The sequence below is a fragment of the Rhizobium sp. CFBP 13644 genome, assembly GCF_014842165.1.
Lineage (GTDB): Bacteria > Pseudomonadota > Alphaproteobacteria > Rhizobiales > Rhizobiaceae > Agrobacterium > Agrobacterium tumefaciens_C.
On sequence record NZ_JACYVF010000001.1, the window covers coordinates 57672 to 171101 of the forward strand.

Consider the following 113430-nt stretch of genomic DNA (forward strand, 5'->3'; position numbering starts at 1 on the left):
ACGCAGCCTGAAACTGTTGCTTTTTTTGATCTTTCTCACAAAATCGAGGTAGCGCAGTCTTTCGGGATTTCTTCGAAGGCGCTGGAGACACAGTACCACTTCCTGTTGTCCATGCCTTTTCTTCTCGTGGCGATGACGTTCATTGCCGCGACTGTTTCATTAAAGTTCAGCCGTTTTGCACAGTCTCGCTCAGTGATTCTGGGTGGAATCGTTTCCGGCTTCGTGCTTTATGTAGTAACCGTGCTCGTAAGGGCATTCGGGAGTAGCGGTGTCGTTCCTCCCTTCGTTGCGGTCTGGGTTCCAGTCGTCGTAGCGTTGGCATTGGGGGCGACAATTCTGCTTCATCAGGAGGACGGCTAGTGGCGGCATTTGACCGCGGGAATATCAGACGGCTTACAACAGCCCTTCTGACTGGTGCTGCTGTGTGCGCATACGTGGCGACTGCCTCAAGCTCATTTGCTGAGGACGGCGTCATTGTTGGCGATCCACAAGACCAATCAAAACTCCTGCTAACAGCAAACGAACTGACCTATAATAAAGATGCAGAACGCGTCATCGCGACCGGTGGCGTGCGCCTGCATTACACCGGCTACCGCATGGTGGCCCAGCGCGTCGAATACGATCAGGGAACTGGTCGCGTGCTGGCACGTGGCAATATCGAATTGATCGAGCCGGGCGGCAACCGCATCTATGCGGATGAGCTGGATGTGACCGACGATTTCGGTCAAGGCTTTGTCAACGCGCTGCGTGTGGAAACGACTGACAATACCCGCATCGCCGGTGAAAGCGCTGAGCGTCTTTCGCAAGACGTCATGGTCCTGAACAACGGCGTTTACACCGCATGCCTTCCCTGCTCTGAGCGGCCTGACAAGGCGCCTTTGTGGCAGGTCAAGGCTGAACGCGTCATTCAGGACGGCAAGACGCACACTGTGCGGCTGGAAAAAGCTCGTTTTGAGCTCTTCGGCAAATCCATTGCCTATCTTCCGTTCATCACGGTCCCGGACAACACCGTCAAGCGTAAGTCGGGCTTCCTGTTCCCGCGCATGAGCGTGACGGATAATCTCGGCTTCGGCATCGGCGTTCCCTATTATCAGGTCCTGTCCGATTCAGCTGACGTCACCGTCACCCCGACCTATTACACCTCGCAAGGTTTGTTGCTGGAAGGTGAATTGCGTCAGCGGTTCGAGATGGGAACGCACACGGTGCGTGCCGCTGGTATCAACCAGATGAATCCTCAGGATTTTGACGTCAACACCAGCGACTCGTTGAACGATACGCGTGCGATGATTGCGTCCAAGGGTGAGTTCACGATCAATCCTCGCTGGACTTTCGGTTGGGATGCCATGGTGCAGACCGACAACAACTTCTCGCGAACCTACGGTTTGAAGGATTACAAGAACTCCGTTCAGACCAACAAGATCTATCTCTCCGGTCTTGGGGAGCGTAACAGCTTTGACGTGAACGCCTATTATTTCAACGTTCAGGACACCGATGATTCGGAGGCCAAGGAACGCAAGCAGGCAATCGTTCACCCGGCTCTCGACTACCGGTACTTCTTCCCGGATCCGGTCTATGGCGGCGAACTTTCGTTGACGACGAACTTCACCAGCATAACCCGGCAAAGCCAGGACGCGTATAATCTCGGGTCATCATCCCGCTTCAACGGTCTGGAAGGGTCTTACACCCGCTTCACCACCGAAGCCGAATGGAAGCGCACCTATACGTTTGATAGCGGTCTGCTGCTGACGCCTCTCGTCGCAGCCCGTGGCGATGCGTTGTGGACCGATATGGCGACGAACAGCTTCGGCGTGGGCGTGCCATCCTATGATGGCACAATCAATGATGACGCATCGTTGCGCGGTATGGCGACATTCGGCCTCGAAGCCCGCTATCCCGTTCTCTTCACTGCGCTGCACAGCAACCACGTGATTGAGCCAATTGCGCAGATTTTTGTGCGGCCCAATGAATCCTACGCCGGTGAACTTCCAAACGAAGACAGCCAGGCCTTTGTATTCGATGCGACCAATCTTTTCGAGCGTGACAAGTTCTCGGGTTTTGACCGTATCGAGGGTGGCACACGCGCCAATCTCGGTGTCCGCTACAACGGCACCTTTGACAATGGCTATGGCATTCGCGGAATTGCCGGTCAGTCGTTCCATCTCGGCGGCACCAACTCGTTCGCGTCCAATGACCTCGTGAATGCCGGCGCGGACTCCGGTCTTGAAACGGATCGTTCCGACTACGTCGCCATGGCCGCGATTGACGCTCCCATTGGCCTCTCGCTCTCCTCCAGCTTCCGCTTCGACAAGGACAGTTTCGAGGTCAATCGCTCCGAGACAGCTGTCGCCTATACGGATAATCGTATTTCGGGCAAAGTCAGTTACACGCAGGTCAAGGCACAGCCTGAATATGGTTATGATCGCAAGCGCGACATCATCCAGACATCTGGCAAGCTGCGTCTTGACGATAACTGGGCCTTGTTCGGAGCTATCAATTACGATCTGAACAACAAATTCTCCAGCGAACGACGCATCGGTATTCTCTATCAGGATGAATGCACGATCTTCACCGTCAGCTATTCGGACGAAGGCAGTATCAATTCGGTTCGAGAATCCGCCAATGACTGGTCCGTCAATGCGCGTCTGGCCTTCAGAACGCTGGGTGATATCAGTGTCGGCTCTGCAAGCACGGATTGGGATGACGCCGATATCGGCTGGAAGCCAAACAATTTCTGATAACTGTTGCGGCGGAGTGAAAGCTCCGCCGTTGCTTATTTGGCAGATGTGATTGACGACCGGGTCTCGCGCCACCGTTTTGCCGCAAGATAACTGCAGTGGTGACAGGTCTGCGCGATTGCTGTTCGGCCCGCTACGGTGATATAGACAGTCGCGTTCACTGTTAAACTTAACAGCCGCCCAAGATATTGGTTGACGAACGGATGTATCCGTTTCATCCGATAAGCAGGATACTTGAAAAAGCCGTGACGCTGTTCAGTGGCTTATCGACAGGGAGAGAACAGGATGAAACTCGGAAAGACGGCGTTGCGCAGTGTAGCATTCGCCTTCGCGATTTTCGCAGTTCCCATGATCGTTACCTTGCCCGCTCAGGATGCTTTCGCAGCCAATACGGTCAAGGTCGTTGTCAACAAGACACCGATCACCAGTGATGACATTGCCAGACGCGTTGCCTTTCTCAAATTGCAGCGCCAGTCTGGAAATCTCGCTGAAAAAGCGCGTGAGCAGCTGATCGATGAAGCGCTGAAGCGTGAAGAAATTGGACGCGTCAAAATGTCTGTCAGCACGGCTGATGTTGACGCGTCATTTGCCCGCTTCGCCTCCACCAACAAGATGACGACGGATCAGTTGACCAAGGTTCTTGCGCAGGCTGGCGTTGGCGCTGAACACTTCAAATCGTTCATCGCAGTTCAGATGAGCTGGCCTCGTCTGGTCAACGCGCGCTATGGCGGCAGAAACAAGATGTCGACGCAGGATTTCGTCACGCGCCTGAAAGAGCGTGGCGACAAGCCTGTGACCAACGAGTATTTTCTGCAGCAGATCATTTTTGTGATTCCAGAAGCGAAGCGCAGTGCCATCACAGGCAAGCGTAAGTCCGAAGCTGAAGCCTCTCGCAAACGGTATCCCGGCTGCGAACAGGGCAAGACATTTGCGGCAACGATGCTTGATGTCTCCATCAAGGATCTTGGTCGGATGCTCGAGCCCGAATTGCCGCCGGATTGGAAGCCACTGGTGGAAAAGACACCGGAAGGTGGCACCACCGGAACCCGCGTTACCGAAAAGGGTGTCGAATATCTGGCGATCTGCAAGAAGCAGCAGGTATCTGACGACTACGCAGCCGAGGTCGTTTTCCGTGCGGAAGACCTGACAAAGGCTGAAAAAGGCGAAAACCCGAACGAGAAGAAATATCTCGACGAGCTCCGCAAGAAAGCCCAGATTACCAGCACCTGACGAGAAAGTGTCTTTCTTGACCCTGCAAAACATCACCCTTGCTGTTACCCAAGGCGACCCGGCCGGGATCGGTCCCGATATCACGATTGTGGCTTGGTCAAAGCGCAAAGAGCTTGGGCTGCCGCCATTCATATTGGTTGGCGATCCTGACGTCATCAGCAGCCGCGCCCATCTTCTTGGCATCGATTGCCCTGTCAAAATATGCGAGCCCGAGCAGGCGGCGGCGATTTTCCCCAATGCCTTGCCGGTGTTTGCAATTCCAGTCGGATTTGATGTTCTTGCCGGTCAACCGCATGTTGGTGCGGCACTTGCCACCATCAAGGCGATTGAGACTGCAGTGCAGTTTACCGTCGACAAGCGCGTCTCGGCTGTTGTCACCAATCCCATTGCGAAGTCTGTGCTTTACGAAGCTGGCTTTGGCTATCCCGGCCATACCGAGTTTCTGGCAGAGCTTGCCAAAAAACTGACAGGACAGGCCACCACGCCGGTTATGATGATTGCCGGACCGAAACTGCGTGTTGTCCCTGTGACGATCCACATCCCGATTGCCGAAGTTCCAGGCGCACTCACAGAAGAGTTGATCGTCAAGACCTGCCGCATCATTGCTGCTGATCTGAAGGAAAAGTTTGGCATCCAAACCCCTCGCCTTGCCGTTGCTGGATTAAACCCACATGCGGGCGAAGATGGCGCGATTGGCACTGAGGATGGTGACATCATCCACCCCGCGACAGTGCAGCTGCGCAAGGATGGTATCGACGCCTTTGGTCCTTTACCAGCCGATACCATGTTCCATGATGCCGCACGAAGACGTTATGATGTTGCCGTGTGCATGTATCACGATCAGGCGCTCATCCCGGCGAAGGCGCTCGGCTTCGATGATTCTGTCAATGTCACGCTTGGCCTGCCCTTCATCCGCACATCGCCCGATCACGGCACAGCCTTTGGCATTGCCGGACAAGGCATCGCCAACGAATCGAGCCTCGTTGCCGCTTTGAAAATGGCATCCGAAATCGCGACGCGGCGGGCGAACGCATAATGGCAGGCATTGATGGTCTGCCTCCACTTCGCGACGTCATCGAGCGGCACGGACTGGATGCGAAAAAATCGCTTGGGCAAAACTTCCTGCTCGATTTGAACCTGACGCAGAAGATCGCCCGGACGGCGGGGCCGCTTGAGGGCGTAACCGTCTTCGAGGTTGGTCCTGGGCCAGGTGGCCTCACGCGTGCGATCCTTTCACTGGGCGCGAAGAAAGTCATCGCGGTCGAGCGCGACAGTCGCTGCATTCCTGCACTTGCAGAAATCGCCGATCATTATCCCGGGCGTCTGGAGGTCATTGAGGGCGATGCGCTGAAGACGGATTTCGAGACCATGGTCGCCCATGGCGAACCGGTGCGCATCATCGCGAACCTCCCCTATAATGTTGGTACGCAGTTGCTCATCAACTGGCTTACGCCGCGGCAGTGGCCACCTTTCTGGCTGTCACTCACGCTGATGTTCCAGAAAGAGGTTGGGCAGCGGATCGTGGCGGAAGAAGGTGACAACCATTATGGACGTCTTGGCGTTCTCACCGGTTGGCGCACGGTTCCAGAAATGGCATTCGACGTGCCGCCGCAGGCCTTCAGCCCGCCGCCTAAAGTAACGTCGACGGTGGTGCATCTTCTGCCCAGAGAAAAGCCTCTGCCCTGCGAAGTGACCAATCTGGAAAAGGTGACAGAAGCTGCCTTCGGCCAGCGCCGCAAGATGCTGCGCCAGAGCGTCAAATCCATCGGTGGTGAAGCTTTGCTGGAAAAGGCCGGTATCGACCCAACGCGCCGCGCTGAGACGCTGTCTGTGGAAGAATTCGTGCGACTGGCGAATATGATGGGCGACGCACGCTAAAAAAAATCTCGCGGCTTGTAGACCGCGAGATGTATCAATCTGACCGGAACCTTTGTCAGCCTTAGCGGCTCGGCAGCGCCGGCACTTCTTCCAGCAATTCGCGCACGAAATCGAACATGCCATGGCGCCTGTCGCGGCGAACGCGCTCTGCTTTTACGATGGCTTCAATGGCTTCGAAAGCCGCCTGCAGGTCATCGTTGAGGATGACATAATCGTAGTCGCGCCAGTGCTCGATCTCGGAGCGAGAATTGGCCAGACGCGTCTGTATGACCTCTTCCGTATCCTCTGCCCGGCGATGCAGGCGAGATTGTAGCTCGGTCATGGTGGGGGGCAGAATGAAGATGGAAACGACATCCGCTTTCATCTTGTCCTGCAGCTGCTCAGCGCCCTGCCAATCGATATCGAACAGCATGTCCTTGCCTTCGGCCATGGCTGTTTCAACAGGCTCACGCGGTGTGCCGTAGAAATTGCCGTGCACTTCGGCCCATTCCAGCAGTTCTTCCCCATCCCGCATGCGCTCGAAATCACGCTTGGAAATGAACTGGTAGTGAATTCCGTCGATTTCACTCTGGCGGCGCGGTCTCGTCGTTACACTGACGGACAGGCTGATATTCTTGTCTTTTTCCAGCAGATTGCGGGCGATGGTGGATTTGCCTGCGCCCGATGGCGAGGAGATGACCAGCATCAAGCCCCTGCGGGCGATATGGACGGGAGGATTGCTGGCGGACGCCATGGGGTCTACTCCAGATTTTGGACCTGTTCGCGGAATTGATCGATCACGACTTTCAATTCTATACCAGCAGCGGTTACAGCACTGGCATTGGATTTGGAACAGATAGTATTGGACTCGCGGTTAAATTCCTGTGCAAGAAAATCGAGCTTGCGTCCAACTGGCACACCGCCGTTCAAAAGGTCTCTCGCTGCCGCAACATGGCCGTTCAAACGGTCAATTTCTTCCCGCAAATCCGCCTTGGTGGCAAGCAGAACTGCCTCGGCGTGCAGACGGTCGCTGTCCAGCCCACTGGTGCCACCGGCAATCAACGCAATCTGCGCCGAAAGGCGCGCGCGGATCTGCTCTGGCTGACGCGAGGGATCGGCTTCGATGGTTGCTGTGAGCTGCTCTATGCGGTCGATATGGCCGGACAGGATCGTATGAAGGGTTGCCCCTTCCCGCTCGCGCATGGTGGTCAAAGCCGATATTGCGGCCACGAAACCTTCGATGATGTCGCGGTTGCGTGTCTCTTGCGCGTCGGCGCTTTCCTCCGGCTCCTTGAACTCCACAAGACCACGAATGGACAGCAAGGTGTCCAGGCTGAGCGGCGCATCACTGACGACGGTCCCGAGATCCCGTTTCAGTGCGAGAACGGCATCCAGAGCATCACGGTTGATGACAGCCTCCTGCCTTGCCTCTGCCGTGGCAACGCTAAGGCCCGCCTGGATATTCCCTCGCGAAAGGCTTTTCGAAGCAATGTCCCGCAAATCGGCTTCGAGCGCTTCCATGCCGGTTGGCAGCCTTAGACGAAGATCAAGGCCCTTGCCGTTGACGGAGCGGAGTTCCCATGTCCATCGGAACCGCCCGCACGAGCCTTCGCTCCGCGCAAAGCCAGTCATGGATTGCAATGCCATCAAATATACCCCTCGAAAAACCGCCGCAGCCATGGGGCTGCAGCGGTGTATCATATCAATTGTTTGTCGCGGGACGCTCGGCTTGTGATCCGGCTGGTTGACCGTCCACCACGCCTTCGGGCGTTCCACCAGCCGCAGCCTTCTCGGCCTCGATCTTGCGCCAGCGGCGAACATTGGCGTTGTGCTCGTCCAATGTCTTGGCAAAGGCGTGGCCACCCGAGCCATCCGCCACGAAATAGAGATCGTCGGTGCGCCACGGATTGGCAGTCGCCTCCAGCGCAGCACGACCCGGATTGGCAATCGGGTGCGGTGGCAGACCGCGGATAATGTAGGTGTTGAACGGCGTCTCTTTCTGGAGGTCCGACTGATAGATCGGGCGGTCAGAAGGCTTTCCTTCGCCACCGAACAATCCGTAGATAATCGTCGGGTCAGATTGCAGGCGCATGTTCTTTTTCATGCGGTTGTAGAACACCGATGCGACATGGCCGCGCTCATCGTCCTTGCCGGTTTCCTTCTCCACGATTGATGCGAGTGTGACGAATTCCTCGATCGTCTTGAGCGGAAGATCAGGGTCGCGACGTTCCCATATGGCCTGCACCAGACGCGATTGGGCAACGCGCATCTGATCAACCACTTCTTCGCGCCTTGTGCCGCGGGTGAAGGGGTATGTATCGGGGCGCAAGGAACCTTCCGCTGGCAATTCGGCGGGCAGATTGCCCTCCAGCACCGGTTCAGCCGCGAGACGTGCAAACATCTGCTTGACCGTCAGCCCTTCCGGCATTGCCACGGAATAAAGAATGGATTTGCCCGATTCGAGCAAAGCCAGAATATCTTTCATCGAGGTACGGGCTTTGATTTCGTATTCACCAGGCTTCGGCGTCTGACCGCCCGCGAGATACTTGTCAGCCATCAGGCGAAAAATGCGGGCGTTGGAAATCGCGCCGCTTCGCTCCAGATTGCTGGCAATTTCCGCAAGCCCGGCACCGTTGCGCACCGTAATCGTCGTATTCGTCTCCAGAGGACCTGCCTCGTGAAACGAATTCAGCATGTAATAAAAGCCAGCGATGGCAATGATGCAGACAGCCACAACCAGCGTCATAAGGAAATTGAGGAAGATAACCAGCTGGCTGTGAGCCTTGCGGGAACGCTTTGGCGGAGACGGAACCTTCTCCGGTCTTAGAGCTTCAGTCGGTGATTTCGGAATGATCGGGCCACCCTTGCTCTCAGTGAAGCCTTCGCGTCCTTGAGGGGCCTGATTGTTCTCTCTCGTATCGCTCACCGGCGGTCCTTTTCAGTTCAGCATTACAGCGGCTTAATGAGCAGTCAATGCGGCAAAAACAGGTTCGGCAGGCCATTCTGCACAGTTAGATCAACATCCGGAACATATACGAAGCAGCGAAAAATCAAGCCCTCGACCAATCAGGCGAGATCGCTTGTAACAGCGCAAGCTTGATCGATACTGACCTGCACGATCGACTGGACGTGAGACGAAGGTCGCATTCAAGATGCGACCCTCAGAAAGCCTTGTCAGCCTTCGTAACGACGCAACACCAGCGAGGCGTTGGTGCCGCCGAAACCGAAGGAGTTTGACAAGGCGACATCGACCTTACGCTTGCGCGCTGTGTGGGGCACGAGATCGATGGCAGTCTCGACATCGGGATTATCGAGATTGAGCGTTGGCGGCACGATGTTATCGCGGATGGCCAGCACGGCGAAGATCGCCTCGATTGCACCAGCAGCACCCAACAGGTGGCCCGTTGCCGACTTGGTGGACGACATCGAAATCTTCGATGCGGCATCACCCACGAGACGCTCGACAGCGCCAAGCTCAATCGTGTCGGCCATGGTCGATGTACCATGGGCGTTGATATAGTCGATATCGGAAGGCGCGAGACCCGCACGCTTCAGCGCCATGGCCATGCAGCGATAAGCGCCCTCACCGTCTTCGGATGGTGCCGTGATATGGAACGCATCGCCGGACAGGCCGTAGCCTACGACTTCCGCGTAGATCTTTGCGCCACGCGCCTTGGCGTGTTCCAGCTCTTCCAGAACCACAATTCCGGAACCCTCACCCATGACGAAACCATCGCGGTCCCGGTCATAGGGGCGCGAAGCCTTCTGCGGATCGTCATTGTGCTGGGTGGAAAGCGCCTTGCAGGCAGCAAAACCGGCAAGCGAGATGCGGCAAACAGGCGATTCGGCGCCTCCGGCGACCATCACGTCGGCATCCCCCAACATGATCAGCCGCGCAGCATCACCAATGGCGTGCGCGCCGGTTGAGCAGGCGGTTACAACGGAGTGGTTGGGGCCACGCAACTTGTGGCGAATGGAAACCTGGCCGGAAATGAGATTGATCAGACGGCCGGGAATGAAAAATGGAGAGATACGGCGTGGGCCCTTGTCGCGCAGCGTATAGCCAGCCTCGACAATACCTTCCAGACCACCGATGCCGGAGCCAATCAGAACGCCCGTCATAATCTGGTCTTCGTCTGTGCCGGTGGATGGGTGCCAGTTGGCGTCTTTCAACGCCATTTCAGCGGCAGCCATGCCGTAAACGATGAAGGGATCGACCTTGCGCTGCTCTTTAGGCTCCATCCAGTCGTCAGCGTTGAAGGTGCCTTCGGTGCCGTCACCAACAGGGATACGGCAAGCGATTTTTGCAGGAAGATCCTCGACTTCGAACTCTGTGACGAGACGAGCACCATTATGGCCCGCGAGAAGGCGCTGCCAGCTGATTTCTGTTCCACAGCCAAGAGGAGATACCATGCCGGTACCGGTGATAACGACACGTCTCATCGTCAATGCTCCGCCCCTAACCCTATCATCGCTAGCGCATCGGCCCGAAAACCGGAAGCGATTTTCGCGAGGGCAATGCGTATATTTCAAGTCTATAACACGCTGTAGACCCGACGGTTACGCGCGCGTAAGGCATTTAGGATGCCATTCTGATGACGCAAGTCATCAGAGAATAAAATATTGGCCCGGACTGGCCGGGCCATATCGGGAAGGCGCAGGCCTCCCCTAAGCATTTCAAACGATCAGGCCTGAGCCTTTTCGATGAACTTTACAGCGTCGCCGACTGTAAGGATCGAGTCCGCTGCGTCGTCTGGAATTTCAACGCCGAATTCTTCTTCGAAAGCCATGACCAGTTCAACGGTGTCGAGCGAGTCAGCGCCCAGATCGTCGATAAAGCTTGCGCCTTCGACGACTTTTTCGGCGTCAACGCCAAGATGATCAACTACAATTTTCTTTACGCGTTCTGCGATATCGCTCATGTCGGTTTCCTCGACCTTTACTTTGAAAGGAATGCCCTCTTTAGGCATCCTGCCCTGTTAAAACCCCCAGGCGCCTTTTCAGCAGACGCCTTGGGCAAACCCGTTCAACCCGTCTCAAGCTAAACATCGCGCTAAGAAATCGCAACGGTCGCTTTTGTTTCCGGGACGACTGTTCACAGTCTTCGCCCGCTTAACACGGTTTCCAGCGGGAAAAAAGCCTTAAAATAATGCTAAGCATCTTGCTCTACAGGCATTTTTCCCTCTGCGCCCCGTTTGGGGCAGATATTAAATCATCGCCATGCCGCCATTCACATGCAGGGTCTGACCCGTCATGTAGCTGGCTTCGTTGGATGCGAGATAGAGAACGGCAGATGCGATTTCCGTCGCCGTGCCCATCCGCCTCATGGGAATAGCACCCATGATAGCATCTTTCTGCTTGTCATTGAGCTTTCCTGTCATGGCGCTTTCAATGAAGCCGGGAGCCACGCAGTTGACGGTAACGTTGCGCGTGGCAATTTCCTGCGCCAGCGACTTGGAAAAGCCGATCATACCGGCCTTGGAGGCGCAGTAGTTGGCCTGACCGGGATTGCCCGTCACGCCGACGATGGACGTGATGTTGATGATGCGACCAAAGCGGCGGCGCATCATGGGATGCGTCAGCTCACGCGTCAGGCGGAATGTGGAGGTCAGGTTGACCTCGATGACATTGTCCCAGTCTTCATCGCTCATGCGAACGAACAGGCCGTCCTTGGTGATACCGGCATTGTTGACGAGAATATCGACGCCGCCAAGCTCAGCCTCAGCCTTTTCGCCCAGCGCTTTCACTTCGGCGCGGTCGGAAAGATTTGCCGGGAAGACCATGACGCGATCGCCAAGTTCCGTCGCCAGCGCTTCCAGCTTTTCAACGCGGGTGCCGTGAAGACCCACAATCGCGCCCTGGGCGTGGAGCGTGCGGGCAATCTCTTCGCCGATGCCGCCGGTAGCGCCTGTGATAAGAGCCTTGCGGCCCGTCAGATCAAACATCGTGTTCGTCCTTTCTGTGTCTCTTGGATCAGCCGATAAGGGTCTGAAGTGCAGCGTCGATATCAGCTGGCGTGTTGAGCGAAATGCCGGTCACGGACTTGTCTATACGGCGGGCAAGCCCGGTCAGCACCTTGCCTGATCCGATTTCGTAAAGTGTGGTTACATCATTGGCAGCAAACCATTCCACTGTCTCGCGCCAACGCACCTGGCCGGTGACCTGCTCCACCAGAAGATCTGCGATCTCATTGGCGTCAGAAACTGGAGCAGCGCGAACATTGGCAACGACAGGCACGACTGGGTTATGCTTGCCGACGCTTGCAAGCGCCTCGCGCATGGCCTGCGCCGCAGGTGCCATCAATGCGGAATGGAAAGGCGCAGAAACAGGCAGCATGATGGCGCGCTTGGCACCTTTTTCCGTCGCAAGCGCTGCGGCTTTCTCAACGGGTGCCTTGGCACCGGAAATGACGAGCTGACCGCCGCCATTATCATTGGCGATCTGGCAGACGCCATCGGCAGCAGCCTGCGCGCAGATTGCCTCGACATCGCTGTGCTCGAGACCAATTATGGCAGCCATGGCGCCCTCACCGGCTGGAACAGCGGCCTGCATGGCATTGCCGCGAATGCGCAGCAAGCGAGCAGTATCGGAAAGCGAGAATGTTCCAGCAGCGCACAAGGCGGAATATTCGCCAAGTGAATGACCAGCAACGTAGGAAACCTTATTGGCCAACGAAAGGCCCTTGGCTTCCAGCACGCGCATGACGGCGACCGAAACGGCCATGAGCGCAGGCTGGGCATTGGCGGTCAGCGTCAGCGTTTCCTCTGGGCCGTTCCAGATAATGTCTGAAAGCTTCTGTCCGAGGGCCTCATCGACCTCTTCGAAAACCGCACGCGCCTCTGCAAAGTTGTCGGCGAGCTCTTTGCCCATACCAACAGCCTGACTGCCCTGCCCTGGAAATGTGAATGCAATAGCCATGGGATATTGTCCTTCTTATCTGGCCAAAAGTCCGGCCTTGCCTGCAAATCGTGAATTTCCATTCACATTCCAGCTTCGGAAGTCAAGGCTTTCAACTTTTTAAGGGCATTTTGAGCGGATTTCCGCGATCTCATCCACAGGCACAGATCGGAATACTTTTTTCTTGCGCCGCCGCATTTCGATACTACGTTCTAGCCACCTTCCAAGTGAGTGAGATGTTTCATGAAACAAAATATGTTGGGTCGCACGGGCATTTCCGTGTCTGAGATTTGCCTGGGCACAATGACCTGGGGTACTCAGAACACAGAAGCGGAAGCGCACGAGCAAATGGATTATGCTCTTGAGCAGGGCGTGAATTTCTTCGACACCGCAGAGCTTTATCCCACAACACCGGTTTCGGCTGAGACGCAGGGTCGCACAGAAGACTATATCGGAACGTGGTTTGAAAAGACCGGCAGGCGCAAGGACGTTGTTCTGGCCACCAAGGTTGCAGGCTCCGGGCGCGATTATATCAGAGGCGGTCGCGAGATTGATGCGGCGTCTATCCGCGAGGCCGTCGAAACTAGCCTCAAACGCCTCAAGACCGATTACATCGACCTCTACCAGATCCATTGGCCAAACCGCGGCACCTACCATTTCCGTGGCGTCTGGAGCTTTGACGCCTCCACCCAGAACACCGAGAAGACCCTCGCTGAAATCACCGAGAAGCTGGAAACCTTGGATGAACTGGTCAAGGCTGGAAAAATCCGGGCCATCGGCCTTTCCAATGAGAGCGCCTGGGGCACGCAGAAATATATCGACATTGCAAAGGCCCATGGCCTGCCACGCATTGCCTCCATCCAGAATGAGTATAATCTGCTCTATCGCCCCTTCGATCTGGATCTGGCCGAAGTCGCGCATCATGAGAATGTCGGCCTTCTGGCCTACTCGCCGCTGGCTGGTGGCATTCTGACCGGCAAATACCAGAGCGGTGCACGCCCGGAAGGCTCTCGCGCTTCTATCAATCAGGATATTGGTGGCCGCTTGCAGCCTTTGCAGGAAGCGCCTGTGAAAGCCTATCTTGAGCTTGCATACGCACACGACCTCGATCCTGCACAGCTTGCCATCGCCTTCACGCTATCGCGTCCCTTCATGGCGTCATCCATCATTGGCGCGACCACGATGGAGCAATTGAAGACTAATATAGCAGCAGCCGACATCAAGCTGTCGGAAGAGGTATTGAAGGGCATCGCCGAGATTCATCGCCAATATCCAATGCCGATCTGATTCTCTGGCCGTCTACAATTGACACCCCTACCCGCCATACCGCCTTTCGGGGCCTCATGGCGGCCCCTATTTGTGAATAGCCTTGCATTCCGGTCAAAAATCCGTATAAGCGCGCTGTTCACAACACCCGGTCATATGGCTGGTGGCTGAACGGAGGGCTGGTTTCGAATTTCGAAACAGCAGGAACCATAAGGTTTTTCCGGCCTCCCGTGTCTCCGCTCTCGACCGTCTCGAACAACGCTTTTCTTGCCCTTGGCTTTTGCCAATCAGGAGCAGTCGTTGAGGCTTAGCGCCGTTGCCGGGTGATGAATGAAACGCAAGAAAGGCAAAGCTTAAATGGCTCTTTACGAACACATCTTCCTTGCCCGGCAGGATATCACTGCCCAGCAGGTTGACGCACTTGTCGAGCAGTACAAGGGCGTTATCGAATCGTACGGCGGTAAGGTCGGACGCGTCGAAAACTGGGGCCTGAAGTCCCTGACATACCGCATCAAGAAGAACCGCAAGGCTCACTACGCTCTGATGGACATCGATGCTCCTGCACCGGCGATCCACGAAATCGAGCGTCAGATGCGCATCAACGAAGACGTTCTTCGTTACATGACCATCGCTGTTGAAGCGCACGAAGAAGGCCCATCTGCAATGATGCAGAAGCGCGATCGTGACGACCGTCCTCGCCGCGATGGCGACCGTCCAGACCGTGGCCCGCGTGAAGGCGGCTTCGATCGTGGTCCTCGTCCGCCTCGCGAAGGTGGCTTCGGTGACCGTGAAGACCGTCCGCGCCGTCCGCGCGAAGACCGTGCATAAGGAGAATTGACTATGGCTGACGCATCCTCTTCCCAGGCACGCCGTCCTTTCCACCGCCGTCGCAAGACGTGCCCGTTCTCCGGCGCAAACGCTCCGAAGATCGACTACAAGGACGTACGTCTTCTGCAGCGCTACATTTCTGAGCGTGGCAAGATCGTTCCTTCCCGTATCACAGCTGTTTCGCAGAAGAAGCAGCGCGAACTCGCTCAGGCGATCAAGCGCGCTCGTTTCCTCGGCCTGCTGCCTTACGTTCTGTCTTAATAATCTATCCGAGGCTGCGCTCCGGCGCGGCCTCGTTCCTTGAACGACATCCTTCCACGTTGGGCGTGGATCGACCTTGAAATGAAATCCCATGTTGGGGATCGGGTTCATCTGAACCATCCTCTAACTGCTACGGAATTCCAGCAGGACAGCGAAGTGCCAAAACTGAACCAGACAGTGCTGATTCCCGGCATCCTAGCCGGCATATGCGCAGCGTTTCTCACGCTCGGCGCAACCGCACAGTCGTCCATGTCTTTCCTGCTCTACGCTGCATCCGCCATGCCCGTGCTTGTCGCCGGTTTCGGCTGGGGCAATGCTTCGGCCATCGTTGCCGTGCTGACAGCCGCAGCCCTTGGCGCGCTTGCCGTTTCTCCCATTTTTGCTGTTACGATTTCGATTTTCACGCTCGTTCCAGCCGCGTGGCTTTCCCACCTGGCCAATCTGGCGCGTCCCGCGTCGGAACTTGGTGGTCCTGAAGACCTGCTGGCATGGTATCCGCTTTCTGGCATCATTCTGCATCTGTGCGGCCTCATCACGCTTTCCGTCATCATTCTCGGCACGATGATCGGCTACGGCCCTGAACTCGTTTCGCAACTGGTAGACGTGATGATGAGCTCGGTGCAGGCGCGTGAATCCGGTTTCACGCCTGACGCGACAGCCCTTGGGCAAACCAAGACACTGCTGGTTCTCATGCTGCCCATGATTCAGGGCGGCCTCTGGGTCATCATGCTGTTTGCCGCTTATTATTTCGCAAGCCGCATGGTGCGCTCCTTCGGCAAGGGACTTCGCCCACGCGAAGACATCTCAGCCGCGTTGCGCATGCATCGCAATGCGATCTTCATCTTCCTCGGCGGCATCGTCATGACCTTTGTCGGCGGCACTGTTGCCATGCTTGGCGCCGTTGTTTGCGGCACCTTCGGCGCGGGCTTCCTGATGGCGGGCTATGCTTCGCTGCATCACAGATCAAAGGGCAAGGACTGGCGCTGGCCGGTTCTGGTTCTCAGCTATATCTCAGCGGTTTTTGTCTTTCCGCTGCTCATCATTCTCGTCTTGGGTCTGAGCGACGTGCGCAGCACGATCTCTCTCACTCCACCACGGAAAACCGACAACAACAACGAAACCAAAAACTAGAAAGGATCAAGAAGATGGAAGTCATTCTTCTCGAACGTATCGCCAAGCTTGGCCAGATGGGCGAAACCGTAAAGGTTCGCGATGGCTATGCACGTAACTTCCTGCTGCCACAGGGCAAGGCACTTCGCGCCAACGCCAACAACAAGACCCGTTTCGAGTCTGAGCGCGCTACGCTTGAAGCCCGCAACCTCGAGCGCAAGACTGAAGCACAGACAGTTGCAGACGCGCTGGCTGGCAAGAGCTTCATCGTTGTTCGTTCCGCTGGCGAAACCGGCCAGCTGTACGGCTCTGTTGCTGCCCGTGACGTTGTCGAAATCCTCGGCGCAGAAGGCTTCAACATCGGTCGCAACCAGGTCGAGCTGAACACACCGATCAAGACCATTGGTCTGCACAATGTTACACTTCACCTGCATGCCGAAGTCGAGCTTCAGGTTGAACTGAACGTTGCCCGTTCTGCTGAAGAAGCCGAGCGCCAGTCCAAGGGCGAAAGCCTGACATCTGCTGACGCCATCTATGGCGTTGACGAAGATGCTCTTCGTCCAGAAGACTTCTTTGATCCAGACGCAGACCGCGACGGCGACGACGAGTAATCGTTCTTAGCTCTCGGGCTAAAGCAAAACCCCGGATGGCAACATCCGGGGTTTTTGCTTGTACGGCTCCTTGCTCCCGCCCGTGGTGTGCATGTGTTCAGACAATGGATACGCGGCGCGCTGGAAGCGTCATGCCTATAACACCTGTCAGAATGCAAACGAGACCGATCAACGTAGTAACGTGAAGTTGCTCTCCCAGGAACACAACGCCGATGGCGACGCCGATTGGCACGCGCAGATAGGCCTGCGCCGTTGCTCCCAAGGAGCCCAACGTTCGCATCAGCCTGAAGTAGATCGTGAAGGCTGCTGCGGTCGAAAAGACGGACAGGCCGACCAAGGCAAGCAATGAGGCCATGGATGGTTCCAGCTCCCACGGGCGATCTACCATAATGCTGACCGGAACGAGCATGACAGCGCCGCAGATCAGCGATCCAGCTGCCGGGATCATCGGATCGATATCCTTGAAGCTTTTCCCGAAGATGGCTGCACCCGCATAGAAGACGGTCGCGACGACAACGGCAAACTGCGCCAGCACCACACTTCCCAATCCGTTGAGCGCCTCCATGCCAATCATGGCGACAGTCCCCGCCAACCCGAGCACAACGCCGAACAATTTCCTCGTGCTTGTCGATTCGTGGCGCGTGATCAGGATAGTCAGAAGGAATGTAAAAACCGGCGTCAACGAATTGAGGACAACGGCCAAGCCTGCGTCGATGTGATGCTCCGCCCATGCAATGAGGGTGAACGGCACGACACTGTTAAGGACGGCCTGGATCGCAAATCCCCTCCACGATCGATAATCCTTCGGCAGCCGTAGCCCGCGCATGTAGAGTATCGCAACCAAAACAGCGCCTGCAATCGCGGTGCGCGCAGCGATCAGGGTGATGGGTGGAATGGACTCTATGCCGATCTTGATCAGCGTATAGGAACTGCCCCAAAGACAACTCAAAAGCAGAAGCAGCCCAAGTTCTCGTAACAACGCAATTTTACCAGTCATTTCATGATCCTTCAGGGAGATATCCCCGTCCCTATAGGAGCATATGGAGGCCGAATGCATCGGCCACGACCGAACCATCGCAGGCTGACGTTCCAGAGTGTTGGTGATACGGTTTGACCATGACAAACATCGCTTCACCTAACACCATTGCCGCCATTGCCAGCCTTATCGGCGATACGACCCGCGCCAATATGCTGTGCGCGCTCATGGGCGGTCAGGCGCTGACGGCGGGAGAGCTTTCGCGGCAGGCGGGCGTCACCCAGCAAACCGGCAGCGGCCATCTTGCAAAGATGGTGGACGCGAAATTGCTCGCTGCCGTCAAGCAGGGACGGCACCGTTATTACCGGCTCGCCTCGCCGCAGGTAGCACACGGCATTGATGCGCTGATGACGATTGCCGCAGATGGCCCGCCTCGGCACCATCCGACAGGCCCGAAGGAACGGGACATGCGTATCGCCCGCAGCTGTTACGATCATATTGCGGGTAAGCTCGGCGTCGCCATGGCCGACAGTTTGGCTGCAAGCGGCAGGATCATCATGTCAGACGAAGGTGCGGTCGTGACCAGCGATGGCGAGGATTTCCTCAGCAGCTTCGGGATTGAACTCCAGAATGACAGCCGCTCGAAACGCCCCCTCTGCCGCACCTGCCTGGACTGGAGCGAGCGGCGTTATCACATTGGCGGGCGTGTGGGACAGGCGCTCATGCAACGGACGCTCGAACTTGGTTGGTTGGCGCGCAAGAATGAAAGCCGCGCCCTTCGAGTGACACCCGCCGGTGAGCAAGGCTTCCGTGAAATCTTCTGCCTACCCACCGGCTGGGACGACGTACGCTAGGAGCTGACAACCTCAGTTGCCAGCTTTCGCCACTCCCGTCGGCGCGCTGCTCTTATCCACACGCACCACAACAGACATGCCCGGCGAAAGCTCTGAGGCCAGCGGCTGATCAGGATCAATGGAGATCCGCACGCCCATGCGCTGAGCGATCTTCACGAAATTGCCCGTGGCATTGTCCGGCTTGATAACGGCAAATTCCGAACCGGCGGCGGGCGCGAAGCGTTCGACCTTTCCGGTCAGCTTTCTGCGATGCAACGCATCCACAGAAATAGAAACTGCCTGCCCCACTTCCATTCCGGCAAGCTGGGTTTCCTTGTAATTGGCGACCACCCATATGTCGTTCGGCACCACCGCCATCAGTTGCGTACCTGCCGCCACATATTGACCAACGCGAACACCGACCTCGCCCAGCTTGCCATCTCTTGGCGCATGGATTTCGGTATTTTGCAGATCGATCTTCGCAAGTTCGACGGCTGCTTCCGCATTTGCGACTGCTGCCTGCAGCGAGCCCCTGTTGATGATGATGGTCTGGAGATCCTGCCGGGTTACCTCAAGCGCCGCCTTGGACTGGGAGAGACCAGCCCGCGCCTTTTCGAGGCTGGCTTGCGCTTCTTCCTGCACGCTGGATGTGCCCACACCGCTGCGAACGAGATTATCCTGACGGTCAGAGGCAAGCTGGGCCTGCTTCAGGGATGCTTCGGCGCTATCGACGGCAGCCTCGCCAGAGGCAATATTGGCCTTGGCCGCGATTTCCAGCTGGCGGGAATTATCAAACGCCGCCTTCTGGCTGTCCAGAGACGCTTCGGCTTGTGCAAGCTTCTGGCGGAAAATGCGGTCATCCACCTTGGCCAAGAGGTCTCCCTGCTTGACCTGCTGGTAATCCTTGACCGGCACATCGACAATGTATCCGCTGACCTGCGGGCTCATGGTCGTCACATAGCCGCGCACATAGGCATTATCAGTCATTTCGACCGAGGTGGAAAATGGTGGCAAGCGCCATGCGTAAAGCACAAGCGCCACACCGGCCACGCCGCCCAGGAGAACAATGAGAGTAAGAGGAGTCAGTATTTTCTTCAGCATTTTATTTTCCCGGACAATCAGGATTGAGACGTGGCAACAGTGACTTGCCCGCTTTTCAGCAAAGGCTTGATCCGTAACCAGGCAAGGTGCAGCAGAAGCATCACAAGAGCAGCAGCAGCACACACGGAAATCAACAGAAACGTGTCGTTATAGGCCAGAATATAAGCCTCGCGTGTGACCTGCTGCCCAAGCAGCGATAGGCCTTCCGCTTTGAGAAGTGCAGGGTCGGTGATGACATGGGCATAGGCGCCGGACAGTTGAGTGATGCGTTGCACCACCTGCGGGTTCTGCAAGAGAATGCTTTCCACCAGAATATTAGAGTGGAATTTTTCCCGCAGCGTGACGAAAGACCCCAATATCCCTGTCGTCAGCATCGATCCGGTAATCTGCGTGAACAGAAAAATGGTGATGAAGTTGACGAGGTAAGGCGGGCCTTTCGCCAATGCAGCGCCAAACCCCTTGGCCATGACGGGCGGCAGGAACATGGCAGCGCCGAACGCAATCATGGCCTGGCTGAGATACATCTGTTCCGGCCGCACCACATTGGTAAGCCCACTGTCCATAAATGCCCCCGCAGCAATCAGCGCCAGCGCGATGACGTGGGCGGTATCGACATATTTCGTCAACATCAGCAACGCACAGAAGGCTCCACCCAGCACCGTGGCAAGGATAATCAAGGCATAGAGTTCGGTCGTCTGCTCGTTCAACAGGCCCAGTTGCTGGTAAAGGCTGACCGCTGTTGACGATTGCTCTGAAGACACGGCGCGATAGATCAGCAGAACTGCAATCAGATGCAGATTGGTGCGTGAGAATATCCATCGCAAATCCAGCATCGGATTTTTGCGCGGCAGCTCGATCATCACCATCAGCGCCAGCAGGCCGATGGAGGTTGCCAGCAACACGCCCAGCCACCACGTCTCGAACCACCAATAGAAACGGCCAAGCGTGAGAAACACGGCGAGACAGCCAAGCCCACCGGCAAAGAGCAGATAGCTCAATATATCGACACGCTCGATGACCTTCACGCGCGGCGGCGCTGTAAGCGGCAGCAGGTAGATGATGGGCAGAACGGCAAGAGCAAGCCCCACTTCCATGGTGTAAAGCGCCTGCCAGCCACCAATATCCAGCAGATCTGGCGAAACGATGCGGGCAAGCGGTGAAGACAGAAGCGTGCCGGTCAGCGCAATACTCAGGCCCAGCGTCAGCTTACGTTGCGCGGGGAAGGCTTCGAGAATGTAGAGAAAGCCGAGCGAAGATAGCGGAGCAGCCGCCATGCCGCTGACGAAGCGCACGACAATTGCCGAGTGGATATCCGTTACGAAGAGGTTGAGCAAGGATGCCAGCACAAAACAGATGATGCTGATCTCGGCGAAGGGCCGCAATCCGTATTGCTGGCGGACCTTGAAAAGCGCAATCGAGAAGGTGGCGTAAGGCGCCATGTAGGCCGCCGAAAGCCAGGCGACCTCAGCCACTGTCGCTGAAAACTCACCCTGCAACTGATAAATATTGGCCATGACAATGTTCATGCCCATGCCCTGAGTCACGAAGAAGGACAGGCCAGCGGCCACATAGAGCAGTTTCTGGAAGAAGGATTTTTCCGGCGGTTGAGCGGGCGCGGCAGGCGCTTCTGGTGACTGCTTTGCAGCCTCATCGTTCACGTCAGGGATGTTTGAAACCGCGTTGCTCACGACTGCCCCTTTTCACCGGAAAGGTTGTGCAGATTGGCAGACAGACGGCGAACGACATGCAAAGCAGCGCTTATATCATCCGTCGAGATATCGGCTGCGATGTCAGCCCGCATGGATTTCGCCTGCATATGCACATCCTCAAATGTCGTGATACCCTCGGGCGTCATATGTATGCGCTTTGCCCGGCGGTCGTTTTCATCAGAACGCCGCTCTATGAGGTTTTGTTTCTCCATGGCATCCAGCACGCGCACAAGCGTCGGCGTTTCGATCTCCAACTCCTCGGCAAGCTCTTTTTGCGTCAGCGGACCACGGCGAGACAGCGCGAAAAGCGCACGCGCTCGAGCAAGCGTCAGCCCCTGCTCTGCCACCCTTGCATCGAAGAATGACCTGAGCTTGCGGTTGAAGGCCGCCATCTCATCAAAAAGCTGTTCTTTTTCTGTCGCACGGGACAAGTCAATAGACCTTATAATTAGCACGCTACCTATTGCCATCCTATGTATTTTTGAGATTGAGGATTTGCAAGTCTCTTTGTTGAAATAGCTGCCATGCCGTAAACTCATGGCAGACTGGGAACGATTCGGCGCGGCTGTGGGCCAGCCTGTGGATTAGTGTTGAAAACATCTGGCATGCGGTCGCCTGTTACCAATCCGGCAAGCTCTCACTCACTGTTGCCGCATTGTCCTTGACTGCTGCGGCCGCTGCCTTCAAACCGGCAGGCTTGCAAGAAACGAAGGCTCCGAACCAGCCTCAAGGGAGATCACAGAAAACCATGAACGACCCTGTGAGAAAGATCACCCCCGCCCCGGCTGCCGAACCGCTCTACCGCGAGGCGCCCAACAACATTGAAGCGGAACAGGCGCTGCTGGGTGCCATCCTCGTCAACAACGACGCCTATTACCGCGTCTCCGACTTTCTGAAGCCCGTGCATCTGTATGAGCCGCTTCACCGCAAGATTTTCGAAGTGGCGGGCGATATCATCCGCATGGGCAAGACCGCCAACCCGGTCACGATCAAGACGTTTCTGCCCGCTGACGGCAAGATTGGCGACCTCACGGTTGCGCAATATCTCGCGCGCCTCGCATCAGACGCCGTATCGATCATCAACGCCGAAGATTATGGCCGCGCCATCTACGATCTTGCCCTGCGCCGCGCCCTCATCCAGATCGGTGAGGATGTCGTCAACATCGCCTATGACGCGCCGCTTGACATGCCGCCGCAAACGCAGATCGAAGATACAGAGCGCCGCCTGTTCGAACTTGCCGAAACGGGCCGCTACGACGGTGGCTTCCAATCCTTCAACGACGCCGTTTCGCTTGCCATCGACATGGCGGGGGCGGCCTTCGAGCGTGACGGGAACCTGTCGGGCATTTCCACCGGTATCCACTCGCTGGATGCCCGCATGGGTGGCTTGCAGCGCTCTGACTTGATCGTGCTCGCCGGACGCCCGGGCATGGGCAAGACCTCGCTTGCTACCAACATCGCCTATAATATTGCCGCCTCCTACGAGCAGGAAATTCAGCCGGATGGTACCTACAAGGCCAAGAATGGCGGCGTTGTAGGTTTCTACTCGCTCGAAATGTCGTCCGAGCAGCTGGCAACCCGTATCATCTCCGAGCAGACCGAAGTGTCATCCTCGAAAATCCGCCGTGGTGAAATCACCGAGGCCGACTTCGAAAAGCTCGTTGCCTGCAGCCAGATGATGCAGAAAGTGCCGCTCTATATCGACCAGACCGGTGGTATTTCCATCGCGCAGCTTTCCGCCCGCGCGCGTCGATTGAAGCGCCAGCGCGGCCTTGATTGCTTGGTGGTGGACTATATTCAGCTGATGACTGGTTCCGGCAAATCAGGCGAAAACCGCGTGCAGGAAATAACCCAGATCACCACGGGTTTGAAGGCGCTTGGCAAGGAACTCAATGTTCCGATCATTGCGCTCTCCCAGCTCTCCCGTCAGGTGGAAAGCCGCGAAGACAAACGCCCGCAACTCTCCGACCTTCGCGAATCGGGTTCCATCGAGCAGGACGCCGACGTGGTGCTGTTCGTGTTCCGTGAAGAATACTACGTCAAGAACATGGAACCCCGCGATATTTCCGATCCGAAATATGGCGAATGGGAAGCCCTGTTCGACAAGGTCAAAGGCACGGCAGACGTTATCATCGCCAAGCAACGTCACGGACCGACCGGCACGGTGAAGCTGCAGTTCCAGTCGGAGTTCACCCGCTTCGCAGACCTTGCAGACCCTTCATTCACGCAATACGAAGAGACATAACGCCCCGGATTTCGCCCCGCCCTTACCGATAGCGCGGGGCGCAGTTTTTTCACGGTATGGAAATCATGACAGACGAGTTCGACGACAGCTTTTCCGACACTGAGAACGATGCCTTCGACATCGCGCCGCTGCGCGTTACCATCGATCTTGCAGCACTTGCGGATAATTGGCGAGATATGGCCAGACGTTCCGGCAAGGCGCGCGCCAGTGCCGTCGTCAAAGCCGATGCCTATGGAATGGGGATAGAGGACTGCGGGGAAACGCTCTATCACGCGGGTGCCCGTGATTTTTTCGTCGCCTCCGTTGCTGAAGGCGTGACCCTGCGCCCGCATGCGCCAGAAGCCCGCATTTTCGTGCTGTCTGGCCTATGGCCAGGACAGGAAGGCCATGTTTTCAACAATGACCTCGTGCCGGTTATCGCCTCTGAAGAACAGCTTTCCTTCTGGATGCGAACCTTGGCGGAGCGCGGCGACCATCCCTTCGCACTGCATGTCGATACGGGTTTCAACCGGCTTGGTTTGTCGCTGGAGGATGCGCTGTTTCTGGCTGAGGACTCGACACGCCCGGCCAGCTTCGATCCCGTGCTTGTCCTCTCCCACCTCGCCTGCGCCGACACACCATCATCGCCGATGAACGCGTTGCAGCTCGAATCATTCCGGCAGGTTAGCCAGGCTTTCGAAGGTATCGAATCAAGCCTTTCAGCTTCCGCTGGAATCTTCCTCGGCGCCGATTACCATTTCGATCTCACCCGCCCCGGCATCGCTCTTTATGGCGGCGAAGCGGTCAATGACATGACAAATCCCATGCGCCCGGTTGCCAAGGCCGAGGCCCGGATTATCCAGATCCGCGATGCCGGTGAAGGCCAGACGGTGAGTTACGGCGGAACCCATCGCCTGAAACGCGCCAGTCGGCTGGCGATTGCCTCGGTGGGTTATGCCGATGGCTACCATCGCTCGCTCTCCGGCTCAGGCATCCCGCTGCGAGACATGGGCAATGGCGGCGCTCATGGTTTCATCAATGGCCACAAGGTGCCCGTCGCTGGCCGCGTGACCATGGACCTCACGATTTTCGACGTGACGGACGTACCGCCCAACGCCATCCGTGCTGGCGACTATATCGAGCTTTTTGGTCCAAACGTCGCGGTCGATGACGTGGCGCGCGCGGCAGGCACCATCGGTTACGAAATGCTGACGGGGCTTGGGCTGCGTTATGAGCGGCAATATCTTGTCGAAGACGAGTGAGCCATTGATTGCCTCTTGGAAAGCACCGGCAACCTGTGCTAATGAGAACAAAAGGTGATCGAAGGTCCCTTCAGTTAAGTTTCCCAACGCAAAGAAAATAGACATTCATGGCCAAAGCCAAGACACAATTCATCTGCCAGAACTGCGGCACGGTCCACACCCGTTGGGCAGGCAAATGCGAAGGCTGCGGCGAGTGGAACACGATTGTCGAAGAAGATCCGATGGGTGGCATCGGTTCTGGACCCGGCAAAACGCCGAAAAAGGGCCGCCCCGTCACCCTAACCTCACTCTCTGGAGAAATAGAGGAAGCACCGCGCATTCCCACCGGCATGGGCGAGCTGGATCGCGCAACCGGCGGCGGTTTCGTGCGCGGATCGGCAGTCCTGATTGGCGGTGATCCGGGCATCGGAAAATCCACCCTTCTGATGCAGGCCGCCGCCGCCCTTTCGCGTCGCGGCCATCGCATTGTCTATGTCTCGGGTGAAGAAGCGGTGGCCCAGGTCCGCCTGCGCGCCCAGCGCCTTGGGGCAGCAGATACGGACGTCCTCCTGGCTGCAGAGACCAACGTCGAAGATATTCTGGCAACAATATCCGAAGGCAAGCGGCCGGATCTGATCATCATCGATTCGATCCAGACGCTGTGGAGCGACACAGCTGATTCCGCACCCGGCACGGTCACGCAGGTGCGCACGGGCGTTCAGGCGATGATCCGCTTTGCCAAGCAGACTGGCGCAACCATGGTGCTCGTCGGCCACGTCACAAAGGACGGCCAGATCGCCGGTCCGCGTGTTGTCGAGCATATGGTCGATGCGGTGCTGTATTTCGAAGGCGATCGCGGCCATCACTACCGCATTCTGCGCACGGTGAAGAACCGCTTTGGTCCAACCGACGAAATCGGCGTGTTTGAAATGTCGGACAAGGGTCTGCGGGAAGTATCCAATCCATCAGAGCTGTTTCTGGGCGAGCGCAACGAGAAGTCACCCGGCGCTGCCGTTTTCGCGGGCATGGAGGGAACGCGCCCCGTTCTTGTGGAAGTACAGGCGCTGGTGGCCCCCACATCGCTTGGAACGCCGCGCAGAGCCGTCGTGGGCTGGGATTCGTCGCGCCTCGCCATGATCCTTGCCGTACTGGAGGCCCATTGCGGCGTAAAGCTGGGCAGCCATGACGTCTACCTCAACATTGCCGGCGGCTATCGTATCTCCGAGCCTGCAGCAGATATGGCGATTGCCTCTGCACTGGTTTCATCCCTTGCCGGTCTTGCCCTGCCCGCCGATTGCGTCTATTTCGGCGAGGTCAGCCTGTCGGGCGCGGTCAGGCCTGTTTCGCAAACAGGTCAACGGTTAAAAGAGGCTGAAAAACTCGGCTTTTCCAGCGCATTCCTGCCTTCAGCCTCAGCTGAGTTGCCGAAGGGCAGCAAGGGGCGCTGGACGGAAATCGAAAGCCTGCCGGATCTCGTCGCACGTATCGCGGGGTCGGGCAGCCGGTTCAGACAGGTTGAGGAAGACTAATATTGATCCTTTCGCTGGCTAAACGGCTAGTGTATGAGGAACGAAAATTGGCACAGTGGCGCTCCCATTCACTGTCGCGTTCTCCGGAGTTGGTAGATGCCCATTACGATTTTCGACGGCATAGTTATTGCCGTTGTGCTTTTCTCCGCTATCCTCGCCATGGTGCGCGGGTTTTCGCGTGAAATCCTGTCCATCGCCAGTTGGGGCGGCTCGGTTGCGGCCGCCTATTATCTCTATCCCGTACTGTTGCCCTATGCGCGCAACTACACCGATGACGACAAGATCGCGATTGCCGGTTCGGCTGGCGTTATCTTCCTTGTCGCGCTGATCGTCATTTCCTTCATCACATCCCGCATCGCCGACTTTATCATCGATAGCCGCATCGGCGCGTTGGATCGTACCCTTGGCTTCCTGTTCGGTGCGGCACGCGGCATTCTTCTGCTGGTCGTTGCCGTTGCCTTCTGGAACTGGCTGGTAGACGTGCGCACGCAGCCCGAATGGGTCACCCAGGCCAAGTCCAAGCCGTTCCTGGATGGTCTTGTTGCCAAGCTCGAGGCAGCGCTTCCCGATAATATCGAACCGCAAATCCGGGCGCGCATTCTCGGCAAGCCGCCAGAAGGTGCAACCGAGCAGACACCTGTGGACGATGCACCAGCAACGACCACTCCGGCACCAGCGAATTGATGACCATGTGCGCCTTGCAATCCCCGCAGGGCGCGCTATTTGTGCTACATATTCAATATAGGCAGCAGACAGACCAAACTGGCACACCACCCTGCCAGAGCGGTTATTGTTTTTGGCACTTCAGCAAAGGCACGCCAGATGAATGAGCCGCTTTCGCATTCCACACTCAACGACATTCTCGATGGCGATACCCTGCATGAAGAATGCGGCGTCTTCGGCATTCTGGGCCACCCGGATGCGGCGGCACTGACAGCACTCGGCCTGCATGCCCTTCAGCATCGTGGCCAGGAAGCGGCCGGCATGGTGTCGTTCGATGGCAAGCGTTTCTATCAGGAACGCCATATGGGTCTTGTCGGCGACCACTACACAAACCCAGCCACGCTGGCGCGCCTGCCCGGCTCTATCTGCATCGGCCACACACGCTACTCGACCACAGGCGAAGTGGCGATGCGAAACGTTCAGCCGCTGTTCGCCGAGCTTGAAGAAGGCGGCATCGCGGTTGCCCATAACGGCAATTTCACCAACGGCCTGACCCTTCGCCGCCAGATCATCGCAACCGGTGCCATCTGTCAGTCGACATCCGATACGGAAGTCGTTCTGCATCTCATCGCCCGTTCGCGCCACTCCTCCACCGCTGATCGCTTCATCGATGCCATCCGCCAGATGGAAGGCGGCTACTCGATGCTGGCGATGACGCGCACCAAGCTGATCGCCGCCCGCGACCCCACGGGCATTCGCCCGCTGGTTATGGGTGATCTGGATGGAAAGCCTATCTTCTGCTCGGAAACCTGTGCACTGGATATTATCGGCGCGAAGTTTGTCCGCGACGTGGAGAATGGCGAAGTCATCATCTGCGAGATCCAGCCGGATGGTTCCGTGACCATCGATGCGCGCAAGCCGGTGAAGCCGCAGCCTGAGCGCCTTTGCTTGTTCGAATATGTCTATTTCGCCCGTCCCGACTCGGTCGTCGGCGGCCGCAATGTCTATACGACCCGCAAGAACATGGGCAGCATCCTTGCAAAGGAAGCCCCACTTGAGGCTGATGTTGTTGTGCCTGTGCCAGATGGCGGCACGCCCGCTGCTCTCGGCTTTGCGCAGGAAAGCGGTATTCCGTTCGAATATGGCATTATCCGCAACCACTATGTCGGACGGACCTTCATCGAGCCGACCCAGTCCATTCGCGCATTAGGCGTGAAGCTCAAGCATTCAGCCAACCGGGCGATGATCGAAGGCAAGCGCGTGGTTCTGGTGGATGATTCCATCGTGCGCGGTACCACGTCGGTCAAGATCGTGCAGATGATCCGCGAAGCTGGCGCCAAGGAAGTCCATATCCGCGTGGCGAGCCCGATGATTTTCCATCCGGATTTCTACGGTATCGACACGCCGGACGCCGACAAACTGCTGGCCAACCAGTATGCAGATGTTCAGGACATGGCGAAATTCATCGGCGTCGATTCGCTGGCATTCCTTTCCATCAACGGGCTCTATCAGGCCGTTGGCGGAGTGGACCGCAATCCTGCCCGCCCGCAGTTCACCGATCATTACTTCACCGGTGAATACCCGACACGCCTTCTGGACAAGAACGGCGAAGCGATGGGCAACAAGATTTCCATGCTGGCCAGCAACGGCTGATTTTAACATGCCCGCGCCCTCAGCGCGGGCTTTCGGCTGCTTGCCGCATGAACCTATCGATCTCGGGGGAGACAATGACGACAGACCTTAAAGGGCGCATCGCGCTCGTGACCGGCGCCTCCCGTGGTATCGGATATTTCACCGCGCTCGAACTTGCCAAGGCTGGCGCGCACGTCATCGCTTGCGCCCGCACAGTCGGCGGGCTTGAAGACCTTGACGATGCGATCAAGGCGGCCGGCGGCACGGCAACACTTGTGCCATTCGATCTGGCGGACATGAATGCCATCGATGCGCTTGGTGCCTCCATCCATGAACGTTGGGGCAAGCTGGATATTCTGGTCGCCAATGCTGGCGTTCTCGGCGTCATTTCTCCTGTCGGGCACATTGAGGCAAAAGTCTTCGAAAAGGTGATGACCATCAACGTGACGGCCACATGGCGGCTGATCCGGTCGGTGGAGCCTTTACTGTTGAGATCGGATGCCGGTCGCGCCCTCATTCTGTCGTCCGGCGCACCGCATTCATGCCGTCCGTTCTGGGGTGCTTATTCCACATCCAAGGCGGCAGTCGAGGCTCTAGCCCGAACATGGGCGGCGGAAACAGAAGCGACAGCCCTCCGTGTCAACAGCGTCAATCCGGGCGCAACGCGCACCGCCATGCGCGCACAGGCCATGCCGGGCGAAGACCCTGATACCTTGCCACACCCATCAGAAGTTGCAAAAGCGATAGTGCCGCTTACAGCCCCTGATATGTTGGAGACAGGCAAGATTTACGTTGTCCGTGACCGCACATTCGTGAGTTACCGCGCGCCCGAGTAATGTACTGGCGGTTGTAGAACAGGCCTTGACCAAATCCTCTTGCCGTTTCATAAGGCAAGATATGAAAACGATGATCTGCACCTGTTGCTGAGATATTTTTGCTGGTCCAACGCCAGCCAGATCGTTTTCGTCTATGCCGCTTCAAAGACAAACGCTCCGGCTGGGAACAACTGCTTGCTCCCAAGGGAAAACCCTCATGTCCTTGCGTCTGAAATTTCACAATACACTGACCCGCGAGAAGGCTGACTTCCAGCCGATCGATGCCAACACTGTGCGCATGTATGTTTGCGGACCGACGGTCTATGATTTTGCGCATATCGGCAATGCCCGTCCCGTGATTGTTTTCGATGTGCTTTTTCGCTTGCTGCGCCATGTCTATGGCGAGGCCCATGTGACCTATGCCCGCAACATCACGGACGTGGATGACAAGATCAACGCACGGGCGCTGCGCGATTATCCGCACCTGCCCCTGAATGACGCCATCCATGCCGTCACCGAAAAGACGGCAAAGCAGTTTCATGATGACGTCGCGCTGCTGGGTTGCCTTGAGCCGAGCATCGAGCCTCGCGCCACCGACAATATTGCGCAGATGATCGACATCATCGAAAAGCTGATTGCGCGTGGCCATGCCTATGTGGAAAGCGGCGAAGTTCTGTTCGACACAAAATCCATGAGCGATTACGGCCAGCTTTCCAAGCGCCCGCTGGATGAACAGCAGGCGGGAGCGCGTGTTGCGGTTGAGGTGCACAAGAAGAACCCGGGCGATTTCGTGCTGTGGAAGCTTTCCAGCCACAACGAACCTGGCTGGGAAAGCCCTTGGGGACGCGGTCGTCCCGGTTGGCACATTGAATGCTCGGCCATGTCCGGCCGCTATCTGGGCGAGACCTTCGATATTCACGGCGGCGGGCTGGACCTCATCTTCCCGCACCACGAAAACGAGATCGCCCAATCGCGCTGCGCCCACGGCACCCATGTCATGGCCAATGTGTGGATGCATAATGGTTTCGTGCAGGTCGAAGGCCGCAAGATGTCGAAATCCGACGGCAACTTCATCACCATCCACGAGCTTCTGCACACGGAAACCTTCGGCGGTCGCAAATGGCCGGGCGAAGTGTTGCGCCTTGCCATGCTGATGACGCATTACCGCGAACCCATTGATTTCTCTGTGAAGCGGCTGGAGGAGGCCGAAAGGATTCTGAAGCGCTGGAATCTCATAGCAGAAACATACGACCCAGCCGCACCTGAGGTATTCGATACAGAAACACTCGAAGCTCTTGCTGACGATTTGGACACACCGAAAGCAATCACTCGGCTGCATGCTTTGGCCAAAACGTCAGAAGATTTCCCAGAAAAGCTCACGCACACACTTAAAATGTTAAAGTTGTATTGGCCTTCAAGGATGTGGTCCCAACCAGACCTTTCATCTTTTTTCGCAACGTCACCGATGGGAGACGCTTTCGCATCGACCTCGGAAGAAGCCATAGTCGCCGCCGTTGATACGCTGGTGGATATGCGGCTCGAAATGCTAAAAGCGAAGAACTTCGCCGAAGCCGACCGCATCCGCGACGATCTCCTGACCAAGGGCATCCAGTTGAAAGACGGCAAGGATAAGGAAACTGGCGAGCGTGTGACGACGTGGGAGCTGAAGCGGTAGGCGCGCAGATCAGGTTTCCCTACTCTGTCTTGTTTCGCCGATCCTTAACTTAAGGTGACAAGAGGGACTGTCTGTCTCGATATTCTGAGAACCGTCAAAGGAGCTAAGCCATGACAATCCACACAGGCGGATGCCAATGCGGCGCGATCCGGTTTCGCGTTGACGCGGATTTGAATGACAGTTCCATCTGCCATTGCCGCATGTGTCAAAAAGCCTTCGGGGCTTATTACGCGCCTCTGGTCTCAGTGCGCGGCACCGACTTCATCTGGACGCGGGGCGAGCCGAAGCGGTTTCAGTCTTCCGACGTTGTCAAGCGCGGCTTTTGCGCTGATTGTGGAACGCCGCTGACCTATGAAGCGCCTGATGGTCTAGCCATCGCGGCTGGCGCATTTGATGATCCCTCGGCGTTCCCGCCATCCATGCAATGGGGCGTGGAGCGAAAGATCGGCTTCGTGGACCAGCTTCACACCCTGCCCTCAGTGCCGACGGAAGATGACCTGACATCGGTTGACTATCTGAGCGGGCTGATATCCCATCAGCACCCGGACCACGATACGGAACACTGGCCGCAGGAGGCAAGACATGACTGATACAGGACATTCCGGCGGCTGCCAGTGCGGCGCCGTCAGGTTTCACGCGGGCAAGCTCGGGCGTCCCTCCATCTGCCACTGCCGCATGTGCCAGAAGCAGTTCGGCAATTTCTTCGGCGCGCTTGTAACAGCCGATCAGGCGCACCTAACATGGACACGGGGGCAACCGACACTGTTTCGGTCGTCTGCCAAAATCCATCGCGGGTTCTGCAACAAATGCGGCACGCCGCTAACCTATCACCATGCAGGCGGAGTGGAGATTGCCATTGGCGCTTTCGATGATCCGCAAAACATCGAGCCGCAAGTGCAGGTGAATGAACAGATGCAAATGCCTTGGATCAAGACCCTGTTCGACAAGCCTGTCACGACACAGAGTGTGGATGCGGCCAGCATTGTCTCATACCAGCACCCGGACCATGATACGGCTGTGTGGCCGCCTGAAGACAGCGTGAATTGAGGACCACAGAATGAGCGATGCCTTGCGCAGTTTCTATCCAGAGATCGAGCCCTTCGAGACGGGCATGCTGGATGTGGGCGATGGTCATGTGATCTATTGGGAACGGGTCGGAACGAAGGGTGCAAAACCCGCCGTCTTTCTGCATGGCGGCCCAGGCGGCGGCGTGACCCCAACCCATCGGCGGGTGTTTGACCCTTCTCTTTACGATATCATCCTTTTCGACCAGCGCGGCTGCGGGCGCTCCACGCCGCATGCATGCCTTGAGGCCAACACGACCTGGCATCTGGTCGCTGACATGGAGGCGTTGCGGGAGAAATTCGGCTTCGAGACATGGCAGGTTTTCGGCGGCTCCTGGGGTTCAACGCTCGCGCTCGCCTATGCGCAAACCCACCCGCATAGGGTCAGCGAACTCGTACTGCGCGGCATCTACACACTGACCAAGGCTGAGCTGGACTGGTACTATCAGTTCGGCGTATCTGAGATGTATCCGGACCGTTTTGAAACCTTTCTCGCGCCGATTCCTGACGCTGAGCGCCATGAGATGATGGTGGCCTATAACCGCTATCTGACTGGCACGGATGAGCAGAAAAAGCTCGAATGCGCCAAAGCGTGGAGCCAGTGGGAAGGTGCGACGATTTCGCTGGTTACGGATCAGGCCCGCGTGGACGATTTCGGCGAAGCCCAATATGCCATCGCATTTGCGCGCATCGAAACGCATTACTTCGTCAATGCAGGCTGGTTTGAAGAAGGTCAGTTGCTTCGTGATGCCAGCAAGCTCAAGGATATTCCGGGCGTCATCGTTCACGGACGCTACGATATGCCATGCCCGCTGAAATATGCATGGCAGCTTTCGAAAGCCTGGCCCAAAGCGGATCTGCATATCGTGGAAGCGGCAGGCCATGCCCTGAGCGAACCCGGTATTCTCGATCAGCTCATTCGCGCAACTGATCGGTTTGCTGGCAAATAATCCAGGTGTACCATTGGTGTAGAAGCGTCGGCTCCTGTATCGAATGAGCCGACGCAGCCATTCTTTAGGCAAATGAAGCTTTTTTCACCACACGCTTCACGCAAATGAATTGGAATAAAACGGCAAATGAGAATAGGCCGGTGCTTTCAGATTAACATTGGTAGCATCCATGGCCGTGAATCAGACAATCGACACTTCTAACTCCGGCGGTGCCACGCGTGGATTTGTCTATGCATTAGCTGCCTATATCTTCTGGGGCTTCCTGCCGTTTTACATGAAGTCGGTCGCGCATGTGTCGCCCTTCGAGGTCATCGCGCACCGCGTCGTCTGGTCTGTTCCGATTGCCGCTGTCGTGCTCATCGCGCTTGGCAGAACCACGGAACTCAAGAAAGCGCTGACGACACCGCGCATGCTGGGCATGGCGTGCCTCACGGCAGCTCTGATCAGCATCAACTGGGGTGTCTATATCTGGGCCATAGCCGCGGGCCACGCGCTGGATGCGGCACTGGGATATTTCATCAACCCGCTCTTCAGCATCTTTCTGGGTGCTGTTCTCTTGAAGGAAAAGCTCAGCCGCATACAGATGCTTGCCATTGCACTCTCGGCCTCGGCTGTCGCGCTGTTGACCTGGCATGCGGGCAATCTGCCATGGGTTTCGGTGGCGCTCATGGTAACATGGGGTTTTTACGCATTCTTCCGCAAGACGCTGCCCATTGGCCCCACACAAGGGTTTTTGCTGGAAGTTCTGCTTCTCACGCCGCCAGCCCTTGCCTATATCATCTATCTCATGAGCACCGGTCAGGCGCACTTCATGGCGGGTGTGCCGACAGATACGTGGCTACTGATTGCCAGCGGTCTCGTCACCGCAACACCGTTGATTTTGTTCGGAAATGGCGCGAAACTGCTGAAATTGTCCACCATCGGCATCATGCAATATATCGCGCCATCGATGATCTTCCTCATCGCGGTTTTCGTGTTCAAGGAACCCTTCGATACGGTCAGGCTGATTGCTTTCATCATGATCTGGTCCGCACTGGTCATCTACACCGTGCCTGGATTGATCCGCAGCAAGTCTGCCAGGTAGGAATCAAACTGTGATGCTGAGTGGCATCACAGTTGAGAGATCACCGACGGATCACCTTCAGGGTTTTGCTGCGCCGTCGCGCGTTCGATGATCGCCGGCACGATGTTGTCGATCGCGTCGATGACGAGCGGGTTCAACAGATGCGCCCGGTGGATAAAGCCCTGATCGCGCATATGGCGGATCAGTTCCAGCATCGGGTCCCAGAAGCCGTTGATATTGGCAAACACCATCGGCTTTGCGTGGCGACCGAGTTGCGCCCAGGTCATGATCTCAACAATCTCTTCCAGTGTGCCGATACCGCCCGGCAGGGTCACGAATGCATCGGAACGCTCAAACATCATGTGCTTGCGCTCATGCATGTCCTTGGTGATGATCAGTTCATTCAGCTGGCCCAGCGAATGTCGCGTCGCCTCCATATCGACCAGAAAATCTGGAATGATGCCGGTAACCTCACCGCCATTTGAGAGGACACCGCTTGCCACAGCGCCCATGATGCCTTTCGTGCCGCCACCATAGACGAGACGAATACCATGATTGGCGATGGACTTTCCAAGCAGGCGGCCCGCTTCCATATAGGCCGAATCGCGCCCGGGCTGAGAACCGCAATAGACGCAGATGGATCGAATCGTTGTATTTTCTTCAGTCATGGGATGAAGGAACTATGGGGCAGCCGATCCATCAAGAAAATTTGGGGACTGACCGGCAGGAAACACCGGTTTTGAAGGGCCACCGCTTGTGCGAGCACGACTTAAACGCTAGCTATCGCAACGTGAAGACAAGAACGTTACCCGGAGACAGATAATGAACAACAAAAGGGCCGGACTGCTGGCACTTATCGTGCTCGGCGCTGCGACACTGCTCATGGTCTTCTTCGTTCTTCCCCGCATGTCGACGGATGACAAGCCGATTGGTGACGCTATCAATCAGGCTGGCAACGACGTTAAGAACAGCGTGGAGATGGGTAGCGAAAAGGCGGGCGACCTCTTGTCGGATGCAGCCAAGGACACCGCAACCATTGCCGACAAAGTTGGTCGATTGGCAGAATCCGCCAACCAGTCCATCAGAGACATGACGGGTCGATTTGCCGACAACAAGGTTCCCTCTAATGAAGAGTTTGCTGGTGCCCGCAAGGCTGTAGAAGATTCCCTCAAGGAACTCGGAAATGTCGAAATTCCCGAGGCCATTGACGAGACGACATCGCGCCTGATCACCACAGCACGCTCGGCGGCTGAAAGAACCATCGCCTTCCTGCGCAGCCTGCCAGCAGATGCTACTACGGCTGCCGCGCAGGTGCGCCGTCTACCGGGTATTTTTGCCGGAACCGACGATGGCGCTCCTGCGCCAGTGGCACCGGCTGCTCCTGCTGCACCTGCGCCAGCTTCCACACCAGCCCCGACAACGGGCGATGCGGCAAAGGCGCCAACTTTCGATGTGCTGCGCGTTGAGCCAGATGGTTCCGCCGTCATTGCGGGCAAGGCCACGCCGGGCTCGAAGCTTGAAATCATCAACAACGGTCAGGTCATTGCGCAGACCACGGTCGAAGGAAGCGGCGATTTCGTTGCCGTTCTCGAAAACCCGCTGAAGCCCGGTGACCACCAGATCATTCTGCGTGCCACCGGCAAGGATGGCGTCGTCGTCCAATCGCAGGAAACTGCCACGGTCTCCGTTCCGGCACAGAAGAATGGCGAGTTGCTTGCCATGGTAACGACTCCTGGCAAGGCCAGCCGCCTGATGAGCGTTCCTGAAGCAGCACCAGCCACAACCCCTGCGCAGGTCCCTGCCCCTCCAGCGGGTCAGCCACAGACAGACACTGCAACCGCGCCTCAGAATGCCAATGGCTCTGTACCGGCTGCCGCTCCATCAGAAACCGCAAGCATCCGCGTCCTTGCCGTGGAATTTGAAGGATCCAGAATTTTCGTCGCCGGCTCCGCGCCTGAAGCAACATCCGTGCGCGTGCTGGTGGATGACAAGCCGATTGGCACCAACAAGGCCGAAGCGTCTGGAAGTTTCGTTGTCGAAGGCGATGTCGAACTTTCCGTTGGTAACCATGTCATCACGGCGGAAGCCCTTGATGCGGCTGGCAATGTCACCGTTCGTGTGCGCGTGCCGTTCCTTCGCCCTGAGATGGATCAGGCCACCGTCGCCATGCAGCAGACGCCACCAACCTCGAATGCGACCAACCCGGCACCCGGTGTTGTGAGCGACCGCACGGCATTTGATGCTCTTCGCATGGATGTGACGAAGGCCTTTGGCATTCTTTCCGGCCTGTATCAGGACGGCAAGGTGCCAGCGCTGGATCAGGTCGCGGCGGCGAAATCGGCGACGTCGATTGCGTTGCGCTCCCTTTCGGAGTTCCGCACTGCAGCAACGGCAGATGCAGCCTTCACCGCATTTGCAGCCGACATCTCGGCAAAGGCTCGCGCGCTTCTTTCCACCATCGATGGATTGCCAAATGACGTGGCCGCCATCGGACGCCAGATCGCAAGCCTTACGGACCGGTTTGCTGAACTGAACGCAACGCTGCCCGCAGCCGTTGCAGCGCCCGCTTCCAATCCGCCATCCACGGCACCGCAGACTTTCGAGCAGGCGCCGCTTGCCCAGAGCAACACGGCTGTCATCATTCGTCGCGGCGATACGCTGTGGCAGATTTCGCGCCGGGTCTATGGTCAGGGCGTGCGCTACACGACAATCTATCTTGCCAATCAGGACCAGATCAAAAATCCTGACCTGATCGAACCCGGACAGATTTTTGGCGTGCCGCAGAATGCCCTGCCCAATGCTGAGGAAATTCATCGCAAGCGGCTCCTGGGCAGATAACCCACTGCCTTAGCAGCATTGCAAATACAGTGCTGGGCGTTTAATCACTGTCACCACGGCGGCTCGGATCAACGGGCCGCCGTCTTGCTGTCTGCCCTCGCGCAGATACCGGAGCAGAGCATGGCAGATCAGAAGAAGACGATTTCAGCGGATTCGAGCAATCCGTTCCAGACCCTCATCAACCTATGGCCCTATATGTGGCCGCAGGGCAGACCAGACCTGAAGTTGCGCGTCATCTGGGCCAGCATCTTTCTCGTCCTTGCGAAATTCGTGCTGATCTCCGTTCCCTATTTCTTCAAATGGGCAACGGATGCGCTGAACGGCAAGCTGGATATGTCCGGTCTCGTGCCGGTCTTTCTGCTGGGCGCCGTGGCGCTGGTGGTTGCCTATAATCTCACACGGCTGATCCAGGTTGGTCTGAACCAGTTGCGTGACTCTCTTTTTGCCAGTGTCGGTCAGCACGCGGTTCGTCAGCTCGCCTACAAGACATTCGTCCACATGCACCGCCTTTCCCTGCGCTTTCATCTGGAGCGGAAGACGGGCGGGCTTTCTCGCGTCATCGAGCGTGGCACCAAGGGCATCGAGACGATTGTCCGCTTCACCATTCTCAACACCGCGCCAACCTTCATCGAGTTCCTGCTGACCGCTATCATCTTCTGGCTGTCCTATGGCTTCTGGTATGTGGCCGTTACGGTCATCACCGTGTGGGCCTATATCTGGTTCACCGTTCGGGCCAGCAACTGGCGCATCGGCATTCGTCGTTCCATGAATGACAGCGACACAGCAGCAAACACCAAGGCCATCGATTCGCTGCTGAACTTCGAAACCGTCAAATATTTCGGCAACGAGCAGATGGAAGCCAGTCGCTTTGACGCTTCCATGGCGAAATACGAAAAGTCCGCGACTGCCATCTGGACATCGCTTGGCTGGCTCAACTTCGGCCAGGGCGTCATTTTCGGCCTTGGCTCGATGGTCATGATGATCATGTCGGCATTGGCGGTGCAGCGTGGCGAACAGAGCATCGGTGATTTCGTCTTCATCAACGCGCTGCTGCTGCAGCTTTCCGTACCGCTTAATTTCATCGGCTTCGTCTACCGTGAGATACGACAGGGTCTGACAGACATCGAGGAGATGTTCGATCTTCTTGAGGTACAGGCCGAGGTTGTCGATGCGCCGGGAGCGAAAGATCTTAATATCGGCGCGGGTGCCCTCTGTTTTCGCGACGTACACTTCGCCTATGATGCGGAGCGCCCGATCCTGAAGGGCATTTCGTTCGATGTTCCGGCTGGAAAAACGATCGCCATCGTCGGGCCATCCGGTGCGGGCAAATCCACGCTGTCGCGCCTGCTCTACCGCTTCTACGATATTCAAAGCGGATCGATCACCATCGACGGGCAAGATATTCGGGAGGTTACCCAGAAAAGCCTGCGCGCCGTTATCGGAATGGTGCCGCAGGATACGGTCCTGTTCAATGATACGCTGGCCTACAATATTCGCTATGGCCGACCTGACGCCGCCGAGGAGGATGTGACGGCGGCCGCAAATGCAGCCCAGATCAGCGGCTTCATTAGCAAGTTGCCACAGGGCTTCTCCACCATGGTGGGAGAGCGCGGCCTCAAACTCTCCGGTGGAGAGAAGCAGCGTGTGGCGATTGCGCGCACAATCTTGAAGGCACCACCCATTCTCATCCTCGATGAGGCAACGTCTGCACTGGATACGCACACCGAGCAGGAAATTCAAAGCGCGCTCGATCTGGTATCGCAAAACCGCACCACCCTCGTCATCGCGCACCGCCTCTCAACGGTGATCAGTGCCGATGAAATCATCGTGTTGAAGGATGGTACCATTGCGGAGCGGGGCACCCATCAATCTCTCATCGAGGCCAACGGGCTCTATGCCTCCATGTGGAGCCGCCAGCGCGAGGCCATTCAGGCAGAGGAGCGGCTGCGTGAAGTTCGCGAAATGGATGATCTGGGCGTGGTGGATCGCGGCAACCCTGCCCGTTGACCGTTATAAGGCGGGTCAAACACCGGAAGACATTGCCGTAAAGGCCAATTGCCTGTAGTCACCAATGCGTGTTTTGTCGCGTCCGGGTATAAAATCGGTCGCCAAATGACTATATGCAGCATGATACGCCCGAGACGGTTCCCCGTTTTGGCGCAAGGAACTGTAAAATGGCTGGGGCGCGACACGCTGATCACAGGATCGCGACGCCCTCAGGCAGTCTGAAAAGATAAACTCGGAGACGAAAGAGCAATGAACCTGTTCGACACCATTCGCAACACCATCGTGCCGGTCCACAAGGAAGGCTATGTTTTCGTAGCAGCTTTCTTCGTGGCATCCTTGGTGCTTGGCTGGATAGCCGAACCTCTCTTCTGGGTCGGCATGGTTCTCACCGCCTGGTGCGCCTACTTCTTCCGTGATCCGGAGCGGGTCACGCCACAGGATGATGACCTCGTTATCAGCCCTGCCGATGGCAAGGTTTCCGCCATCCAGACAGTCGTTCCGCCGCTGGAACTGGAACTCGGCAAGGAGCCGATGGTCCGCATCTCTGTTTTCATGAATGTCTTCAACTGCCACGTCAACCGCGCACCCGTGCGTGGCCGTGTCATCAATGTCGCTTACCGCCCCGGCCTTTTCCTGAACGCTGAAGTGGACAAGGCATCCGAGGATAATGAGCGCAACGGTCTCGTCATCGAAACTGCCCATGGCAAGGTCGGCGTTGTGCAGATCGCTGGCATGGTTGCCCGCCGCATCGTATGCTGGGTCAAGCCAAACGAGCCTGTCGATGCCGGTGAGCGTTTCGGCCTCATTCGCTTCGGCTCGCGTCTGGACATCTTCCTGCCCGAAGGCTTCCAGCCTCGCGTTTCCGTTGGCCAGACAGCTATTGCCGGTGAGACCGTTCTGGCGGAATTCGGCTCTGCCAAGGGTCCGGTTATCAGCCGTCGCGGTTGAGCCTGAACAGGAGAGCGGACCATGGATACGCCCAAGCCCGAGACAACAACGAGTGCAAAGCACGAGATGACGAATGACAGCGGAAGAGGTCCTCGCCTGCGGGAAATTCCGCTGCGGCTCGTCATTCCCAATCTTGTCACCGTTCTTGCAATTTGTGCGGGCTTGAGCGGCGTTCGGCTGGCCTTTGAAGGCCGGTTTGAACTGGCCGTTGCCATGGTTTTGCTGGCCGCCTTCCTGGATGGCGTCGATGGTCGCCTGGCACGCATGATGAAAGCGACATCGAAATTCGGTGCGCAGATGGATTCGCTCGCCGATATCGTCAATTTCGGCGTCGCCCCTGCCCTTGTGGTCTATGCCTATCTTCTGGATCAGGCGCGGTCTCTGGGTTGGATTGCCGCTCTTATCTACGTCATCGCTGCGGGCCTTCGTCTGGCGCGCTTCAACGTGATGGTGGAGCGTGAGGTCAAAGCACCGTGGCAGAACGAGTTCTTCGTCGGCGTTCCCGCGCCGATGGGCGCGATGCTCGTTCTCCTGCCAGTCTATATCGGCTTCATCGGCCTCGAGTCCGGCAAGACATTTGCCTATGTTTCAGCAGCTTACACGGTCCTGATCGCCTATCTTCTCATCAGCCGTCTTCCGGTCTGGTCCGGCAAATCTGAAAGCCGCATCCGCCGCGACCTCGTTCTTCCTGCGATCCTCATCGTCGTGCTCTATGTTGCATTGCTGATGAGCTTCACATGGGAGGTGCTGGTCGTGACGGTCCTCGTCTACCTGATATTCCTGCCATTCAGCGCCCGTATCTGGCACAAGCGTTACGGCACGCTCACAATCGAAGACGTGCATGATGAGCATGGCGGCGGGATGGATCGCGGCCTTTAGGGGCGAAGGACCGCCCTCTTCATTGTGGCGGTGTGATGTCTGTGCACGAACACGAAATGTCGCAAGCCGCAAATTTTAATTGATTAAAATCGCCTCGAATTTGTCACGATTTCCTTCGAGAGAGGCTTCCAGGAATGCATCACATCGATGCTTCCAAGGGGAACTCCGGAGACAGACATGAGCGAGACGAAAAAGACCGAAGCGGCCACGAAGCCCGACCTGAAAAGCCATTACAGACCGCTCGGTCTGAAGGCAGTTGCGGCAGCGGCGATGATGCTGGCACGCAAGCCGGAAAAACCGAAAGCGGCCTGATTGGCTACTGCGGTTCACGGTTGAACATCCGACCGTTTTGTTTCGCTCGTTACAGTATGGCACCCTTGCGGGTGCCATTTTTGCTAATGGGAGTTCTGACTTTATTAAGGTGTATCTCACCTAATGTTCTCGTCACACCTGTGCTTCTCGCCGAAAAGCAAAAACACGAGAAGCATCTCACATATTAGATTTAGCGATTCTTTTTCGGATCATTGTCTCTGCTCCCGTTTGCATTCAAAGCAATGCCCACGTCGATATTGAAAAGCAATTTTGCGACGATGCGTTTTTAAAGGTTGAAACCGAACCATGCAGGACAAAATTCTTCTCGTCGAAGATTCCATCGCTTTATCCATCCTGCTGAAAAACAAGCTGACAGACGATACGACGGCAGAGGTCTTTCATTGCGATAGCATGAGCCAGGCCATTGAGCTTCTCGCCCAGCATCAGTTTACCCTGGCCCTCACAGGCCTCACCCTGCCGGATGCCCCTGATGGTGAGATTCTCAACGTGCTTGAAGAATACAAGGTACCAACCATCGTCTTTACCGGGAAAGTCGACGAGCAGGCGAGACAGCATTACGCTGAAAAGAAGATCATTGATTACATTATCAAGGATGGAAGACGCACGGTGGAAACCGTGGTCAAAACCGTCGAGCGCATTCTGACCAACCGGCAGTTCACGATTCTTGTCGTGGATGACGCCAAGGCGGCACGCTCCACATTGGTGGAAATCCTGTCGCGGCAGAATTTCAGCGTGCTGGAAGCTCATTCAGGCGATGAAGCCTTGGAAGCCCTGAACAGCAACCCTTCGGTTCAGCTCGTTATTACAGATTACTTCATGCCGGATATGGATGGCTATGAGCTGACACGGCGTATCCGTGCGAGACGCTCTTCCGAAAATCTTCGTATCGTCGGCGTCTCCTCCTCCACCGACCGGATGCTGTCTGCGCATTTTCTAAAGGCGGGCGCTTCAGACTTTATCTACAGGCCCTTCGTACCGGAGGAGTTGCAGTGCCGTATCGATAACAATATCGAGACCCTCAAGCAGTTGACGCGCCTGCGTGATCTTGCCGAGAAAGATCATCTAACGGGTCTTGCCAATCGCCGCTCGTTTTTCAAGCAGGTGGGTAGTTTTCTCGATGATCTGAAAAGAGATGTCGGGAAGATGAAGCAGGGCTCAATCGCAATCCTCGATATCGATCACTTCAAGGCAATCAACGACACGCTGGGCCACAGTGCCGGAGACAAGGCGCTGAAAAAGCTCGCACTCATTCTGTCCGACCTATGCGCGCCGGGCGATCATCTTGCCGCGCGTATTGGCGGTGAGGAGTTTGCGCTGTTTCTGAAAGACCTTGACGGCGAAGAGGCTCGCGCCTTTTGCGAAGCGATGCGTCATGAGGTCGAGCGCAATGGTCAGGCGTTGAGCAGCGCCGATCTTGCGCTGACGATCTCCATCGGCGTTGTGGAAGTCGACAAGAACGGGTCGATAGACCAGCAACTGACAGCTGCCGACCAACTTCTTTACGTTGCCAAGGCGAATGGAAGAAACAGCGTCTACCCCATGGCTGCCATTGAAACCGAGAGGCAGAAACGCGACCGAGGACGATAATCGGCGCCTAGAAAAGAGAGAGCTGCACGTTTGCACTCGGGACGGGAGCCAGAACTTCCGCCACAGGTTCCAGCAGCTCAAGCCCGGTATTTGAAACCTTGTTGACCTTATCCGAGACAGGGATCATTTCGAAAAAGTCTTCATCCGGCGCGTTCATCAAATCAAGCACGTGGCGCGGTTCCTGCGTCTTGCAATCCAGCCACCTGGTAAAATCTTCGGGCGCAATCACCACAGGCATGCGGTCGTGGATGCGCGACATGGAGCGGTTGGCGCCGATGGTCAGAATAGCGCCGGTATCCACCTCGGACCCGTCAGCCGAGGCCCATGTTTCCATCAGCGCGGCGAAGGCAAAAACGCCGCCGGTTTTGGGTTTGATGTAGTAAGCCTGCGGCTTTGCTCCCTCATCTTTCGGCGGTCTGCGCCACTCATAAAAGCCGGTCGCGGGAATGAGCGCGCGCCGATGCCGCATAGCCGCGCGAAACGACGCCTTGCCGATAGCCGTTTCCGAACGGGCATTGATCAGCAATGGAAATTCCTTGGGGTCCTTCACCCAGGCCGGTGTCAGGCCCCATCGCACCAGCATGGCCTGCCGGTTTGGGAGGTTGCTGCCCGGTTCAGGTCGTGTCCCCTCCAAAACGAGAAGGATGGGCTGCGTAGGCGCAATGTTGAACCGCGCCGGAAATTCCTCCAGATCTGCCAGAGCAAGGTAATCCGCCACCGCATCTGGTGTCGCGTTCAGCACAAATCGCCCGCACATGGCTAAGCTCCCTTTCCAAAAAGAATGAGCAGTGCTGCCTTATCGATCAGATAGAGTTTCATTCTGGCTGTTCCAACGGCGTTTCCCGCCACTTATACCGCATCAATCTGCGGCTGGTCCATCACTCAGGGTAAACAGGATTTTACCGCCTTTTTTCCGTTATTCGCGGCCATGCCACGTTTCCTGCAAGGTTGAGCGCATAATCCCTGTTTCTCTCCAACAGGGATATAGCATGCCATCACCGCATCCTGCTTCGTCAGCCATCGTCAGAAACGGCGACCGCCTTCTTCTCATACGGCGCATCAACGCTCCCTCGAAGGATATGTTTGCTTTTCCGGGCGGGCGTGGTGAGCCGGAAGTGACGCCGGAACAAACGGCGCTGCGTGAACTGGAGGAGGAAACGGGCATTGTTGCACGTCATCCACAGCTTTTCGCGACCTATGATTTGCCCAGCCGTGATGATGAGGGCCGCCTGCTCAGCCACTTTTTCCTGTCCGTCTACACTGTAGAGGCCGATAGCATAGGCGATGTGCAGGCGGCTGACGATGCGGCGGAGGCCGGATGGTACACGCTTGAGGAAATTCGCAAACTACCCACGCCCGATAGCGTTCTCGAATGCGCCGAACGTTTGCTGGGGCAGTTGCAATGCTGAGCAGAATCGCGGCTATCTGCGGCCAAGTTGTTGAAACGACATGTTGGTTTATGCGTAAACGAATGAGAAGAAGAATTTGCCTCTCTGTGCTGTTGGCTCTTGGCATTGCCACGCCTACGGCCCAGCTGGCGGCTGCGCAACCGTCTGTCATATCGCCTGCGGCACCGCCGGAAGAAAAGCCTGCACCCTATGATAACCAGATGGCACGGCTGTCTGAAATACTGGGTTCCATTCAGTATTTGCGCACGCTTTGCCCCGCTAGTGGGTCGGAGGAGTGGCGCAAATCCATGAACGATCTGTTGGCGGCGGATACGGCCAACGAACCAAAACGCAAACAACGCATGACGGCTGCATTCAACCGTGGATACCGCGCTTTTGCAGCGGTTCACACGGCATGCACACCAGCTGCCATCGCTGCCGAAGAGAAATACCGTATCGAAGGGGCAACACTGGCACAAGAAATTGCGTCCAGGTTCGGAAATTAGCGGTTTATTAACCTCTTTTAGCCGCAGGCCGTGCCGTTTTGATAAAAGACTGTTAGAGTTGTTAACAGGGTGGTAACGAGTTGCCTGCCTGTCGAGGATGAAAGATGCAAACAAGCCGTAACGAAATCCATGATATGATCGTGCATGAAAAGATGCAGGTCGCTCTGGAACATCAGAACGAAGCATGGGCCGATGGTATGGCCGATGGCATCGAGCCAGAGATCATTGCAGACGCCGCTATTGCTTTGGCCATGCGTGAAACAATCCGTATGCACGGCGAATCCGGTGCAGAAGCTATGCTCGAATCGCTACGCCAGCGGATGCTCGAGGGCGAATTTTCCCCTCACCGCATTATTCAGTAAGCTGGAGTTCAGTCATGTCTTGCTCTCGCAACGGGCTGCGGTCCTCTGCCGCGCTTTCCCTGTTGATTTCTCTGACGCTTGCCACGGGCAGCTTTACCCATAACGCCTATGCGCTCTCGGAATTGAGACCAGCCCAGGCACCGGCAAGCGAGACCGAAAAAACCGCGCAGGAACAGCAGGCAACCGAGCCTGACGCCGTTGAGGGTGATTCCGAGGGCATTCCCCTGCCCGACCCGCTCGTGAATCGCGGATCCGGCCAGCAGGCCACACCAGAGCAGCCGCAGATTTCAGCGCAGATTGAGCATGATATCAGCAAGGCACCTGAGCCTGTGCGCCGTCTGCGCCAGCTCATCATCGACGCTGCCGCCACAGGCGACATCGAAAAGCTGCGCCCGCTCGTCAACACTGGCCCCAATCAGGCGCGCATTGATGGCGATAGCGGCAACGATCCGATTGCCGCGTTGAAGAGCTTTTCCGGTGACCCCGATGGTCTGGAAGTGCTCGCCATCATCATCGACCTTCTGTCCACCGGCTATGCCCGTGTCGATGCTGGCACGCCTGATGAGACCTATGTCTTCCCCTATTTCGCTGGCAAGTCGCTCACCACGCTGACGCAACCGGAAAAAGTGGAACTGTTGCGCATCATCACAGCCGGTGATCTGGCCGACATGCAGGAATATGGCAATTACAGCTTTTACCGCATCGGCATCTCGCCAGATGGCCAGTGGAAGTTCTTCACGGCCGGTGACTAATGTCGCCGCGCTTGCTGTTCGCGTTCAAAGACCCTAATTGTCAGGGTGAACAAACCCGAATGGAATGCCGATGTCTTCCGCCTTTTTGAACGACCGCGCTTTCATCCATGTCTCCGGCACCGGAGCTTTGGATTTTCTGCAAAACCTCATCACGCCCGATCTCGAATCACTGCCCGCAGGCGAAGCACGCGCTGCTGCGCTGTTGACGCCGCAGGGCAAGATCATGTTCGAGTTCCTGATCTGGCAGAATGGTGAAGGTTTTGTTCTTGAAACGGGCGTTGACCAAAAGGATGCGCTTCTGCGCCGCCTGACCATGTACAAGCTGCGGGCACCGGTTGATCTGAAGGCAGGCGAAAGCGAGGGCGTCAGCGTCTTCTGGGGTGAAAATGCGCCCGATGGCGCCATCAAGGACAGCCGCTTCGCCAAGGCTGGTATCGATCTCTACCGGCTGCCCGGCACGACGTCCGGTGACGCCTCAGCCTATGATGCGCTGCGCATTTCTAATGGCATCGTCGTTGCAGGGGTCGATTATGCGCTGAACGATGCCTTCCCTCATGATGTGTTGATGGATGTGAATGACGGCGTATCTTTCCGGAAAGGGTGCTTTGTCGGCCAGGAAGTCGTCTCGCGCATGAAGCATCGCGGCACGGCACGCCGCCGCGTCGTCATCGTCACAGGCGAGGCCGAACTGCCCGACAGCGGTACCGATATCATGGCTGGCGGAAAGCCAATCGGCACGCTCGGCACCGTTGCCGGAACCGAAGGCCTTGCCATCATCCGCACCGATCGCGCCGCAGATGCCATGGCGTCTGGCGTGGCCATGACAGCATCTGGCGTGGCGGTGACTGTTGCGCTCCCAGCATGGACCGGCCTCAGCTTTCCCGCTGTTGACCCCGCGGCAAACGCGGACGATTGATCGTGGCGCCTGCAAAAACACCTCGCGCCTGGCAGCGCATGTTGTCCGGCAGGCGGCTGGATCTGCTTGATCCCTCGCCGCTGGATGTCGAGCTTGCAGATATCGCGCATGGCCTTGCCCGCGTGGCGCGCTGGAATGGGCAGACGCGCGGCGACCACGCATTTTCCGTGGCCCAGCACAGCCTAATCGTTGAGACCATCTTCTGCCGCATGAATACGAGTGCCTCGCCCAACGACATGCTGATGGCGCTTTTGCATGATGGCCCGGAATATGTGATTGGCGACATGATTTCCCCTTTCAAATCCGTGGTGGGCGGCGGTTACAAGCTGGTCGAAAAGCGGCTGGAAGCGGCGGTGCATCTGCGCTTCGGCCTGCCGCCCCATGCCAGCAGGGACTTGAAGGACCGCATCAAGAAGGCAGACACGGTCGCCGCCTTTTTCGAAGCAACGGAACTTGCAGGTTTTTCCCTGGCGGAAGCCCAGAAGTTCTTCGGCCTGCCGCGTGGCATTACCAGAGACATGATAGACATCGATCCCCTTCCGGCGATTGATGCGCAACACCGCTTCGTGGAACGCTTCGAGGCCATAGAACTGCTTCGAAAGAGCCATGCATGAGCGAAATTGTTGTGTCTCCCCTGTCACGCATTGCCGAAATGGCTGTGCGCCACAAGTCGCGTGAAATGGTGACGTTGATTGCCAAGGAACAGGCGTTTCACCGCCCGGCTGTTATTTCCGCAGACCGGCATCTGACGCTGGAAATGAACGACATTACGTTCAAGGGCAATGACAAGCTGATCGCGCCCGACGATGTCCACGTCCAGACACTGATCGATTTTGCGCGAGAATGGGACCAATCGGCACCGCTTCTGGTCCATTGCTGGATGGGCGTCTCCCGCTCACCGGCGGCTGCGATCATCGTGGCGCTTGCGGTAAAGCCGGATGAGGACGATGCCATCCTCGCCGCCCGGCTGCGCACCGTCTCTCCTTTCGCCACGCCGAATGCGCGCATCATCGAGATCGGTGACAGGTTGCTTGGCCGCAATGGCGCGCTTGTCAGCGCAGTCAAGGCCATTGCCCGTGGCGCGGATACGGACGGAAACGTGCCCTTCGTTTTTCCGCTTTCCGCATAATTAGACCGGAACCCACTTGCCCGTTGTTCGTTTCGAAGTTGAACACGTGTGGAATATCTTTGAACAAGGGAATTTGAATGGACCAGCAGGCTACCGGTATTCTCGTCGCATCGCAGGCGGCACTTCGTCAGGCAAGCGCCCTGATGGTCCAATATTCCTTCTCCATCGTCGGCGCCATCGTCCTCCTCATCATAGGCTGGCTTGCCGCCACCCTCCTGCAGCGCTGGTCCTATGAAGGCCTGTCGCGCGTCCGCGGTTTTGATGAAACGCTGGCACGCTTTTTCTCCGGCGCCATTCGCTACATCGTCCTCATTCTCGTTCTCGTCATGGTGCTTGGCCAGTTTGGCGTACAGACAGCATCGGTTCTCGCGGCGCTTGGCGCGGCGGGTTTGGCCATTGGTCTTGCCTTGCAGGGAACATTGCAGAACATTGCTGCTGGCATCATGCTTCTGGTTCTGCGCCCATTTCGCGTGGGCGAATATATCGAAACCAGCTCCGTCAGCGGCACAATCGTGGAAATCGGCCTCTTCGCCACTGAATTGAAGACAAGCGACGGGCTTTATCGCCTTGCGCCCAACTCCACGCTCTGGAATGTGCCTATTACCAATTACAGCCGCTTTCCTTCGCGTCGCCACGAGCTGAGCGTGACAGTACCGACAGGAGAAAGCACGGCAGAGACACAGGAGATGCTGCTGGAACTGGCCCGTTCCGATAGCCGCGTTTTGCTGGATCCCGCACCGACGACGTTTGTCGATTCCGTCAGCGGCGATAGCGCAAAGGTGACGCTCAGATATTGGGCGAAAAGCGACAGCTGGTTTGCGACAACGCGCGACATGACAAAGTCCTTGAGGACAGTGTTCGACGCTAAAGCCGTAAAATCAAGCGAACAGGCTTCCGAATGACGCCATTGCTCAAGGCCGGTTAATCTGGCCTTGTTTGCGTTTGGCGGCCTTATTGCCCCATGGTTGAGCGGTGCGCCCAGCCGGTCATGCGCCGTTCAATCCACGCCATCACCGCATACATTGCAATGCCCTCTACGGCGAGCATGAGAAGACCGGCAAAAACCAGGGGCACGTTGAACTGGCTTTGTGCGGAGCTCATCATGTTGCCGAGGCCGTAGTTGGAGGCAACCGTTTCAGACACCACAGAGCCGACAAAGGCGAGCGTGATGGCGATTTTCAGCGATCCGAAGAAGTAAGGCATGGAGCGCGGAATGCCGACTTTCAGCATGATATCCATCTTCTTTGCCCCAAGCGCACGCAGCACATCTTCCGTCTCCGGCTCGATGGTCGCAAGACCTGTGGCGACATTGACGACGATGGGGAAGAAGGAAATCAGGAATGCCGTCAGCACCGCAGGCACGGTGCCGATGCCAAACCAGATGACGAGAATGGGAACAAGCGCCACCTTGGGAACCGCATTAAAGCCGATCATCAGCGGGTAAAGGCCCGCATAGATCGTCTTCGACCAACCGATAAAAAGGCCGATTCCCAAGCCCGTCACCACCGCCAGCGCAAATCCGAGCGTAGTGGTATACAAAGTTTGCAGCGAATTCTTCCAGATCGGCGACCAATATTGTACGATGGCCTGAGCAACCCTTGTGGGCGATGGCAAAATGGTCTGCGGCATCTTCAACGCATAGACCAGCAGTTCCCAGGCCAGAAAAAGCACAATCGTATAAAGCCATGGGGCGGCCTTGACCCAGTTGATGCGGGCCACCAGCGGCAGGCGCAACGGTGTTGTAGCGGGGCTTTCGATGGACTTGCTCATGCTGCCGCCCGCGCCTTGGCGATTTCGCCGTGCAACTGCTGCACCATTTCGTTGAAATTCTTTTCATACATCAGATCAAGCTGGCGCGGGCGGGCAAAGGGTACCTTGTGCTCGGCCAATATCCGGCCCGGCCTTGCGCTCATCACGAAAACCTTGTCGGCAAGAAATGTCGCCTCGCGCAGATCATGCGTTACAAGAATGATGGTCACGCGCTTGGCAGCGTGAAGATCGCGGATGACGCACCACAGCTCCTCGCGGGTAAAGGCATCCAGCGCACCAAAAGGCTCATCCAGCATCAGGAGTTCCGGCTCATGAATGAGCGCGCGGCAAAGATTGGCGCGTTGCTGCATGCCGCCGGAAAGCTGCCAGGGAAACTTGGAGCCGAAACCCTTCAGCCCGACGATTTCCAGCAGGCGCTCGGCCTTGGCCACATATTCCGCCTTGTTGGCCCGCAGCCGGTGGCGGTGCCTCTCCACGATTTCCAGCGGCAGCAGAATGTTTTCCAGCGTCGTGCGCCATGGCAGCATGGTTGGGTTCTGGAATGCCATACCGACAATCGAAACCGGCTCTGTAACCTGACTACCCGCCACGATGACATTGCCCTTTTGCGGAATGTGCAGGCCGGTGACGAGTTTCATCAATGTCGATTTGCCACAGCCGGATGGCCCGACCACGGCGGCAAACTGCCCCTTCTTGACCTTGAGATCGAGGCCGCTGACAGCGAGCGTGCCAGATGCCCCGCCATAGCGCATATCAACGCCATCGATTTCAACGAGTTGAGCCATTCCAGTTCCTGCGATTTTTCGAGAATGCGTCTTTGAATGAGAAACGTCATCCCCGGTCAAAGGCCGGGGATAGCTCTCTCGCAACATCAAGTTCCTGTTTGGACTTACGGAAGCAGACGCTCTGCCTTCGGCGGCAAGTAGCTCGCATCAAAGACCTGCTCGGCCTTGACGTTGCCCTTGAGACCGACTGACACTTTCAGTGTCTCGATGGAGGCTGCAAGCCGGGCCGGATCGACCCCGCCCATGCCATTTTCAATCACATAGGGTGTCTTGATGTTCATAGCATTTGCCATTGTCAGGCGCTGCAATTCTATGTCGGGGTTCAGCGTTTCGTTGCGCTTCAGAACGGCGGCAACGCCCTCTTCCGGGTTCTTGACCGAATCGGCAAAGCCCTTGGCCAGCGCCTTCAGGAAACCCTTGACCGCATCAGGGTTTTCCGCTGCAAAATCAGTGTTGACGAGGACGGCGTTGCCATAAAGATTCAAGCCATGCTCGGCCATCAGAATGGTCGCAATATCATCATCGGCAATGCCCTGCGCCTTCAGGTTCAGGATGACGGAAAAGGCAAAGCCAAACACAGCATCCACGTCACCCTTGGCCAGCATCGGCTCCCGCACCGGAAAGCCGATGGACTGAATATCGATCTTGCTATCATCGATCTTGGCAACCTGCTTGAAGGCCTTCCACTGGGCAAATGCGCCATCCGGCGGCGGTGCACCCAGCTTTTTGCCTTCCAGCGACTTCGGATCATTCGTCACGCCCAGCGACTTGCGGCCAACGACGGCAAAGGTCGGGCGCTCGTAGACCATATAGACGGCCTTGACCTTTTGGGTCGGGTCTTCGTCCAGAAACTTCATCAGCGAATTGATATCACCGAAGCCCATTTGGTAGGCGCCCGTGGCCACACGCGGGATGGCTTCTACCGAGCCGTTGCCGCTATCGATGGTCACATCCAGCCCTTCGGCCTTGAAATATCCCTTGTCCAGCGCCAGCAGAAATCCGGCGGCTGGGCCTTCGAATTTCCAATCGAGTGTGAATTTGATGGGGGTCTGCGCGAAGGCTGTCATCGGCGCGGTGGATATACCGACAAACAAACCCATAGCGGCCAAAGCCGCTGTCTTCGAAAACAGCCTTCGCGTGAACATCTGAAATTTCCCTCTGGAGGTTTTTTATGTTGTTGGGACCATAGAAAACAATTTGGTTTGCGATAGCAAGCAGAAATCGCACATATTTTACTCAAAATATTTTCCGCACAATATGTAATCATTTTCAGAATGTGGATCGAGCAAAGCGCATAAATTGCGGGCAAAAGGAGCTGCTTTCACGGGATTGTTCACGAAACGAACACATCGTTCTCAATCCGTCGCATTGCTAAATTTTCGCCGCCGAAGAACATAGGGCCCACGAGGAAACGACGCAGGAGACAGGCATGACATCGGCACTTGGTATCCACCACATCACCATGATTACCCGCAAAGTGCAGGCCAATGTGGATTTCTACGTCGGCTTTCTGGGCCTGCGGCTGGTGAAGCGCACGGCGGGTTTTGAAGATGCCATGCAGCTTCATCTGTTTTACGGCGATCATTCGGCCTCTCCCGGCTCCCTGCTGACCTTTCTGGTGTGGGAAGACGGAGCGCAGGGTCGCGTCGGCTATGGCCAGACGCTGGAAGTGTCGCTGGCGATTGATCCTGCCAGCATCGGCTTTTGGCTGACCCGCGCATTGCAGGCAGGTGTGAGAACAGAAGGACCGATGGAGGAATTTGGCGAGCCGGTCATTCGCCTCAAAGACCCTGATGGCATTATCCTGAAACTGGTTGGCACCCATGCCTTTGGCGATGAGAGTGTGTATGAAGCGCCGGGCATTCCGCGTGAGCACGCCATCCGCCGCATCCGCGGTGCAACCATGCTGAGCGAAGTGCCGGAGGAAACGGAAAGTTTCCTGAAAAAGCATTTTGGCTACACCCGTACAGGCCAGAGCGGCTCGATCCGCCGCACGGTTTCAGCATCGGGAGATGTGATCGATGTGCGCGACGCGACCGGCTTCTGGTCCAGCGCACCCGGCACCGGTACGGTGGATCATATTGCTTTTCGTGCCGCAGATATGGACGAACTGGACGAGACACTGAAGGGGCTGCAATCGCTTAACTCATCCGCCACCAATGCGCATGACCGCAAGTATTTCTCCTCGCTCTACGTGCGCGAACCCGGCGACGTCCTGATTGAAATGGCAACAGATGCGCCCGGCATGACGGTGGACGAGCCAGTTGAGACATTGGGAGAGCACCTGTTCATCCCCCAACTTTTCATGCGGGATGAAGATGATGTCCGGGTGGCACTGCCGCAGTTTTCAATGCCGGGGGAAGAGCGCGTCATTTACCGCGATTTGCCGTTCGTTCACCGGTTTTACACGCCCTCTGAGCCGGATGGCTCCACCATCCTCCTGTTGCATGGCTCCGGCGGGAGCGAAACGAGCCTGATGGCGCTTGCCCACAACGCCAACCCGCGCGCAACCCTGCTGGGTGTGCGTGGGCGTAGCACAGAAGAGGATATTGCCCGCTGGTTCCGCCGATTTGGCGATCTCAGCTTCGATGAGAAGGATATTGTTTCCGAAGCAGAAGCCTTCGCCTCATTCGTGGAAGAGGCCATTGGTGTCTATGGTATCGACCGGGACAGGTTGAGTTTTATCGGCCACTCGAACGGGGCAAACTTCGCGGCGGCATTCTTCGCGCTTCATCCGCAATTGGCACGACATGCCCTACTGTTGCGGCCGATGCCTGTCTTAACCGAGTGGCCGCACGCGGATCTTTCCGGCACACGCGTCACGCTGGCAGCCGGTGAAACCGATCGCCACCGGGAAAAAGCCGACATTCTGAAGCAGCACCTGATCCAGAGCGGAGCGGATGCGCAGATGGCACTTGTGCCGCTCGGCCACGAGTTGGGCGTGGACGATGTGGTGCTTGCCAAACGATGGGCAGAGGAGTTGTCCACAAGCAAACTTGCTTAATTAGCGAGAAAGCGCCTAGAAAACAGGATCATATTTGAGGTTGTTATGACATCACTCCTGTTGCTGATCGCTATTGGCTACGTCTTTGCCTTCTTCTACACGCTGAATGCGAGTATAAAGAACTCCAGACGCCTGACAGCCGTCGAGGCAGAGTTGACGGCCTTGAAGGCCCGGATGGCCTCCGGCGAAGCCCCTCTCGCAGAACCCGTGCCGGAACAACCGCTGCCTCTCGAAGAGAACATTGTCGCAGCAACGGCTCAGGAAGACGTTTTCGCCGAGAGCGCAGACAAACAAGCTGAAACACCACCGGCTGCGGCGCTACGCCCCAAAGAAAGCTTTGAAAGCAAGCTTGGTGCACGCTGGGCCGTTTGGGCCGGTGGCCTGGCATTGGCGCTGGGCGGCATCTTCCTCGTCAAGTATTCCATTGAAAGCGGCCTGCTCAGCCCGGCTGTGCGCCTTTCCATGGCTGCGGCTTTCGGCCTGATGCTGATGGCAGCCGGTGAAGCGGTTCGTCGGAAAGCGATGCCGGGCATCGCCACCGCCTATTCCAACGCCATGATTCCCGGCATTCTCACCGCAGCGGGCGCCCTCACCCTGTTTGGCGTGACCTATGCGGCCTATGGCATTTACGACTATATCGGGCCTACGACAGCGTTCATCCTGCTGGCGCTGGTCGGCTTTGCGACGATTGGTCTTTCGCTTCTGCATGGGCAAGCGCTGGCCGGACTTGGCCTTCTCGGCTCGATGGTGACACCCGCGCTGATCTCGACCGAGACCCCAAATATATGGGCCCTGTTTGGCTTTCTCACCGCCTCCTGGCTTGCCACTGCGGCAGCATCGCGAAGCCAGCGCTGGCATTTCGTTCCGGCTTTGGCCAATGTCGGGCTTGGCCTCTGGGCCATCGGCTACATGGTCTATGCACCCCTGATCGAGGCCGAACCTGTGGTGGCAAGCCTTCTTACCATGATCGCCGGCTCCATCTGGATCTGGCCGGGTAAATATACCAGCCAGCCGGCCGGCATGGCTGTTTACGCACCGCGTTTGGACAGCCGTTTTCCTGTCATCCGGGAACTGCTGGGCCGCCCACCGGCCAGCCTCAACGTGACACTATCTCTGGCCATCGTGCTTCCGGCACTTGCATTTTCCGTCATCGAAACCGGCATAACCATGCACCCGGCCTTTGCCATGGCCGTTCTGGTGTTGGGTCTCGCTGCAATGGGTGCAGGACGCAACCACGCAGTCTGGTCCGCCATCTTCGCCTCGCTGGCAGCCCTTGGCTGCGCGAACCTGCTGGCAGGCTTTGGCGTCAACTACCTGCCGACCGTGGGTGATGGAACGGCAACCCTATCATCGGTTGGCATTGATGTCGCCGCGCAGGCTCCAGTTACGCGCATCATGGGCATTCTGTTCCTGCTGTTTTCCTGGCAGGCCATACGGCGCAAATCCGCGCTTGATCCGTCTTTCGGAGCCATGTGGGCGTTTATCGGCGTCGCCGTTCCGCTCGGTCTCGGCATCATCAGCTTTGTGGAATATGGCAATCTCACCCGGGACTGGTTGCACGCGGCTTACGGTCTGGCCGTCGCCCTTGTGCTGCTGGGTGGCGCTTATCGGCTCACTCTGAAACGTGAAGACGGTTTTACCACGCCCATCAACATTATGCTGATCGGCTCGTTCCTCGCCTTTGTCTTCATCGTTCACACGCTGACATCAGGGCTTGCCACCACCCTTCTCATTCCAGCCATCGGCTTTGTCTATGTGCTGGCAACCCGGCGCGTCTCATGGTCGGCACTGCCATGGGCCATGGTGCTCGCTTGCGTCTTCGTTCTGGGCCGCATTGCGTGGGAACCGACCATCGTCGGCCCGCAGAACCTTGGCACGACGCCCGTGTTCAACGCACTCCTGCCCGGTTACGGAATTCCTGCCTTGCTTGCCATCGCATCCGCATGGCTGCTGCGGGACTGGCCGGGTGCACGGGTCAAGAACACTCTGCAAGCCGTCGCCAGCCTGCTCGGCCTGCTTGCCATCGCGATCCTTGTACGCCATGCCATGAATGGCGGCGTTCTGAACTCGGCGACACCGACCCTTGGTGAACAGTCAATCTACACGCTGCTGACCATTGGCATGTCCGGCGTGCTGATGACGCTGGACCTGAAAAGCCCCAGCCCGGTCTTCCGCTATGGCTCAATGGTCGCTGGCGTTATCGCCATGGCCAATGTGTTGATTGCCCACTTTTACGGCCTCAACCCCTATCTTACCGGCGAAAGCACCGGCCCATGGCCGTTCTTCAACCTGCTGCTGATTGGCTATCTGCTTCCAGCCATCGCCTATGCCGGGCTTGCCTGGTATGCGCGGGACAAACGCCCAGCGGCCTATGTTACGGCTCTGGCATTGTCAGGCGCGGCACTCGGCTTTGCCTGGGCAACGCTGTCCGTTCGCCGTTTCTGGCAGGGAGAAAATATCGCGGATTGGAAGGGCTTCCTTCAGGGCGAGACCTACAGCTATTCCGTGGTCTGGCTCGTCATCGGCGTGTTGTTGCTCGTGCTCGGTTCGCGCTTTGATGCAAAAAGCCTGCGGCTTGCCTCGGCGGCTTTGGTCTTCCTCGCCGTCGCCAAAGCCTTCCTGATCGATATGAGCAATCTGGAAGGTGTGTTGCGCGCCTTGTCCTTCATCGGCCTCGGCGTTGTGCTGATCGGCATTGGCCTGTTCTATCAGAAGATTTTGACATCACAGCCGAAGACGGAGGAAGCGCAAGGGTGATTGTGCACCCGTGCCTCCCCCTTTAAACAACACACAATAAAACGGGGGAATCACATGCAGGCACAGGCTTTCGCACCTTTCGAGGCACTGGCGGAAACGCTGATACCGCATGCCACCGAAGGCGATGACGGATCGCATGACATGGCGCATATTCACCGCGTCTTTCGCAATGCGATGCGCATTCACGCGCAAGAAGGTGGCGATGGCGCGGTGCTGGCCGCCAGCGTTCTCTTGCATGATTGCGTGGCAGTGGAGAAGAACTCTCCGCTTCGTGCGCAAGCATCGCGGCTGGCAGCCGAAAAGGCATCTGGCATCTTGCAGGCTATGGGCTGGAGCGATGCCAACATCGAGGCTGTCGCCCACGCTATTCTGACCCACAGTTTTTCGGCCAATATCGCGCCGGAAACGCTGGAAGCAAAAATTCTTCAGGATGCAGACCGTCTGGATGCCATCGGCATGGTGGGCGCTGCCCGCTGCTTTTACATTGCCGGTCGCATGGGGTCTGCGCTCTATGATCCGCACGATCCACTGGCACAAAACCGCCCGCTCGACGACCGGCGCTTCGCCATCGACCATTTCGAAAACAAGCTCTTCAAACTGGCAGATGGCTTCCAGACCGAGGCCGGACGGCAGATTGCTGGCGAAAGACACGAACGGCTGCGACAGGTTCTGGACCTGTTTCTGGATGAGATTTAGGGCCTGAGGCATGGAGAACGGAATGCGCATTACCGAACTCAACATCTATCCGCTCAAAAGCAGTAGAGGCATCTCGCTATCCGAAAGCCTCATCGCGCCCGAGGGGTTGCCGGGAGACCGGCGGTTGATGTTGATTGATCCAGCGGGGCAATTCATCACTCAGCGCGAACTGCCAGACATTGCCAGCATCATCACGCGGGCTGAACAAAGCGGCTACACGCTTTCCATGGATGGTAAAGGACACGTCCTTGCTTCACCATCGACCAAGCGGATCGATGCCACGGTCTGGAGATCCACGGTCGATGCGGCCATCGCAAATGATGATGCCAATGCAGCCTTGTCGAGTTGGCTCGGCCAGGACGTCAAGCTTGCATTCTTCGATGAGACCTCGCGCCGCAGCGCCAACATCGACTGGACAGGGGATGACACGCCCGTGACCTTTGCGGATGGCTACCAGATCCTGCTGACGACCACAGCATCCCTTGCCACTCTGAACAAGGATATGGCCGCCAATGGCGAGGGTGAAGTTGGCATGGAACGCTTCCGCCCAAACATCGTGGTCGAGACTGATGAAGCATGGGCGGAGGACCATTGGGAGACAATCGAAATCAACGGCATCCGCTTTGATCTCGTCAAGCCCTGCACACGCTGCATCATGACCTCACAAGACCAGCAAACCGGCTCCCGCGACGTGCCCTCCCCCATAAAAGCCATGAGCCGCATCCGCATGTCCGCCGATCGGCGCGTGCCGGGCGTCTTGTTTGGATGGAACCTGACACCACGCGGCGAAGGGTCTATCGCTGTGGGGGATGTTTTGAAGGTCATGGAACAGCGAAGCGAAGGATGGGCGATCAAGACGCGGGGCTGAGCCCTCCCCAGACACAGCCTATCAACAGCACTCATTGATCGGTCAAGAAAAGTTGCTGGTGCAGCGGCCTGGCTGGAGATAGTCTTTTTCTCCTGTTGGGGAAATTTTCAATGTCCAATGCTACGCGCTCGCCTCTCGCTAACCCCATGCCGTGGCTCATCATCGCCGCTGGCTCGCTGATTGCCGTGCTGACCTTCGGCCCTCGTTCGGCCATGGGCTTTTTCCAATTGCCCATGCTGGCCGATACCGGGTGGGATCGATCCACCTTCGGGCTGGCAATGGCGTTGCAAAACCTGTTCTGGGGCATTGGCCAGCCGATCTTCGGCGCCATGGCCGATAAGTTCGGAACGGGGCGCGTGCTAATCCTGTCGGGTGTCCTTTATGCGGCGGGGCTTGTCTGCATGTCCATCGGCAGTTCACCGCTGTGGCTGCATCTGGGTGGCGGCGTGCTGGTGGGCTTGGGCGTCGCGGCCGGATCGTTCAGCGTGATTCTCTCGGCATTTGCCCGCCATGTTACGCCGGAGCAGCGCTCCATGGCGTTCGGCATCGGAACGGCTGCCGGGTCTGCAGGCATGTTCATTTTCGCACCCATCAGCCAGGGCCTGATCTCCACCTATGGATGGTCGGACAGCCTTGTCTGGCTGGCTGCGATGATGCTGCTTGTGCCACTTCTGGCGTGGCCTCTGCGCGGCAACTCATCGTCCGGCACCCAATCTCAGGCTCAATTCAAGCAGACGGCTGGAGAGGCACTGCGGGAAGCCCTCAGCCACAGAAGCTATCTGCTGCTGGCCACCGGCTTTCTCGTATGTGGCTTTCAGGTCGCCTTCATCACCGCACATTTCCCGGCCTATCTGGGGGATATCGGCATTGAGCCGCGTTATGCCGTGATTGCCATGGCCCTGATCGGCTTTTTCAATATTGCCGGTTCGCTTGCTGCTGGCTTCATCGCCCAGCGTTATCCCAAGCCCTACCTGCTCGCCTACATCTATATTGGGCGCTCCATCGCCGTTACGGCCTTCCTGCTTCTGCCGCAGTCACCCACATCGGTCATCATTTTCGCGGCTGTGATGGGCATTCTCTGGCTGTCCACCGTGCCCCCCACAAATGGCCTCGTCGCCATCATGTTCGGCACACGCCATCTCGGCATGCTGGGCGGCGTCGTGTTCCTGTCGCACCAGATCGGGTCTTTTCTCGGCGTCTGGCTGGGTGGTTTTCTCTACGACAAGCTCGGTTCTTACGATATCGTCTGGTGGCTGGGTGTTGCCATGGGCCTTTTTGCCGCCGTGGTGCACTGGCCAATCCAGGAGCGCGCCGTGGCACGTCCAGTCCCGGCGTAAGCGTCTATCAGGAAGCCTTGTCCAAAGCCTTTAATGCCGCCTGCACGAAACCGTCGCGGGTGGCATTTTCGTTGAGGCCTCGCGGTTCATAGACATGGCGATGCAGAAAATAGCCTGTCAGTCTGAAGGCGGCTGCCAGACTTTCGCTGTCGGCAGCTTTGGAGTTTTCCTTGTTCAGAAACTGAGGCAGCGCAAGCATACGGCTTGCATAGGGCGCGCCCGCTGCGCGCGACACCGCCCTGCCCGTCTTTGGCGACACATAGACAAGGTCGTCGCGCAGGCCAGTGGCTGCGCATTCCTCAAGATCAAGCCCGAAGCCGAGGTCGTTCAGCACGGCCAGTTCGAAGCGCACGAAAAGCTCACCGGCATCGGCAGGGTCTGAGAGATTGTCGAGAATCACATCCAGCGCCTCGAACAGATGCGGGTGCGGATCGCGCTCCGGCAATAGCCTGAGCAACGCAGCCATGGCCTGGACGCCATAAACCGCAGTTGCTGTTTCCATCAGCTGTGCCGCGCGCAACTGCAGTGGCTCGATGCGATATTCGCCGAGATGGTCATCCAGACGCGCCCGCCATATCACATCAACACGGTTTCCCGGCTGAAGCACCGGTTGCATGCTGCGGGAGCGGCCTGATCGCACAAGCCCCAGATAACGCCCGCGGGTGCGCGTCATCACCTCGGCAATGACGCTCGTCTCACCGTGGCGTTTTACGCCCAGAATAATCGCGTCGTCCTGCCATTGCATGGATGGGTTGCTCGATCTGCTACTACAAAGTTTATATAGCCGATCTGGCGCGTGAGCGCTTGGGCCTTTTACTGCGTCATGATGCGCGTGACGAAAGTCTTCAACTCGACTTCACCGAAGGGCTTATCGAGAAGATGCGAATCGGCGAAGTCAGGCGGAAAGCCGCTCGTGTCGCCGTAACCACTCACAAAGCCAAAAGGAATTGCATGTTCCCTCAGGTGGCGCGCAAGCTCATAGCTCATGCCATCAGAAAGGCTGACATCGAGAAGAACGCAGTCAGGCTTTTCGCGGAGCAGTGACTCCTTGGCCTGGAATAAAGTCGTGGCAATATCGATCGCTTTAACGCCCATGGCTTGAAGCGATGTTTCCACATCCATGGCAACCAGATATTCATCCTCTACGATGAGGACCCGCTGAGGCAACATATTTTATCTTCTCCGGCCGCTTAAAATATCGCAGCACTCAAAAAATCCATGAACATTCACGGAACCAATTCCTATCACATCGCAGATCGGGTCAACATCGTCATTTAAAAAAGACATACCGAAACGAGCTGTTTTATATTAGAATTGTTAGATAAATGGCCTCAAATTGCGCAAATCCGGTTCCCAACTCGCAATCTGGGCCAAGCCCGTCGCATCAAGAACAATACAACCTTTATCTGTCCAGCGAATCAAGCCCTTGTCGGCGAGTTTGCGCAGGGTCTTGTTGGTGTGCACGATGGATAAGCCGAGCGTATCGGCGACGTGCTGCTGCGTCACCGGTATCGGGCCGTCTTTCTCCATAAGGCCGACGCGCACCGCCTTGTTGTGCAACAGCGCCAGCAAATATGCTGCCCGCTCCAGCGCCGTTCTTCGCCCGACGCTGAGAAGATGGCTATCGAGCATCCGCTCTTCGCTGGCCGCTATCCAGGTAATATCATAGGCGAGTGAGGGGTGATCGCCAAAGAGACTGTTGAGCCGTCCGCGCTCGAAAACACACAGCGTAATGGGTGACAGCGCCTCAACGGAATGCTGCATCTCGCCCATGACGGTTCCCTGCAACCCGACGAGATCGCCGGGCATCAGATAATTGAGGATCTGACGGCGTCCATCCTCCAGCGTCTTGTAACGAAAGCCCCAGCCTTGCAGGATCGTGTAGAGATGCGCGCTGTGAGAGCCCTCCATCAACACGATGGCGCCCGGCTCCACAGAAAGCTCGCCGGTTTTGAAATGGGAAACGAAACCCAGTTCGGCCGGAGAAAAATCACGGAAATATTTGAGACCTCGCAAGGGACATTGCTCGCAAGGGGTGGTCGACATTCCGTTAGGCTTCTTGGGCGACATGGGTATCCATAAACAACGAAAACGATAAGGCTATCAGAGCATTCACCCGGAAACCACGTCGGTCCCGCCGTGGATCATCAGTTTCGAGGAAACTCCAGACCCATTTCGCGGAAGCGCTCCGGGTCATCACCCCAGTTTTCGCGGACCTTCACGAAAAGGAAGAGGTGGACGGTCTGCTCAAGAATTGCCGAGAGTTCCTTGCGCGAGGATGACGAGATAGCCTTGATGGCATCGCCATTCTTGCCCAGAGCAATCTTCTTCTGGCTGTCACGCTCGACATAGATGACCTGCTCGATGCGCACGGAGCCATCCTTGCGTTCTTCCCACTTTTCGGTTTCCACGTGAGATGCGTATGGCAATTCCTGGTGAAGGCGCAAAAACAGCTTTTCGCGGGTAATTTCGGCAGCAAGCTGGCGCATGGGAAGATCCGAGATCTGGTCTTCCGGATAGTACCAAGGGCCCTGCGGCAACTCATCCGACAGATAGTTCATCAGATCATCGCAACCGGAACCGTTGGTCGCCGAGATCATGAAGGTACGGTCGAAATTGACGATTTCATTGGCGGCAGATGCCAGCTTCAGCAAATCCTCGCGCTGCACCTGATCGATCTTGTTCAGGCAGAGAATTTTCGTCTGCTTCACATCTTTCAGGCCTTCTAGAATCGTCTGCGCGTCGCCTTTAAGGCCACGCTCGCTGTCGATCAGAAGCAGAATGATATCTGCATCCTTTGCGCCACCCCAGGCGGATGTCACCATTGCGCGGTCCAGCCGGCGGCGAGGCTTGAAAATGCCGGGCGTGTCCATGAACACTATCTGGGCATTGTTGTGGATGGCAATGCCGCGCATCACGGCGCGTGTCGTCTGCACCTTGTGGCTAACGATGGAGACCTTAGCGCCAACAAGATGGTTCACCAGCGTGGACTTGCCAGCATTGGTCGGCCCGATCAGCGCGACGAAGCCGGAATGGGTCGGTCTGTTCTCAACGGCTTCAACGGTGTCTTCAGACGGCGTCGCGTCCATTTCATGCTCGGTCATGGGATATCCAATCAGTTTGCGGCAGAGGTTTTCTGCCAAACGCCTTCGCGTTCCAATAATTTCGTCGCGGCCACCTGCTCTGCGGCGCGCTTGGAGCGATCAACACCCGTTTCGGGCGCTACGCCGGGCACCACGACCGTCACCGTGAAGCTTGGATCGTGGTCCGGTCCGGTGCGATCGTCAATCCTGTAAAGGGGTGTCGCCGCAAATTTTGCGTGTGCCCATTCCTGCAATTCGGTCTTGGCGTCGCGCCGCCCGGCATCCAGGCGTGTGGCGCGCTCGTTCCAGTATTTCAAAATGAACTGGCGTCCCGCCTCCAGCCCGCCATCGATATAGATGGCCGCAATCAGGCTTTCCACCACATCAGCACGTACATTGAGCATGGCCTTGCCGGTCAGTTTCTTGACATCGGCACCGGTGCGAATGAACACATGCAGACCCATCTCATCGGCAATGGCCGCGCAGGATTCAGCACTGACAAGCTGGTTCAGACGAACAGACAATTCGCCTTCGGTTGCCGTGCGAAATGTCGTGAACAGCAGTTCGGCGACGCACAGGCCCAGCACACGGTCGCCCAGAAATTCGAGCCGCTCATAATTGCCGCTCTTTCCGGCATTGGCGCTTGCATGGGTCAAGGCCCGGTCAAGCCGGGCCTTTTCCTTGAACTGATACCCGATAAGGGCTTCCAGACGATTGATCTCCTCCGTCGAAAGCGGCTTTACCTTGCTCATTGAACAACCTTGAAAAGGCGGTCCCAACGCATGTTGGCGGGCCAATCCCAAACACGGCTGAATGGCGTGTCATTGCCAAGAGAGAAGAAGATGACGCTTGCGCGGCCAATCAGGTTTTCAGCGGGCACGAAGCCGACATCAAAACGGCTATCCAGCGAATTGTCGCGGTTGTCGCCCATCATGAAGTAATGGCCTTCCGGCACGATGAATTCACGGGTGTTGTCGCCGCGTGAATCAGGCGATTGATCCAGCGTGTCGAAGTTTACGCCATTATCCAGCGTTTCGCGGAAAACAGGAACATTGGCGCCGGGATCGGCACGGTAATCAGAGGTGAACACGCCATCCGGCTGCTTGGGTACAGCAGTGCCGTTAATGAAGAGGACGCCATTCGTGACCTGAACACGGTCTCCGGGCAGACCGACAAGCCGCTTGATGTAATCCACCTGCGGGTTCGGCGGCAGGCGGAACACGACGACGTCGCCACGCTTAGGCTCGCTGAACTGCATGATGCGGCCCGAGAACAGGTCGGGAGAAAACGGCAGGGAATATTTTGAGTAGCCGTAGGAGAACTTGTTGACGAACAGGTAATCTCCAACCAGCAAGGTCGGCATCATGGAGCCCGACGGAATGGTGAAAGGCTGGAACAGCACCGTGCGGATGACCATCGCGAGCAGCAATGCCTGCACGATGACCTTGACGTTTTCCCAAAGGGCGCTCTGCTTCTTTTCAGCTTTTTCGGACACTTAGACCTGCCTGCTCGTTCTTGGATTTCGACGGACTTCTCTAGAACCTTTCCAAGGCAAAGGAAAGCGTTTCCATAGCCGACGGCGGTGTGAAACCAGCGGAAGCAGTGGAATCAGACGTCATTTCGTCACCGGTAACGCTTCTATGATGACAAAAGCCTGTGCATAGGGAAATTCATCCGTGATGGTGAGGTGAATGACGGCCTCATGTCCCGATGGTAAAAGCATGGCCAAACGCTCTGCCGCGCCATTGGTCAGCTTCATTGTCGGCTTGCCGCTCGGCAGGTTGATGACGCCCATGTCCTTCCAGAAAACACCCTGTGCCAAGCCGGTGCCTAGAGCTTTGGAACACGCTTCCTTGGCCGCGAAACGCTTCGCATAGGATGCCGCACGGTTCTTGCGGCCATCGGATTTCGCCTGCTCGACGTCTGTGAAGCAGCGATTGGTGAAGCGATCACCAAAACGCTCAATCGATGTTTCGATGCGCCTGATATCGATGAGGTCGCTGCCCATGCCAATAATCATTTTACAGCACCCAGAGACGGTTTGGCCAAGGCAGCACGCTGCAAATCCTTCTTCGTTCTGACGCTGCGGATAATGGCGTAGACGCTGATATAAGCGAGAATGGCTGTGAAAGCGCCGGGAATAAGCGCGCCAACCGTCATTGGCTCCAACACGGGGCGCCAGAGCTGCATGAAGTTCATATGGCTAAAAAGCGTGGCAAAATCCACATGCGCCGACGCTGTCTGGTCGCTACGTCCCAATATGACGTGACCGATCTCCCAAGTGGAAGCCCAGATCAACGGAAATGTCAGCGGATTTGCAAAGGTTGTGCCCAAAGCTGCGGCAACAAGATTGGCTCTGAGAACAAAACCAATGACCATGGCGATGATGATATGAACGCCGAGGAAGGGTGTCCATGACACTCCGACGCCAACCGCCACGCCAGCGGCAATGGAGTATGGAGAGGCCGAGAGCCGCACCAGCTTCAGCTTGAGATAGCGAAGCAAACGACGAAAGCCCATGCGCGGCCAGATGGCGGCGCGCACTCTTTCAGTAAGTCTTAACGGTCTACGGCGACGAAACGGCATATGGAGAACCTATTGCATCGTTTCGTTTGCGCCAAGAGCAAAACCACGCTTGACCTCAAGAGCGCATCAATGACGCGCTCCGACATGCACCATACCAGCATGGCCGGTATGCATTTTTGTATTAACGACGGAACATGCCGCGATCAACTTCACGCTGGCGGAATTCCAGGTCGATGCGCGATACGGAATCGCTGAGGTAGTCGAATTCGCGTTCCTGAGTTGTCTTACCACGAACGGCACGGGCGATCTTGCGAAGGGGTCCAAACATCTTCTTTTCCTTTCAGAGACAAGCGGGCCAAAGCATCTTTTGGTGATTGGCGGGCCGCCGTGTCTGTTTCAATTTCTGAAATGAAGATAGTTCGAAAGGGCGCCTGTGACTACAGACAGGACAAGGGCGCTGCCATGCACTCAACGCATAACGGCGCCTTCAAGAGTTAATAATTAGGCAAATCTGCCTCAATCAAAGGCACGTTTGACCGTAGACACGCAATCCAGATCACTCAGCTGCGACAAGAGCTGGTTCAACTGCCGGAGATCCCAGACCTCGATGTCGAGCGCGAGTTCGGAAAAGTCGGTTCCGATCCGCACCATATTCAGGCCGCGAATATTCACGTCCAGCGTTGCGATGGATTGCGCGACGGATGCCAGCGTGCCGGGTTCATTCAGCGCGTTGATCATGACACGCGCCATGAAACGAGACTTGTTGGCCTCATCCAGATCCCAGCGCACATCGATCCAGCGCTCCGGTTCGTCATCGAAGCGTTGCAGCGCCGGTGACTGGATCGGGTAAATGGTGATGCCCTTGCCTTTTTCCATGATGCCGACGATGCGATCGCCCGGAACGGCGCCTGCTGCACCGAAATGCACCTCGACATTATCAGACAAACCACGGATCGGCAGCGGGTCAGGCCCCTCAACCAGTTCGGTTGCGCCGTCATCTTCCAGCACCGAGCGCGACTTGCCGGGTATCTTGAAGACCATGCCGGAAGCGCTGCGCATATTGAACCAGCCATCGTCGCCGGTCATCTTCACAGTCACGCGCTCATCCTGATAATCGGGATAGACGGCGCGCAGTACATCGAGAGATGACACTTCACCACGGCCAACGGCCGCGATCGCGTCCTCGACATCCTTCTGCGCCAGTCGATGCAGCACAGGCTTCAGCCCTTCCCGTGAGAACGGCTTGCCGGCACGCTCAAAGGTGCGCTCAAGAATGCGGTAGCCGAGACCGGCATATTGCTTGCGAATGGCCATGCGGGTGGCGCGGCGAATAGCGGAGCGCGCCTTGCCGGTGACGACCACTTCTTCCCATGCGGCAGGCGGAACCTGCACACCGGACCTGATGATCTCGACCTCGTCACCATTGTTCAGGCGCGTCACAAGCGGCATGATCCGGCCATTGATCTTCGCACCCACGGTCGTATCACCAATATTGGTGTGAACGGCATAGGCAAAATCGATGGGCGTTGCACCGCGCGGCAGCGCAATCAATTTGCCCTTGGGCGTGAAGCAAAAAACCTGATCCTGAAACAGTTCGAGCTTGGTGTGCTCCAGAAACTCTTCCGGGCTGTCGCCGTCCGCAAGGGCTTCAATCGTGTGGCGTAGCCACGAATAGGCGTTGGATTCCGGCGACAGGACATCTCCGTCACGGATTTCGCCATCCTTATAGAGTGAATGCGCGGCAATGCCGTATTCGGCGATTTCATGCATGCGCTTGGTGCGGATCTGCAATTCGATACGCTGGCGTGACGGCCCGACGATTGTGGTGTGGATGGAACGGTAGTCGTTCTGCTTCGGTGTCGAAATATAGTCCTTGAACCGGCCCGGCACGACGCGCCAGCGGGTGTGGACAATGCCGAGCGCCCGATAGCAGGACGGCAAATCCTGCACCAGAATGCGGAAGCCATAGACATCGGAAAGCTGCTCGAAAGACAGCGACTTCGATTGCATCTTGCGGAAAACGGAGTGCGGCTTCTTCTGCCGTCCTTTGACGTATGCGCCCTGAATGCCATTGGCGAGCAGCAACTCGCGCAATTCGTCTTCGATCTTTTTGACGAGGCCCTGATTCTGCTCTTCGAGAGACTGCAGACGCTTGGTCACCGTCTCGAAGGCTTCTGGGTTGAGGTAGCGGAACGAGAGGTCTTCCAGCTCGTCGCGCATGTCCTGCATGCCCATGCGCCCGGCAAGCGGCGCATAGATTTCCATCGTCTCTTCGGAAATACGGCTGCGCTTGTCCTCGGGCATATGCTCCATGGTGCGCATATTGTGGAGCCGGTCAGCCAGCTTCACGAGGAGAACGCGCACGTCATCGGAAATCGCCAGCAGAAGCTTGCGCAGATTCTCGGCCTGTTTGGCCTTCTTGGTCACGAGGTCAAGCTTCTTAAGCTTTGTCAGCCCTTCCACCAGCCGTCCAATGTCTTCACCGAAGAGATCATCGATTTCAGCGCGGGTGGCGCTCGTGTCTTCAATTGTATCATGGAGCAAAGCGACGGCGATGGTCGATTCGTCGAGATGCATCTCGGTCAGGATAGCCGCGACTTCCAGCGGATGCGAAATGTAGGGATCGCCATTGGCGCGCTTCTGCTGGCCATGCTTCTGCATGGCATAGACATAGGCCTTGTTCAGCAAGGCTTCGTTTGCTTCAGGCTTGTATTTTTGAACCCGTTCAACGAGTTCGTACTGTCGCATCATGTATGGGATGCCCCGGAAAAAGAAAGCGCGCCAATCGTTAGACAGGCGCACAATGCTGCATAATCTGCGTTCAGATTATGACGACAAATCTTTAAAGAGCGTAACCGTTGGTATCGTGCCGGTTACGATTCCATAAAATCAATAGTCGTCGTTCTTTTCTGGTGGCACAAGGCCTTCGATACCAGCAAGAAGGTCTTCTTCCGACATCTGGTCAAAGTTGACGCTTTCAGGCGCATCATCGTCGTCAGAATCGCCAGCAGAAGCTGCGATCGTGACTGGATCGGGCTCTGGCTCGTCCACTTCAACATGCTTCTGCAGCGAGTGGATCAGGTCTTCCTTCAGGTCGTCTGGAGACAGCGTTTCGTCAGCAATTTCGCGCAATGCCACGACAGGATTCTTGTCGTTGTCACGATCGATCGTGATCTGCGACCCCTGCGAAATCTGGCGCGCACGATGGCTGGCCAGCAAAACCAGTTCGAAACGGTTGTCTACTTTATCAATGCAATCTTCTACGGTGACACGGGCCATTGCCTGTCCTTTGCGGTCTTAATGTCGCGGATTACCCGTTCCGATACAGGCATTGGCCAAAGATTTCAAGTTTTTCCTCAACTGCCTGTTTACCTGGCAGCCCGCACCTTATTTTAGGCTTGATAGATTAAACTTTACACATAATTCTGGCTTTAGGGCTGGACTGATGATTAATGACGCTTATATGAATGGTTGATAATGTACAAAACGACGTGCGCATATTTGCTCAAACATTACTGCGGACACTATTAGCGACTCGGTAGCCGAGGAAGGATTTGATTTTTATGTTCGACCCACGCGAGAAAATTGCGCTTTTTATTGACGGCGCCAATCTCTACGCCGCTTCGAAAAGCCTTGGTTTCGATATTGATTATCGCAAGCTTTTGAAAGCATTCCAGAAGCGCGGCTATTTGCTGCGCGCTTATTATTACACGGCCCTCATAGAGGATCAGGAATATTCCTCCATTCGACCGCTGATCGATTGGTTGGACTATAATGGTTACAAGGTTGTGACAAAGCCCGCCAAGGAATTTACCGACGCCATGGGCCGCCGCAAGATCAAGGGCAATATGGATATCGAACTTGCCGTCGATGCCATGGAGCAATCCGAGACTGTGGACCATCTGGTGCTGTTTTCCGGCGACGGCGATTTCACGACGCTTGTGGACGCCATCCAGCGCCGTGGCCGCAAGGTTTCCGTTGTCTCGACCATGTCGACGCAGCCGCCTATGATTGCGGATGATCTGCGCCGTCAGGCCGATCACTTCATTGACCTGCTATCTCTGAAAGCAGAGATTGGTCGCGATCCGAGTGAACGCACCCACCGCGTGGTCGAAACGGCTGAAACCGTCGAGTAAGCGTTCACACCCTAGCAGTATTAAAACGCGCGCCTTACCGAGGTGCGCGTTTTTTGTTCTGTCCTAGGACTTAACGCAAGTATTCTAAATTTAGCACTTCATTAAGCAAGAAACGCTACTTTACATCAAGGTCGGCACGATGGGGTTCGTGTATTTTGATTAGGGGTTTAGCGAATGAATCGACAGCAAGACGGACTGCAGCTAGCGGAGCGGCTTGAATTTCTGGGACTTGGCTCAGAAGAAAAACGTGACCTCGCCGCGCTGAAGCCCGCAATATCCGCCTCCCTTGATGCCTCGCTGAACACTTTTTACAAAAAAGCGAAAGCTGTGCCTGCAACGGCAAAATTCTTTGATAGCGACGCCCATATTCAGCACGCCAAAGCCATGCAGATCAAGCACTGGGAAACCATCGCTTCGGGTGTCTATGACAGTCAATACACAGAAGCCGTGACCGCCATTGGTCGCACCCATGCCCGTCTCGGCCTTGAGCCGCGTTGGTATATTGGCGGCTACGCCCTCATTCTGGAGGGGATCATCACATCCGTCGTCGAGTCCCAGTTTCAGAGCTTCATGGTCAAGAACAAGGGCAAGAAAGTCGCCAGAGACATTTCCATCGCCGTCAAGGCCGCGCTTCTGGATATCGACTACTCTGTTTCGGTCTACCTTGATGCACTTGCCGAAGAGCGGACCAAAATCGAATTTGAGCAGCAGCGCATGAAGCAGGAACAGGAGCAGGTTCTTTCGCTTCTGAATTCTGCTTTGAACCTCGTCGCTCAGGGCGATATGACCCCTCGCCTCGACAGCGTCTTGCCAGAAGAATTTGACGCGCTGAAAAACAACTTCAACTCTGCGCTCAGCAAGCTTTCTGGCGCATTTTCCGAAATCATCGAAGAATCGCACAAAATCTCGGAAAATACGCGGGAACTGACGGGATCCACGGATGATATGGCACGCCGCACGGAGCAGCAGGCCGCTTCGCTGGAACAGACCGCTGCCGCACTGGATCAGATCACCAACATTTCCAAGCAGTCAGCGCAGCGCACAGAGCTGGCAAAGGAAATCGTGACGAGTTCGGCTGAGGAAGCTGTGCGCTCGCGCCACATCGTAACCGAAGCCGTGGAAGCGATGAGCGCCATTGAGCAATCATCGCAAAAGATCGCGCAAATCGTCGGTGTCATCGACGAAATTGCGTTTCAGACCAACCTGCTCGCGCTGAATGCGGGCGTCGAGGCCGCTCGCGCTGGAGAAGCTGGCAAGGGCTTTGCCGTGGTGGCGCAGGAAGTCCGGGAGCTTGCCCTGCGCTCAGCCAATGCCGCCAAGGAAATCCGAACGCTGATCGATAGGTCTTCGCAGGACGTGTCGAATGGTGTTTCACTGGTGAACCGCACCGGCGAGGCGCTGAACTCCATCGGAGGCAAAGTCGATCACATCCAGGAACATATCGGCGCGATTACGCTTGCGGTTCAGGAGCAGGCCGTTGGCATCCATCAAATCAATTCCGCCATTAGTAGCATGGACCAGTTGACGCAGCAGAACGCCGCCATGGTTGAGGAAACCAATGCGGCGACACACGGCTTGAACGATGTCAGCAACAATCTTGCAGCGCTGATCAGCCGGTTCAATGTGAAGGCCGCAGTGCGCCACCAGCAACCGACCTATCGCGCCGCCTGATTGGCGCGCAATTTTCGGTGAGATATCACCAAGCGCCCATGCGGTATTCATACACCGCATGGGCGTTTTTGCGTTTCAGGCACGCGTGCTGGCGGATCTTGTCAGAAACCAAGCGCAAAACGTGAGCAAAACGTTTTTTTTCTTATGTTAATGAATGAATTAATGTAACAAATGAAGCGGAGAGCGGGCGCATCGAGCCGACGCAAATTTGCATTTTATTTTATTAAGGTCCCATGGAAGGTCTTGCTTCTAAAGAACAGCGCCGTTTGGCCGCATTGGATAGCTACAACGTCCTTGATACGCCGCGCGAGCAGGATTTCGATGACTTGGCGCTGCTGGCATCCACGATCTGCGACACACCCATCTCTGTCATCAACCTGATTGGTGAAGACCGGCAATTTTTCAAGGCCGAGGTTGGTCTGGGCGTGCGTGAGACGCCGCTGGATACCTCTTTCTGTGCGCGAGCCATTCTTGAAAATGACTTTCTGATCGTTCCCGACGCGACCAAAGACCCGCGTTTTGAGAACAACCCGCTTGTTACGGGAACGCCCCATATTCGGTTTTACGCCGGCGTGCTTTTGAAGTCGGATGATGGCCTTCCCATAGGCACGGTTTGCGTGCTTGGACATGAGCCAAAGCAGCTGACAAATGCGCAAAAAGCTGCGTTAGAGGGCCTTGCACGGCAGGTCATGTCGCATCTCGAATTGCGCCGCACGCTTCAGACGATGTCATATGACCTCACTCTTGAGCGACGCCTTTCGGCACGGCGGCAACTGCGTGTCAGCAGGGTGGGCGCGAAAAACGAGGAGCTCCGCGTCAAGGATGCCCGTTCGAAGGCGGCCCATGATGCTGGTCAGATCGGCATATTCGAAATCGATATTGCGACGGACGAGATGATTGTCTCGGACGAGTTCTGCCGGATTTTTGGTGTGCCGGAGCAGCCCAACTATCATGCTTCCGTGTTTCAGAATCTGATTATCGATGCCGACCGAAAGACAGCATCCGACACGACCAACCGCAATACAGCCATGGCGCCGCTCAGCGTTGAGTATCGTGTCCGCCGCGGCAATGACCAACGTGTGCGTTGGGTGGCGCGTCGTGCGCAGTTCATCATGGATGATCGCGGCGTGCCGGTGAAGATGATCGGCGTTGTGATCGACATTACCGATTCGAAACGCAAGGACGCTCGCATTGCCTCGCTGCTGACCTTGGGCGACCGCTTGCGTGCGGGCAAGACGGTGGAAGATATCTCCCGCATCACATCCGAGATTCTGGCGGATGGCCTTGGCGTCAAGCGCGCAGGATATTTGACGGTCAACAGTGCGACGAACAGCCTGTTTGTCGAGTTCAACTGGCTTGCACCAGGCACGGAAACGATTGCAGGCCATCACACGTTAAGTGATTTTCAGGCGACGATCCGTCGGCTCGAGATCGGCGATACGCTGGCCGTGCCGAATATCAACGCCGCCAGCTGGCTGGACGAAGACACCGGCTCTTATGCCGCCATGGGTGTTCGTTCCTTTGTCAAAGTGCCGATTGTGGATCGCGGCGCACTGGTTGGCATTCTGTTTGCGCATGATTCAAAGCCGCGCTTCTGGAGCAAGCTGGAACTGGATTTCGCGTGGGGTGTGGCAGACCGTGCCTATGCCGCGATTGCACGGATCAATGCTGAGTCAGAGCAACGCATTCTCAATCAGGAACTCAGCCACCGCTTGAAGAATACGCTGTCGATTGTGCAGGCCATTGCCGCGCAGACGCTGCGAAACGTGACAGAAAAAGAAGCGGTCGCCGCCTTCAACGGTCGGCTCCAGGCGCTCAGTTCCGCCCATAATGTGCTGTTGCAGCAATCATGGTCGACAGCGCGGCTTCGGGAAGTCATCGGCCGCGTCATGCATCTTCATGCGGGCGATGGAAAGGTCATCATGTCTGGCCCGGAGGTTCCGCTTGGGCCTAAGGCCGGATTGTCTCTGTCGCTTTTGCTGCATGAGCTTGGCACGAATGCCATCAAATATGGTGCTCTTTCCACAGATGCTGGTCAGGTGGACATCAGCTGGCACGTCTCGGATGATTCTGAAAAACCGATTCTCACCCTCAAATGGGAAGAGAAAGGCGGACCGCCCGCAGCGGAGCCTGAGCGCAGGGGCTTTGGTTCCCGCCTCATCCGCATGGGTATTGCCGGAACAGGTGACGTGGAGAAGAATTTTACGCCGAGCGGCCTGATCGCGACATTCCGCGCACCGCTATCGCTTGTCATGGAATTGGGCGAATAATCGCCCAACCTCATTCATGAAGACATTTTAAAAATCAGTTCGCGCCGCTGCCCTTCAGAATACGTGATTTCTGGCGGTTCCAGTCACGTTCCTTCTCCGTCTCGCGCTTGTCGTGCAGCTTCTTGCCCTTGGCGATTGCCAGCTCAAGCTTCGCACGGCCTTTTTCGTTGAAATAGATTTTCAACGGCACGAGCGTCATGCCCTCGCGGTTAATGCCCACGCGCATGCGATTGATTTCGCGCTTGGACAAAAGCAGCTTGCGACGGCGGCGTGGCTCGTGGTTGAAGCGGTTCGCCTGCAAATATTCCGGCAAATGCGAGTTTATGAGCCAGATTTCGTTGCCCTCATCCGATGCGTAGGATTCGGCAATATTTGCCTTTCCTTCGCGCAGGGATTTGACCTCCGTGCCAGTCAGAACGATGCCAGCCTCGTAGGTATCGAGGATTTCATAATTGAACCGAGCCTTGCGGTTTTCCGCAACGATCTTGTTGACGACACGTTGACTGCCTTTGGGGGCCATTTCTCAATCCGTTTCATTCGCCCGCATTCATCTGCGGTCGGCCTTATGTAGTGATCAAACTGCCAAAAGTGAAGATGCGCGTTCAGCAGCGCACCTTCGTATGCCTTCAGTTGAGCAGGCCTGCATGTTTCAGCGCCGCATCAATGGCCGCTTCCGTTGCTGGCTCCAGCGTATCCATCAGCGGTGAGCGAACCTTGCGATTTCCATCGCGGGTACGCGACAGCGCGTATTTCGTGCCGCAAACACCGGGCTCAAGGAAGATTGCCCTGTGCAACGGCATCAGGCGATCCTGGTACTCCAGCGCAAGCGCATAGTTACCAGCCATCATTGCCGCCTGGAACTCCGCACACAGGCGCGGCGCAACATTGGCCGTTACAGAAATACAGCCAACACCGCCATGAGCGTTAAAGCCCAGCGCCGTACCATCTTCACCCGAGAGCTGAACGAAGTCCGTACCGCAGGTAATGCGCTGTTCGGATACGCGATCAAGCTTGCCTGTCGCATCCTTCACACCGATGATGTTTTTATGCGCCTTGACCAGTGCGCCCATAGTTTCCGGTGTCATATCGACAACGGAACGGGGCGGAATGTTGTAGATCACGATCGGTAGTGTCACAGCTTCGGCAATCGCAGAGAAGTGCGCGAAAAGGCCCTTCTGCGTTGGCTTGTTGTAGTAAGGCGTCACCACCAGCAGCGCATCGGCGCCCACTTCCTGCGCATGCAGACCAAGCTCTATCGCTTCGCGCGTGTTGTTGGAGCCTGCGCCAGCAATGACCGGAACCCGTTTACCCGCTATTTCCACACACAGTTCAACGACGCGCTTATGCTCGTCATGGGACAGGGTTGGAGATTCCCCCGTGGTTCCGACAGGCACGAGGCCGTTGCTGCCTTCAGCAATCTGCCACTCCACATGGGCGGCAAACGCGGCTTCGTCCACGGCACCTTGCGCGGTGAACGGCGTAATGAGGGCGGGAATGGATCCCTTGAACATGCAAAACTCCTTGCGGCGAGCCAGTCCATGCTTCAGCCGCATTCCAAGATTAAAACGATGTCACATTAGTGTGGGGTTTAGCGACCGACAAGCGCATAAAAGCGCCTTTTGGCTTTCAAATTGCAAATAGTTTCAAAGCCTCTGGCGATGATGTCACTTCGTCATCATATGAAGTGGCAGATGCGTTAAACACCATCGCTGACCTAAATTTGATCGCACCCGCAGGGTTGGATTAAGGTTCTGTTAATGCTGAAAGCACCTAATGGAAGGCATGAATTCGACACGACGAACAGCCGAAGAACCAATCAATCCTTTTGCCGTCATCGGCGAGAGAAAACCCGCCGTGGCGCAAGCCCGCAGTTTCACGAAGACGAGTAGTGGAATGAAAAAAGCAGCTTTTGGCCTGATGGCCGCCGGTCTCGCGGCAACCGTTTGGAGCGCATGGGCGGGCCCTGCCCAAGAGGCTGCGCCTCTTCCCCTTCCCTACGTTAAACCAAATGCTCCAACTGTGGCACCATTTCCGCTTGCGTCACCCGAAGTTACCGGCTCGATTCCTCGTCCAAACGCACCTCTTGATGTTTCTGATCTGAAGTCGGGGCTCGATGCGCTATCACGCCGTGATGCCCTGCGCGCCATATCGATCCGCGACGCCCTGCCCACGACAAACATCGACCGCCATATTCTGACATGGGCGATTGCCGTTTCCGGCCAGAAAGACGTTTCTTCCAGCGAGATAGCAAGGGCGCAGACCGAGCTGAGTGGCTGGCCCGGCACCACCACATTCAGGGCCAATGCCGAACGCGCCATGTTGCGGGAAAATCCGCCCTCCACGGAGATCATCAGCTATTTCGGCGTGAGTGCACCCGAGACACCCGAAGGCACGCTTGCACTGGCACGTGCCTTGACCGCCACCGGCAACGGCACCCGAGCAAAACAGCTCATTCAATCCCTCTGGGTCAACGAAGGCATGGATACGACCCTTGAAGATCGCATCATCGCGGAGTTTCCCACATTCCTTTCCGCCGCCGAGCACAAGGCGCGGATGGATTATCTGATGTATCGCAGCCGGGTCAGCCAAGCCAAACGCTTTGGTGATCTGGGCAAGACGCAGGATTTATACACGGCGTGGGCCGCCGTTCTGCAAAGGGGCAAAAACGCACCCGCCGCATTGAATGCCATCAAGGGAGCAGCCCGTAACGACCCGGCCTTCCTGTTTGCGCGTATCGAGCAATTGCGGCATCAGCAGAAATATGAGGATGCAGCAAAGCTTCTGGCGCAGGCGCCCAAGGATCCGGCAAAACTCGTCAATCCGGGCGAATGGTGGAATGAGCGTCGGATTGTGGCGCGTGGCTTGGCAGATATGGGCCAGTTTGCGCAAGCCTACGACATCGTCTCTCATCACGCAGCCACATCACCCGTTGATATTGCCGATGCCGAGTTTCATGCGGGTTGGTATGCGCTGCGCGCCTTGCAAGATCCGACATCTGCCGCGAAGCATTTCACAGCCCTGCTGGGCACCTCGAACCGCCCGCTTTCCGCTTCCCGGGCCTATTATTGGCTGGGCCGCGCCGCAGAAGCCGGAGGGCCAGGCAATGCGAGCGAATATTTCAACAAGTCGGCTGCATTTCCGGGTACATTTTACGGGCAATTGGCCGCCGCTCGAATCGGTGCGACGACCATCAACGTCACCTATCCATCGCCTGATGATGCCGACCGTCAGCACTTCGCGGCCCGTGAAGCCGTGCGCGCCATCGAACGACTTGAGGCCGCAGGCTATAGTTGGCGGGCGGACAGCCTTTACCGCGCATTGGCGGAACAGATCGACAGCCCCGGCGAACTGGCAATTCTCGCCACACGCGCTGAGAAGAACAACAACCATCAGGTTTCACTGCAGATCGGGAAAACTGCCTTTGGCCGAGGGATTGATGCGGCAGCTCTCGCCTACCCGCTAGGCGTCATTCCCGGCACCGCCAATATTTCCGGCTCCGGCATGGCGCTCGCCTACGCCATTGCCAGACAGGAAAGCGCGTTCAACCCCGCAGCCGTATCACCGGCCAATGCTCGCGGCCTGCTTCAGCTCTTGCCGGGCACCGCGCAAGGTGTGGCCAGCCGCCACGGAATGGATTTCACGCAAGCCAAACTGACAACAGATGCAGGCTACAACGCTACGCTTGGCGCCCATTATCTGGGAGAGCAGATCGACAGCTTCGGCGGCTCCTACATTCTGACCTTTATCGCTTACAATGCTGGCCCCAAGCGCGTGCCGGAATGGATCAACCGCTACGGCGATCCTCGTGGCAAACCTATCGATGATGTGGTTGACTGGATAGAGCGCATCCCCTTCCCCGAGACCCGCAACTATGTGCAGCGGGTGATGGAAAACTACCAGGTTTACAAAACCCGCCTCGGCCAAAAAGCAGACATCGTCACCGACCTGCGAAACGGTCGCTCTGAGTAATTGAAGAACCACGAAGATGAGAATAAGCGCCGGTCCAACGGCGCTTTTTTTATGCACTTTACGAACCCGATAGCTCAAAACGAAAAAGCCCGGCTCTAAAGCCGGGCTCTCCTGAATGACCTAAGGTCAAATCAGATTAGAAATCGCGCTGAAGGCGAACGAAGCCAGTAACCTGGTCGTCCTGATCGTCTTCATCGTAGTAGTTAGCAGTTACCTTGGTCTTCAGGCCGTCTGTGATTTTGTAATCAACAGTTACACCAGCTGTCCAAGCATCACGGTTCGAGAAATCGTTTGTGATGATAGCTGTTGAACCCGTGAAGGCTGTGCCGGCAGCATTAACGAATGCGACTTCGTCAGATACGTTGCCGAGGTACTGAGCAGCTGGAGTAATCGTCAGCTTATCAGTTGCCTTGATGGCGTATTCAGCAGCAACAGCCCACTCAGAAACAGCGTAGTAAGCATTAGCGCCGGAAGCCCAGACGCCAGAAACGCCAAGCGTACCTGGACCTACGTCAGCGAATACGATAGCGCGAACTGCGCCTTCTTCCTGGTCAACGTCGTAAGAACCGATCAACTGAAGTGTCGCAGCGCCGAACTTGCCACCAATACCGGCCGTAACACCAACATTGTTGTCAGGCTCCTGAGAAACCGTGACGGACTGAACGCCGCCCAGAACTGGGCCCAGACCGGTAACAGTTGCGAACTGCGAGTTGGTGCCTTCAAGTTCGTCTACCGATACGCCAGCCCAGAACGAGCCAGAATCATATGTGTAGCGAATAGAATTGAAGAGAGTGTTCGACGAGAGAATATCGGTTTCGCCCGAGAGATCGTCATCCCACCAGCTGTAGAACTTACCGACCTTCAGGCCGCCGAGTTCGATGAACGCCTGGTCAACGAATACGGAAGAAGAAGAGGAAGAGCCCTGGTCAGCATTGCCGCGGAGGCCGATGAAGCCACGCAGTGCGCCGAGTTCTGTGTCAGTCTTTGTGTCAACTTCGAACTGAGCGCGTGTGAAAGAATCCCAGTCGGACGTGCCAGACTGGTCGCGACCGAAGTCTGTCTGGAAACGAACATAGCCGCCGAACTTCAGGCAAGTCTCTGTGCCAGGAATGTAGAAGAAGCCTGTGCCGAACGCGTCGCAAACGCGAACGTATTCGAGTGCTTCTGGCTCAGCTGCGACGATTGCGTCTGCAGCCTGTGCGCCGGATACTGCTGCGAGAGCGGCAGCGGAGCCGATCAAAAGGCTCTTAATGTTCATGGTGACCTCCAAGTCAAATCAGAAGGAAACAGCGGATGGGAATGTTGCTGTCCTTGGAGTGATTAAAGCCACAACAGCAGATTCGCGCAATCTGGAAAGATTTTTATTAGCAATCACTATCAACCATTGCCGTGACGCTGTTGCAACTTCGTCACAACTTGGCCGCAGTGCCGCCGAACATTTAACAGGACCTTAACGCGGCCCCGCCGGTCAGAAGCGTACACTTCGGTCGACTCAAAACAAAAAAGCCCGGCTCAAGAGCCGGGCTTTCCTTCACCAACCGAAGTCAGATAAAATTAGAACGAACGCTGAAGGCGAACAAAACCGGTAACCTGGTCGTCTGCATTGTCCTGATCGATATAAGTTGCCGCAACCTTAGCAGAGAGGCCCTGCGTAATTTTGTAGTCAACAGTCAGGCCAGCGCGCCATGCGTCATTCGAAGACCAATCGTTTGTCGCTGTGTAAGTTGTACCAGCAGTAAGACCTGTGTAGCCAAATCCTGCAAGTGTTGCACCGCTCGCACGTGCCGCAACATTACCGGAGTACTGAGCGCCAGGAGTGATTGTGAGCTTGTCGGTTGCCTTGATTGCGTATTCCGCGGCAACAGCCCACTCAGATTCTGTGTAATAAGCATTTACGCCAGAAGCCCAAACTCCAGAAAGACCAAGAACGCCAGGGCCAACTTCCGCAGTTGCGATCAGGCGAACTGCGCCTTCTTCCTGGTCGACGTCATAACCACCAATGAGCTGAAGCTTTGCAGCTCCGAGCTTTGCGGTTGCACCAGCAGAGATACCGACATTGTTGTCCGCTTCAAAGGAAGAAGCAGGAGCTGTACCGAGAGTAATGAAGTTTGTTCCCAAGCCTTCAAGTTCATCAACCGAAACGCCGAACGTGAAAGAACCAGCGTCGTAGGTGTAACGAATGGAGTTGAAGAGAGCGTTCGTGGAGAGAACGTCTGTTTCGCCAGAGAGACCATCATCCCACCAGTTGTAGAACTTACCGACCTTCAAGCCGCCGAGTTCGATGAACGCCTGATCAACGAAAACTGAAGAAGAAGAGGAAGAGCTCTGGTCAGCGTTGCCGCGGAGGCCGATGAAGCCGCGCAGCGCGCCGAGTTCTGTGTCAGTCTTCGTGTCAACTTCGAACTGAGCGCGTGTGAACGAATCCCAGTCAGATGTGCCGGACTTGTCGCGACCGAAGTCGGTCTGGAAACGAACGTAACCACCGAACTTCAGGCAGGTTTCGGTGCCAGGAATGTAGAAGAAGCCTGCGCCGAAAGCGTCGCAAACGCGAACGTATTCGAGTGCTTCTGGCTCAGCTGCGACGATTGCGTCTGCAGCCTGTGCGCCAGATACTGCTGCGAGAGCTGCAGCGGAGCCGATCAAAAGGCTCTTAATGTTCATGTTGACCTCCAGTCAAGTTTCAAAAGGGTCTGGGTTCTTTAGCTGCAGAACAGCATTCCCTGCCCCAGTCCCGTGTTCTTGAAAACGGACGATCCACCGCCGCGCTTCCGTTGTTGAAAATACGTAAGCCCGCTGCGCTTGCAATCTCCAATACTGGTTCTGACAGGTTTGCCCGTCCGCTTCGTTTTAAAATGTTGCTAAAAGAACACAATCCGGCTTGGCGGGACTACAAAGGTTTATGAGAGTTTAAAAAAATAGCATTCGAATCTGACACTTATACTGCACCGGACTGAAGCCCGCGACTCAGAGCGCATCGAGAATCGACTAAACGTCTTTGATCGTAAGTTCCATCAGCTGCGTTGATCCCGCTGTTGCTGCCTTATCCTTGCTGATTCATGCGCAGCACCAGTGCGTGGGTCAAAAAATGCGGGATGAAATGGCTCTTTTTCATCTCTTTATAGAAAAGGCCTTGCATTCATTTTTTTTACGCAATACTCAGGCGGCACCGGAGAGGTGGCCGAGTGGTCGAAGGCGCTCCCCTGCTAAGGGAGTATACGTCAAAAGCGTATCGTGGGTTCGAATCCCATCCTCTCCGCCATCAAACTGAAAATCCCAACATCTTCACACATCAATTCGCTGCACTGCGGAACGTTTTCGTTGTTCGCCGCGTTATCACCTTGGAAACAGCAAGAGGTGATTTCAGATGGCTCAGTCCAAATTGAATGTTGTAGAAGACACAGTCGAGAATCAGATCGCAGAGCTTCGCTCGCAGATTTCGTCTCTCTCGAAGTCGGTTTCGGCGCGCGCAGGTACATTTTCCAGCGAAGCGTCTGAATTTGCAGATGAAGCGCGTGGTCGCGTTCAGCGCGTTGCGCAAAATGCGGCACAGACTGTGCGCGCTCAGGGCCACAACGTGGTTGAAGCGGTGAAGGAAAACCCAGGTACGGCTACATCGGTGCTGACAGTCGTCGGCGCTCTCGGCTTTGCACTTGGCTATTTCATTGCAAACGCTGAAAAGGATCACAAGAGCAGCAGCCTTTATCGCTGGAGATAAGCTCTAGCCAAACTGTGAGGGGGCAAGGAGATCTGATCTCCTTGCCCATTTTTATTTTGAACGGGACGTAAATCATGCATCTGACTGATGAAGTCGAAACAGCTCTGGCGGCGTTCGCACAGGAAAACAGAATCGATCGCGATGAAGCCATTCAGCGCGTGCTGCGAGACTGGCTTTTGCGGGAAGGTTTTCTGTTTTCTGGAGAGCAGGGCATACCGCCGCACAAGCTGAATGCGAGCAACGACGACTGATCTACCTTCAGTAGGATGAAGGCTTTTCGGTTGCTCTACCTTTATATCGGCCGCAAAGCGATTTGAGCGCGCTTGAGAACTCCGTGACGTCAGCCCCGACTGCCACGAATGAGGCTCCAAGCTCCATGTAGCGCTTATTGTAGACCTCGTTGAAGGTCAGAATGCCGGCAGCTTTGCCAGATGCCACGATCTTGGAGATCGATGCTTCGATAACGCCCTGCACCTCGGGCTCGTCGATTCGCCCCAAATAGCCCATGTCGGCTGCGAGGTCTGCCGGGCCGATGAAAACGCCATCGATCCCATCGACTTTCAGAATATTGTCCAGATCGGCAATCGCTGCACGTGTTTCGGCCTGCACCAGCAGGCAAAGCCCGCTCGATGCTGTCTGCGCGTAATTATCAATCGAATTGAAACCTGACGCTCTTGCCACGACGGCCCCCATGCCGCGAATCCCGCGAGGTGGGTAATGCATGGCTGCGACAAGAGCTTCTGCTTCAGCCGCCGAATCAACCATCGGCACAAGCAATGTCCGCGCTCCGGCGTCCAGCATCTGCTTGATGATCCAGCTTTCGCCAACGGGAATGCGCACCACCGGCTCGGCAGAAGATGTGGCAAGCGCCCGCAGCTGGTCAATGATACTGCGCAGATCGTTCGGCCCGTGCTCGCCATCGATAACGAGCCAGTCGAAACCGGCGGTCCCGGCGATTTCGGCTGTGATGGCCTCTCCCATATCAAGCCACAGGCCGATTTGCGGCTTGCCCTGCTGAATGGCGGTCTTGAAGCGATTTTCTTTGGCCAGCATGGGCAATTCTCCTAGGCGAGCAGCAGTTTCAGGTCGGCAGAATGGTCGGCAAGCACAGCGCGATCAGGCTCCTTGCCCAGATCGAGCAGTTTCTTCCCGCTCACATAGGCCTTTGCATCATTGATGGCATCCACAGCGATGAAGCGGCCCTGGCGGAAATACCAGATGGAGTGGCTGCCTTCGCGTTGGCCGGGCCGCAACACGGTCTCGTCATAACCCGCGTTGAAACCGGCGATCTGCAGCTTCACCTCATATTGGTCCGACCAGAACCATGGCTTGGGCCGGTAAGGCTTTTCATCACCAGAAAGAACGAGCGCTGCGGCTTCGGCCTGATCGACGGCGTTCTGGACCGATTCGAGTCGCACCTTTTCTCCGTTCAAGGGCAGAAGCGCGCAATCACCCATGGCATGAATATCCGGGTCCGAGGTGCGGGTGAATTCATCGACGAGAATGCCATTGCCAATATCCAGACCCGAATCACGAGCCAGCCGGTCATTGGGCATTACGCCGATGCCGACGATGACGAAATCCACATCGAGCGTTGAGCCGTCAGACAATTCGGCGGCGCTGACGTGCCCATCGGTGCCGATCAGCCGCACAAGGCCGGTCTTTTCGCGTATCGATACGCCGCGTGCCTCGTGAACATCGCGCATAATGGCGGCGGTCTGGCTGGATGCCACCCGCTGCAAGATGCGATCAGCCATTTCGATAAGCGTGACTTCGAGCCCCAGCTGCCGCGCAACCGCCGCAGCTTCGAGCCCGATATAACCACCGCCGATGACCAGCAGGCGGCGTCCCGGCTTCATGTCCTGCATCAGGCGGTCGGCATCGCGCTTGTCTCGCACGGTCAACACACCGTCGAGGTCACCACCCACACCGGCAGGCAGAGTTCGTGGGGAGGAACCGGTGGCCAGCGCCAGCTTGTCATATTCAAGGGTGCTGCCATCCTGCATGCGTACGATCTTCGATGCGCGGTCCACCTCTTCCACCCATGTGGACAGGCGAATATCGACATTGTTTTCCGCAAACCATTCGGCGCCGCGAAACAGCAAGCGATCGAAGGTCATGTCCCCCATCAAATATTTTTTGGAAAGCGGCGGCCGCTGGTAAGGCAGAACATCTTCCGACCCGATGATCGTGATCGGCCTGTCATCCTTCAGAGCCCGCAGTTTGGCGGCAAGGGAAAATGCGGCTTGGCCCGCACCGACAATGACGAGTGTGCGCGACATCTGCTGCTCCATCAGTCCATGATATGCTGAAGGCGTAACGACAAGTACGTAGCGCGTCAACCCGCTAGAGGTCGGCAACCCGGGCCGATCACCGGCGCCTTGAACAGTCTGGCGCAACCTAATGAGACTATAGACGTTTCAATCGATGATACCGGTTCGAAAAAAACATGCCGCTGTGGCATAACGTGGCAGAAACGTTTCGTTTCTAACGTTTTCCTTCAGCTTTTGGCAATGAAACGAGCTTATTGTTAACATCAGGACAAGAGACAATCGGGAGGTTGTCATGGCGCTAAACGTAAACATCAGAGCAAACGACGCCGTTCCACACGACCAGATGTATGAGAAGTTTCTGGTTGATCGTCCCGGGAAGATAACCTTCATCGGTCATCATCTCAGCGCGCGCAACACGATGCGCTGCCTGATCCGCAATATATCGCTTTATGGTGCCGATATTGAGGTCAGCCCTCATCTGGATTTGCCGACAAACTTCTATCTGGAAGTTCTCGGCATTCGCGATGAGATCGGCTGCACGCTGATCCGCCGGGAAGAAGAAAAGGCAACGGTTGGCTTCAACATGCTGATCGATACCGAGTTTCTGCATCACGTTCGTCGCCTCAGTTTTGAAATGAACATGTGAAGCAGGACCGTTTTCCGTCCAGCGGGGAAAACCTATCAAAACTCAAGCAAATTCAATTGGCCTGCCTTGCGCGGGCCAATATTGATTCTATGCTGGTGCCGTCTCATTAACGGATAACGGAACCCTCTGAAATGTCCGCATTTTCCCGCTTCACATCGCTGTCTGCTACGCTTCCTGCATCGGTTCCATTCGTCGGGCCGGAGGCGATCGAGCGTAACCGCAAGCTTCTCGTCAAAGCGCGGATTGGAGCAAACGAAAGCGGGTTTGGACCTGCGCCTTCTGTTCTCGAAGCCATGAAGCAGGCTGCATCCGAAACGTGGATGTATGCAGACCCGGAAAACTTTGAATTGCGCGAGGCGCTGGCCATTTACCACGGCATTTCGCGCGACAACATCGCCGTGGGCAACGGCGTGGATGGTCTGCTGGGCGAGATCGTGCGGCTGGTGGTGGAACCGGGCACACCCGTCGTCACGTCCTTCGGCGGCTACCCCACCTTCAACTATCACGTCAACGGCTATGGCGGACGTCTGGTCACGACGCCTTATCTCGATGATCACGAAAATCTCGATGGCCTGCTGGATCTCGTCAAGAAGGAAAACGCCCCGCTCGTCTACTTCGCCAATCCCGACAACCCCATGGGAAGCTGGTGGGAAGCGAGCGAAGTGCTGACATTTGCCAAGGCACTGCCGGAAAGCTGTCTGCTGATTCTGGATGAAGCCTACTGCGAAACCGCACCGGAAAGCGCCATTCCCAGCGTTCGTGCCATGATCGGCATGCCCAATGTGCTGCGCATGCGCACCTTCTCCAAGGCTTACGGTCTGGCAGGTGCGCGCGTGGGTTACGCCATCGGCACGCTCGGCAATGCGCAGGCCTTTGACAAGATCCGCAACCATTTCGGCATGCCCCGCGTGTCGGTCGCCGCCGCAATGGCTGCGCTGAAGGATCAGGTCTATCTGCGTGATGTGGTCAAACGCATCGCCAATGCGCGCGAACGCATCAGTGCCATTGCGCGCGAGAATGGTCTGTCACCCCTGCCCTCTGCGACCAACTTCGTCACCATCGATTGCCGCCGGGACGGCGCCTATGCCAAGGCTATCGTAGATGGACTGATGGACCACGGCGTGTTCATCCGCATGCCGGGTGTGGAGCCGCTTAACCGCTGCATCCGCGTCAGCGCCGGACCTGACAATATGATGGCACTGTTTGCAAACGCCCTGCCAAAGGTCTTGAAAACACTGGGCTGAGTTGAGCAACAAAAAACCGTGCCGGCCTTGTTTCTGCCGGTCACGGTTTATGATGTCGCGGTGTGGATCTGACCGCATGCCCATTCGGGCTTATGATTGTTTGCCTGCCAGGACTGGAGGGAACTGGCAGGAAATATGGCGGTTCTGACCGCTCTGTCTTTTTGAATTTCAACGTTTCATGTCAGTGCAAGACGCTTGCTGGCGTCAGTGCGATGTCATCCAGGTGCGTGCCGCGCTGAGTGCGGCCGCAAGATCTGCTTTGCTCATGTTGCGGGCAAGATCGGCGCGCAGTGAGGCTGCTCTTTCCGAACCCTTGATCGCGGCAATGTTGAGCCATTTGTGGGCAGCAATGAGGTCCACCGGGCAACCCCGGCCTGTCGCGTAGATCAGGCCCAGATTGCAAAACACATCAGCGCGGCTTTGCCCACCGGCGACGGCCATTTCGATATCGCGAACTTCAAAGCGTGCCATTTTTCTATACCCTGTTTGCCCGTTAGCATTTTTGACGACAACCCCTCTGTGGGAGCTTTACCGGTTGAGGCCTTACCGTCTTATGCGGCTTGTTCTGGCCTTTTCCGTCGGCAGGTTAGCCCTGCTCTTTCGATGTCCCCACTATGCCAAATGGGCTTCAACGGGCGCTTAAAATCCATGATTAATAGGAGCCAAACAAAGTCCAAACGATTGGTAAAGTTGGGTTTTTGTTAAATATCACAAGCCCCGGAAATTAAGGATTATCGGTCCATTTTTACGAAAAGTTTACAGATGAAATTCAACCCTTCCGTAACCACGTTGGAAGCTGCGCTTTTTCCTGTCGGTATTTTCTCGAGCAAAGTCCCGCAAAAATCAGCGGATTCACCACTTGCTCGTATTTCCTTTTACGTTCACGTAAACTATAAATCTGCGTGTTGGAGTTGCGCGTGCCGAATGTCGCATGTCCGAATTCGCATGCAACTGGATTGGGAGGTCCATATGAAAAGAATGATGATCGTGGCTGTTGCCGCATTGCTGGTGGGTGGCAGCGCCATCGCTGCAGAATCGATCGAGGGCAACTGGAAGACGGCGAGCGGAGAAACCGCAGTCATCGCGCCCTGTGGTTCCGCTTTCTGCGTGACATTAAAGACTGGCAAGCATGCCGGAAAACAGATTGGCAAGATGAGCGGCACCGGCAACAGCTATTCCGGTGAGATTACCGATCCGGCCAATGACAAGACCTATGCAGGCACAGGAACAGTTTCCGGCAAATCTCTGAGCATGAAGGGTTGCGTCCTCAAGATCCTGTGCAAATCACAGACCTGGTCGCGCCTCTAAGCCGCCTGCGGAAACTAAAAAAGGCGCCACATCGGCGCCTTTTTGATTCGTGCTTCAGCTGAGCCTCAGACCATCAACGCCACTGGGTTCCGTCACCGGCCTGGCAGCCATAGGGTGGCAGCACATTGGCAAATGTTTCGTGCAGCTTGTCGCAGCCCCATTTGTTGATCGGGCCTGGCATGCGGCTGTTCAGCTCGATACCCACTTCGTCGTAGGGGCTTTCGCTATTGGTCACGTAGCCGTACCAGCGATAGCCGAATATAGCCACGGCGGCGATCAGCACGATTGTAAGGAGTTTGATAATTTTCACTTGTTGTCCTTGAGCATTGTCTGCGTCTTTCTCGCGCAGCACCAAGGCGGCACGGCGCGGAGTGACACTCCTAAAGCCTTTCGAGCGCCGATGGAAACCCGTTTCCTCAATATCCTCATATGGTTGAAAGCACCCGCCGCATCTGTCACTCTCGGCTCGGGGGATATTTTTATGATTTGGAGGAGATTTTCATGCGTTTGTTTCTACCGTGCATCGTTCTGGCAGGCTGCATCATGAGTGTGCCCGCTCTCGCTTTGGAGCCGCCTGCGGCACCCCCGGCAACCCGGCCATTGAATGAGTTCGTCACGGGCGTCGAGAAGGACGGAGCCATCACATTCCGTTTGTTTGCACCAGCGGCAAAGGCCGTTTCCGTCGTTCTCGGTGCCAATGCTCCGGTGGAGATGAAGCGTGCCGAAAATGGCGTCTGGAGTGCGAAAACCGATGTGCTGAAGCCCAATCTCTATGAGTATTATTTCAACATCGATGGTTTTCGCAGCATCGACACCGGCACCAATTATCCAAAGCCGCAGCGGCAGGTGAATACCAGCCTGATTCTCGTGCCCGGCAGCATGCTCGATGTGCGGGACGTTCCACACGGCGAGTTGCGGTTGGTGACCATCCCGTCGAAGGCGTTGAAATCGCAACGCGCAACCTATGTTTATACGCCGCCGGGCTATAGCGACGCTTCCGAGCCGTTGCCGGTCATGTATCTCTATCACGGCTTTGGCGATACCGTTGCCTCCTGGGTCACGCAGGGCCGCGGGCCACAGATCCTCGACAATCTCCTTGCGGAGAAAAAAATCGCGCCGATGATTGTCGTCATTCCTGATACGGAAGCCGATATCCCGGAAGCAATCGCTGAAAACTTCCCCGGTGCAGATCGTCGCAGAGACTTCTACCCCATCAACTCAGATGCAGTTGACCGGGAACTGGTGGAAGACCTCATTCCCTACATGAAAAAGCATTACAAGGTACGTGATGATGCCGATGGACGCGCCATTGTGGGTCTCTCGCAGGGCGGCTATCAGGCCCTGGTTTCCGGCCTTTCCCACCTTGGTACCTTTGGCTGGATTGCGAACTTCAGCGGCGTTTCCACCACCACCGTTCCCAACAAGGCGGTGGATGCTGTTTTGAATGAGCCGGAAAAAATCAACAAGGCTCTGCGAAACTTCACTGTAACAGTCGGCACCAAGGACGCCGTGACAGGCAAGGATATCGCCGGGCTGAAGGCCATACTGGATGAGAAGAAAATCGCCCATGACTATGTCGAGTATAAAGACCTAGGCCATGAAATGGACGTCTGGCGCCCATCCTTTGCGGCGTTTCTGGAGAAAGTGTTCAAGAAGTAGAACCTGACGTCCTCCGCCGCTTCATCCCCCATGAGCGGCGGAAGGATGAACGACAACGTGTGCGATGGACCATACCCCCCCGCACTCCCCCTGTTAATCACCCTGAACCTTACATGAACCCGACCCTCAGCGTCGGTTCAGTCCCACTGTGGCAATGTCATGCTCAACAGGAGGGAAGATCATGACGAGAAGGGGAATGGACATGACGATACTGGTTCGGCGTTTTACGATCATCGTGTTGTTGATGGCGATTTTTGCCATGTCTTTCGCGGCTCTGGTGGTCAATCCTAACAGGAGCTTCCAGCGTGTGAATGTGGGCGCATCGATTGCCTGCCAGCACAGCCTTTCCAACCATTGCTCGGTGACCCTCTAGCGAAGGCGCGTGCCGACTCAATTTTTCCCGCGTATTTTTGAAACGCACATATTTCTGTCGCTTGCCTGTCGAAATTGGCTCTCTATAATGGGCCATGACAATAGCAAAGCACACCATCTCGCACCTCGCTTTCATCACGCCCGAGCCCTTCGCGCCCCGGACTTTCACTGATCCGGCCGCGGCGGTCGATGCCTTGACGGCGCTTTATGAGCGCAACACCGAATTCCTCATCAAGTCCTTCACTGATCTGGCGCAGGGTGCGCCGATTACGGGCCGTTACCGCGCCTGCTATCCTCAGGTCAGCATCGAAACATCCAGCTTCGGCCATGTCGATTCGAGGTTGTCCTACGGCCACGTCACATCACCCGGCGTCTACACAACGACGATCACCCGCCCCAAGCTGTTTCGCCATTACCTGAAAGAGCAGTTGGGCCTTTTGATCAAGAACCACAGCGTTCACGTCACCATCGCCGAATCATCCACGCCCATCCCGCTGCATTTTGCCTTTGGCGAAGGTGCATTCGTTGAAGCATCGGCTGCGTCCTCGCTGGCCGATGTTCCGTTGCGCGATCTGTTCGATACGCCTGACCTCAACAATACGGACGATCTAATCGCCAATGGCGAATATGATCAGGTTCCGGGCGAACCCGCGCCGCTTGCGCCCTTCACAGCCCAGCGTATCGATTATTCGCTGGCGCGGCTCAGCCATTACACGGCCACCAGCGCCAATCATTTCCAGAACTTCGTTCTTTTCACCAACTATCAGTTCTACATTGATGAGTTCGCCGCCTGGGCGCGCAAGATCATGGCGGATGGTGGCGATGGCTATACGGAGTTCGTTGAGCCTGGCAACATCGTTACGCTAGCCGGTTCGGACCGCCCGACAACAGATATGACGCTGGGGCGCCTGCCGCAAATGCCGGCCTATCACCTGAAGAAAAGGGGCCATGCGGGCATCACGCTGGTCAATATCGGCGTCGGCCCTTCCAACGCCAAGACGATCACGGACCACATCGCCGTGTTGCGCCCCCATGCGTGGCTGATGGTTGGCCACTGCGCGGGCCTTCGCAACAGCCAGCGTCTAGGCGATTACGTTCTGGCCCATGCCTATATGCGTGAAGACCACGTTCTTGATGACGACCTGCCCGTCTGGGTGCCTATTCCGGCTCTGGCCGAAGTGCAGATGGCGCTGGAAGGTGCCGTGGCCGAAGTCACCGGTTATGAGGGTTTCGAGCTGAAGCGCATCATGCGCACCGGCACCGTTGCCACCATCGATAACCGCAACTGGGAACTTCGCGATCAGGCTGGCCCCGTCAAGCGCCTGTCGCAGGCACGCGCCATTGCACTGGATATGGAATCGGCAACCATAGCTGCCAACGGTTTCCGCTTCCGTGTGCCCTACGGCACCCTTCTCTGCGTCTCCGACAAGCCTTTGCATGGGGAACTGAAGCTGCCGGGCATGGCCACGGAGTTCTATAAGACGCAAGTCTCGCAGCATCTGCAAATCGGCATCCGCGCCGTGCAGAAGCTGGCGGCTATGCCGACGGAAACCCTGCATTCGCGCAAATTGAGAAGCTTCTACGAAACGGCGTTTCAATAGGCCTCAGCTCTGGCGCAGCCTTTTCACGGGCACAAAAAGCGCCAGAGTTGTTCCCACCAGCGATGAGACAATGACCAGCAGGTGAACATTGACTGCCGCCTGGGCAAGCGAAGACAGCAAGCCCTCGCCCGCTTCCGCGCCAAAGCCGACGGCGCCTGCCGTTATTCCCGCCGGATAGGTGCCAACACCACCCGGCGCGTGAAGCGGCAGCACCGAGGAAAGCTCGCCGCCCAGCGCGCCGCCAAAGCCTGCGGTCAGCGAGATGTTTCCCATCAGCATCAGCACCCAGGCAAGCACCGCGATTTTGACGAACCAATTGACCAGCGTCATGCCCCAGGCCCGCATGAAGGCGCTGATATCGGCAGGAAGACCTGCCTCTATCTCACCGATGATTCTTGAAATTTTGGGCGACGAGACGCGCCCGATCATGCGAAAGAGCGGCGCGCGGGCGCTGAATCCCAGAAGCGGCAGTAACAGAAAACCAACCCAAGCAAGCCACAGCAAGCCGTTGCTTTTTTCCACTGCCAATCCGACACCGGCCGCCGCCAGCAAAGCGTGAAGATCAAACAGGCGCATCACGAAAAGCGCTGATGTGCCGCGCACCAGATGAACGCCGAATTCCTTCTTCATCAGCAACGGAAAACTGGTCTCTCCCGACCGGAAGGGCAGCATGATGTTGAGGAGGTTGTGGATCTGCACCACGCGAAACAGCGGGGCAAAACGCCCGGCGGTTTCATGCCGGAAGTAATCATAGATGCGCCAGGTCCGCAGCACATAGGTGCCGACCAGAAGCACAAGCGCTAGCGCCATGGCGCCAAGGCCCGCATGTTCCCAGAGGTTCAGAACGCTTGCCCACCCCCACGTCCAGTGGATGAATGCCGCATAGGCCGCAACCACAAGAATGGTGCCCAGCGTCATCGCGTTGCGGGTAAGCCACGCCGTTCGTTTCATTGTGCCCGGATTCCCTATCAATCTACGGCCTTATCTGGACAACAAACACGCAGCATCCTATCCGCCTCATAAGTATATGATCGAAGCCTTACAGGAGAAACCTCGGTGCCGACACCAACTGCCATGAGCCATGAGGTTTCAATGGACAATACACCGGACCTATCGCTTGTCGTTCCGATTTTCAACGAGGAAGACAGTGTTGGCCCATTGATCGAACGTGTCGCAGAGGCAATGCTGTCGTACCAAGCCGGTTGGGAACTCATTCTGGTAGATGATGGCAGCACGGATGCGACCATCGCCAATGCCAAGGCTTACCTTTCCCGCCCCGGCCTTAATCTGAAGATCGTTGCGCTACAGCGCAATTTTGGCCAGACAGCGGCCATGCAGGCTGGCATCGACGCAGCCAAAGGCCGGCTGATCGCAACGCTCGACGGCGACCTTCAGAACGACCCCAAGGATATTCCGATGATGGTCTCGGAGCTGGAGCGCCGCGAACTCGATCTTCTGGTTGGATGGCGCAAGAACCGGCAGGACGGGCTCTTCCTGCGCAAGGTTCCCTCCTGGATCGCTAACCGGCTGATCGGCAAGATCACCGGTGTGCGCCTTCATGACTACGGATGCAGCCTCAAGATTTATCGCTCATCCGTCATCAAGCAGGTGAAGCTAATGGGGGAAATGCACCGTTTCATCCCGGCCTGGGTGGCGGGCGTGGTGCCCAGCACCCGCATCGGCGAAATGGCTGTTACCCACCATGCCAGGCAGTTTGGCGCATCGAAATACGGCATTTCCAGAACGTTCCGCGTCATTCTCGATCTGCTGTCGGTCATGTTCTTCATGCGTTACAAGGCGCGTCCTGGCCACTTCTTCGGCTCGCTGGGTCTAGGCCTTGGCGCGTTTGCAGCGGTCATTCTGCTCTATCTCTTCGTCGATAAATTCATTTTCGGCAATGATATCGGCACGCGGCCGATGCTGATGGTTGGCGTCGTCCTGCTGCTGTCATCGGTGCAGATGATTACCACAGGCATTCTGTCAGAGATGATTGCGCGCCTCTATTACCGCGATGAACAGACGCCCAATTACATTATCGGCAAGACCTACACCTCAGAAGAGACCTGACACCATGCGCAAGGCGCTATCCCGCAATCCAGACGTGGTTTTGATGCTGATTGCGGGATACTTCCTGTTCGCAATCCTATCCAGGGTCATACGCTCGCCCGGACTTGAAGTGGATGAAGCGCAACAAGCCATCCTTTCCCAGTTCCTGCTGCTGGGTTACGGCTCTCAGCCCCCGGTCTACAGCTGGCTGCAACATGGCATGAATGCCATCCTCAGTCCGTCAATTGCATCGCTGAGCGTGCTCAAGAACGGTCTTCTGTTTCTCTGTTGTCTCTATTTTTGGCTCACCGCACGCCTGCTCATCCGCGAAAAGGCGCTGGTAAATGTGGCGACGCTGGGCGTGCTGACATTGCCCACCGTCTTCGTCATGTCGCAACGCGATCTTACCCACACGGTGCTGGCGCTTTTTGCGGTCTCGCTGTTTGTCTATGTCCTGTTCAGCACGCTGAAGAAACCCTCCGCTCTGGGCTATATTCTGACCGGCCTCGTCATCGGCCTCGGCGCAGTGTCGAAATACAATTTCGTCGTCATTCCCTTGGCCGCAGTGATCGCGATCGCGCTTGAGAAAGATCTGCGAGACCGGCTGCTGGACTGGCGGCTGCTGCTGACCGCTGCTGCTGCTCTCATCATCGTCACGCCCCACTTCCTGTGGGTGCTCGACCATCTCGATCTCGCGACAGGCCAAACCACCAGCGAAATGCGTGAGGGTGCAGAACATGCGACCTTCCACGGGTTGAGCGGCATGCTGGAACTGATTCTGGCCTTTGTAAAAGGCCTCGCCTTGACCACAGCCATATTCGCGGCGCTGTTTTTCAAGGACATCAAGGCAATCCTGCGCGCGTCCGACCAATCCACCCGCATCATCGGGCGGATCATGCTGTTTTCGTTCCTGTGCCTGCTGCTGATCGTTTTATATATGGGCGCAACCCATGTTCGCCAGAAATGGGTCACCGTCTATCTGCTGCTGTGGCCACTCTATCTCTGTCTCAAGGTGCAGGCCGCCGTTGTTCTGGCCGATCGCAGGCTGCCTTCCATGCTGGCGGTCACATCTGTGCTGACAGTCGGCTTCGTTCTTGTTCTCCTCGGCCGTGGGGTGGTTGCGCCCTATTTTGACCGGTATTCACTGGTCCACACACCCTACCACAGCTTCGCGAAGCTGCTGAGAAACGATGGCCACCCGGAGCCGCAATATATCATGGCCGTCGGTGGCATCGTCGGCGGCAATCTGAAAATGCAGTTCCCCAATTCGACTGTCTTCATTGGCGACCGAGACGTGGAGCCCCTCCCCACCTCTTGGCCAGCGGGTTCTGTGGTTCTTTTGGCAGGCGACAGCAAAGAGGCCGCGATGCAGAAAGACCCGGCAGATGTGCTGGCAGCACTCGCCGAGCGAACATCATTGCCGATCCCGACAGACGTTACCCGCATCGACGTGCCCTATGCGGCGGCGTCCGAAAAGCGGCATACATTCTACTACGCCTGGGAAACCATTCCCCAACGGTGATGGTTTCAGGCAGACCTGATCTGCGGCTCGACACGAACCGGGAACTTGACCGAGTTGGCGATGAAACAGTGTTCGTGGGCGTCCTCATGCAGCTCACGCGCCGTATCCAGATCGCCTCTGGAAACTGTGACGACTGGCCTCAGGACCACTTCGCTGAAATGACCCGCGCCGCCTCGCGCCAGCTTCATGGTGCCTTCTGGCTCATCCACATACTCGCTGACAATCACGCCCGATACCGCACAGAAATGCAGATACCAGAGCTTGTGACAGGCCGAAACCGAGGCGAGCAGAAGCTCCTCCGGGTTCCATCGCGTGTTGTCCCCCAGAAAAACCGGGTCGGCGGATGCCGCAATATCATGCTTTCCTTCGGCTGAAATCACATGCGAACGATCATATTCGCGGTAACCCGACGTGCCGGTGCCACGGTTGCCTGTCCATGTAATCCGAACCTTATAGTGATGCTCGTTCTCTGCCATGTCCCTCAAGCTCCCCGCGTGTCGCGCAAGTGATCCAGTCCCTTGCGAAGGATTGATATGATCTGATCGACCTCGGACCGGCTGATGGTCAGCGCCGGAGAGGCCAGCATGCGGTCGCCCGTGGCGCGCATGACAAGCCCGTTTTCCAGACAATGGTTACGCACCTTCGCGCCCATGTCGTCCGGCTTGTCGAAACGCTTCCGCGTTGCCTTGTCCGCTGTCAGCTGCAACCCGCCGATAAGACCGACATTGACGGCTTCGCCCACCATCTCGTGGTCAAGCAGGCTTTGCCAGCCCTGCCGGAAATACGGACCGATATCGTCACGCACGCGCTCCACCAGTCCCTCCTCCTCGATGATGCGCAAGTTTTCGAGTGCGGCAGCAGCACAGACAGGATGCCCTGAATAGGTAAAGCCATGGTTGAAATCACCCACCTTGTTCAGCATGACTTCAGCCACACGGTCCGATACCAGCACGCCGCCGATGGGCAGGTATCCCGATGACAGACCCTTGGCGACGGGCGCTAGATCCGGCTCATAGCCGAAATGCTGGTACCCGAACCAAGACCCCAGCCTGCCGAAGCCGCAAATAACCTCGTCGGAAACCAGCAGAATATTGCGCGCCTTGCAGATGCGGGCGATTTCCGGCCAATAGGTCTCAGGCGGCACGATGACCCCGCCTGCGCCTTGAATGGGCTCAGCAACAAAGGCCGCGACGTTCTCCTCGCCCAGCTCATCAATTCTGGCCTCCAGTTCCCGCGCCACCTTCAGCCCGAATTCTGCGGGTGAAAGATCGCCGCCCTCGGCATACCAATAGGGCTGGCCAATATGGGACACGCCTTCGATGGGCAGGTTGCCCTGCTCGTGCATCCACGTCATGCCACCCAGCGATGCGCCCGCGACCGTTGATCCGTGATAGCCATTACGGCGAGCGATGACATGCGTCTTTGTCGGATGTCCCAGCGCCTTCCAGTACACCCGTGCCATGCGAAACCACGTATCGGTGGCTTCAGAGCCGGAATTGGTGAAGAAGACATGATTCATATGCGGCCCGGCATGGGCCACGATCTTTTGCGCCAGAAGCGTTGCTGGCGGCGTCGTGGTGCCGAAGAAGGCGTTGTAGTAGGGCAGTTCGTTCATCTGCCGGAAAACGGCATCGGCAATCTCACGACGGCCATAGCCAATATTGACGCACCACAGACCGGCAAAGGCATCCAGATACTTCTTGCCGGTGCTGTCATAGATAAACACGCCTTCCGCCCGCTCAATGATGCGGGTGCCGGAAGCGTTCAGCTTTCCCATGTCTGAAAAGGGATGCAGGTGGTGGGCGGCGTCGATGGCGGCTAGGTTGGAAATCGTCCTGGCAGTATCATTCATCGCAATGCGCGCTCCTGTTGTCCCCTCAGAGGATTAACACGGCGCGCATGCTTTGCAAGGGCATCCGCTCACGACACTGAAGTCGAGAGCATCTGCGATGTTGATGTGAATTCAGAGACTTGCGTAATCTTTTGCCACAATGACCTTCAGTTCACCGGCATGAATTTTCAGCATCACATCCCGCTTCATCGGCAGCAGTTCACCATCGATAACACACCGCACATCCTTGCGGCGCTTGGGGAAATGCAGTTCCGCTTCGGTCACCGTCATGGCCGTCACGGCGGCGTTTTCCTTTAGCTTGCCGCGCATGATATCGATGGCAAGGCGCGCCACGCCCGATGGCGTCAGGGCGTCTGCAATATAAAGCCCCAGCTTGCCGCGCGTGATGTCATCAGCCACCAGCAAGGCACTTTGGCCGAATTCATTGTTGGATGCGGAGATGGCGCAAACGCGCTGATGCTTCGTTTCCCCCGCAACGGTGTACTCCATATCAAAGATAGGTGGATTGAAGACAACGCCGATGGCTGCGCGCACATTGGCGCGGATCTTTCCCAGGCGCGATGCATATTCCATTCTGTCGCGGTATCTCACCATGCGCGCATGCAGGCCTGCGGAAAACTGGTGCACGAAAGGCCGTCCGTTGGCACTGGCAATGTCAACATTGAAGACATGGCCCTGCGCCAGCGTATCCACTGCCTGCCAGATATCGAGCGGCAATTTCAGCGAGCGGGCAAAGAGGTTCATGGTACCAGCAGGAACGACACCAAGAGCGATGCCATGTTTCCAGGCGATACCGGCGGCGGCCGAAATCGTGCCATCGCCACCACCAGCAATCAGGCCATCCAGCCCCTTGTCGTCGGCTGTACGTTCCATCTCCGCGACAATGTCCTTGCCGGAAACGGTGCGGCATTCGATTTCGTGCCCAGCATTCTGGAACACCGTTCGCGCATGGTCGCAATAGGCATCCATATCAGTGGTTTTGAAGGTCCCGCCATCGCGGTTAAAGATCGCCACCAGCTTCATATGCTTATCCAGCCCCCGTTACGCGCAGCCTTAATGGAACTACGCCCATTCAGTTCCGTACACTTTTCGCGTGATGCGACTATTTTGCCGAATCAAACACTACCGCAGTGCACAACTTTATGGTATGCGAGCAGATAAGGTCATTTTGGTGGCCACCAAACTCCAGTCAGGGCAGGCCGAGACCCCGGCCTTGCCCTTTTTTTTGCCTATCTCCGTCACAGAAGCCATGACCCAGACACGCTCTTCGCAGATCCGCTCAGACGTGGCAGTAGAACCTGTTGCGCCGCCATCGCCCACGGCACTCACACCCCTTTCCATCGCCCTCATCGAACTGGCTCTTGCCGCCGGTGGCTTCGGCATCGGCACGGGTGAATTTGCCATTATGGGCCTGTTGCCGGATGTGGCGACGACCTACGGCGTCACCGTTCCGCAGGCGGGCTATGTGATCGCCGCCTATGCAATCGGTGTCGTCATCGGCGCGCCCATCATTGCCGTGCTTGCGGCACGCATGACACGGCGTGCGCTGCTCTTGTCCTTGATGAGCCTGTTTGCCATTGGCAATATTCTGAGCGCCATTGCGCCGGACTTCCTGACCTTTACGATATTGCGGTTCATTTCCGGCTTGCCGCACGGCGCCTATTTTGGCGTGGCCGCGCTGGTTGCCGCATCCATGGCACCCATCCACAAGCGCACTCGGGCCGTGGGCCGCGTGATGCTGGGGCTGACAATCGCAACGCTGCTCGGCACGCCTCTGGCCACATTCTTCGGGCAACTGTTCTCATGGCGGGCAGCTTTCCTCATGGTCGGCGGCATTGCGGTGCTGACGGTTGCGCTGCTCTGGCTTTTCCAGCCGCGTGACAAGGTGCAGGAAGGTGCCAGCATCTGGCGTGAACTGGGCGCTTTCAAGCGCGGCCAGGTGTGGCTGTCGCTGGCCGTGGCTTCGGTCGGTTTCGGCGGCATGTTTGCCGTCTTCAGCTACATTGCCAAAACCACAACCGATGTCGCCATGATGCCGGTCGCTTCCGTGCCGGTGGTTCTCGCGCTGTTCGGCATCGGCATGAATGTCGGCAATGTCGTCGGATCACGTCTGGCCGATCTTTCGCTGAACGGCACGATTGGCGGCATGCTGGCGGTGAATGTGGTGCTGATGGCGCTGTTCGGGCTGACGGCCCACAATCCCTATATGCTGTGCCTCTGCGTCTTTCTCATCGGCTGCGGCTTTGCGGCCTGCCCCGCCGTACAGACCCGCCTCATGGATGTTGCAGCAGATGCGCAAACACTGGCCGCAGCGTCCAACCACTCCGCCTTCAACATTGCCAACGCGCTCGGCGCATGGCTCGGCGGCCTCGCCATTGCCATGGGTTATGGCTACGCATCCACAGGCTATATTGGCGCCGTTCTGTCCTTCGCAGGCCTCATCGTTTTCGGCATAGCCGTGGCGCTGGAACGACGTGATAAGGCGGCTCTCACGGCCTGATTTCGGAGCACCCGGACAAGACCCGTGACGACCGTTTGGGCCGTCTATTTACCTTGCCAAAATTTCATATTTGGCCTGCTTGACTCGCCCTGTTTTCGGGCGCATTTGCTTGGATATGCGCAGGTCAAATCAGTGGTCTGGCGCAGATTTCCACGGAGCATCATTAGATGTCTAGCGACAGTAGTAGTCGATTGCCTTTGCCGAACACGGCGATGCGTGCACTGATCTGACACCTGTCGGCTCACCACGTTCCGCCGTGATCGGCGGATCGACTGGAAGGTGAGCAATCATGAACTTTCAAAACCTCTCCCAGAGAGCCAGCAAAGCTGCACGCATTCTGCGCGCCGGCAGCATTGGCCCAACCACAATTGCAGAACGGGTCGACCATCTCAACACGCTTGACTTGGACGACGCCGTCGACGCTCTGCTGAAAATGCCGCAGCCAAAGGCCGTTGCCGTTCTGGATCGTCCCGAACTTCACAGGGCTTCCGATATCCTTGCGCTCATCCCGCTGGATCGGGCTGTTCCACTCGTCAATCTGATGTCGGATGACCGCGTGGCAGATGTGATGGCTGATATGGACGACGAGCCACGCGCAAAGCTGTTTGCCCGGCTGGACCGCGCAACCGCCACCGCCATCCAGCACCTGATGACCTATCCGCCCCGCACGGCTGGCTCCATGATGACGACGGAGTTCGTCAGCGTGCCCGACCGCTGGACGGTGGAAAAAACCCTTGCGCATATCCGCATCGTCGAGCGGTCCCGCGAAACGGTTTACGCCATCTATGTGCTGGCCGAAAATGGCACCCTTGCCAATGTCGTCACCCTGCGCCGCCTCGTGACTGGCGAACCCTCTGCCTCCATCCTCACCGTCGCATCCAAGGAAGGCATCACCTATGCCGACCCGCTAATGTCGCAGGAAGATGTCGCCCGCCTCATTCGCAAGCATGACCTGCTGGCCATTCCCGTTGTCGATGAGCACGACCATATTCTCGGCATCGTAACGGTGGATGACGTGATCGACACGATGATCGCCGACACCACAGAAGACGCGCATAAATTCGGCGGCATGGAAGCGCTGGGTAAGCCATACATGACGATGGGCTTTCTCGACATGATCCGCAAACGCGCCGGCTGGCTTTCCGCCCTGTTCCTTGGCGAAATGCTGACGGCCAGCGCCATGCAGCATTTTGAGGGAGAGCTGGAAAAGGCCGTGGTGCTGACCCTGTTCATACCGCTTATCATGTCCTCAGGCGGTAATTCCGGCTCGCAGGCCACATCGCTCATCATCCGGGCGCTGGCGCTCGGCGAACTCAAACTGTCGGACTGGTGGCGAGTGCTGCTGCGTGAGTTGCCAACGGGCCTGACGCTCGGCGCAATCCTCGGCGCCATCGGCTTCCTGCGGCTCACCGTGTGGCAACAGGCTGGCTTTTATGATTACGGCGAACACTGGCTGCTGGTCGGCTTCACCGTCTTCAGCGCGCTAGTCGGCATCGTCACATTCGGCTCCATCACCGGCTCCATGCTGCCTTTCCTGCTGCAACGCATGCGGTTAGACCCCGCCTCAGCCTCTGCACCCTTTGTTGCAACGCTTGTGGATGTCACCGGTCTGGTCATCTACTTCTCGGTGGCACTGCTGATCTTGAGTGGGACGTTGCTTTGAAATGACACGAAGCCCGCCAACATACTCAACGTCATCCTCGGGCTTGGCCCGAGGATCTAACCACGTTTGATGTTTGGGTTCGTTAGAGCGCTGGGACAAGCCCTGACATGACGAAAGACAGATTTTCGTCCTTCCGAGCCGCCAATCACCGCGCCCTGAGCGCACCCGCAACCGTGTGAATATGCGCAGCGCCAATTCCGCAGCAGCCGCCGATCATCGTAGCGCCGGCTTCGGCCCAGGTGCAGGCGAAGCGGGAATAGGCGTCGTCGGTCAGGTCGGCGCGGGTTTCGTGCAGGCCTTCATTGGCGGCAGCGTCGCCCTGTTCACCCTCGAAGGCATTGGCATAGACGCCGATTTCAATGGATACGCCCTTGTCCTTGAAGACGGATGCGGCTGTCTCGACAGCCGCCTTCATGACTTCCGGCTTGCTGCAATTGAACAGCAGTGCCGCAGCGCCTGAGCCGGCGGCCCATTCTGCTGCCGCGCGCACCGTTTCGCCAGAGCGAAGCTGCGGTTCGTTGCCGTCAACCTGTGCGGCATCGTCATTCAGGGTGAAGGAAACCCAGAAGGGCTTGCCCGTCTCAGCCACGGCCTTGCGCACCGCATCACCCTCGGCAATCAGGCTCAGCGTTTCACCCAGCCACACATCGACATAGGGAGCGAGGTTTTCGACCAGCACCTTGAGGTAATCCTGCACGCGGGATGCGTCGAAATTCTGCGGTTCGTAGGAGCCAAAGATCGGCGGCAGGCCACCGGCGACGGTTACCTTGCGGCCTGACGTATCTGCCGCTTTGCGGGCAAGCTTGCCGGACAGCGCAATCAGCGATGCGCCTTCTTTTTGGAAGCGCTCCTCACCAATGTGAAACGGCACCAGCGCATAGGAATTGGTGGTGATCACATCGGCACCGGCCTCGATGAACTCCGCATGGACCTGACGCACAATGTCAGGCGTGTCGATCAGCGCCAAAGCCGACCATTCCGGCTGTTTCAGCTGCGCGCCCAGCCGCTGCAATTCGCGGCTCATGCCGCCGTCGAGAATACGGATATCGCCCATGTGAAAACTCCTTGGATTATTATCGCCGCTGCGGCACCTGCGCTTCGACAAAGCCGAAGCAACGCACGATGATGGCGGTGAGGATGAGGTAGAAAACGGTAACGACCAGCAGCGGCTCATAGACCAGCAGCGTATCCTGCCGGACCTTGTAAGCCACGGCGTAGAGATCCATGACGGTAACGGTGAAGGCAAGCGGCGTCGCTTTCAACTGCATGACCACCTCGCCCGCAATCGTCGGCAGCGCAATGCGGATGGCACGGGGCAGCCAGATGCGGCGGATGAGCGTGAACCTGCCCATGCCGAACGCCCTGCCCGCCTCCAGCTCACCCTTCGGCACAGCCAGCAACGCGCCGCGCAACACCTCGGCCTCATAGGCCGCATAGTTCAGGGTAAAGCTCACGGCGGCGAAGAAGAAGCCTTCGCGCAGAACCGGCCACATGAAGCTTTGCCGCAAGCCGGGGATCAGCGGCAGCAACGAGCCGACGCCATAATAGAGCAGCCAGAGCTGAATGAGCAGCGGCGTGCCGCGAAAAAACGTGCAATAGCCGCGTGCCAGCATCCGCGTCAGCCTGCCACCGCTAACCTGCGCAAAAGCGAGGCCAATGGCGAGGATGAAACCGATACTGACGGAAATGACCAGCAGCGCCACCGTCTGGTAAGCGCCAGACAGCAGCAGCGGCCAGTATTTTTCGATCCAGGAGAATTCCATCATGTCTCCTCAGGCCAGCGCCGGTTGGCCGCGCCGCACCCGGCGCTCGATCAAAGAAAAGACGAGGTTGGAAACCAGCGTGATCGCCAGATACATCAGCGCTGCCGCTGCGAAGAAAAGGAAATATTGCTTGGTGCTGGCACCCGCGAGCCGCGTCGCCAGTGCCAGTTCCTGATAACCGACAACGGCCACCAGCGCGCTGTCTTTCGTTACCGCAAGCCAAAGATTGGACAATCCCGGCAGGGCATTCGGCACCAGCGCTGGCACCACGACACGGCGGAAGCGTAGAAAGGGCGACATGCCGAAGGCACGCGCCGCTTCGATCTGTCCCGCCGGAATGGCGAGAATGGCACCGCGCAGAACCTCGGTCATATAGGCACCCTGCACAAAGCCCAGAACGGCAATGGCGGCGGCGAAACCGTTGATCTCCACCGGCGGCATTCCGGCCCATTGCAGCAGCCGGTTCAGGCCATCCGTTCCAGCATAATAGAGCCCGACAATCAGGATAAGCTCCGGCACGGCCCGGATCATCGTCGTATAGAAACTGAGCACCATGCCCAGCGGTCTGTTGCCGGAAAGCTTGCCCAGCGCACCGGCCATGCCAATGAGGATGCCGATGAGATAGGCCCCGGCGGAAATGGCAAGCGTGGAAACGGCACCCTTCAACAGCGTGCCACCCCATCCCGGAGGATAGGGCGACAGAAGTTGAACCATGGTTTCAATGCTTGCCATCAACTCGACCGATCAGCTTACTTCGCGCCGTAGATGTCGAAGGTGAAGTACTTCTTGGTGATTTCGTCATATTTGCCGCTTGCGCGAACGGCAGCAAGAGCGGCATTCAGCTTCTGCTTCAGCTCGGTATCGTCCTTGCGGAGACCGCCGGAAACGCCCAGACCCAGGATTTCCTTGTCGTCAGCCACATTGCCAGCATCCGCGCAGCAATCCTTGCCGGCATCGCTTTTCACGAAGGCATCGAGAACGAGGGAATCGCCGAAGACGTAATCGATACGACCGGCTGCCAGATCCTGGAAGGCTTCGTCCAGCGTCTGATAGGTCTTCTCGTCAGCCACATCCTTGAAATACTTGGCATAATAGGCGGACTGGATAGTCGAGACCTGAATGCCGATGGTCTTGCCCTTCACGTCTTCAGCCGTTGCGCCCGGCTTGCCATCCTTGGCACCGATCAGCTTGCTGGGCGTGTTGTAGTATTTGTCGGTGAAGGTGATGACCTTCTGGCGTTCCTGCGTGTTGGACATGGAAGACCAGATGACGTCGAACTTCTTGGCTTCCAGCGCTGGAATAAGGCCATCCCAGGACAATTCGACGATGGAGCATTTTTCCTTCATTTCCGCGCAGACGGCGTCCATGAGGTCGATTTCCCAGCCCTGCCACTTACCGGAAGCATCCTTGGCGAAGAATGGCGGATAGGATTCGTTCATGATGCCGAAGCGCACATCGGCGCTGGCCGTGAAGGCAGAAAGCGCAAATGCCGATCCGGCGATGAGCGTGGCGAACAATTTCATCTTAAATTTCTCCTGTTGGAATATCGAATACATCAATTGGCGATGGCGCCAGTAAAATCTCTGGTGCGCGTGCTGGTCGGGTTGCCGAAGACCTGCTCAGGCGCGCCCTCTTCTTCCACGCGGCCCTGATGCAGGAACATGACGTGGCTGGAAACATCGCGGGCAAAGCGCATCTCATGCGTGACCAGAAGCATGGTACGGCCCTCTTCGGCCAGATCGCGGATCACCTTCAGCACTTCACCCACCAGTTCCGGGTCCAGCGCTGAGGTCGGTTCATCAAACAGCATCACGGCAGGTTCCACGCAGAGCGCGCGCGCAATCGCAGCCCGCTGTTGCTGGCCACCGGAGAGAAAGGCGGGGTAAACATCCCGCTTGTCGTAAAGTCCGACCTTGTTGAGCAGCGCTTCGGCTTTCTCAATCGCATCCTGCCGCTTCACGCCCATCACATGAACTGGCGCTTCGATGATGTTTTCCAGCACCGTGCGGTGAGCCCAGAGATTGAAATTTTGAAACACCATGCCAAGCCCGGTGCGCAAGCGTTCCACCTGCCGCCAGCTTTTCGGCACTGCCTTGCCATCACGGCCAATGCGGACAGCTACCTCTTCGCCATTCACGGTCACGCGGCCGCTGTCGGGCATTTCGAGAAAGTTGATGCAGCGCAGAAACGTGCTCTTGCCGGAGCCGGACGAACCAATGATCGAGATGACGTCGCCCTTGCGGGCTTTGAGCGAAATGCCTTTCAGAACTTCATTGGTACCGAAGCTTTTGTGGATATCTTCCACATCAAGCGCGTAACCGCCTTCAATGCTCATCAATGGGTCCCGACTGTCCTGATTTCGGATGATACTTACAGAAGCAAAAGAAATTTGCCGCGCAATAAACGGCTCTATTGCACATCCGTCATGAAAAATCATTCCGAGGAAAAGATTTCAAGGAAAATCGGCACCTGCCGGTTTGCACCGGCAGGCGTATTGAAACCGAGATTACGCGGTGGCGCTGATAACGCCCGTGCCAAGTAGCACAAGAAGCAAGACGCCCAGGCCCACGCGATACCAGACGAATGGCATGTAGCTCTTGGTCGACACCAGTTTCAGGAAGAAAACGATGACGGCATAACCGACGAAGAAGGAGATGACGGTCGCAAGCGCCGTCGGCCCCCAGCCTACCGGGTTGTCCTGCCCGATGCTCTTGAACAGCTGGTAAAAACCGGAGCCGAAGACGGCGGGAATGGCCAGCAAGAAGGAATAGCGGGCAGCCGCTTCACGCGTGTAACCCAGAAACAAACCAGCGGTAATGGTGCCGCCGGAACGGGACACGCCGGGAATGAGTGCCATGGCCTGCGCGAAACCGAACAGTACCGCATCGCGCCAGATCAGCTTCTTGATCGGGTACTTCTTCTGGCCGATCCTGTCGGCATAGCCGAGGATGAAGCCGAAGACGATCAGCATGACGGCCGTGATGTAAAGATTGCGCAGCGAGTGCTCGATGGCATCCTTGAACACCAGTCCTAGCAGCACGATCGGCACCGAACCGACGATGATCATCCAACCCATGCGCGCATCTGCGGGGTCGAAACTGCCGCCGATCCGCAGATTCTGGCGCAGCCAGGCATTGGCAATCCGCATGATATCGGACCAGAAATAAACCAGAACGGCCAGTTCGGTGCCGATCTGGATGATGGCCGTAAAGGCTGCACCCGGATCGATGCCGGAGGGAAGAAATTCGCCCGCAATGCGCAGATGGGCGCTGGAAGAGATGGGCAGGAACTCCGTGAGTCCCTGAATGAAACCGAGAATCGCCGCCTCGATCCAACCAATTGTCATGCTTGTGCGTCCCTGACTAAGTATCCCTGGACGCGACGTTATGAAGCAATCCGGGCAGTTCCATGTTGCAATGCAAAATATTTCTTTAGCGCAATAAAAAGGCCAGTGCCCAATCTGTAAGACGCCCGAACGGCGCGCGCAACAGGCTTGGCAGGCTCCATCTGCCTTGAACGAAAATACCCTTGGCGTGGCTCATGCGGCGAAAGCCCTCAATGCCGTGATATGCGCCGATGCCGCTCGCCCCCACGCCGCCAAAAGGCAGGTCATCCTGCGCCACATGCAGCATGGTGTTGTTGACGCCAGCATTGCCGGAGGTGGTGCGCGCCAGCACGGCGCGGCAGGCTTCGCCGTTGGCATCACCAAACACGTAAAGCGCCAGAGGCCTTGGTCTGGCATTGATGGTGGCAATCACCTCGTCGATATCTCGATAGGTGAGTACCGGCAGGATCGGCCCGAAAATCTCGTCGCGCATCACCATCATGTCGTCGCTGACATCAAACACCAGATGCGGCGCCAGCACACGCGTCCGGTTGGCAGCCGACGGCGCAGGCATGCTGACCACTTCGACAACCCGCGCACCCTTCTGCTGCGCATCATCCAGCAATGCATTCAGCCGCGCAAAATGCCGGTCGTTGATGACGGACGCATAATCGCGGCTCATCCCCCCCTGCGGATAGGATTTTGCCACGGCGCGCTGAAACGCATCTGCGAAGGACGAAACATCATCCTCATGGACGAAGAGATAATCTGGCGCGACGCAGGTTTGGCCCGCATTGGTCAGCTTTCCGAACACGATGGACCCTGCGTGAACGTCCGTCACATGGCCCTTTTCGATGATGGCGGGGCTTTTTCCACCCAGTTCCAGCGTTACCGGCACAAGGTTTTCACTGGCGGCCTTCATCACGCTGCAGCCAACCTGCGTGCTGCCGGTAAACAGCAGGTGGTCAAAGGCAAGCGCACTGAAATCAGCGCCCGTCTGCGCATCCCCCAGTATGACCGCGACCTTTTCTTCCGGGAAGATGCTCGCCAGCATCTCCTTTATCAAAAGGCTGGTGCGGGGCGTCAGCTCGGACGGTTTCAGCATGGCCCGGTTTCCGGCTGCCAGCGCCGTCGCAAGCGGCACTATGGCAAGCAGAAACGGATAATTCCACGGGGACAGGATGCCGATAACGCCGAGCGGTTGATACTCCACATAGGCGCGGCCAAGCTGGAATGTCGGCGGCACATGGCGGCGTTCAGGCTTCATGAAGCGTTTGAGATTGCGGGAGAGGTAATCAATGGCCTGCACCGCGCCAAAGACCTCCACCAGCGCCGTTTCGCGTGGCGAGCGCCCGTCGAAATCCGCATCGATGGCGTGTTCGATATCGCGCCTTCGGGCGATAATCGCAGCCCTCAAGGCTTTCAGATCACCCCTTCGCGCCTCGAGGCCCGGCGGTGCATCGCGCAAAAAGGCGGCTCTTTGCTTGGCGATAACATCACCGGCGCTCATTATCAGTCCTCGTCAGGGTCTTCCGGGCAAGGCCATGAGGTCGGTGTCGTCAAACCCTGCGGCAGTTTGGTCTTGGCGTCGCCACAGGCAATGTCGATCTGTTTCTGATCAAGGCCAGTCGCCGTGGAAAGGTCCAGCCCCTCGATGCGCGCCAGAAGAAGGAAAGCATTGGCGAAATCGATTGGGCCTGTGAAGGTCGCACCCTCAAAGCGCGAGCGTGAGAGATTGGACATGGTGAACTTAGTGCCCGTCAGCTCCGCGCCCTCGAAATCCGCACGGCCCAGTTCAGCCTTGCTGAAATCGGCACCGACAAGCTTTGCGTTCTGAAAATTGGCGCGCTGCATTTCCGCGCCGTAGAATTTGGCGTTCTCCGCATTCGCATCGCTGAAATCACCGCGATAGGCTTCCACCTTGGTGAAATTGCCATCCTGCAATTGCGATGAGGCCAGTGATGTGCGGATGAGCTTGGCTTTTTCAAGATTGGCCTTCTTGAACGAGGAGCCGCGAAGATCGGTGAAGGTGAAGTCGGTTGCGCGCAAATCCGCGCCGTCCAGAACACTGCCACCCAGCATCAGAAGCCGTTTGTTGCATTTGCTCCAGTCGATCTGGGCTGAGGCCTCTGCACGGCAGCTCGCAGCTTCGCTTTGGCGCGTCGGCATGGCGACAACGGCCAAAAGTGCGAACGCCGCGCCGCAAACCAGTCTACCAGTGCGTTCAGTAAGACGTCTCTCGATAGTCATAACCTGCTCCCACATCCGGATCGCCGGATATCTCACGCAGCGCAAGCGCTGCATTCCTCTGTAGTAAGGCACCAGACGGACTTCTGCAATTCTGTCCTCAATGGCATTCGAGAGACCGCCGCGCCTGCGAAACGCTCCAATCCCTCCAGCATTGCGCAGTATGCGCTAACAATATTGCCAGAAAGTGAGTGGCAGGCGCGCTAATGCCTTACATATTCGCGTAGACAGGCCCCTCTCCGCCCTGCGGTGGTACCCAGTTGATGTTCTGGTTAGGGTCCTTGATATCGCAGGTTTTGCAATGAACGCAGTTTTGCGCGTTAATGACGTAAGTCGGCTCGCCATCCTTCTCCACCCATTCGTAAACACCGGCGGGACAGTAGCGCGTGGAAGGGCCGGCATAGACGTCATGCTCGGAGCGCTTCTGCAAATCCATGTCCGTCACCTGAAGGTGCACCGGCTGGTCTTCTTCATGGTTGGTTGATGAGATGAAGACGGAGGACAGGCGGTCGAAGGTCAGCACGCCATCGGGCTTTGGATAGGCGATCGGTTTGTGCTTGGCTGCGGGCTCAAGGCTTTGCGCATCGGACTTGCCATGTTTCAGCGTGCCGAAAATGGAGAAGCCGAACAGCTGGTTAGTCCACATGTCCAACCCGCCGAGACCCACGCCAATAGCCGTGCCGAACTTCGACCACAGCGGCTTGACGTTGCGAACGCGCTTCAGATCCTTGCCGATATCGGTCGAGCGCCATTCGTTCTCGATCTCGATAACCTCATCATTGGCGCGACCGGCGGCCAGTGCATCGGCAATCTTATCCGCCGCGAGCATGCCTGAGAGAACCGCATTGTGGCTGCCCTTGATGCGCGGCACATTGACGAGGCCTGCCGAACAGCCAATCAGCGCACCGCCGGGGAAGGTCAGCTTCGGCACCGACTGATATCCGCCCTCGGTGATGGCGCGAGCGCCATAGGAAAGCCGCTTGCCGCCCTCGAACGTGTCGCGGATGGCAGGGTGCGTCTTGTAACGCTGGAATTCCTCGAACGGGTAGAGATAGGGGTTCTTGTAGTTCAGGTGCACAACGAAGCCGACGGCAACAAGATTGTCTTCCAGATGATAAAGGAAGGAACCGCCGCCGGTCTTCATGCCCAGCGGCCAGCCGAAGGAATGCTGGACGAGACCTGGCCGATGCTTTTCTGGCGCAACCTGCCAGAGTTCCTTGATGCCGATGCCGTATTTCTGGACATCGCTGTCCTTGGAAAGTTCAAACCGGTTGATGAGCTGCTTGGCCAGCGATCCACGCACGCCTTCGCCGATCAGCACATATTTGCCGTGCAGCTCCATGCCGCGTGTGAAGGCCGGGCCGGGCTCGCCGTTGCGCTCCACGCCCATATCGCCGGTCGCGACGCCTCTCACGGCACCCGCCTCATTGTAAAGGACTTCGGTTGCAGCAAAGCCGGGATAGATTTCAACGCCCAGCGCCTCGGCCTTTTCGGCCAGCCAGCGACAGACCAGACCAAGCGAGACAATGTAGTTGCCGTGATTGCTCATCAAAGGCGGCATCAGCGCATTTGGCAGGCGAATGGAACCGGCAGGACCGAGCAGCAGAAACTGGTCGTCCTTCACCTCGGTCTTGAATGGATGCCCCTGCTCCTCCCGCCAACCGGGCAGAAGCCGGTCGATACCGGTGGGGTCAACAACGGCACCAGAGAGGATATGCGCGCCCACTTCAGCGCCTTTTTCCAGCACGACAACGGAGAGGTCAGGATTGATCTGCTTCAGCCGTATCGCGGCAGAGAGACCGGCAGGGCCTGCACCAACGATAACCACATCGAATTCCATCGATTCGCGTTCCGGCAGTTCCATCGTCTCAGTCATTGTGTCCTCATCCGTTAACCGGTCCCGTCCGGTCTTGCTTTTTATAATGCTCGCCTCAGCGCAAGGTTCAATCACATCACCCTCAGCCCGTTTCTCAAGGCTTTTGTCTCCAACTCTCTTGGCAAAGCAAAGAGCCATTGTCGAGGTTGAACTGCACAAATGCCGCCTCAGCATTATTACATTCTCGGCGGCAAACATCATATCTTACTTTTACGTGCACGTCATATAATTTTTAAACATGCCGCAAGGCGGTCACGGCTGGTGCGCGTTTCCCACTCACAATCCGTCTTCCCCTCTTTTAAAACCAACGCCTACCCACGTATAACCATCCAAAGCATCGATAAGGGAGAACAACCATGGATCTCGGCATTTCCGAAAAACGCGCACTCGTGCTCGCATCGTCGCGTGGCCTTGGCCTGGGTATTGCAACGGCATTGGCGAAAGAAGGCGCACATGTGCTGCTGGTTGGCCGCAGCGAAGACAAGCTGGCGGCCAATGCGGATGCCATCAATGCCTTGGGCAAAGGCAAGGCGGATTGGGTTCGTGGCGACCTTTCGCAGGGCGATTTCGTCGCCTCCATGGTTCAGGCCGTGAATGACAAGCTGGGCGGCATCGATATTCTCGTCAACAACACCGGCGGCCCTACTCCGGGCACGGCGCAGGATATGACCATCGACAAGCTGGAAACCTTCTTCCAATCCATGGTGCTGCGCGTCATTACCCTAACAGGCGCATTTCTGCCGCAGATGAAAGAACAAGGCTGGGGCCGCATTCTCACGGTCGCATCTTCAGGTGTGTTCGAGCCCATTCCCAATCTCGCCTTGTCCAACACGTTGCGCGGCGCGCTGGTGGGCTGGAACAAGACGCTGGCCACCGAAGTCGCTGGTTCCGGCGTCACGGCAAACCTGCTGCTCCCCGGTCGCATTCACACGGATCGCATCGATGAACTGGATGGCGCAAATGCGACCAGACTCGGCAAAAGCGTTGAAGAGGTACGCGAGGCATCGCTGAAAACCATTCCCGCCGGACGCCTCGGCAAGGTCGAGGAATTTGCCGCAGCTGGCGCATTCCTCTGCTCTGAGCCAGCAAGTTACATCACCGGCACGATGCTGCGCGTGGATGGCGGCGCGTCGAAATCCATCTGATTGAAACACAGCCGCACATCAAAGGCGCCGGCATAAGACGGCGCCTTTTCTTTTGTGTTTGTGTCCAGCCAAATGCTTCTTGACCAGCAGAACCCACAAGCCAGTAAATCTAGAGCTTAACCTGCGCTGATCAGCGTGATTTTTACTTTGCTCATATGCAGCGCATTGCGGCGCAACTTGACTTCACAAGACCCACACAAGCTTTACCGAATAGTTCCAACGTATAGAGGGTGCCATCCAGTGATGTGGCGCCGGCATTCACGAGGGATCCATGCACACAATCGTTTTGGCGAGATATAACGAAGCTCTCGAATGGATTGTCGATATCCCCCAGGAATTTCGGGTCATCATTTACAACAAGGGAGAGGAAATCACCTCGCCCACGGTGCTCGCACGTGCAACCGAAATCGTGGTGCGCCCGAATGTCGGCCGTGAGTCCGAAACGTACCTTCACCACATGAGAACCCGCGCAACGGATGATCATTATTTTACCGTGTTCTCGCAGGGCGACCCGCATACCCATAGTCCCGATTTTATTGACCTGCTGAAAAACTGGCGTCAGTGGGACAATGTCCAGACCCTCACCTGGCAATGGCTTGCAGAACGAAACATTCCGCCCGCAGTCCATCTGGACCGCTATCGCGAGAATTTTCCGCTGCATCTTCGCGCTCGGCCTGAAGCTTTTTCCCTTTATGATTGGGTTGCGCTCGAATTTACAGATGTCGGCGCGTGGAACATGGGCCTTGTTTACAAGACGCTTGAATGCATCTCGCCCAATACGTCCAATATCGCTGCGCACAGCCTTCGGAAATGGAAGCTCGACGCGCTTGCAGATGACGCCGACCGTCACACTGCCGGTGTGTTTTCCTACGGCGCCATTTTCGCGGTACGCAATGCATATGTGGCAAAGCTTTCGGACGAGTCCAAGGATGCGATGTATGACTTCTCGGTCGGCGGCGCTGCGGCCAACGGTTATATTCTGGAGCGCATGTGGCTCCACATTTTCGGAACCGCCTTCTACCGCCGCGCACCCTTCATGGATCAGCATGCTACAGCACTGAATCTGCCAGGCAGCAACGAGGAATCCCGCGCAGAAATGGCGGATCTCGTGTTGAATCTCGTTGATCACGGCATGTCGATGACCGACGTCGGCAACCTCGTGCAGGGAGCCATGCGCGCGCGACTGGAGGAAATCAAATCCGGTAGCGACCAGCCCGCTGGCTGACCTGCCGGGCAACAATCGGCTCAAATGAAAGCCAACTCTGGTTCAGGTGCCATCGATTTTCACGGTCCTGACCCAGAGGATGGCAATTCTTCTCTCGCGCAGATAGACTAGGCGCAAATATTCACAGAGAAGGTCCGCCAATGAAGATCGTTCGGGTTTCACTGATTGTGATCGGCGCGCTGCTGGCGCTCATCGGACTGGTGTGGATTGGGCAGGGCAGCGGATATTTCCCCTACCCCGCGTCAAGCTTCATGATCGATCAACGCCCCTGGATGTTGCGCGGTGCGGTGGTCGCCGTCGTCGGGCTGGTCGTGATCTTCGCCGCCCGACGTTTCGCGCGCTGAGCTATTTCACGAGTTTCGGCAGCTGCGCAATCAATGCATCTCGCGTGGCGAAGCTGATCGGCTCTTCGCTTGTCCAATCGCGGATGTTCAGCGTCGCAAACACCACGCGGCGGTCGCCCTTATCTGCCCAGCCAACGAACCAGCCCAGCCAGTCGTTGCGATCGAACTTGCCCGCCTCGGTGCGCATGCGGCCGGAACCGGTTTTGCCGTGGATTGTCCAGCCGTTGGCGGCCTCAAAGGTCGGAATAATCGCCACTGTCTTGTCATGAGCGGCCTTGGAAACCGGCAGTTTTCCATTCACAAAGCGCCGCAGAAAATCGACCTGTTCCTCAGGTGAAATCTTCAGAGAAGACATCAGCCAGGATTGCGTGAGCCCATCGCTTCGGCCCTTCACGCCCGTCACATCGGCGTTGCCATAATCGAAACGCTTCACGTAGTCGGCCAATTTCTGCTTACCGAGCTTGCGGGTAATTTCCTGCGAATACCAGACGATCGAATCCTTTTCCCATATGGTCGGATCGACAGATTTCTGCTCGCGCTTGGAGCTTTTCCACTCGGGCTTGTAATCCCATCGCGGCGTTGTGGCGTCGGTCAAGATCCCCGCATCATAGCCCATGACGGCCAGCGGCAGCTTGAAACTGGATTGCGGGGCAAAGGCCTTGTTGCAAGTCCCGTCCCGGTGCAGCATCTCGCCGCTTGCGGCATCGACAATCACGGTACATTGCACGGGCTGCGCTGCCATGACCGATGTTGCGTGAAGACCGGAAAGCGTGATGGCGGCACCAAATGCCAATGTCGTCAATGCGTTTGAGATCACAGTGATCCTCCCTGAGCGTCGATAAAATGCGAAGTCCCCCGCCGCGATAGGCAGAAAACGAATGGCATTATTGCGGCGGACGGGGAGAAAACGACTCCCACGCGCTTGCCAATCACATTTGCCTGTGCGATCACGCGCCCTCTTCAAAACAGTCGGACGCTTCGGCATCCCGTTCAAAACCGCATGCCTCCGGGCACGCGGCTAAACCACATTTGATCTTAGGAAAAACGCGCTATGGCAAGAACACTCGGGCTCGATTTCGGCACGACCAATACGGTCATGGCCATGTCGGACAGCGGCAACACAAGCCACTCCATGCGCTTTACCAGCAGTGCCGGCACAACTGACAGCATGCGCACGGCGCTTTCCTTCATGAAGTCTGGCACATTTGGCGCTTCAGCCCTTCAGGTGGAAGCAGGCCATGCCGCCATCCGTCAGTTCATCGACAATCCCGGCGATTGCCGCTTTCTGCAATCCATCAAGACCTTTGCCGCCTCATCGCTGTTTCAGGGCACGCTTGTTTATGCCAAGCGCCAAAGCTTTGAAGACCTGATGGAAGTGTTCCTGCGCAAGCTCAAGACCTATGCGGGAGACGAATGGCGCGATGATATCCAGACCGTTGTTGCAGGCCGCCCGGTACGCTTTGCGGGCTCCAACCCGGATGAAGAGCTTGCGATTGCGCGCTACAATGATGCGCTGACCCGCGCCGGTTTTCCTGAAATTCACTACGTCTATGAGCCGGTCGCTGCCGCATATTACTTTGCGCAGAGCCTGAAGAAGGACGCCAATGTTCTGGTCGCCGATTTCGGCGGCGGCACCACCGACTATTCGCTCATCCGTTTCGAGACCCATGCCGGCAAGCTTTCGGCGACCCCTATCGGCCATTCCGGCGTTGGCGTGGCGGGAGACCATTTCGACTTCCGCATGATCGACAATCTCGTCTCGCCTGAGATCGGCAAGGGCAGCAAGTTCAAAAGCTTCGACAAGGTGCTGGATGTTCCCAACGGTTACTATGTGAATTTTGGGCGCTGGAACCAACTCTCCATCTTCAAGACCTCCAAGGAATTCACGGATCTGAAATCGCTCGTGCGGTCTGCATTGGAGCCTGAAAAGCTGGAAATGTTCATCGATCTCGTCGATCATGATGAAGGATATCCGCTCTATCAGGCCATTTCCGCAACCAAGATGGGATTGTCTTCACAGGAAGAAGCCGAGTTCAATTTCTCGCCACTCGGCAAGGCAGGCCGCAAGATGGTAAAGCGGTCCGATTTCGACCAGTGGATCGTTGATGACCTCGCCAAGATCGAGGGCGCGCTGGACGAAGTGCTGGAAAAGACCAACACGTCACCAGACGCCATCGACAAGGTGTTCCTCACCGGCGGCACATCATTCGTGCCAGCCGTGCGGCAGTTGTTCACCCGCCGTTTCGATGCGGACAGGATTGAAACGGGCGGAGAGTTGCTCTCCATCGCCCACGGCCTCGCGATGATTGGCGAAAGT

111 protein-coding genes and 1 tRNA gene (2 of these 112 running past the window's edge) are annotated in these 113430 nt (G+C 56.9%); 63 read left to right on the plus strand and 49 right to left on the minus strand.

Going from position 1 to position 113430, the window contains the following annotated elements; all coding sequences use genetic code 11:
• The 5 genes from lptG to rsmA all read left to right on the plus strand — a co-directional run.
• Positions 1-360: the end of an LPS export ABC transporter permease LptG gene (gene lptG / locus IFT53_RS00265; protein ID WP_192063770.1), read on the plus strand. 729 nt of this gene lie to the left of the window's left edge; the window shows 360 of its 1089 coding nt (coding positions 730-1089); its start codon lies beyond the left edge, outside the window; the stop codon is at positions 358-360.
• On the plus strand, positions 360-2735 hold the full coding sequence (locus IFT53_RS00270; protein ID WP_192063769.1) for an LPS assembly protein LptD: 2376 nt from the start codon (positions 360-362) through the stop codon (positions 2733-2735). The genes lptG and IFT53_RS00270 overlap by 1 nt, the downstream gene beginning before the upstream one ends.
• Before the next feature lie 285 nt (positions 2736-3020).
• Complete coding sequence (locus IFT53_RS00275; protein ID WP_192063768.1) at positions 3021-3965, plus strand: SurA N-terminal domain-containing protein; 945 nt, start codon at positions 3021-3023, stop codon at positions 3963-3965.
• A 16-nt stretch (positions 3966-3981) separates the two neighbouring features.
• Positions 3982-5001: a 4-hydroxythreonine-4-phosphate dehydrogenase PdxA gene (pdxA, locus tag IFT53_RS00280; protein WP_192063886.1), complete on the plus strand. Its 1020-nt coding sequence runs from the start codon at positions 3982-3984 to the stop codon at positions 4999-5001.
• Entirely contained in the window at positions 5001-5843 is an 843-nt protein-coding gene (gene rsmA / locus IFT53_RS00285; RefSeq protein ID WP_042618591.1) for a 16S rRNA (adenine(1518)-N(6)/adenine(1519)-N(6))-dimethyltransferase RsmA, read from the plus strand. Before pdxA ends, rsmA begins: the two co-directional genes overlap by 1 nt.
• Positions 5844-5904: 61 nt before the next feature.
• On the opposite strand, the gene gmk is transcribed toward rsmA, so the two are convergent.
• From gmk to fabD, 7 genes are all read right to left on the minus strand, one after another.
• Positions 5905-6576, minus strand: coding sequence for a guanylate kinase (gmk, locus tag IFT53_RS00290; RefSeq protein WP_192063767.1), 672 nt, complete (start codon positions 6574-6576; stop codon positions 5905-5907).
• 5 nt (positions 6577-6581) lie between these two features.
• Positions 6582-7469, minus strand: coding sequence for a YicC/YloC family endoribonuclease (locus IFT53_RS00295; RefSeq protein ID WP_192063766.1), 888 nt, complete (start codon positions 7467-7469; stop codon positions 6582-6584).
• A gap of 55 nt (positions 7470-7524) precedes the next feature.
• Positions 7525-8748, minus strand: a complete 1224-nt coding sequence (gene mltG / locus IFT53_RS00300; RefSeq protein WP_042618594.1) for an endolytic transglycosylase MltG — start codon at positions 8746-8748, stop codon at positions 7525-7527.
• Positions 8749-8996: 248 nt separating this feature from the next.
• Positions 8997-10265, minus strand: a complete 1269-nt coding sequence (fabF, locus tag IFT53_RS00305; protein ID WP_192063765.1) for a beta-ketoacyl-ACP synthase II — start codon at positions 10263-10265, stop codon at positions 8997-8999.
• Positions 10266-10507: 242 nt separating this feature from the next.
• A complete protein-coding gene (locus IFT53_RS00310) occupies positions 10508-10744 on the minus strand; it encodes an acyl carrier protein (protein WP_006727438.1) in 237 nt (78 codons plus the stop codon).
• A gap of 285 nt (positions 10745-11029) precedes the next feature.
• Positions 11030-11767, minus strand: coding sequence for a 3-oxoacyl-[acyl-carrier-protein] reductase (fabG, locus tag IFT53_RS00315; RefSeq protein ID WP_192063764.1), 738 nt, complete (start codon positions 11765-11767; stop codon positions 11030-11032).
• A gap of 28 nt (positions 11768-11795) precedes the next feature.
• On the minus strand, positions 11796-12740 hold the full coding sequence (gene fabD, locus IFT53_RS00320) for an ACP S-malonyltransferase (RefSeq protein WP_192063763.1): 945 nt from the start codon (positions 12738-12740) through the stop codon (positions 11796-11798).
• A 222-nt stretch (positions 12741-12962) separates the two neighbouring features.
• On the opposite strand from fabD, the gene IFT53_RS00325 reads away from it, so the two are divergent.
• The 5 genes from IFT53_RS00325 (at position 12963) to rplI (ending at position 16795) form a co-directional block, all read left to right on the plus strand.
• A complete protein-coding gene (locus IFT53_RS00325; RefSeq protein WP_192063762.1) occupies positions 12963-14006 on the plus strand; it encodes an aldo/keto reductase in 1044 nt (347 codons plus the stop codon).
• A 336-nt stretch (positions 14007-14342) separates the two neighbouring features.
• Positions 14343-14813: a 30S ribosomal protein S6 gene (gene rpsF / locus IFT53_RS00330; RefSeq protein ID WP_042618599.1), complete on the plus strand. Its 471-nt coding sequence runs from the start codon at positions 14343-14345 to the stop codon at positions 14811-14813.
• Positions 14814-14825: 12 nt separating this feature from the next.
• Complete coding sequence (gene rpsR, locus IFT53_RS00335) at positions 14826-15074, plus strand: 30S ribosomal protein S18 (protein WP_042618600.1); 249 nt, start codon at positions 14826-14828, stop codon at positions 15072-15074.
• Positions 15075-15230: 156 nt separating this feature from the next.
• The gene (locus IFT53_RS00340) at positions 15231-16205 is read left to right on the plus strand and encodes a DUF2232 domain-containing protein (RefSeq protein ID WP_192063885.1); all 975 of its coding nucleotides are present in this window, start codon (positions 15231-15233) and stop codon (positions 16203-16205) included.
• A gap of 14 nt (positions 16206-16219) precedes the next feature.
• Positions 16220-16795, plus strand: coding sequence for a 50S ribosomal protein L9 (gene rplI, locus IFT53_RS00345; protein WP_042618601.1), 576 nt, complete (start codon positions 16220-16222; stop codon positions 16793-16795).
• A gap of 97 nt (positions 16796-16892) precedes the next feature.
• Here rplI and IFT53_RS00350 read toward each other — a convergent pair whose 3' ends face one another.
• Positions 16893-17792 (minus strand): DMT family transporter, encoded by a 900-nt coding sequence (locus IFT53_RS00350; RefSeq protein ID WP_192063761.1) that lies wholly within the window; start codon positions 17790-17792, stop codon positions 16893-16895.
• Between the two features lie 119 nt (positions 17793-17911).
• Between IFT53_RS00350 and IFT53_RS00355 the strand changes: the two genes are divergently transcribed.
• Positions 17912-18625, plus strand: a complete 714-nt coding sequence (locus IFT53_RS00355; RefSeq protein ID WP_192063760.1) for an ArsR/SmtB family transcription factor — start codon at positions 17912-17914, stop codon at positions 18623-18625.
• A 12-nt stretch (positions 18626-18637) separates the two neighbouring features.
• On the opposite strand, the gene IFT53_RS00360 is transcribed toward IFT53_RS00355, so the two are convergent.
• The 3 genes from IFT53_RS00360 to IFT53_RS00370 form a co-directional block, all read right to left on the minus strand.
• On the minus strand, positions 18638-19705 hold the full coding sequence (locus IFT53_RS00360) for an HlyD family secretion protein (protein ID WP_192063759.1): 1068 nt from the start codon (positions 19703-19705) through the stop codon (positions 18638-18640).
• A 17-nt stretch (positions 19706-19722) separates the two neighbouring features.
• Positions 19723-21237: an MFS transporter gene (locus tag IFT53_RS00365; RefSeq protein ID WP_244656231.1), complete on the minus strand. Its 1515-nt coding sequence runs from the start codon at positions 21235-21237 to the stop codon at positions 19723-19725.
• Positions 21238-21389: 152 nt separating this feature from the next.
• The gene (locus IFT53_RS00370) at positions 21390-21845 is read right to left on the minus strand and encodes a MarR family winged helix-turn-helix transcriptional regulator (RefSeq protein WP_192063757.1); all 456 of its coding nucleotides are present in this window, start codon (positions 21843-21845) and stop codon (positions 21390-21392) included.
• Positions 21846-22162: 317 nt separating this feature from the next.
• Between IFT53_RS00370 and IFT53_RS00375 the strand changes: the two genes are divergently transcribed.
• The 11 genes from IFT53_RS00375 (at position 22163) to rarD (ending at position 34291) form a co-directional block, all read left to right on the plus strand.
• On the plus strand, positions 22163-23659 hold the full coding sequence (locus tag IFT53_RS00375) for a replicative DNA helicase (protein WP_042618605.1): 1497 nt from the start codon (positions 22163-22165) through the stop codon (positions 23657-23659).
• Between the two features lie 65 nt (positions 23660-23724).
• Complete coding sequence (gene alr, locus IFT53_RS00380; protein ID WP_192063756.1) at positions 23725-24900, plus strand: alanine racemase; 1176 nt, start codon at positions 23725-23727, stop codon at positions 24898-24900.
• A 107-nt stretch (positions 24901-25007) separates the two neighbouring features.
• On the plus strand, positions 25008-26408 hold the full coding sequence (gene radA, locus IFT53_RS00385; protein ID WP_042618606.1) for a DNA repair protein RadA: 1401 nt from the start codon (positions 25008-25010) through the stop codon (positions 26406-26408).
• Between the two features lie 96 nt (positions 26409-26504).
• Entirely contained in the window at positions 26505-27092 is a 588-nt protein-coding gene (locus IFT53_RS00390) for a CvpA family protein (RefSeq protein ID WP_192063755.1), read from the plus strand.
• A gap of 138 nt (positions 27093-27230) precedes the next feature.
• A complete protein-coding gene (purF, locus tag IFT53_RS00395; protein WP_192063754.1) occupies positions 27231-28724 on the plus strand; it encodes an amidophosphoribosyltransferase in 1494 nt (497 codons plus the stop codon).
• Positions 28725-28798: 74 nt separating this feature from the next.
• Complete coding sequence (locus IFT53_RS00400; protein WP_192063753.1) at positions 28799-29539, plus strand: SDR family NAD(P)-dependent oxidoreductase; 741 nt, start codon at positions 28799-28801, stop codon at positions 29537-29539.
• 196 nt (positions 29540-29735) lie between these two features.
• Positions 29736-31193 (plus strand): cysteine--tRNA ligase, encoded by a 1458-nt coding sequence (cysS, locus tag IFT53_RS00405; protein WP_192063752.1) that lies wholly within the window; start codon positions 29736-29738, stop codon positions 31191-31193.
• 110 nt (positions 31194-31303) lie between these two features.
• Positions 31304-31783 carry a GFA family protein gene (locus IFT53_RS00410; RefSeq protein ID WP_192063751.1) on the plus strand — a complete coding sequence of 160 codons (480 nt, stop codon included), beginning with the start codon at positions 31304-31306 and terminating at the stop codon, positions 31781-31783.
• A complete protein-coding gene (locus IFT53_RS00415) occupies positions 31776-32240 on the plus strand; it encodes a GFA family protein (protein ID WP_192063750.1) in 465 nt (154 codons plus the stop codon). Before IFT53_RS00410 ends, IFT53_RS00415 begins: the two co-directional genes overlap by 8 nt.
• A 10-nt stretch (positions 32241-32250) precedes the next feature.
• Complete coding sequence (gene pip, locus IFT53_RS00420) at positions 32251-33207, plus strand: prolyl aminopeptidase (RefSeq protein ID WP_192063749.1); 957 nt, start codon at positions 32251-32253, stop codon at positions 33205-33207.
• A 169-nt stretch (positions 33208-33376) separates the two neighbouring features.
• Complete coding sequence (gene rarD, locus IFT53_RS00425; RefSeq protein ID WP_192063748.1) at positions 33377-34291, plus strand: EamA family transporter RarD; 915 nt, start codon at positions 33377-33379, stop codon at positions 34289-34291.
• Between the two features lie 26 nt (positions 34292-34317).
• On the opposite strand, the gene IFT53_RS00430 is transcribed toward rarD, so the two are convergent.
• Complete coding sequence (locus IFT53_RS00430) at positions 34318-34938, minus strand: LOG family protein (RefSeq protein WP_192063747.1); 621 nt, start codon at positions 34936-34938, stop codon at positions 34318-34320.
• Between the two features lie 154 nt (positions 34939-35092).
• Here IFT53_RS00430 and IFT53_RS00435 point away from each other — a divergent pair, with 154 nt between their 5' ends.
• From IFT53_RS00435 to IFT53_RS00455, 6 genes are all read left to right on the plus strand, one after another.
• On the plus strand, positions 35093-37108 hold the full coding sequence (locus tag IFT53_RS00435) for a LysM peptidoglycan-binding domain-containing protein (protein WP_192063746.1): 2016 nt from the start codon (positions 35093-35095) through the stop codon (positions 37106-37108).
• Between the two features lie 120 nt (positions 37109-37228).
• A complete protein-coding gene (locus IFT53_RS00440; RefSeq protein ID WP_192063745.1) occupies positions 37229-39115 on the plus strand; it encodes an ABCB family ABC transporter ATP-binding protein/permease in 1887 nt (628 codons plus the stop codon).
• Between the two features lie 249 nt (positions 39116-39364).
• Entirely contained in the window at positions 39365-40063 is a 699-nt protein-coding gene (locus IFT53_RS00445) for a phosphatidylserine decarboxylase (RefSeq protein WP_042619209.1), read from the plus strand.
• A 21-nt stretch (positions 40064-40084) separates the two neighbouring features.
• Positions 40085-40942 (plus strand): CDP-diacylglycerol--serine O-phosphatidyltransferase, encoded by an 858-nt coding sequence (gene pssA, locus IFT53_RS00450; RefSeq protein WP_192063744.1) that lies wholly within the window; start codon positions 40085-40087, stop codon positions 40940-40942.
• A gap of 177 nt (positions 40943-41119) precedes the next feature.
• Positions 41120-41254, plus strand: a complete 135-nt coding sequence (locus tag IFT53_RS23920; RefSeq protein ID WP_269082249.1) for a hypothetical protein — start codon at positions 41120-41122, stop codon at positions 41252-41254.
• A gap of 306 nt (positions 41255-41560) precedes the next feature.
• Positions 41561-42862: a GGDEF domain-containing response regulator gene (locus IFT53_RS00455; protein WP_192063743.1), complete on the plus strand. Its 1302-nt coding sequence runs from the start codon at positions 41561-41563 to the stop codon at positions 42860-42862.
• 7 nt (positions 42863-42869) lie between these two features.
• On the opposite strand, the gene IFT53_RS00460 is transcribed toward IFT53_RS00455, so the two are convergent.
• A complete protein-coding gene (locus IFT53_RS00460) occupies positions 42870-43619 on the minus strand; it encodes an SOS response-associated peptidase (RefSeq protein ID WP_192063742.1) in 750 nt (249 codons plus the stop codon).
• A gap of 232 nt (positions 43620-43851) precedes the next feature.
• Here IFT53_RS00460 and IFT53_RS00465 point away from each other — a divergent pair, with 232 nt between their 5' ends.
• The 8 genes from IFT53_RS00465 (at position 43852) to IFT53_RS00500 (ending at position 48817) form a co-directional block, all read left to right on the plus strand.
• Positions 43852-44271, plus strand: a complete 420-nt coding sequence (locus IFT53_RS00465) for an NUDIX hydrolase (RefSeq protein WP_192063741.1) — start codon at positions 43852-43854, stop codon at positions 44269-44271.
• Positions 44272-44333: 62 nt separating this feature from the next.
• Positions 44334-44756 (plus strand): TIGR02301 family protein, encoded by a 423-nt coding sequence (locus IFT53_RS00470; protein ID WP_192063740.1) that lies wholly within the window; start codon positions 44334-44336, stop codon positions 44754-44756.
• 104 nt (positions 44757-44860) lie between these two features.
• Complete coding sequence (locus IFT53_RS00475; RefSeq protein ID WP_042618408.1) at positions 44861-45118, plus strand: hypothetical protein; 258 nt, start codon at positions 44861-44863, stop codon at positions 45116-45118.
• A 14-nt stretch (positions 45119-45132) separates the two neighbouring features.
• Positions 45133-45870, plus strand: coding sequence for a hypothetical protein (locus IFT53_RS00480; protein ID WP_192063739.1), 738 nt, complete (start codon positions 45133-45135; stop codon positions 45868-45870).
• 70 nt (positions 45871-45940) lie between these two features.
• Complete coding sequence (gene ygfZ, locus IFT53_RS00485) at positions 45941-46786, plus strand: CAF17-like 4Fe-4S cluster assembly/insertion protein YgfZ (RefSeq protein ID WP_192063738.1); 846 nt, start codon at positions 45941-45943, stop codon at positions 46784-46786.
• Between the two features lie 2 nt (positions 46787-46788).
• On the plus strand, positions 46789-47400 hold the full coding sequence (locus tag IFT53_RS00490) for an HD family hydrolase (protein ID WP_192063737.1): 612 nt from the start codon (positions 46789-46791) through the stop codon (positions 47398-47400).
• The gene (locus IFT53_RS00495; protein WP_192063736.1) at positions 47397-47915 is read left to right on the plus strand and encodes a tyrosine phosphatase family protein; all 519 of its coding nucleotides are present in this window, start codon (positions 47397-47399) and stop codon (positions 47913-47915) included. The genes IFT53_RS00490 and IFT53_RS00495 overlap by 4 nt, the downstream gene beginning before the upstream one ends.
• A 77-nt stretch (positions 47916-47992) precedes the next feature.
• Complete coding sequence (locus IFT53_RS00500) at positions 47993-48817, plus strand: mechanosensitive ion channel family protein (RefSeq protein ID WP_192063735.1); 825 nt, start codon at positions 47993-47995, stop codon at positions 48815-48817.
• A gap of 49 nt (positions 48818-48866) precedes the next feature.
• Here the strand turns inward: IFT53_RS00500 and IFT53_RS00505 are convergent, their stop codons facing one another.
• The 3 genes from IFT53_RS00505 to IFT53_RS00515 form a co-directional block, all read right to left on the minus strand.
• Complete coding sequence (locus tag IFT53_RS00505) at positions 48867-49685, minus strand: ABC transporter permease (RefSeq protein ID WP_192063734.1); 819 nt, start codon at positions 49683-49685, stop codon at positions 48867-48869.
• Positions 49682-50470: an ABC transporter ATP-binding protein gene (locus IFT53_RS00510; RefSeq protein WP_192063733.1), complete on the minus strand. Its 789-nt coding sequence runs from the start codon at positions 50468-50470 to the stop codon at positions 49682-49684. The genes IFT53_RS00505 and IFT53_RS00510 overlap by 4 nt, the downstream gene beginning before the upstream one ends.
• A gap of 104 nt (positions 50471-50574) precedes the next feature.
• Entirely contained in the window at positions 50575-51570 is a 996-nt protein-coding gene (locus IFT53_RS00515) for an ABC transporter substrate-binding protein (protein ID WP_446737648.1), read from the minus strand.
• 329 nt (positions 51571-51899) lie between these two features.
• Here IFT53_RS00515 and IFT53_RS00520 point away from each other — a divergent pair, with 329 nt between their 5' ends.
• From IFT53_RS00520 to IFT53_RS00540, 5 genes are all read left to right on the plus strand, one after another.
• Positions 51900-53474 (plus strand): VOC family protein, encoded by a 1575-nt coding sequence (locus IFT53_RS00520; RefSeq protein WP_192063731.1) that lies wholly within the window; start codon positions 51900-51902, stop codon positions 53472-53474.
• A gap of 45 nt (positions 53475-53519) precedes the next feature.
• Positions 53520-56231 (plus strand): DUF2339 domain-containing protein, encoded by a 2712-nt coding sequence (locus IFT53_RS00525; RefSeq protein ID WP_192063730.1) that lies wholly within the window; start codon positions 53520-53522, stop codon positions 56229-56231.
• A 54-nt stretch (positions 56232-56285) separates the two neighbouring features.
• Positions 56286-56927, plus strand: coding sequence for an HD domain-containing protein (locus IFT53_RS00530; RefSeq protein ID WP_192063729.1), 642 nt, complete (start codon positions 56286-56288; stop codon positions 56925-56927).
• Between the two features lie 22 nt (positions 56928-56949).
• Positions 56950-57795 (plus strand): MOSC domain-containing protein, encoded by an 846-nt coding sequence (locus IFT53_RS00535; protein ID WP_192063728.1) that lies wholly within the window; start codon positions 56950-56952, stop codon positions 57793-57795.
• Between the two features lie 110 nt (positions 57796-57905).
• Positions 57906-59132 (plus strand): MFS transporter, encoded by a 1227-nt coding sequence (locus IFT53_RS00540; RefSeq protein ID WP_192063727.1) that lies wholly within the window; start codon positions 57906-57908, stop codon positions 59130-59132.
• Between the two features lie 7 nt (positions 59133-59139).
• On the opposite strand, the gene recO is transcribed toward IFT53_RS00540, so the two are convergent.
• The 11 genes from recO to rpoZ all read right to left on the minus strand — a co-directional run bounded on the left by recO (position 59140) and on the right by rpoZ (position 68020).
• Positions 59140-59877 carry a DNA repair protein RecO gene (gene recO / locus IFT53_RS00545; RefSeq protein WP_042618397.1) on the minus strand — a complete coding sequence of 246 codons (738 nt, stop codon included), beginning with the start codon at positions 59875-59877 and terminating at the stop codon, positions 59140-59142.
• 68 nt (positions 59878-59945) lie between these two features.
• Entirely contained in the window at positions 59946-60302 is a 357-nt protein-coding gene (locus IFT53_RS00550; RefSeq protein WP_042618396.1) for a response regulator, read from the minus strand.
• Positions 60303-60449: 147 nt separating this feature from the next.
• Complete coding sequence (locus IFT53_RS00555) at positions 60450-61202, minus strand: Crp/Fnr family transcriptional regulator (RefSeq protein ID WP_042618395.1); 753 nt, start codon at positions 61200-61202, stop codon at positions 60450-60452.
• Between the two features lie 77 nt (positions 61203-61279).
• On the minus strand, positions 61280-62236 hold the full coding sequence (gene era, locus IFT53_RS00560) for a GTPase Era (protein ID WP_042618394.1): 957 nt from the start codon (positions 62234-62236) through the stop codon (positions 61280-61282).
• Between the two features lie 11 nt (positions 62237-62247).
• Positions 62248-62967 (minus strand): ribonuclease III, encoded by a 720-nt coding sequence (rnc, locus tag IFT53_RS00565; protein ID WP_042618393.1) that lies wholly within the window; start codon positions 62965-62967, stop codon positions 62248-62250.
• Positions 62964-63710: a signal peptidase I gene (gene lepB / locus IFT53_RS00570; RefSeq protein WP_042618392.1), complete on the minus strand. Its 747-nt coding sequence runs from the start codon at positions 63708-63710 to the stop codon at positions 62964-62966. Before lepB ends, rnc begins: the two co-directional genes overlap by 4 nt.
• A gap of 120 nt (positions 63711-63830) precedes the next feature.
• Positions 63831-64235, minus strand: a complete 405-nt coding sequence (acpS, locus tag IFT53_RS00575) for a holo-ACP synthase (RefSeq protein WP_042618391.1) — start codon at positions 64233-64235, stop codon at positions 63831-63833.
• On the minus strand, positions 64232-64801 hold the full coding sequence (locus tag IFT53_RS00580; RefSeq protein ID WP_192063726.1) for a DUF2062 domain-containing protein: 570 nt from the start codon (positions 64799-64801) through the stop codon (positions 64232-64234). Before IFT53_RS00580 ends, acpS begins: the two co-directional genes overlap by 4 nt.
• Before the next feature lie 121 nt (positions 64802-64922).
• Positions 64923-65069: a hypothetical protein gene (locus tag IFT53_RS00585; protein ID WP_042618389.1), complete on the minus strand. Its 147-nt coding sequence runs from the start codon at positions 65067-65069 to the stop codon at positions 64923-64925.
• Between the two features lie 188 nt (positions 65070-65257).
• Positions 65258-67492: a RelA/SpoT family protein gene (locus tag IFT53_RS00590; RefSeq protein WP_042618473.1), complete on the minus strand. Its 2235-nt coding sequence runs from the start codon at positions 67490-67492 to the stop codon at positions 65258-65260.
• A 138-nt stretch (positions 67493-67630) separates the two neighbouring features.
• Positions 67631-68020, minus strand: a complete 390-nt coding sequence (gene rpoZ, locus IFT53_RS00595) for a DNA-directed RNA polymerase subunit omega (RefSeq protein WP_042618388.1) — start codon at positions 68018-68020, stop codon at positions 67631-67633.
• A 284-nt stretch (positions 68021-68304) separates the two neighbouring features.
• Between rpoZ and IFT53_RS00600 the strand changes: the two genes are divergently transcribed.
• From IFT53_RS00600 to IFT53_RS00610, 3 genes are all read left to right on the plus strand, one after another.
• The gene (locus IFT53_RS00600) at positions 68305-68877 is read left to right on the plus strand and encodes a LabA-like NYN domain-containing protein (protein ID WP_042618387.1); all 573 of its coding nucleotides are present in this window, start codon (positions 68305-68307) and stop codon (positions 68875-68877) included.
• 174 nt (positions 68878-69051) lie between these two features.
• A complete protein-coding gene (locus IFT53_RS00605; RefSeq protein ID WP_192063725.1) occupies positions 69052-70548 on the plus strand; it encodes a globin-coupled sensor protein in 1497 nt (498 codons plus the stop codon).
• Between the two features lie 233 nt (positions 70549-70781).
• Entirely contained in the window at positions 70782-72818 is a 2037-nt protein-coding gene (locus IFT53_RS00610) for an HWE histidine kinase domain-containing protein (RefSeq protein WP_192063724.1), read from the plus strand.
• Between the two features lie 34 nt (positions 72819-72852).
• On the opposite strand, the gene smpB is transcribed toward IFT53_RS00610, so the two are convergent.
• On the minus strand, positions 72853-73338 hold the full coding sequence (gene smpB / locus IFT53_RS00615; protein ID WP_042618384.1) for an SsrA-binding protein SmpB: 486 nt from the start codon (positions 73336-73338) through the stop codon (positions 72853-72855).
• A 106-nt stretch (positions 73339-73444) separates the two neighbouring features.
• Positions 73445-74329 carry a 4-hydroxy-tetrahydrodipicolinate synthase gene (dapA, locus tag IFT53_RS00620; RefSeq protein WP_192063723.1) on the minus strand — a complete coding sequence of 295 codons (885 nt, stop codon included), beginning with the start codon at positions 74327-74329 and terminating at the stop codon, positions 73445-73447.
• Positions 74330-74711: 382 nt separating this feature from the next.
• Between dapA and IFT53_RS00625 the strand changes: the two genes are divergently transcribed.
• On the plus strand, positions 74712-76787 hold the full coding sequence (locus IFT53_RS00625; protein WP_192063722.1) for a lytic transglycosylase domain-containing protein: 2076 nt from the start codon (positions 74712-74714) through the stop codon (positions 76785-76787).
• 136 nt (positions 76788-76923) lie between these two features.
• Here the strand turns inward: IFT53_RS00625 and IFT53_RS00630 are convergent, their stop codons facing one another.
• A complete protein-coding gene (locus tag IFT53_RS00630; protein ID WP_192063721.1) occupies positions 76924-78045 on the minus strand; it encodes a porin in 1122 nt (373 codons plus the stop codon).
• Between IFT53_RS00630 and IFT53_RS00635 the strand changes: the two genes are divergently transcribed.
• A complete protein-coding gene (locus IFT53_RS00635) occupies positions 78038-78241 on the plus strand; it encodes a hypothetical protein (protein ID WP_192063720.1) in 204 nt (67 codons plus the stop codon). The two genes, IFT53_RS00630 and IFT53_RS00635, sit on opposite strands and share 8 nt — an antisense overlap.
• Positions 78242-78341: 100 nt before the next feature.
• Here IFT53_RS00635 and IFT53_RS00640 read toward each other — a convergent pair whose 3' ends face one another.
• Complete coding sequence (locus tag IFT53_RS00640) at positions 78342-79448, minus strand: porin (protein ID WP_192063719.1); 1107 nt, start codon at positions 79446-79448, stop codon at positions 78342-78344.
• 507 nt (positions 79449-79955) lie between these two features.
• On the opposite strand from IFT53_RS00640, the gene IFT53_RS00645 reads away from it, so the two are divergent.
• The 3 genes from IFT53_RS00645 (at position 79956) to IFT53_RS00655 (ending at position 80753) form a co-directional block, all read left to right on the plus strand.
• A tRNA-Ser gene (locus tag IFT53_RS00645) sits at positions 79956-80046 on the plus strand.
• Positions 80047-80151: 105 nt separating this feature from the next.
• Positions 80152-80502, plus strand: coding sequence for a hypothetical protein (locus IFT53_RS00650; RefSeq protein WP_042618380.1), 351 nt, complete (start codon positions 80152-80154; stop codon positions 80500-80502).
• A 74-nt stretch (positions 80503-80576) separates the two neighbouring features.
• Positions 80577-80753 (plus strand): hypothetical protein, encoded by a 177-nt coding sequence (locus IFT53_RS00655; protein WP_192063718.1) that lies wholly within the window; start codon positions 80577-80579, stop codon positions 80751-80753.
• Between the two features lie 7 nt (positions 80754-80760).
• Here IFT53_RS00655 and IFT53_RS00660 read toward each other — a convergent pair whose 3' ends face one another.
• Positions 80761-81555: an aldolase/citrate lyase family protein gene (locus IFT53_RS00660; RefSeq protein WP_192063717.1), complete on the minus strand. Its 795-nt coding sequence runs from the start codon at positions 81553-81555 to the stop codon at positions 80761-80763.
• 11 nt (positions 81556-81566) lie between these two features.
• Positions 81567-82784: an NAD(P)/FAD-dependent oxidoreductase gene (locus IFT53_RS00665; RefSeq protein WP_192063716.1), complete on the minus strand. Its 1218-nt coding sequence runs from the start codon at positions 82782-82784 to the stop codon at positions 81567-81569.
• A gap of 283 nt (positions 82785-83067) precedes the next feature.
• On the opposite strand from IFT53_RS00665, the gene IFT53_RS00670 reads away from it, so the two are divergent.
• Together IFT53_RS00670 and IFT53_RS00675 are read left to right on the plus strand one after the other, a co-directional pair.
• Complete coding sequence (locus IFT53_RS00670) at positions 83068-83421, plus strand: hypothetical protein (RefSeq protein WP_042618377.1); 354 nt, start codon at positions 83068-83070, stop codon at positions 83419-83421.
• A gap of 131 nt (positions 83422-83552) precedes the next feature.
• On the plus strand, positions 83553-84665 hold the full coding sequence (locus IFT53_RS00675) for a pyridoxal phosphate-dependent aminotransferase (RefSeq protein ID WP_192063715.1): 1113 nt from the start codon (positions 83553-83555) through the stop codon (positions 84663-84665).
• A gap of 204 nt (positions 84666-84869) precedes the next feature.
• Here the strand turns inward: IFT53_RS00675 and IFT53_RS00680 are convergent, their stop codons facing one another.
• Positions 84870-85136, minus strand: coding sequence for a sel1 repeat family protein (locus IFT53_RS00680; RefSeq protein ID WP_192063714.1), 267 nt, complete (start codon positions 85134-85136; stop codon positions 84870-84872).
• Between the two features lie 498 nt (positions 85137-85634).
• Here IFT53_RS00680 and IFT53_RS00685 point away from each other — a divergent pair, with 498 nt between their 5' ends.
• Complete coding sequence (locus IFT53_RS00685) at positions 85635-85973, plus strand: DUF2147 domain-containing protein (protein ID WP_192063713.1); 339 nt, start codon at positions 85635-85637, stop codon at positions 85971-85973.
• A 73-nt stretch (positions 85974-86046) separates the two neighbouring features.
• Here the strand turns inward: IFT53_RS00685 and IFT53_RS00690 are convergent, their stop codons facing one another.
• Positions 86047-86283 carry a hypothetical protein gene (locus IFT53_RS00690; RefSeq protein ID WP_192063712.1) on the minus strand — a complete coding sequence of 79 codons (237 nt, stop codon included), beginning with the start codon at positions 86281-86283 and terminating at the stop codon, positions 86047-86049.
• Between the two features lie 191 nt (positions 86284-86474).
• On the opposite strand from IFT53_RS00690, the gene IFT53_RS00695 reads away from it, so the two are divergent.
• The 3 genes from IFT53_RS00695 (at position 86475) to amn (ending at position 89605) form a co-directional block, all read left to right on the plus strand.
• Positions 86475-87632, plus strand: a complete 1158-nt coding sequence (locus tag IFT53_RS00695; RefSeq protein ID WP_192063711.1) for an esterase — start codon at positions 86475-86477, stop codon at positions 87630-87632.
• A 181-nt stretch (positions 87633-87813) separates the two neighbouring features.
• Positions 87814-88005 (plus strand): hypothetical protein, encoded by a 192-nt coding sequence (locus IFT53_RS00700; RefSeq protein ID WP_155398867.1) that lies wholly within the window; start codon positions 87814-87816, stop codon positions 88003-88005.
• A gap of 94 nt (positions 88006-88099) precedes the next feature.
• Positions 88100-89605, plus strand: coding sequence for an AMP nucleosidase (amn, locus tag IFT53_RS00705; RefSeq protein ID WP_192063710.1), 1506 nt, complete (start codon positions 88100-88102; stop codon positions 89603-89605).
• Positions 89606-89608: 3 nt separating this feature from the next.
• Here the strand turns inward: amn and IFT53_RS00710 are convergent, their stop codons facing one another.
• On the minus strand, positions 89609-90556 hold the full coding sequence (locus IFT53_RS00710) for a lysylphosphatidylglycerol synthase transmembrane domain-containing protein (RefSeq protein WP_244656210.1): 948 nt from the start codon (positions 90554-90556) through the stop codon (positions 89609-89611).
• Between the two features lie 123 nt (positions 90557-90679).
• On the opposite strand from IFT53_RS00710, the gene IFT53_RS00715 reads away from it, so the two are divergent.
• Positions 90680-91672, plus strand: a complete 993-nt coding sequence (locus tag IFT53_RS00715) for a glycosyltransferase family 2 protein (protein WP_192063883.1) — start codon at positions 90680-90682, stop codon at positions 91670-91672.
• A gap of 4 nt (positions 91673-91676) precedes the next feature.
• Positions 91677-93173: an ArnT family glycosyltransferase gene (locus IFT53_RS00720; protein WP_192063709.1), complete on the plus strand. Its 1497-nt coding sequence runs from the start codon at positions 91677-91679 to the stop codon at positions 93171-93173.
• A 5-nt stretch (positions 93174-93178) separates the two neighbouring features.
• Here IFT53_RS00720 and IFT53_RS00725 read toward each other — a convergent pair whose 3' ends face one another.
• The 3 genes from IFT53_RS00725 to IFT53_RS00735 all read right to left on the minus strand — a co-directional run bounded on the left by IFT53_RS00725 (position 93179) and on the right by IFT53_RS00735 (position 96048).
• Positions 93179-93649 carry an OsmC family protein gene (locus tag IFT53_RS00725; protein WP_192063708.1) on the minus strand — a complete coding sequence of 157 codons (471 nt, stop codon included), beginning with the start codon at positions 93647-93649 and terminating at the stop codon, positions 93179-93181.
• A 5-nt stretch (positions 93650-93654) separates the two neighbouring features.
• A complete protein-coding gene (locus IFT53_RS00730; RefSeq protein ID WP_192063707.1) occupies positions 93655-95025 on the minus strand; it encodes an aspartate aminotransferase family protein in 1371 nt (456 codons plus the stop codon).
• A gap of 111 nt (positions 95026-95136) precedes the next feature.
• Entirely contained in the window at positions 95137-96048 is a 912-nt protein-coding gene (locus IFT53_RS00735) for a diacylglycerol/lipid kinase family protein (RefSeq protein WP_192063706.1), read from the minus strand.
• A gap of 226 nt (positions 96049-96274) precedes the next feature.
• Here IFT53_RS00735 and IFT53_RS00740 point away from each other — a divergent pair, with 226 nt between their 5' ends.
• A complete protein-coding gene (locus IFT53_RS00740) occupies positions 96275-97525 on the plus strand; it encodes an MFS transporter (RefSeq protein ID WP_192063882.1) in 1251 nt (416 codons plus the stop codon).
• 289 nt (positions 97526-97814) lie between these two features.
• A complete protein-coding gene (gene mgtE / locus IFT53_RS00745) occupies positions 97815-99188 on the plus strand; it encodes a magnesium transporter (protein ID WP_192063705.1) in 1374 nt (457 codons plus the stop codon).
• Between the two features lie 145 nt (positions 99189-99333).
• Here mgtE and IFT53_RS00750 read toward each other — a convergent pair whose 3' ends face one another.
• From IFT53_RS00750 to IFT53_RS00790, 9 genes are all read right to left on the minus strand, one after another.
• Positions 99334-100242: a homocysteine S-methyltransferase family protein gene (locus IFT53_RS00750; protein ID WP_192063704.1), complete on the minus strand. Its 909-nt coding sequence runs from the start codon at positions 100240-100242 to the stop codon at positions 99334-99336.
• Between the two features lie 19 nt (positions 100243-100261).
• On the minus strand, positions 100262-100951 hold the full coding sequence (locus IFT53_RS00755; RefSeq protein WP_192063703.1) for an ABC transporter permease: 690 nt from the start codon (positions 100949-100951) through the stop codon (positions 100262-100264).
• A gap of 9 nt (positions 100952-100960) precedes the next feature.
• Positions 100961-101683: an ABC transporter permease gene (locus IFT53_RS00760; protein WP_192063702.1), complete on the minus strand. Its 723-nt coding sequence runs from the start codon at positions 101681-101683 to the stop codon at positions 100961-100963.
• A gap of 17 nt (positions 101684-101700) precedes the next feature.
• Positions 101701-102474, minus strand: coding sequence for a transporter substrate-binding domain-containing protein (locus tag IFT53_RS00765; protein ID WP_192063701.1), 774 nt, complete (start codon positions 102472-102474; stop codon positions 101701-101703).
• Positions 102475-102506: 32 nt separating this feature from the next.
• Complete coding sequence (locus tag IFT53_RS00770; protein WP_192063700.1) at positions 102507-103286, minus strand: ABC transporter ATP-binding protein; 780 nt, start codon at positions 103284-103286, stop codon at positions 102507-102509.
• Positions 103287-103457: 171 nt separating this feature from the next.
• Positions 103458-104297 (minus strand): undecaprenyl-diphosphate phosphatase, encoded by an 840-nt coding sequence (locus IFT53_RS00775; protein ID WP_192063699.1) that lies wholly within the window; start codon positions 104295-104297, stop codon positions 103458-103460.
• 85 nt (positions 104298-104382) lie between these two features.
• Positions 104383-105786, minus strand: a complete 1404-nt coding sequence (locus IFT53_RS00780; protein WP_192063698.1) for a coniferyl aldehyde dehydrogenase — start codon at positions 105784-105786, stop codon at positions 104383-104385.
• A gap of 2 nt (positions 105787-105788) precedes the next feature.
• The gene (locus IFT53_RS00785) at positions 105789-106526 is read right to left on the minus strand and encodes a pentapeptide repeat-containing protein (RefSeq protein ID WP_192063697.1); all 738 of its coding nucleotides are present in this window, start codon (positions 106524-106526) and stop codon (positions 105789-105791) included.
• Between the two features lie 208 nt (positions 106527-106734).
• Complete coding sequence (locus tag IFT53_RS00790) at positions 106735-108399, minus strand: electron transfer flavoprotein-ubiquinone oxidoreductase (protein WP_192063696.1); 1665 nt, start codon at positions 108397-108399, stop codon at positions 106735-106737.
• Positions 108400-108755: 356 nt separating this feature from the next.
• Here IFT53_RS00790 and IFT53_RS00795 point away from each other — a divergent pair, with 356 nt between their 5' ends.
• The 3 genes from IFT53_RS00795 (at position 108756) to IFT53_RS00805 (ending at position 111113) form a co-directional block, all read left to right on the plus strand.
• Positions 108756-109544 (plus strand): SDR family oxidoreductase, encoded by a 789-nt coding sequence (locus IFT53_RS00795; protein WP_192063695.1) that lies wholly within the window; start codon positions 108756-108758, stop codon positions 109542-109544.
• 271 nt (positions 109545-109815) lie between these two features.
• Positions 109816-110769 (plus strand): hypothetical protein, encoded by a 954-nt coding sequence (locus IFT53_RS00800; protein WP_192063694.1) that lies wholly within the window; start codon positions 109816-109818, stop codon positions 110767-110769.
• A gap of 140 nt (positions 110770-110909) precedes the next feature.
• Positions 110910-111113, plus strand: a complete 204-nt coding sequence (locus IFT53_RS00805; protein WP_192063693.1) for a hypothetical protein — start codon at positions 110910-110912, stop codon at positions 111111-111113.
• A gap of 1 nt (position 111114) precedes the next feature.
• On the opposite strand, the gene blaOXA is transcribed toward IFT53_RS00805, so the two are convergent.
• The gene (gene blaOXA / locus IFT53_RS00810; RefSeq protein WP_192063881.1) at positions 111115-111855 is read right to left on the minus strand and encodes a class D beta-lactamase; all 741 of its coding nucleotides are present in this window, start codon (positions 111853-111855) and stop codon (positions 111115-111117) included.
• Positions 111856-112164: 309 nt separating this feature from the next.
• On the opposite strand from blaOXA, the gene IFT53_RS00815 reads away from it, so the two are divergent.
• Positions 112165-113430 carry the 5' portion of an Hsp70 family protein gene (locus IFT53_RS00815; RefSeq protein ID WP_192063692.1) on the plus strand. 27 nt of this gene lie beyond the right edge of the window, so the window shows 1266 of its 1293 coding nt (coding positions 1-1266); its start codon is at positions 112165-112167; its stop codon lies beyond the right edge, outside the window.

Excerpts from the sequence above, each read along its gene's own strand:
- IFT53_RS00275 (WP_192063768.1), top strand. The coding sequence starts at position 3,021 with ATGAAACTCGGAAAGACGGCGTTGCGCAGTGTAGCATTCGCCTTCGCG.
- rsmA (WP_042618591.1), top strand. The coding sequence starts at position 5,001 with ATGGCAGGCATTGATGGTCTGCCTCCACTTCGCGACGTCATCGAGCGG.
- gmk (WP_192063767.1), bottom strand. The coding sequence starts at position 6,576 with ATGGCGTCCGCCAGCAATCCTCCCGTCCATATCGCCCGCAGGGGCTTG.
- IFT53_RS00295 (WP_192063766.1), bottom strand. The coding sequence starts at position 7,469 with ATGGCATTGCAATCCATGACTGGCTTTGCGCGGAGCGAAGGCTCGTGC.
- fabF (WP_192063765.1), bottom strand. The coding sequence starts at position 10,265 with ATGAGACGTGTCGTTATCACCGGTACCGGCATGGTATCTCCTCTTGGC.
- IFT53_RS00310 (WP_006727438.1), bottom strand. The coding sequence starts at position 10,744 with ATGAGCGATATCGCAGAACGCGTAAAGAAAATTGTAGTTGATCATCTT.
- fabG (WP_192063764.1), bottom strand. The coding sequence starts at position 11,767 with ATGTTTGATCTGACGGGCCGCAAGGCTCTTATCACAGGCGCTACCGGC.
- fabD (WP_192063763.1), bottom strand. The coding sequence starts at position 12,740 with ATGGCTATTGCATTCACATTTCCAGGGCAGGGCAGTCAGGCTGTTGGT.
- IFT53_RS00325 (WP_192063762.1), top strand. The coding sequence starts at position 12,963 with ATGAAACAAAATATGTTGGGTCGCACGGGCATTTCCGTGTCTGAGATT.
- rpsF (WP_042618599.1), top strand. The coding sequence starts at position 14,343 with ATGGCTCTTTACGAACACATCTTCCTTGCCCGGCAGGATATCACTGCC.
- rpsR (WP_042618600.1), top strand. The coding sequence starts at position 14,826 with ATGGCTGACGCATCCTCTTCCCAGGCACGCCGTCCTTTCCACCGCCGT.
- rplI (WP_042618601.1), top strand. The coding sequence starts at position 16,220 with ATGGAAGTCATTCTTCTCGAACGTATCGCCAAGCTTGGCCAGATGGGC.
- IFT53_RS00350 (WP_192063761.1), bottom strand. The coding sequence starts at position 17,792 with ATGACTGGTAAAATTGCGTTGTTACGAGAACTTGGGCTGCTTCTGCTT.
- IFT53_RS00355 (WP_192063760.1), top strand. The coding sequence starts at position 17,912 with ATGACAAACATCGCTTCACCTAACACCATTGCCGCCATTGCCAGCCTT.
- IFT53_RS00360 (WP_192063759.1), bottom strand. The coding sequence starts at position 19,705 with ATGCTGAAGAAAATACTGACTCCTCTTACTCTCATTGTTCTCCTGGGC.
- IFT53_RS00365 (WP_244656231.1), bottom strand. The coding sequence starts at position 21,237 with ATGGGCATGAACATTGTCATGGCCAATATTTATCAGTTGCAGGGTGAG.
- IFT53_RS00375 (WP_042618605.1), top strand. The coding sequence starts at position 22,163 with ATGAACGACCCTGTGAGAAAGATCACCCCCGCCCCGGCTGCCGAACCG.
- alr (WP_192063756.1), top strand. The coding sequence starts at position 23,725 with ATGACAGACGAGTTCGACGACAGCTTTTCCGACACTGAGAACGATGCC.
- radA (WP_042618606.1), top strand. The coding sequence starts at position 25,008 with ATGGCCAAAGCCAAGACACAATTCATCTGCCAGAACTGCGGCACGGTC.
- IFT53_RS00390 (WP_192063755.1), top strand. The coding sequence starts at position 26,505 with ATGCCCATTACGATTTTCGACGGCATAGTTATTGCCGTTGTGCTTTTC.
- purF (WP_192063754.1), top strand. The coding sequence starts at position 27,231 with ATGAATGAGCCGCTTTCGCATTCCACACTCAACGACATTCTCGATGGC.
- IFT53_RS00400 (WP_192063753.1), top strand. The coding sequence starts at position 28,799 with ATGACGACAGACCTTAAAGGGCGCATCGCGCTCGTGACCGGCGCCTCC.
- cysS (WP_192063752.1), top strand. The coding sequence starts at position 29,736 with ATGTCCTTGCGTCTGAAATTTCACAATACACTGACCCGCGAGAAGGCT.
- IFT53_RS00410 (WP_192063751.1), top strand. The coding sequence starts at position 31,304 with ATGACAATCCACACAGGCGGATGCCAATGCGGCGCGATCCGGTTTCGC.
- IFT53_RS00415 (WP_192063750.1), top strand. The coding sequence starts at position 31,776 with ATGACTGATACAGGACATTCCGGCGGCTGCCAGTGCGGCGCCGTCAGG.
- pip (WP_192063749.1), top strand. The coding sequence starts at position 32,251 with ATGAGCGATGCCTTGCGCAGTTTCTATCCAGAGATCGAGCCCTTCGAG.
- rarD (WP_192063748.1), top strand. The coding sequence starts at position 33,377 with ATGGCCGTGAATCAGACAATCGACACTTCTAACTCCGGCGGTGCCACG.
- IFT53_RS00430 (WP_192063747.1), bottom strand. The coding sequence starts at position 34,938 with ATGACTGAAGAAAATACAACGATTCGATCCATCTGCGTCTATTGCGGT.
- IFT53_RS00435 (WP_192063746.1), top strand. The coding sequence starts at position 35,093 with ATGAACAACAAAAGGGCCGGACTGCTGGCACTTATCGTGCTCGGCGCT.
- IFT53_RS00440 (WP_192063745.1), top strand. The coding sequence starts at position 37,229 with ATGGCAGATCAGAAGAAGACGATTTCAGCGGATTCGAGCAATCCGTTC.
- IFT53_RS00445 (WP_042619209.1), top strand. The coding sequence starts at position 39,365 with ATGAACCTGTTCGACACCATTCGCAACACCATCGTGCCGGTCCACAAG.
- pssA (WP_192063744.1), top strand. The coding sequence starts at position 40,085 with ATGGATACGCCCAAGCCCGAGACAACAACGAGTGCAAAGCACGAGATG.
- IFT53_RS23920 (WP_269082249.1), top strand. The coding sequence starts at position 41,120 with ATGAGCGAGACGAAAAAGACCGAAGCGGCCACGAAGCCCGACCTGAAA.
- IFT53_RS00455 (WP_192063743.1), top strand. The coding sequence starts at position 41,561 with ATGCAGGACAAAATTCTTCTCGTCGAAGATTCCATCGCTTTATCCATC.
- IFT53_RS00460 (WP_192063742.1), bottom strand. The coding sequence starts at position 43,619 with ATGTGCGGGCGATTTGTGCTGAACGCGACACCAGATGCGGTGGCGGAT.
- IFT53_RS00465 (WP_192063741.1), top strand. The coding sequence starts at position 43,852 with ATGCCATCACCGCATCCTGCTTCGTCAGCCATCGTCAGAAACGGCGAC.
- IFT53_RS00470 (WP_192063740.1), top strand. The coding sequence starts at position 44,334 with ATGAGAAGAAGAATTTGCCTCTCTGTGCTGTTGGCTCTTGGCATTGCC.
- IFT53_RS00475 (WP_042618408.1), top strand. The coding sequence starts at position 44,861 with ATGCAAACAAGCCGTAACGAAATCCATGATATGATCGTGCATGAAAAG.
- IFT53_RS00480 (WP_192063739.1), top strand. The coding sequence starts at position 45,133 with ATGTCTTGCTCTCGCAACGGGCTGCGGTCCTCTGCCGCGCTTTCCCTG.
- ygfZ (WP_192063738.1), top strand. The coding sequence starts at position 45,941 with ATGTCTTCCGCCTTTTTGAACGACCGCGCTTTCATCCATGTCTCCGGC.
- IFT53_RS00495 (WP_192063736.1), top strand. The coding sequence starts at position 47,397 with ATGAGCGAAATTGTTGTGTCTCCCCTGTCACGCATTGCCGAAATGGCT.
- IFT53_RS00500 (WP_192063735.1), top strand. The coding sequence starts at position 47,993 with ATGGACCAGCAGGCTACCGGTATTCTCGTCGCATCGCAGGCGGCACTT.
- IFT53_RS00505 (WP_192063734.1), bottom strand. The coding sequence starts at position 49,685 with ATGAGCAAGTCCATCGAAAGCCCCGCTACAACACCGTTGCGCCTGCCG.
- IFT53_RS00510 (WP_192063733.1), bottom strand. The coding sequence starts at position 50,470 with ATGGCTCAACTCGTTGAAATCGATGGCGTTGATATGCGCTATGGCGGG.
- IFT53_RS00515 (WP_446737648.1), bottom strand. The coding sequence starts at position 51,570 with ATGGGTTTGTTTGTCGGTATATCCACCGCGCCGATGACAGCCTTCGCG.
- IFT53_RS00520 (WP_192063731.1), top strand. The coding sequence starts at position 51,900 with ATGACATCGGCACTTGGTATCCACCACATCACCATGATTACCCGCAAA.
- IFT53_RS00525 (WP_192063730.1), top strand. The coding sequence starts at position 53,520 with ATGACATCACTCCTGTTGCTGATCGCTATTGGCTACGTCTTTGCCTTC.
- IFT53_RS00530 (WP_192063729.1), top strand. The coding sequence starts at position 56,286 with ATGCAGGCACAGGCTTTCGCACCTTTCGAGGCACTGGCGGAAACGCTG.
- IFT53_RS00535 (WP_192063728.1), top strand. The coding sequence starts at position 56,950 with ATGCGCATTACCGAACTCAACATCTATCCGCTCAAAAGCAGTAGAGGC.
- IFT53_RS00540 (WP_192063727.1), top strand. The coding sequence starts at position 57,906 with ATGTCCAATGCTACGCGCTCGCCTCTCGCTAACCCCATGCCGTGGCTC.
- recO (WP_042618397.1), bottom strand. The coding sequence starts at position 59,877 with ATGCAATGGCAGGACGACGCGATTATTCTGGGCGTAAAACGCCACGGT.
- IFT53_RS00550 (WP_042618396.1), bottom strand. The coding sequence starts at position 60,302 with ATGTTGCCTCAGCGGGTCCTCATCGTAGAGGATGAATATCTGGTTGCC.
- IFT53_RS00555 (WP_042618395.1), bottom strand. The coding sequence starts at position 61,202 with ATGTCGCCCAAGAAGCCTAACGGAATGTCGACCACCCCTTGCGAGCAA.
- era (WP_042618394.1), bottom strand. The coding sequence starts at position 62,236 with ATGACCGAGCATGAAATGGACGCGACGCCGTCTGAAGACACCGTTGAA.
- rnc (WP_042618393.1), bottom strand. The coding sequence starts at position 62,967 with ATGAGCAAGGTAAAGCCGCTTTCGACGGAGGAGATCAATCGTCTGGAA.
- acpS (WP_042618391.1), bottom strand. The coding sequence starts at position 64,235 with ATGATTATTGGCATGGGCAGCGACCTCATCGATATCAGGCGCATCGAA.
- IFT53_RS00580 (WP_192063726.1), bottom strand. The coding sequence starts at position 64,801 with ATGCCGTTTCGTCGCCGTAGACCGTTAAGACTTACTGAAAGAGTGCGC.
- IFT53_RS00585 (WP_042618389.1), bottom strand. The coding sequence starts at position 65,069 with ATGTTTGGACCCCTTCGCAAGATCGCCCGTGCCGTTCGTGGTAAGACA.
- IFT53_RS00590 (WP_042618473.1), bottom strand. The coding sequence starts at position 67,492 with ATGATGCGACAGTACGAACTCGTTGAACGGGTTCAAAAATACAAGCCT.
- rpoZ (WP_042618388.1), bottom strand. The coding sequence starts at position 68,020 with ATGGCCCGTGTCACCGTAGAAGATTGCATTGATAAAGTAGACAACCGT.
- IFT53_RS00600 (WP_042618387.1), top strand. The coding sequence starts at position 68,305 with ATGTTCGACCCACGCGAGAAAATTGCGCTTTTTATTGACGGCGCCAAT.
- IFT53_RS00605 (WP_192063725.1), top strand. The coding sequence starts at position 69,052 with ATGAATCGACAGCAAGACGGACTGCAGCTAGCGGAGCGGCTTGAATTT.
- IFT53_RS00610 (WP_192063724.1), top strand. The coding sequence starts at position 70,782 with ATGGAAGGTCTTGCTTCTAAAGAACAGCGCCGTTTGGCCGCATTGGAT.
- smpB (WP_042618384.1), bottom strand. The coding sequence starts at position 73,338 with ATGGCCCCCAAAGGCAGTCAACGTGTCGTCAACAAGATCGTTGCGGAA.
- dapA (WP_192063723.1), bottom strand. The coding sequence starts at position 74,329 with ATGTTCAAGGGATCCATTCCCGCCCTCATTACGCCGTTCACCGCGCAA.
- IFT53_RS00625 (WP_192063722.1), top strand. The coding sequence starts at position 74,712 with ATGAAAAAAGCAGCTTTTGGCCTGATGGCCGCCGGTCTCGCGGCAACC.
- IFT53_RS00635 (WP_192063720.1), top strand. The coding sequence starts at position 78,038 with ATGTTCATGGTGACCTCCAAGTCAAATCAGAAGGAAACAGCGGATGGG.
- IFT53_RS00630 (WP_192063721.1), bottom strand. The coding sequence starts at position 78,045 with ATGAACATTAAGAGCCTTTTGATCGGCTCCGCTGCCGCTCTCGCAGCA.
- IFT53_RS00640 (WP_192063719.1), bottom strand. The coding sequence starts at position 79,448 with ATGAACATTAAGAGCCTTTTGATCGGCTCCGCTGCAGCTCTCGCAGCA.
- IFT53_RS00650 (WP_042618380.1), top strand. The coding sequence starts at position 80,152 with ATGGCTCAGTCCAAATTGAATGTTGTAGAAGACACAGTCGAGAATCAG.
- IFT53_RS00655 (WP_192063718.1), top strand. The coding sequence starts at position 80,577 with ATGCATCTGACTGATGAAGTCGAAACAGCTCTGGCGGCGTTCGCACAG.
- IFT53_RS00660 (WP_192063717.1), bottom strand. The coding sequence starts at position 81,555 with ATGCTGGCCAAAGAAAATCGCTTCAAGACCGCCATTCAGCAGGGCAAG.
- IFT53_RS00665 (WP_192063716.1), bottom strand. The coding sequence starts at position 82,784 with ATGTCGCGCACACTCGTCATTGTCGGTGCGGGCCAAGCCGCATTTTCC.
- IFT53_RS00670 (WP_042618377.1), top strand. The coding sequence starts at position 83,068 with ATGGCGCTAAACGTAAACATCAGAGCAAACGACGCCGTTCCACACGAC.
- IFT53_RS00675 (WP_192063715.1), top strand. The coding sequence starts at position 83,553 with ATGTCCGCATTTTCCCGCTTCACATCGCTGTCTGCTACGCTTCCTGCA.
- IFT53_RS00680 (WP_192063714.1), bottom strand. The coding sequence starts at position 85,136 with ATGGCACGCTTTGAAGTTCGCGATATCGAAATGGCCGTCGCCGGTGGG.
- IFT53_RS00685 (WP_192063713.1), top strand. The coding sequence starts at position 85,635 with ATGAAAAGAATGATGATCGTGGCTGTTGCCGCATTGCTGGTGGGTGGC.
- IFT53_RS00695 (WP_192063711.1), top strand. The coding sequence starts at position 86,475 with ATGCGTTTGTTTCTACCGTGCATCGTTCTGGCAGGCTGCATCATGAGT.
- IFT53_RS00700 (WP_155398867.1), top strand. The coding sequence starts at position 87,814 with ATGACGAGAAGGGGAATGGACATGACGATACTGGTTCGGCGTTTTACG.
- amn (WP_192063710.1), top strand. The coding sequence starts at position 88,100 with ATGACAATAGCAAAGCACACCATCTCGCACCTCGCTTTCATCACGCCC.
- IFT53_RS00710 (WP_244656210.1), bottom strand. The coding sequence starts at position 90,556 with ATGAAACGAACGGCGTGGCTTACCCGCAACGCGATGACGCTGGGCACC.
- IFT53_RS00715 (WP_192063883.1), top strand. The coding sequence starts at position 90,680 with ATGAGCCATGAGGTTTCAATGGACAATACACCGGACCTATCGCTTGTC.
- IFT53_RS00720 (WP_192063709.1), top strand. The coding sequence starts at position 91,677 with ATGCGCAAGGCGCTATCCCGCAATCCAGACGTGGTTTTGATGCTGATT.
- IFT53_RS00725 (WP_192063708.1), bottom strand. The coding sequence starts at position 93,649 with ATGGCAGAGAACGAGCATCACTATAAGGTTCGGATTACATGGACAGGC.
- IFT53_RS00730 (WP_192063707.1), bottom strand. The coding sequence starts at position 95,025 with ATGAATGATACTGCCAGGACGATTTCCAACCTAGCCGCCATCGACGCC.
- IFT53_RS00735 (WP_192063706.1), bottom strand. The coding sequence starts at position 96,048 with ATGAAGCTGGTGGCGATCTTTAACCGCGATGGCGGGACCTTCAAAACC.
- IFT53_RS00740 (WP_192063882.1), top strand. The coding sequence starts at position 96,275 with ATGACCCAGACACGCTCTTCGCAGATCCGCTCAGACGTGGCAGTAGAA.
- mgtE (WP_192063705.1), top strand. The coding sequence starts at position 97,815 with ATGAACTTTCAAAACCTCTCCCAGAGAGCCAGCAAAGCTGCACGCATT.
- IFT53_RS00750 (WP_192063704.1), bottom strand. The coding sequence starts at position 100,242 with ATGGGCGATATCCGTATTCTCGACGGCGGCATGAGCCGCGAATTGCAG.
- IFT53_RS00755 (WP_192063703.1), bottom strand. The coding sequence starts at position 100,951 with ATGGAATTCTCCTGGATCGAAAAATACTGGCCGCTGCTGCTGTCTGGC.
- IFT53_RS00760 (WP_192063702.1), bottom strand. The coding sequence starts at position 101,683 with ATGGCAAGCATTGAAACCATGGTTCAACTTCTGTCGCCCTATCCTCCG.
- IFT53_RS00765 (WP_192063701.1), bottom strand. The coding sequence starts at position 102,474 with ATGAAATTGTTCGCCACGCTCATCGCCGGATCGGCATTTGCGCTTTCT.
- IFT53_RS00770 (WP_192063700.1), bottom strand. The coding sequence starts at position 103,286 with ATGAGCATTGAAGGCGGTTACGCGCTTGATGTGGAAGATATCCACAAA.
- IFT53_RS00775 (WP_192063699.1), bottom strand. The coding sequence starts at position 104,297 with ATGACAATTGGTTGGATCGAGGCGGCGATTCTCGGTTTCATTCAGGGA.
- IFT53_RS00780 (WP_192063698.1), bottom strand. The coding sequence starts at position 105,786 with ATGAGCGCCGGTGATGTTATCGCCAAGCAAAGAGCCGCCTTTTTGCGC.
- IFT53_RS00785 (WP_192063697.1), bottom strand. The coding sequence starts at position 106,526 with ATGACTATCGAGAGACGTCTTACTGAACGCACTGGTAGACTGGTTTGC.
- IFT53_RS00790 (WP_192063696.1), bottom strand. The coding sequence starts at position 108,399 with ATGACTGAGACGATGGAACTGCCGGAACGCGAATCGATGGAATTCGAT.
- IFT53_RS00795 (WP_192063695.1), top strand. The coding sequence starts at position 108,756 with ATGGATCTCGGCATTTCCGAAAAACGCGCACTCGTGCTCGCATCGTCG.
- IFT53_RS00800 (WP_192063694.1), top strand. The coding sequence starts at position 109,816 with ATGCACACAATCGTTTTGGCGAGATATAACGAAGCTCTCGAATGGATT.
- IFT53_RS00805 (WP_192063693.1), top strand. The coding sequence starts at position 110,910 with ATGAAGATCGTTCGGGTTTCACTGATTGTGATCGGCGCGCTGCTGGCG.
- blaOXA (WP_192063881.1), bottom strand. The coding sequence starts at position 111,855 with ATGGCAGCGCAGCCCGTGCAATGTACCGTGATTGTCGATGCCGCAAGC.